This is a genomic window from Paenibacillus barcinonensis (assembly GCF_003217495.1).
GTDB lineage: Bacteria > Bacillota > Bacilli > Paenibacillales > Paenibacillaceae > Paenibacillus > Paenibacillus barcinonensis.
Genome location: NZ_QJSW01000012.1, coordinates 1 through 115343, shown reverse-complemented (window position 1 = coordinate 115343; position 115343 = coordinate 1). Strand labels below are relative to the sequence as shown.

Here is a 115343-nt window from a genome sequence, read left to right as displayed (position 1 = left end):
TTCGGAATCCAAACATCCGTGTAGCCCGCTGCCGCGGAAACTGAAGTCATTTGCGGCCAACTGAACGAGGTCAGTGCAAGCAAAGCCGCAAGCAAGCATAATCCTACCTTTTTGAGCATGCAGAGATTCTCCTTTTCCCCGTTATGGATTTGATTTCTTCAAAAGCTTGCGCATGTCTTCCACCGTTACACAGATGTGAATGCCGTTCATCGTACGAAAGGAGCCGGAGATTAATCCGATAACTCGCCCCTCTTCATTCAACAACGGACCACCTGACATCCCCGGAGACACTTGTGCCGAAGTCAGTAAACGAGTCACATCGTTCACCTCAGCCATAGGAGCATTCACAATACCCTCGGTGATGATCTTGCCATCCTTGAGCGGATAACCGATCGCAAACGATCTTTGTCCATGCCTTGCAGAGGGTCTATCAACAGACAAAGCAAGTGCTGGACGTTTCAGCGTATCTTTTACAGACAACAACGCCACATCCGTCTCTCCGTCGACACCAAGCACGAGAAGCTTCTGTACAGAGCCATCCTCAAACACAGCCTCATATGAGACCGCATCCTTCACCACATGAGCTGCTGTAAGCGCTTGTCCATTTTCGATCACAAATCCGGAGCCCACCGTTTTCAGCGTACCGTCCTTGCGATATGCTTTCAGATAAAACACCGCTTGAGCCGCCGATGAATAAACCTGCTCTGCTTCCGAGAACACCTGTGGCGATCGGCCGCCTTCCGCGTACGTAATTGCAGATTCTGCAGAACTGCCCAGACACACAACCATCAGCAGAAAACCAAGCAGAGCTGTCATGACCTTCTGTCCATACCGCATTGTAGCCCCCCTCTCCATCTCCCAACTCTATAAGCCCTTGGTAACACAAATATAGGTCTTTAGATACTTTCACTAGGTTCTTTCGACATATCGTGCACCTGCATTATATAGGATGACAATAAACAAAAAATAAACAAAGAAAATTGTCGAAATTCAATTGCAGCCCTCTGAGATATCCGCTACAATTCCGATAGAATACTAGAGATGATTGGCAAATCTCCCAAAGGAGCAGCAGAACGTGTTATTACGAATTTCAGGTGTTGTTCTCACCGTGATTGTTGCTGTTACGCTGCTGGTTCTATACACGGTAAGAGAGCCTCAATCTGCCGCGCTCCACGCACGTCATGGCATTCTGGATCTTTCAACCTGGAACCCGAAGCAGGAGAATCGAATCAGGCTCGACGGTGAATGGGAATTTTATTGGAAGCAGCTACTATCTGTTCCAAATCACATGGAGAACGGGAAACAACATGGAACACGAACATCTCTTGATTACGCAGAGGTTCCAGGTACTTGGGGACAGCTTCAGGTGGGCGGCAAGCACCTGCCCTCCCACGGTTATGCTACATACCGGCTTGTACTTCGCAATACGCCTATCGAGGGTACACTCGCCATCAAGAAAAGCAACATTCGTTTCGCCAGCGAAATTTATGTCAATGGTGCCAAACTGATGCAAGATGGACAAGCCATGGAGAAGACAGCAGGTTACCAGGCAGGCAATTCACCGCAAATCGGATTTTTCCCGTATCATGGCGGCGATATTGAAATACTGGTTCGTGTCGCCAACTACGACTATCCCAATGCAGGCATCTCCGGTCCACTCTTTTTCGGAGAACAGACTGCCATGCTAAAAAGCCATCAGAATCGCACAGCCATTGAACTGGCGACGATGGCTGTACTGGCCACGATCTCAATTATTTTTCTCATCAGCTATTTGGGATCTGCCCTGTATCACAACCGGGATGACTCCCTGCTGATTCTCGGCCTCATCTGCCTGTTCTATGCCCTCTACAACGGCATGATCAGTGAACGTGTGCTGGCGGGAATCAGCCCGGAAATTTCATTTAATACGTTGTACAAATATAAAGATTTCTGCTCCGTTACTTGTCTTGGCCTGTTAATCTTTTATTTCTACCGCTTCAGATCGGGCATGATGTCCGGAATACTAACCTCGATAACACTGTTTATATTAGGGGCTTATATTGGCCTGCTCACGTTTCTCCCCATCTCTGTTTACGTCTTGACGGCACCGTTCGTGATTGGGCTGTATACGTTGGTGTTACTATGGCTGCTCATACAATGTGCCATACGATATGTCATTAGCGAGAAGGGTGAGCGTCTATCCAGCTTCCTGTGGTACGCCGCAATGCTCTGTATTACGCTGTACTGTCTCGATGTGAACCTGTTCTCTATATCACTCAAAGAAAATGTGAATATCGGACAGTTCTCCATCATTTTATTCAGCATCCTGATGCTCTTCCTTGTTGTGCTTCGTTTTTTCGAGGCGTACCGTACCGTTCGCTCGCTCAAGGATCAGCTTCTCTTGCTGGATCAGGTGAAGGATGATTTTCTGTCCAACACTTCGCATGAGTTGAAAACACCGCTCAACGCTATCGTCAATATTAGCGAAAGTCTGCTTCGAGGCTCCGAAGGCCCGCTCACGGAGGATCAGGCACATAATCTGGCCATTGTGACGGGAAGCGGGAGACGTTTGACTTATTTGGTGGATGAATTGCTGGACTATTCCAAAATGAAGCATGGAGACATCATCCTGCATCGCTCCGCTACGGATCTGTCCTCTTATGTTGATTCTGTTATGCGAATGCACTCCTTCTTGTTGGGAACGAAAAAGCTGGAGCTGCTGAACGAGATCCCGACTAAATTTCCGTTGATATATGCAGATGGAAACCGACTTGTGCAGATCCTGCATAATCTGATTGGTAATGCAATCAAATTTACCGAGCAAGGCTCTGTGCGTATACGTGCTGCTCTTATTCAGGGAAAAGCTGAAGTACGTGTTACGGATACCGGGCGCGGCATCCGCCCCGACAAACTGGAATACATTTTCCTGCCCTTCGAGCAGGAGGCCGAGGCAGGGCCAATGGTTGCCGGGGGCACGGGGCTGGGTCTCAGCATTACGCGCAAGCTCGTTGAAATGCATGGCGGAACCATACATGCGGAATCGGTACCGGGTGAAGGCGCAACGTTTGTGGTCACTTTTCCCCTTGCCGAAGGCAAAAAGGAAAACCGAGCTAATGTAACTCCTCTCAGCATGCCTCCTGCTGTCTCTGGTCATCAAGCTCTTAGACATGATGAGCCTATCATTATGAAAGGGAGCAGGCCCGAGTGGATTCTCGTTGTGGATGACGATGCAGCCAACCTGCAAACGATCAGCAGTCTGCTGAAGCTGGAAGGTTATAGTTATGCCGCTACTTTACGCTCTGATTCCGTATTGGAGCTGCTGAATCAGCTTCCTGCCATACATTTGGTCGTAGCAGACATCATGATGCCGGGTATGTCAGGCTATGAGCTGCTGGACCGCATCCGGGAGCGCTTCTCGCCTTCCGAGCTGCCTGTGCTCATGCTGACCGCTGGCAACAAGGCTCATCAGTTAAAGCTGGCTTTGGAAAAGGGCGCTAACGATTTTGTATCCAAACCCTTTGAATCGGAGGAATTGCTGGCGCGGATCGGTGGTCTGACCCGGATGAAAACATCAGTGCAGGCCGCGCGTAATGCCGAGATCTCCTTTTTGAGGTCCCAGATCAACCCGCACTTTCTATACAATGCCTTGAACGCCATTGCAGAATTATGTGTCGATGCACCGAATGAGGCAGAACGATTGATTCTGCAATTATCCAATTATTTGCGGGGCAGTGTGCATTTCAAACATCTGGACTCCAAGACCAGTCTGGAGAATGAACTGGACATGATCGAAGCCTATGTCGCAATTGAGCAGGCCCGCTTCGGATCAAGGCTGGAAGTCATTATTGATGTAGACGCCGATGTGGATCGCAACATGCACATCCCGCCTCTGACGCTGCAGCCTTTAATTGAAAATGCCATTCGGCATGGTCTGATGTCGCGTGTTCGTGGTGGACGTGTCATGCTGTCCATTCGCAATCTGAATGAAGCAGAAGCAAGGTTTACCATAGAGGATAACGGCATCGGTATGACACAACAGAAAATGAACGATATCCGGCAGGTCTCTGACGGCAGCACGGGTGTAGGTTTATGGAATATATCCAGCAGACTGAAGCTGCTGTATAACAGAGATTTTCAGATGGAAAGCCATGATGGTGAAGGGACTCGCATTACGTTTGATCTTCCTATCCAGCACCACAGCACTAAGGCTAACGGAGGCATATTACATGATGAAAGTAATCATCGTAGACGATGAGGACCTGTCGCTCAAGCGGCTAAAGCGAATATTGACGGAAAGTGGAGACGTTGAGGTGTGCGAAGTGTTTCAGGACCCGGAGAAAGCTTGTGAGTATGCAGCACAGCACAGCTTCGATGCGGCCTTCCTCGATATTACAATGCCGCGCATCTCAGGCATGCAGCTGATTGGTGAACTGAGGAAGCATCATGCCTCCCTGCCCATCGTGCTTGTAACGGGGTATGATGAGTATGCCGTTCAGGCTTTTGAAAAGGAAGTTACTGATTATATCATTAAACCAGTGACTGCCCAGCGTATAAGCAGCAGCATACAGCGCTTGCGGCAGCGGCTTCGAGACACCCCAGCCTTGCCTGAGCCGAATGCCCCGGCTCCCCGTTTAACGGTAAAGCTCTTTGGTGAATTCACTGTACTTGGGGGGACCGATGCAAACAGCCCTGTCAAACTGAGAACACCAAAAACCGAGGAATTACTCGCATTCCTCCTATATACGAAATCAACAAGCCGTGACGCCCTTGCAGATACATTATGGAAAGACCTTAGTCCTCAGAAGGCCTGGACTAACATCAACTCAACACTGTATTATGTCAGACGTGCAATCGGAGATAACAGTGATGTTCCAATGATCCAGAAGGATCGCAACGGAATTCGTATGGATCGTGAAGTCATCCAATGTGATCTGTACGAGTTCGAAGCCTTATTGCGTGAAATACGTCAAACCTCCACCTATCAGCCTGAGATGTTTGAACGAATGGATACTCTTTATCGAGGGGAGCTGTTGAAGGGACGACATTACGAATGGGCTATGCCATGGTCAAGACAGCTGGAAATGGACTTTGTTACAACAATGGAGACGGCCGCACATTATCATATTCAGCAGAATCAGCCCTGGAGGGCCCTTCATTATTTGGATCGGATTCTGCAGATTGACTCTATTCGGGAAGACATTCATCGTGAGATGATTATGCTGTACCTGTCCTTGGGGCGGCGCACAGAAGCACAGTGGCAGTATCAACGGTTGGAAGAACATCTGCAAGAGGAGCTCGGCTCGCGCCCGTCCTTTGATATCCAGCAACTGATGCGTCAAAGCTAGATATATTAAAGCCCAAGCCAGGCGGTATAACCAACCTCAGGCTTGGGCTTCTTGTATGTTTCACATGATTATTTACAGATTCTCTGTCGCAAGTGTGAATCCTTCAATCACTGCGTCCTCATCCACCTCAATCATGATACAACGTCTTCCCTGGTAGTTGACTTGTCTCACATATTTAAGGTCCTGCGGACTAATCGAGATGGTTGCCACCTTCGTATCAATCTTGATTGATTTGGAGGTATACTTCGGCATCACACTGTTTGCTTTCAGTTCATAATTTTTGTTGTCTACGATCGTTTCAAAGGCCCGTTCCACCTTCTCGGTGGTCAGGTCTTCAACACCGCTGGCGGTAAGCAGACGTTCAACGTCTTTGTAATCCAGCTTGGGCGGTTCTTCCTCATGTGATTCTTCATTCACTTCAATGACCCGGTTAATCTCTTCATACACATGAGCCAGCGTGGTCGCATCCATCTGCTCTCCTGTGATCTCCTTAACGATATCCTCAAAAATCGCCCGCTCCTCTAACGCTGTAACCGACCGTTCCCCATTCAACACATTTTCTACAAAATGCGGGTCCGGGAAATTGGATTTACCCGTACAATACAACACCCGGTTCACATCCGAATAATTGTCCGTCACGCTTGGATACAGAAAGCCCTGCTCAGGCGTGCTTAATTTGATGATCGGATCAACGATGATATTATATTTGAACTCCCGCTCCACATAGTCGAAGAGCAACGTCTTCCGCTGTTTCTCCGTGGAATTCACACTGCACAGAATGAAGGGATGAGCAAACACCTCGTTTTTCTCACTCTCTTCGGCTTCATCATTTCGGGCTTTGGTCGGCAAATAATACTGCCCCTTAATAAAGGTAACGACCATATCCCGTTCATACTTGGCATCGGCCAGCATGCGGTCCACGAGCAGCAGCATCAGATCCTGCCATTCATCGGGGTCACCTGTAACCAGCGCCTGGTGAAGCATCACTTGTGCAGGCTCTTCCGCTTCTTCCTGAAATTTCAGCTCGAACAGCTTCTGATCGAGCTCGCCTGTCAGCAATTTTTTGAAATTGCCCATGTATAGCTCTTGCTTCTCCCGATCCACCAGCTCAAACGGATGGCGTTCCCAGTGATAGACTTCATTGGTTTCTTTCGTAATATAGACATTCAGGATGTCGTAAATATTCAGCAGATCATGATCCAGCTTGAATTGTTTGCGAATGTGCGCGACTTCTTTTTTATTCATGATTCGTTAGACAACTCCTCAAGTAAATTGGCTTTACAAGTATAAACGATAAAAAAAAGCTTCGCCAGAAGGAGGTTTGTTATTGGCGGTTTTGTACGGGATATAGCCTTGTGACAGTATTGATATCCTTGATGCCGATGCTAACCTTTAATTTGCTGATTACAGTACTCCTGTTCAATAAAGACAAGTAGACCGCTCCCCGAGCTAAGGATGCGGTCTGCCAATGCTTCTAACCTCCGCTTTAAAAGCCCACCGCCCTTAAAAGCGGATATTGCTTGAAAAGTCGTGTTCGCGCAAGGCTCTTTCTGCATTATAAGTTCTCCGTGCCCTTAGTATAACGTGGTGGTTTATTTTTTCAATTGGTATAGCACAATTAATTCCCGGCTTACTTCCTTTCATTTCATTAATCCAAACAACATTTGTCTATGTCCAAGCAACGTCAAGCTATGGTTAAAATGGCTTTGATAAGTTAAGTTCATCATAGTTAGTAGCTGTACTCGCAACATGGAAAAATGATATTTCGTTATTTCACAAAACAAACACGAGAAAGGAAGCGAAGCAAAACAATGAGCACAAATACAACTTCAATGATGGGATTTGCCCCTGCGCTGGGCTGGAATTCATGGAATACGTTTACGTGGGATATCAATGAGCAGTTGATTCGAGATGTAGCTGATGTGTTTGTAACGGAAGGGTATCGGGACGGCGGGTATGAGTATATTGTCATTGACGATTGCTGGAGCCTGAAGGAACGGGATACGGATGGCAATCTGGTCGTAGATTCTGCCAAATTCCCAAGTGGAATGAAGGCGCTTGCAGATTATATTCACGACAAAGGCCTGAAGTTTGGCATGTACTCTTGTGTAGGTACACATACCTGCGCCGGGTACCCGGGCAGCTTCGAACATGAATTCCAGGATGCAGCACTGTTCGCCGAATGGGGCGTGGATTATTTAAAATATGATTACTGCTTCAAGCCACGCCATATCTCTGGCGAGTTGTTATATAAACGGATGAGCCTTGCTCTCAAAAACTGCGGCCGCGATATTCTCTTCTCCGCCTGCAACTGGGGGGAAGACAACGTGTATGAATGGATTCGTGAATCAGGGGCGCATATGTACCGTTCCACCGGGGATATCCGTGATAACTGGGATTTCGTGAAGGAGCTGGCCTTGTCACAGATCGGTAAACAAAGTTATACCGGCTCCTTCTGCCACAACGATATGGATATGCTTATCGTTGGCATGTACGGCGGCAGTAACAGTGACTTTATCGGCAGCATCGGCGGCTGTAACGATATTGAATACAAGACCCATTTCTCCCTCTGGTCGATGATGGGCTCACCGCTAATGATTGGATGTGATGTGCGCAAAGCCAATCAGGTCACCAAAGACATTTTGCTTAACCCGGATCTGCTCGCTATCAATCAGGACCCGGAGGCGCGTGGTGCTTATCGCATCAAACCCGAGCCGCAATGGTTCCATACCGATGATGTATTCATGCTGGTGAAGGTACTGACGGACGGTGATCTCGCGATTGGTTTCTTTAACCTGAGCGACAGCCAGCGCGAGCTATCCCTGCAATTCTGGGATATGGGATTGCCTTACGCCTCAGGTTACTCCCTGTCTCTCTATGATTGCTGGGAGCACAAGGAGCTTGGTGTATTCCGTGAGCGTTATGCGCCGGTCGTTGCGGCCCATGATTGTCTCGTCGTGCGAGCGAAGCTGGTGAAATAAATGGCACAAAGCCGCCTGTGCACCACCTGTCAGGTTCCGCTCTCATCCGACGATGTCGGCATCTATCTCAAGTTAGTTTCACGCACAGCCCAGCAATTTCTCTGCATTGACTGTCTTGGTGTGAAGCTGAATTGCGGGCGGGAGCCAATAGAGAAGCTGATTCGTTATTTTCGCGAGTCGGGGAACTGCGCTCTGTTTCGCTAACCCATAATTAGTGATTTCGTAACATTCAATTGGTGATTCGGCTAACTTACAAACGTTGAGATCACTCACTTACAACAGGTGTCTTGATTCATTCGTTAGAAGGCCGCTTCTCTTCCCTAACGTTCCACTTCTCTCTGGTGCAGCATCATGTACGCGGATGGTGTATGTGATGTTGCCTTTTTGAATACTCTGGAAAAATAAAGCGGATCATTATATCCTACCGAATAGGCTATGGATTGAATGGACAATCCAGACGATTGCAATAGCTCGCAGGCGCGCCGAATGCGGTATGCCGTGATATATGCTGACACCGACTCACCTGTAGCTGCTTTGAACCTGCGAAACAGATAGCTTCGCTCCAGATTTACCACCTGTACAATTTCAGACACCGTCAGAGATGATTTCCAATAGTTCTGCTCGATGTATTTCACGGCCAGCCACACATAATCCGTAGCTTCCTCCTGCTTCTCGCACGGAAATAACTCCATGTAACAGGACAATAACAGATGCAAACGCGCATCGGCCCTTATCACTTCGCTAGGCGATGCTCCCGCATTCCAGGCCAGATAAAACCAGGGCTCCATCGTTTCCGGCGCCGCTGGCAGTACAGGATGCTGCACCGATAGCTGTGTCCAAGCTACGAATCGTCCGGCGTTCCGTCCGCTGAACTCGACCCATACGTACTCCCACGGGTCCGCCGGATCGGGATAGTAGTAAATTTCTTTGTGCGGAAAAAGAATGAAGCTCTCTCCGGCACCCAGTCGAAATTGTTGGCCGCCGGTTTCCAGTGTGCCCTGCCCTTGAATGATGTAATGCAGTGCGTAGACGTCACGTACGCCGGGTCCCCACTGGTGCAGATTGACCGGTTTGTGACCACCGCTGATAAAATAAACCTGACTCGCCCTGTTCCCGTCTCTCCATAACGAGTCCACCTCCAGCACCTCCAGTCTTATACAAGTCATTATATATTATTATGGGGGGTTCTTGGTTTAATTTCGATGCTGGAAACAACGCTTCAAGTTGCTTATGATAGAGATAGAGGGCTCATCCCCCGCAGAATTGTAAGCGCAACCATACATCTTGGATCGACATGTCATACCGATGTTCCATTCAGAGAGGAGAATGTTGTGTGCTTAGAACAGTTACAGTAGAAAATGGGCAAGTTCAGGGGCTGCCCGCTGCGGACCCGCGTATTACAAGTTTCAAAGGGATTCCGTTCGCTGCCCCCCCGGTAGGTCAGAACCGCTGGCGCGCGCCGCAACCCGCAGATGATTGGGATGGGGTGCTACACGCTTTTGATTTTGCGCCTACTTCGATGCAGGCTCCGACCGTTATTGATGATAATAATATCTATACACGGGAATGGGCTGTTGACCCCGACCTGCCAATGGATGAGGATTGTCTGTATTTGAATGTGTGGACCCCTGCCAAACGGACGGATGAGAAGCTGCCCGTGTTTGTCTGGTATTTTGGCGGCGGGCTTCAGGTGGGTCACACCGCCGAGATGGAATTTGATGGCGAGCGTATTGCTCGTAGAGGAATTGTGGTCGTGACCATCAATTACCGTCTGAATGCATTTGGCTTCCTGTGCCACCCCGAAATTACTGCTGAGTCCCCACATGCACCTGCTAACTTTGGGCATCTGGACCAGCAGGCGGGCACATCGTGGGTGAAGCGTAACATTGCCGCATTCGGCGGTGACCCGGAGAAGATCACCATTGGTGGACAATCTGCTGGTGGTGGCAGTGTGCTTAGCCAGATGACCTCCCCTCAGAACAAGGATCTGTTCCAGCGCGCCGTCATTATGAGTGGTATCGCGACTGAGCTGTATCCGAAGGTACATGTCCCCGCTGTCCGCAGTACGCTGCGGGATGCCGAGCAGAAGGGCGTGGAATTTTTCCGTTTCCTCGGGGTATCCTCACTGGAGGAAGCGCGACAGCTGGATGCGATTACGCTCCGGGATAAAATGCTGGAATATAAAAGCTTCTGGGGAACGGTCATTGATGATCAGTTCTGTATAGGTGATCCGTTCACCCGCTTCATGCAGCACAAGCGCGAACTGGTACCTGTAATGCTCGGTCATACGTCCTCCGAGTTCTGGACGCGACCAGTAGTAAACAGTATAGAGGAACTGAAGCAGATGGCTGCGGAACTGTTTGGCGAAGATGCTCCTGCATTTTTGCAGCGATGTGAAGCCGATACGGGGGATCTAGATCATGCCTTACAGCAGGCCTCCATCCGCATGATTGAACATGCGATTCAGCTTGTCATTCGCTCGAATAGCGGTCATCCATCCGAAACCCCTCTCTATTATTACAACTTTGATGCCGAGATTCCAGGCTGGGATCAGCCGGGCACGTTCCACTCCGTCGATCTGTGGTTTTTCTTTGAAACACTCGCCAAATGCTGGCGGCCTTTCACGGGTAAGCATTATGATCTGGCGCGGCAGATGTGCAATTATTTGTCTAATTTCATCGCAACAGGCGACCCGAATGGTCTCGATTCCACTGGCAAACCTCTGCCTTACTGGATTCCGAGCAGTACCGAGCAGCCCTATCGCATGGAATTTACGGATCAGGCACAGTTGCAGCTAGCGGAGCCCGAGCCTTTGCTTGAATTAGTGATTGAATACTTTTTCAAAAAGAAAAATGAACCTGTAGTTTAATACGTGTGGTTTCTGAATAGGCTGTGCGGTGGCGCATGGCCCTCTTCTTTCTGAGCTGATTATCTTAGTGGAGACATCACTTTAGTTAGGCAATTTGCACACTAAATCTGCAAATACATCACATAATAAATAGACTTTCCTTATTCTACCATGGTAAAATGTATTATAACACTCCACTTTAGATAGAGGTATAACATATGATTATTTCGCACAACTTAGCGGCTACTAGTGCACATAGGAGAATTCAAGAAAACGCCCGTAATAACTCTAGCCACCTACAGAAACTATCTTCTGGGCAAAGAATTGATAGTGCATCTGATGATGCAGCAGGACTAGCAATATCCGAAAAAATGAGGGCACAGATTCGGGGACTTGACCAAGCAAATCGAAATATACAGGATGGGATTTCTCTTGTTCAAACAGCAGAAGGTGGACTGCAAGAAATTTCAGCTATTTTACAAAGACAGAGAGAACTGATTGTTCAGGGTCTAAATGATACATACACCAATAACGATCGTCTGATGATTGAAAGTGAGATTCAAGAGCTTACGAATGAAGTAAACCACATTTCTCAAAGCACAAGCTATAACACGATAAACTTGTTGGCAAGAGATGATTATGAAATACTGGCGGATCGTTCAACTTCTAGCACAAACACTTCCCTTAGTGAGCCGCCTACAATTCCAACCGTACAGAAAACTGTAGTTTATGCAGCCTCTGGGACACCCCCAGAAGCAAGACACCTGATCAGCAATTCCAATACGTCATCTACAACTCAGACGTATACAAACACAAATGTAATTACTCCGATAACCTCGCAGGATTTGAGACAAGGTTACAACGAATATAATGTGGATACTTATACAACAACTAAAACAGATACAGAGCGTTCAGTATATGAAACGTTAGCACCTACAACCGATCCGCAATATTCAGCACCTGACTATTGGTATGCTTCGGGAATGAACACAACTTGGTTTGGCCCCAAAACATTCGGTCGTGTTTATGGCACGATGAGTGAGAATGTAGAAGTGGATGGCGTAATGCGACCAGTGGAGTATACATCTAGAAGCAATACCGGTACAGTTCCGGCTTGGGATCATATGTGGTTTCCAAATACCGAGGTATCGATAAAAAGACTCCGGACTATACTTCCGGATAATTCGATGCAAATCGAATATATAATAAATAATGGAAATCCAACGGATACGAATTTAAAGCTAAGTAACCTAATTAACCCGCCTGATAATTCAGTGATGACAGATGCAAATGGGCTACTTATCCCCAATGGTGTAACATCCATTAATTCGCCATCTGGGAATACAACATATACGATGACAGGAACGGAAGCAAATGCTAGTATTACGTTCGATGATTCACTCGGATCTCTATCACCAACCCAACTTGCAATTCATAATCCCGCAGGGGGACAACCTACAATTAATTTTGATTGGGATGTTAACCTCCCTTCTCAATCAAGTTTAACACTTGCTTTCAAATACGGTCCTTTCTCATTAAATTTGGAAGTATTTGAACGTACAAACGAAACAGAAGTGTCTACACGCATAGAAACAACTTCAAATGTGGAGATCAAAGACATAGACTATATCACACCGAAACTCACGGTCCAAGCCGGAGCAAATCAAGGGCAACATATGGATATCCCCTTATTCAACGTGCAGGCTGATGAGTTAGGCATTACAACGTTAGGCTTGTTACCACCATCTATTCAAGGACAAGCATTATCTCGTATAGACAAAGCCATCTCCAAAATTTCCAGTATTCGTGGAGTTTACGGTGCAATCCAAAATCGAATGGAACATGCATTAAACAATACAAGTAATGCTACAGAGAATTTGAGTAATGCAGAATCTCGAGTTAGAGATGCAGACATGGCCAAAGAAATGTTAGAGTATACGAAATCAAATATTTTATTGCAGGCTGCACAGGCCATGCTCACACAATCGAATCAAAGCCCTCAATCCGTTCTACAATTGCTCCACCAGTGAACAAAAAAATTTAAGGGTGTCCCAAAAGCCATTGATAAGGCTTTTGGGACACCCTCTTTTGATTTTGGCTGCTTTCTAGTATACTCTTCGATGCTTAAATACTACGGTAAACGTTAATCCCACTCAAAAGCTCCAGTATACAACTGATAATACGTACCTTTCGCCGCTAGTAGCTGATTGTGGTCACCACGTTCCTTGATGTGGCCATGTTCCATAACCATAATGGCATCGGAATTACGCACCGTTGACAAGCGGTGAGCAATCACAAAAACAGTCCGACCATGCATCAGATTATCCATCCCCTTCTGCACCAGCGCCTCTGTACGTGTATCAATAGAGGAGGTGGCTTCATCCAGAATCATGACGGGCGGATTGGCAATAGCCGCTCTCGCAATCGCCAGCAACTGGCTCTGTCCCTGAGACAGACCATTACCGCTGCCATCCAGCCAAGTGTTGTATCCTTCCGGCAGACGTTCAATGAAACTCGATGCATAGGACAAACGTGCCGCCTGAAGCACTTCTTCTTCACTGGCCTCCAGCCTTCCGTAACGAATGTTGTCAGCGACCGTACCCGAGAACAGATGAGTATCCTGAAGCACAATTCCAAGAGAACGGCGCAAGTCTGCTTTTTGAATACGCTGGATATTAATGCCGTCATAAATAATTTCGCCTTCTGTTATGTCGTAGAAGCGATTCAGCAGATTCGCTACCGTCGTTTTGCCTGCCCCGGTCGCACCTACAAAAGCCAGCTTCTGCCCAGGCAGTGCGTATAATGTAATATCCTGAAGCACCTGCTTTTTCCCATCATATGTGAAGCACACACCTCTGAATTCCACTTTGCCTCTTAACGTTACCGCAGCGCCATCCTCCAGTTTCCAGACCCAACCGGACTGATCTGCTTTTTTCTCCAGTGTCACACGCCCTTGATCTGCTTCGGGCTGTTCATCCATCAGATTAAATATGCGCTGTGCTCCAGCCAGCGCAACGACAAACATGCTCACTTGAGAGGAAATCTCGGCAATCGGCATCGTAAAATTACGCGACAGACTCAGAAAGGCAGCTATACTGCCCACAGTCAGCCCCGCATTCCAGCCTGATATCGCCATAGCTCCGCCTGCAATCGCAACAAGCACATAAATCAAAGTTGCCAGGTTGGCATTAATCGGCATCAGAATATTGGAATATTTGTTCGCGGTAGCCGAATGATCAAACAATTCATCGTTCAAACGTGCAAACTGCGCAGTAGCATGCTGCTCACGGCTGAACACCTGTACCACCTTTTGCCCATGAATAATCTCCTCAATATATCCGTCCACCACACCGATAGATTCCTGCTGCCGGAAAAAGTGCTCCGTTGCCTTCGTGCCCACCTTCTTCGTAACCCAAAGCATAACAAGTGCTCCCAGCACCACAACAATCGTCAGTGGAACATCCAGATACAGCATCGTTCCCAGCACCACAATGACTGTAACGACTGTGGACAACAACTGAGGAAGCCCGTCTGTAAGCATCATATTTAACGTATCCACATCATTGGTATAGTGACTCATAATATCACCATTAGCCTTACGGTCAAAATACTTGATCGGAAGCTTCTGCATATGTTCGAACAAGCGGTCACGAATCCGCTTCATAATCTGCTGCGAGATCGTAATCATCAGTCGCTTCGAGACAAATGTGCTGATTACGCCCGCGGCATAGATCATAGCCAGAATGATTAAAGCCCGGAGCAGCGCATCGAATACCGGATGCTGATCGCCAAGCAATGGCACAATAAAATCATCAATGAGCAAGCGTAGAAAGGCAGCCGAAGCTACAGAGACGGCAGAACTCACAAGCACCAGAATAAGCACCAGCGCGGTTCTGAACTTATAGTATTTGAAATAAGACAGCAGACGTTTGATCGTCAAACCATAATTAATGTTGTCCATTCTGCTCTTCACCGCCTTTCGTCTGGGTGTGGTAAGCCTCTTGATAGATTACACTTCTGCGGAGAAGCTCCTGATGTGTTCCGATATCAGCCATCCTGCCTTCGTGCAGCACGATAATCTGATCGGCATCTTCGACCGATGCAATGCGCTGTGCAATAATAATTTTGGTTGTATCAGGTATGCTTTCCTTAAAAACACCTCGAATTAACGCATCTGTACGTGTATCCACAGCACTTGTAGAATCGTCCAGTATCAGAATCTTCGGCTTTTTGAGCAACGCTCTGGCAATACACAGCCTTTGCTTCTGTCCGCCGGATACATTGGTCCCGCCCTGAGCCAGATGAGTGTCGTAACCATCGGGGAAAGTGGAAATGAATTCATGTGCCTGTGCCGCCCTGCAGGCCTCAATCAGTTCCTCATCACTGGCTGCTTCATTGCCCCAACGCAGATTCTCTTTGATCGTGCCTTCAAACAGCACATTTTTTTGCAGCACCATCGCAACCTGATCTCGAAGCACCTTCAGATCGAAGTGCTTCACATTTGTTCCACTGACCCGCACCTCGCCGTCACTGACGTCATACAGCCGCGGAATCAGCTGCACCATTGTCGATTTGGCACTGCCGGAAGCACCGATAATACCAATCGTTTGCCCCGAGCGTATATGCAGGTTAATGCCAGACAACGCATACTGCTCGGCTTTGTCAGAATATCGGAAAGACACATTGCGGAACTCCACCTCTCCACTATGCAGCTGTGTCACAGGTGCTTCCGGGCTGGTAATGTCCGGCTGCTCGCTTAACAGATCGTTAATCCGTCCAGCAGATGCCCTTGCAATCGCAACCATAATGATGACAAATCCCAGCGTCATCAGACTCATCAATATTTGCATGGAATACGCAAACACACTGGTAAGCTCCCCGGTAGTCATCGTCCCGCCCACCACCAGCTTGGCTCCAATCCATGAGATGATTAACATGACGGCATACAGCACAATTTGCATCAGAGGAAGCTCATACGACAAAATGCGTTCTGCCTTCACCATCTGAGCAAATATCCTCTCGGATACAGCCTGAAACTTGGATATCTCCCGCTCCTCGCGAACGTAGGATTTCACAACCCGAATGCCGCGCACATTTTCCTGGACGACTTTGTTGAGATCATCATAACTGCCAAAGGCCCGCTCAAAAATAGGAAAGGAATACTTCATAATGATGAGCATGCCCGCTGCCAGCACGGGAATAACAATTACAAACCACATAGCAATTGTCGGACTGATGCGATACGTCATGATCGTTGCAAAAATCATCATTACCGGACTGCGGAAGGCAATCCGAATAATCATCAGAAAGGCATTCTGGACATGGGTAATGTCCGTAGTCAGTCTGGTCACAATACCTGAAGTCGAAAATTTGTCCATATTGGAATACGACAGCTGCTGCACATGACGGAACAGGTCATAACGCAAGTTTTTGCCAAAACCCGCCATGGCAATCGCAGAATGCTTACCCGCCAGCGCTCCAAAAACAAGCGATACCAACGCAAACAACACCAGAATCAAGCCATACTTCACCACCTGATTCATCTGTCCTCCGGTAATCCCCTGATCGATCAATTCAGCCATAAAAAGCGGGATGACTACTTCCATAGCTACTTCACCGAGCAGAAACAACGGAGTTAACCATGTATCTTTTTTATACTCGCGCACACTTTGCAGTAACTTCCTTACCATAAGCATTCTCCTTACTCCTTATCTAAAATAAACACATTGCTCTTGACCTGAAGGTAGATCGGCGGTCAGAACAGCTGTATTATAAACTGTATAGTTGCTATACAGTCAATTCACATTTTTCGAGCGGGAGGTCCTTATGCAACCGAATGACACGTTGTCCATTAGTGCTTTTTCCAAGCTGTCCGAGGTTACACGCAAAACACTTATTTATTACGACCGCATCGGCCTGTTCAAGCCTGCATTTGTTGCAGATAACGGTTATCGCTATTACAGCCGCAGCCAGCTGGAGACGATCGGAGTTATTCATATTTTCAAAGAGCTGGGCATGTCTCTGGAGGAAATTCAGGTGCATCTCGGCCGGCGTTCTCCGGCAAACACCCTGGAGCTGCTGCGCAAGCAGGAAGAGGTTCTGCAGCTTCAGATTGCAAAATTGACTCAGGCCAGACAAATGATCATTCAGCGTGCGGAAAATATAGAGCAATCCATGCATCTCGACACCAGCCAAATGTATGTTAGATGGCAAGCCAAAACACCATTACTGCTGAGCCGCCGCATCTATTCATCCAAGCAGGAGTTCCCTGAGGAGCTGTGGGAAGACTTTCGGGAGCGTCTCCACAAGGAACATGCGCCACTTGGTTATCCCGGCGGGGTCATCATTCCCAAAGAGGATCTGCTGAAAAGGGATGGCGACAAAATCGCCTATATGTACAGCTTTATGAAGACAAAACATTACAAACAGGTTTACATGCCGGAAGGATTCTATCTGGTGTCCTACGCCAGAGCCGATTATGGGGATAGCGACAAAATCTATCCGCAAATCTTTGATTATATTGAGGAAAAGAAGTACGTCATTATCGGAGATGCTTACGAGGAATACATGCAGGATGAGATTGTCCTGCAACATGCGGACGATTATCTCGTTCGAGTCATGGTGCAGATTGAGCAGCCAAACGAAGAAGATATAAACTGACCCAGATCAACTTAAAAAGAGGGAACAATTCGCAAACATGCCGAATCGTTCCCCTTGTAATGTTTAAATACAATAATTACCTGGACTACAGGTATTTCTCTTCATACCTATAGTGTTTTCTCATTCATACCTATACTCTTAACCGACCTCGAAAACCTCTTGCAGCATAGTAGGACTCCGCACCATTATGGTACATAAACACGGTATCGTAACGGCAATCACAAAATACAGCTCCGCCCCGCTGTCTAATATTGTCCGGTGTCCGCACCCAACTGGATGTTTTCATATCAAAGTTCCCTAACTGCTGCAATTCCCGATACTGGGTCTCACTTAAAAGCTCGATGCCCATCTCGATACACATCTGGACAGCGCTATGCTTGGGCTTATTTTCTTTCCGTGAATCCAGTGCAGCCTGATCATAACAAACACTGCGGCGTCCCTTCGGGCTCTCGGCGGAACAATCCACAAAAGTATATTCACCTGTCTCACGATCGAAATCTACAACATCCGGTTCACCGCCTGTTTCCTCCATCTCACGAAGCGACCATAGCTTATCCGGGTATGCTTCCAGTTTAGACTCTACACTAACCCATGCTAGATCGGGATGACGACTCATGTTTTTTTCAAAACGGAGCTTTAATGTCGTAAATAATTCATCACGTTGTGTAGGTGATAGCTCTTTGTCATTATTGATGGAGTTCATTGTCATCTTCAATCCCCTCCGGGTTCCAATATGATTTGCTTGATGCCCTGTCCTCTTTTCTCCGTCTCTGCAGTGGCTATCTCCGATCGACACTACTCAGAATGACAGGAAGTTCAATGCATAATGTGAAGCTATTATGTTGCTCCGATGTACGCAGCGTCCCATTATGCTGCTCCAGAATTTTCTGACAGCTGACTAATCCGATTTCGTTGCTGTCCTTTGTTTTGTCAACATGTTTAATCTGATTCGAAACGTTCATATATAAGGTTTGCTGCTTAACCTGCAGCTCGATATCGACAGGGTGAGATGTATCCGCATATTTCTTGATATTAGAGAAAATATTATCAAACACACGCCGAATCGCGACCAGATTCATCTCCAGCAGAAAAGGCTGCTCCCCGTAATTCGGCTGAATCCGAACATCAATATCCTCAATCACCGCCAACTGCTCGTCCAGCAGCTGATCCAGCAACTCCCGGCCCTCATAGACCTCAAAGTCCACATCCTCTTCTTCTGACGCAGAAGATACCGTGAAATACTCGAACAGCTTGTCTGATAAAATCTTGATCTGATAAGCCTTCTCCCGGCTATTGTGGATATACTGCAACAGATCCTCCTGAGTCTTGTATTTCCCCAGCTCAATAATGTCCATATACCCGAGCAGAATCGTCAGTGGTGTGCGCAAATCATGAGAAATCGCCGTAATCAACTCCCGATTGGCAGTCCTCACTCTTTCCTCGCTGCCGAGCCGCTCCACAAAGGATTTGCGCATCTCATCAATACTCCAGGCGAGTGATGACAGCTCATCCCTGCCCGATACCGTGATCTTGTAATCCAGATTTCCGCCTTCCAGTATTTTGATCTCCCTCTCCAGCTTGCCAATATACGAGATTTTATGATTGATCAGCAGCAGAAAGGCGATAATAAAAGCAATGACGGCCACAAACACACTCAGGATCAGTAGCAGATTATAGTATTGATACTCATAAAAACCAACCAGATACACCTGTGCTGGCTGATCCGTAAACTGGACCGTGGTAATCGGTATTTTGGAAGGTAAAAACTGCGTGAGCAGTTCCTCATTAATCGCCGGGTCTGCCTCGGTATTGGAGGCGTAGATCAGCTTGTCTTTTACAAAAATAAATAACTTCAAATATCGCTCACCGGTAATCCACTTGGATAATTCCTCATGATCCCGCGTGGACAGCTGCTCACTGCTTACCAGGGCCTGGAATCGTGCAAGCGCGTCCTCCTGCCTGTTCTCGATAAAGGTCGATTTGCTCAGATAACTGTTCAGCGCCGTCTCGCCGACGGCCTGAAAAACCACCAATACAACCGCCGAAATAAGCAGAGATATCATAATGGTAAGCACAAGCTTGAGTTTCAATTGTTTTCCCATCAGCACTCTATTCAATTTTGTACCCCTTCCCCCAAACCGTCTTCACATATTTAGGATGCTGCGGGTCATCTTCCAGCTTGTTTCTCAAGTTACGGATATGCACCATTACGGTGTTATTACATGTATAAAAATAAGGCTGCCGCCAGACACTCTCATAGATATTTTCGGCTGAAAAAACCTTTCTTCGTTTGGATGCCAGCAGCATCAAAATCTGGTATTCAATATCTGTGAGCAAAATTTCCTTCTCCCCGATGTATACCGATTTGGAATCCTGATGGATCTTCAAATCCTTCACTACAATATGGTCGGTCTCCTCGATCTTCTCCTTGCCCCGATACACATAATATCGGCGGAGCAGCGCTTTGACTCTTGCCACAAGCTCCGTATAGGAGAAGGGCTTGGACAAAAAGTCGTCACTCCCGGACGAGAAGGCCAGTTGTTTATCCGAATCCTGTGTTTTCGCTGTGAGAAACAGAATCGGTGCACTCGTTTTTTCACGAATTTCAAGACATGCCTTCAGTCCTGACTTGTTGGGCATCATCATATCCAGAATAATGAGGTCCGTCTCTTCTGTTACTTTATCAACTGCATCCTGGCCGTCCACGGCTTCGATGACTTCATAATTTTCACTTTCTAATAAAATCCTGACGATCTCACGTATTTCACTGTTGTCGTCCGCAATCAGAATCTGCTTGCTGTTATCCATTGAAATCCCTCCGTCCACTTTCAGTATAGTCTGCCATTCCCCCCGGAGCCAGCAGATCCAGCTCGCCTTAAGAATTCTTCAGAAGTTATGTAGGCTACTCTTCATGTTTTGGATTTATACTGTAATTAATCAAGGTTATTAAACAAAGGGAGTCGTCACCTATGAAACCATATTCGAAGCATATCGTGGTCAAAATACTGCTAGGTCTGATCACTGCTTTATCGCTGGGTCTGTTACTCTATTATGCCGCTGACATCATTAAAATCATGTCCTCGATGGACAACTTCAGAGCGTACATTCATTCCACGGGACACTGGGGCCCGGTCATGTTCATTTTGTTTCAGGTTCTTCAGATCGTCGTTGCCCCGATTCCGGGGGAAATTGTGCAGGTGGCCGGTGGATATATCTACGGTGCTGCTCTGGGCTCCTTCTATACAACCGTTGGTCTGATCCTCGGTTCAGCCATCGCCTTCTATTTCACCCGGTTCATCGGCCGCGATTTCGTATCCCGTCTGCTCCAGAAGCAGAATGTAAAATGGATGTCATTTATGCAGGATGAACGCAAATTTTCTATCTTTTTGTTTATTTTCTTTGTGGTTCCGGGATTACCTAAGGATATGCTGGTATTTGTCGCCGCGCTGACCTCCATCAGCTCCTTGCGTTTCTTCACCATTCTGCTGGTGGGACGACTGCCATGGATTATTGGATCGGCCGCGGTGGGTTCAACCATTCAAACACAGCAGTACACTGTCGCCATCATCATATCCGTTATTGCTGTAATCGGCTTTGTACTCGGGTACATCTACAAAGACAAACTAATCAACTTGTTCTCCAGAGCGGAGCATGCCAACAAGACACCGAAAATGGAAGAGATTATTGAAGCCGTTGAGACAAAAGAAGCCAAGGAAAACAAGGAAACCAATAAGGTCATAAGCGCTGTCAAAGCCAAAGCTGCCCCTGCTCTGAACAAATCGCGAGATATTGCAACCGTCAAAAATAAAGGATAACACGCAAGCCATATTATCGTGCTATCCACGACATAACTGGAGGAATGATTCATGAAGCCGCTTGAAACAACTCGATTGATATTACGTAATTTTTCTGCCTTGGACGCTGCCGGACTGCTGGAGTATACAGCCAATCCACGCGTAAACTGTTTCATGGATCATCAGATTTCAACGATTGAGGAAGCCGCCGCGGAGGTCGAGAAACGAAGCAATGACGATTCCCATATCGCGGTCTGCCTGAAAGACAGCAATGAACTGATTGGTGAGCTGTTTGGCATGAAGGAAGAGCGGGATTCGGATACGTACAGCATTGGCTGGAATTTTAACGGAAGATATGAAGGGAAAGGTTATGCCAGCGAGAGCGCAGGTGCATATATCGAACATCTCTTCATGGAGCAAGGCATACGCAGATTATACGCCTATGTGGAGGACGATAACTTCCGTTCCCAGAAGCTGTGCGAGAAACTGGGCATGCGCCGGGAAGGTCTGTTTCTGGAATTCGTTTCGTTTGTCAAACATGAAGATGGCACCCCGAAATACGAGAACACGTACCAATACGCTCTACTAAAAAAAGAATGGCTTGCGCAGCAGGAGGCTCGGAAGTAACCGAAGTAAGCCAGCTAACGCTTCCTTCTCGAACTTATATGCACCTGCTACTACATGCTGCACTGAAATGACTCACAATCAGCAATGGCGGCTTCTCCCCGGATGTATTCCGAAGGATGAGCCGCCATTGCTGATTGTACAGATGTATGGGAAGATGCTATTAAACACAACACCTGTTCATCTGCTCGTTGTTGCCTTGGTTCACTGAATCCGTCTATTCAGCTTAGATCACACTTCCCCAGTATTGCTTCGCAATCTGCTGACCTTGGTGAATTTTTGCCCACTGCTGAGTCTCGCTCAGTTCATTCCCACCGTCACAGGACGCGAAGCCGCACTGGTGAGAGAGCAGCAGTCTATCCTTGTCGATGATCTTGGATGCCTCATCCAGCAAACGCACAACACGTTCCTCATCGTCGAGCGTGCTCGTCTTGGAGGATAACAAGCCGAGTACAATCTCCGTATCCGGGCGATCCTTGAATACTTCCAGCGCTTCGATGGAACCTGCACGATCATCATCCCACTCCAGGAAGAAGCGGTCATACTTTAATTGCTTCAGGAACAGATTCGCAATCTTCGCATATGATCCGCCGCCCATGTTGCGGGAATCGTAATTGCCGCGGCAGTTATGTGTCCACATTTTCAGACCCAGGCTGTGACCGTAGTCAATGATCGTGTTGTTCATGTCGATGAACTCTGTAGCAAGCCCTTGTACTTCCTCCTGATTCATATGCTCACCCGTGAACGGCGAATTTGGATTGTCATCAGCGAACAGCTCCCACAGGCAGTCATCCATCTGTAAAATCGTACCGCCCGTCGCTGCAAATTCCTGCACAAATTCCTGATATGCGCTGACCAGACCTGCTTTGAGCTCCTGTGTATTCTCGTACACCGCATCCTTGCCTCCGATGTTATCCGACCAGGACAGCTCACCAAAAATATGCGATGGTGACGGAATGCAGAGCTTGGTCTGCTGATCACCGGCTTGGGCCTGCAGCTGTTTGAACAGCTGGATGAAATGATGATTTTTCCCGCTTAGCTGGCCCGTAATGCGCAGTCCGATATCCTTGCGAGTTTCATACTTTGAAGTGCCGTCCACATCTCTGAAAAAGTAGCCATGATCCGCAATATAACGCTCCACCCCATCAAACCCCCAGACAAAGTCGAGATGCCACATGGATTTGGAAAATTCGCCATCCGTGATGACGGTCAGGTTGTTCTCGATCTCTTTCTGCACAACCTGTTCAATGGCTTTCGTCTCACATTGCTGGTACCCTTCAAAGTTGGCATAGAACGGATACTGAATATCCTCCCGATGCTCAATCTGTGTTTTATATGTCAACAGCTCTTGTGGCCGCAGTAAACTTCCTACGATCTGAAACTTGTCTGTCATAAAAATAACCCCCTCGTTTGTATATGATCATCATATCACGCAGAGCGGGGTTAGAAGAGATACTTAAAAAGCATGACTGGTTATAGCTTTAGGCTATACCTCTATACCTCTATGCTTCTATTACTACAGCTTCACAGTTGTTAAATAACGAGAATCGTTGGAAGCAATCGTTCATTTGCGCTTCCAACGGCTTGGTTAGCTCAATGCCCTTCTCATACCAGACATGTTTAACAACAAGGGTACTGGTTTTACGCTCTACCGCAATCTCGGCTCTACCGATCAACCGATCCCCATATAATAAAGGCAGCACATAATAACCAAATTTTCGTTTGAGCGCGGGAGTGTAGATCTCCCATTTATAATCATAGTCAAACAAGGCTTGTATGAGCTTCCTGTCCCACATCAGATTATCCAGTGGAGCAATCAACTCGCAGCGCATGGAATATTCCGGATTCTTCAGTATCGTTTCAATACAAGGCAAGTCTTCCACCCGGCAGTATAGAGTTTCCTTCATCTGCTCTACCCTGACCGTCATAATGCGCTCTTCTTGCAGCAGCTCATAGAAGGCCTTGTTCCTCTGCTCCGATTTTAATCCCCATATATGAAGCCAGGCATCGGATGCACGATTCCACAGCAGACCTACAGCACCGATTCGGCGCAATACTCTCCATTTGTGATGCTGCAATTCGTTCAACAGCGGCTCAGGCTCATGCAGCAGATCAGCTTGTATATGCTTCTCCGCCATATCATAATACTTGCGTGTCCCCTTTTTATGATGTATAACCAACTCACCTGTCGAGTACATCTGCTCCAGCACAGATCGTGCTATGTTGTTTCCACTACTCCAGTGGATGGCCGAGCTCCAGGCGAAATCTCCTTGCAGCTGCAATACATTTAGATCATTCGAACTTACCGGGCCATGCTTCTGGATATAATTGCTCACTTGCGTTGTCAGCCTCTCCATCTCGGGGTACTTCATGGCATGCTGCCTGGCAGCTTGTCTATATCTTTCGAAATAAGGCCAGTCCTCCACGGGCATAATCGCCAAATTTTTGTCAGGGTAATCCATCAGCAAGCGATCCCGATACAGCAATTCGTCGAGCATATTTTTGCTAAACCCGCTGATTCGTGATTGCAGTACCAGCTCGGCATTTTTTCCGCAGATATCAATAGGATCATATTGAATACAGCCCACTTGCCGCACAAAGTCCATAATGCCTGCCTTTCCGACAAACTGATGTCCTCCCAACAACCCATGCTTCAATAGCAAAAACTGTCTTGCCTGCCGTTTGGTTAATCGTATCATGAACATGTCCACTCCTTAACAAGTTCAACCCAGTAATCTATGGATATGTATTAAAAAACAAAACATACGTTCTTGTTCTATTGTAACATGAATCTCACCTTGATTGCTTGTGACAGTGTTTGAAGCGATTATGCTGATGCTTACCTTTGGTTTGCTAGCTACAGCGCTACTGTCCGATAAACGCAAGTAGACCGCCCTCCACACAAAGGTTGCGGTCTACTTGATCGTGTATCCTCTTGTTTGAAGCCCACCGCCCTTAAAAGCGGCTATTGTGCAAAGAGTCGTGTTGTCGCACGGCTCTCTTTGCATTATAAGCTGTTTATAGCCTTAGTATAACATGCGAAATTAAAGATTTCACACCGTTCTGCGGCGCAGTTCATAAAAATACTGTACGGCAGGATGCTTCATTTTGATCGACTCTGACATGTTCTGAATACGCTTTTTGCCCACTCGCCTGTCAATCAGCGCCAAAATATTGAGCAGGATATCTTCACTCTCCAGATTATCCTCAATTGAAGTCGCTAGAAACGTAGTCGCTGCTGTCGTAAAGTTAGATTTGCTTAACGCCGTTTGAGCGGCTAACAGCTCTTTGGCATGAGATGTGCTTTTTCGGCCTCGCACCATGATCTCCAGTCGCTCCTCAGGCACAGCCCCTTTTGTTTCTTTGCGAATCGCTTCAATCTCTTCAGGACTTACAGGGATGACAATGTTCGGATCGTTTTTGATCTCCTGATCGTTCTGATACCACCGGATGGGTGTGGTTATATCCGCCATATTGAGGATGTTCTTCTGATCTACAGTCAGGTAACAGCTCCCTGATTTATCCGGTGAATAGCGATAGCTGGTCGCCCGGTACGAAACTTTTCCAGCCAGTGCAGGACTAAGAAAACTGTCTAATTGTTGTTTTAATTTACTCCAGGACATATATCCTCCTATGTTTGAACCCGTTCTATTCACCAAAAAACCTATCCTGTGGAAGAAATTATATCGATTATAACACAACAGCACCAGATCGACTGTTGTGCGTGTACTACCGCACTCTGCTATGTAGAAAAAGGTTGCCCCTTATGCAGTCGTTTCTGCACGGAGCAACCCTTCCAATTTCATTAAATCAAACCGGATGCCTTCAGTAACCGCTGTACAATCGTTGCAACTTCAGCACGGGTAATATTCGCCTTAGGAGCCAGTTGTTCTGCTCCTCTGCCGCTGACAACACCTGCTTCCAAGCTTGTTGCTGCGCCAGCTTTCGCCCACTCCGCAACAAGGGATACATCCGTGTAAGGCTTCAACAATTCATCGCTACCCTTACCTGTGAGTTTGTCTGTAAGCCCGGTAATTGCCATCGCTTTGGACAGAATCACCATCGCCTGTTCACGGGTGATTTTCTCTTGCGGACGGAAGGTTCCGTCCTCAAATCCATCGATCAGCTTGTAATCATAAGCCGTCAGCACGGCGGAATGATACCAATCGGATGTTTTTACATCCGCAAATGGGGAATGTCCATCAACCGGTTTCAATCCCAGACCTCTCATCATAATGGCCGCAAACTCTGCGCGTGTCATATCTGCATTGGGATTGTACAGATCGTTACCACGGCCATTTACAATCAAACGGGAGCCCATGTCATTAACAGCATCCTTGGCCCAGTGATTTTCTACATCTGTGAACGTCAGCGGATGCCAAACTACCGAATACAGACTGTTGGTCAAGCTGTAAATGTGGGCAAAATACTTGCCATTCTCCACTGTTACTTTGGTCGGAACATGGCGAACCGATCCATCTGGATCTGTTACGATCCCTGTCGTAATTTTGCTCGGATCAATGCCTTCCGGCAGAGCAATGGACCGTTCCACGTACACATTAAACTTATTTATATCCAAAGACTTTCCTGCATATTCTGCTTTGACTGTAAAGTCAATTGAAGGTGCCAACGGTGTAATTGCATTTTGCTTCGCCGCGTCTTCGGCAACCTTCATCATTGCTGCTTCCGGAGAAGCGATACGCAATGTCAGTTTGATGTCCTCCAGTGTCCCCGTAGAACCCAATTGCTTGGAGATCGAATCAATATCAAGCTGCTGCGCAGGAATTGAGTAGCTTGCATTTCCTGTTTTCACAACCAGAGTCGCCTGTTTGTCTTCCATCTTCCTGATCATCTGTCCAGTGAGTTCACCAATGATGACGCTGGAATCAGCAGAGACAGGAATCGTCACAACTGCACCTTGAGCTTCCGAATTAAGCTTGGTATCGAGTTGCTTTTGATCAACAGTGATCGTCGTTACCGTACGGTCACCCTCCTTAGAAGCTGCCGACTTGCCGATTCTCTCTTCCTTGCCATTAACGAGTACGATAACAGCATCATTCGTCGCTGGCGCGACTACAGGAGTTGCTCCTGCGTTAGAACTGTTGTTGCCCCCACTACTCGTTCCACCGCCAGTATTACCACTACCAGCACTACTATTTACGGTCACCGTCGCAATTAATGTATTGACCGTAGCAGTTTGATTCTGAGCAGCAACATTGTTTGTGTTGGTCACTTTCACATAATAATAAACCTTTCCTGCTTGATTGGTAGGTACCGAATAACTGCTGCCCGTTGCACCCTCAATCAATGTAGCGCCTTTCACGCTATTTTCTGTGTTTTTATACCACTGATAACTCAATGTTCCATTGTCACTTACCGTGGCATTTACGTTCAATCGCGGGCTTTCGCTTCCCTGATTGACTTTCAGCTCAACCGGTTCCGTATGAATCACCGGGGTTGCTGCGTTGAGGATGAGCTTCTTCGCCTTTCCAAGCATGTTATCAACGACATATAGATTGCCAACAGAATCCAAGGCTACACCAAAAGGAATATCAAAATCGGCTTTTGTACTCATTAGTGTCGTTTGGCCATTTGACAGTTTCTTCACACCTTCACCGTCTGCAACATACACATTACCGTTCGCATCCGCTGCCATTCCTGCCAGCATTATAAATTGTACGCCAGGGGTGATCTCTTCCCAACTGCCATTCCAAAACATATTAACTGTAACTCCATTGCTAACATACATTTTCCCACCAGCCACAGCTAATCCAGCAATGTAACTATCAATTGAACCGAAGTTCTTCCAAGTTCCATTAACCAGCGTTTTAATTACGTCACCTCCATCGACTACATAAAGCTGACCTTGCTCATCAATTGCAAGATGGGATGGATTGGAAAGTCCAGTATTAGATATTTTTTCCCAAGTACTTCCATTGTATTTCAAGATAGCGCTGTTATTGTACATGGACACATAAATTGCACCCTTGCTATCAGCTGCCAAGCCTGTGTAATAGTTTTGAGGTTCATCATCACCATCAGCTTGATCATCAACATATGATATATCAACCCACTCATTGTTAACACGTTTCATGATTTTCGTTGAAGTCGATACGTACACCGTACCATTCGGATCGACTGCAATCCCATTTGCACCAATAAAAGATGCCTCTGGCCCCGTGATATCTTGCCAGCTTTCCTTACTTACTATTACTTTAGCCACAGTACTTGGCGTTGTTGTGGAACTGTTACCTAACATATTGGTTACCTCTACAAAATAATACGTTGTTCCTAAAGTTGATGTCGGTGCATCATAACTGCTTCCTGTTGCTCCTGCAATAGGTTCAATATTTCCGCTCTCCACACTTTTCTTCGTATTGCGATACCATTGATAGGATAGCTTGCCACCATCATTTACGGATGCAACGACTTTCAACAGTGGACTTGAATCATTCAAGCTTACACTTATGTCCGCAGGTTGTTCGGTAATTTGAGGAGATTGAGCCTTTGTTGGTTCAGAGCCTCCCGATCCACTTCCTTGGCTAGAATTAATTGTGACAGAACCAGGAGTGTTAAGTTCAATACCTACTATGGCTTCATTAGCTCCAAGGAATGTACCTGAATTCCAAATCACATGGGCAGATCCCTCTTTCGCGTTTTCCTTTATTCTGAAATGCAAAACAAATACTTCTTGCTTGCCATCCTTAATGCGATGTTCTTCTCCGAAACTCGAATTCACATAAACTTCAGTACTGGTAGTAATTTCACCTTTATCAAAGATAGCGGTGCTCCATTTGTTAGTTGCTACCCCTGGCATCGGTTCCAGTTTATTAGGATTATACGTAAAATTAAGCTGATATCCATATATACTATAATCCCCCGGATAGATGTATACAGGAACGTCTACGATATCACCCGGATTTCCAGAAACCGTTCCGATCTCAAGTGATGTTGGATCATCCGCAAAAGCAATCGACTGAAACGAACTCAACAGTAAACTGAAAACAAGAACAACAGAAAACAAGGATCGAAGCTTGTTCCTGCCCCTAATATGTTGCATCATTCTTTATTCCTCCCTGATTAAACATTCATAATTCTCTTTACATCATTACTAGCTCATTTTCCGGCGTCATCTAGGTACAGGTACATAGTTCAACATCTCAACCCCGTCATCTTCCAGCCTTTACTCTTTCTTCCCACCATGGGTGCGCTCCTCCCGATATGGTTCTATACAGCTCCAACAAGTCGTGTAATTCCCCTTCTTTCTACATCCGTGGGTCCCAAGAACTAATTTTACTTACGTAAGCTTACAAAATACTTACAAAAAAACTCGAAAAATAGCACAAAAAAAACTCCGCCGTATCCCTTTTATCAGGGAGGTACTACGAAGTTTCTTCTAACTATGCATCATTCATCATTTCCACATACATCTGCTCCATAAAGGCAGGCGGGTCCATTCCCATTTCCTGCTGGAAGACCTCTTTCATTTTGTTAAAATGCATTGAAAAGGAGGTCCGATCCTTCAGGTGTATATAGATCCTAAGCATCATCTCGTGCCCTTCTTCATCGTAAGGAACGATGGAGAGAAAAAAATGCAGAAAATCCTGTACTTGCCGATATTCCCCTCTTTTCATATATAAGCGAGCCAGCGTTTTAGACATATCTCGAAAGCCTTGATTAGCCCGCTCCTTATCTGCTTCACACCAGGCATAGTCTTTCCAGCCAAAAAGTGGCCCCTTATACTGCCTTAAAACCGCTTCTGCTTCAGCAGGATATCTATCAATCTGGACAGGGCCTTCCCTCCTTAACTCTTCGAAACGCACATAATCACAGGATTCAAGCAATTGAAAATGATAAAAACCCTTTTTGGAACTTAATTGAATCTGGATTCCGTTATCCAACAAGGTTTTCTTCATACGAAATACAGTCGTATGCAGATTTTGTTCGGCTTTCTGCGGCTCATGCTCTGGCCACAGGCTTTCGCATATGCTCCATTTAGAAAGACTCGTATCCCTGTGAATTAGAAAATATGCGAGAAGTTCTTCTGCCTTTGCCGTCGGGAAATCGACCGGGCTGCCATCACTTAAACGAGATACAATATAATGACCGAAACATTGGATGAGAGCAGTCGATTCTTTTTTCTTCGCAGGAGCCCGTTCTTTACGCTTGAAAATTCGATGAATCGTATTACGCAGCGCTATTTCATCTACAGGTTTCAAGAGATAGTCCAGCGCATTCACCCGGAATGCATCCAGCGCATATTGATCGTAAGCTGTAATAAATACAATCTCCGTATCCAGTTCCATCCCCTGCAAGTTAGCAGCCAGTTCCAGGCCATTCATACCCGGCATATCAATATCCAAAAAAGCTGCATCCGGCTGCAGACGGGAAAAATCATTCAGCAACTCCAAATAATTCGTGTATGTGGCGACGACCTCCACTTCCTCTATGCCCTCCAGGATGTGCTGCAGCCGCATAATAGCCAGTCGCTCATCATCCACGATGACAACTCTCATGAATATTTCCCCCTCTCTACGATTGACACGGATTCATATTTTGAACTGAAACCTGACGCTTGTCCATTCTCCTTCCACACTCGTTACCTTCAATTCTTCTTTACAAAAGTATGCCAATCTCCGGCGGATATTTAATAAACCTACTCCCCTTCGTTGAGATGAGGAATTATTGCCTATCCATAATTGTTGTAATTGATCCGGAGGCATGCCAACGCCATCATCCCATACTTCGATCTGTACCGTATCTGCCTTCAAGGTGATGGACAAACGAACCGTGCCCCCAACCATCTTTTTCATAATGCCATGCCGGATCGCGTTCTCCACCAAAGGCTGTATCGTCAACGGCAGGATTTTTTTCTCCAGCGTTTCTGGTTGCACATCATATATAACCTTCAGTCGATCCTCGAATCGGGCTTTTTCAATTGCCACGTAGGCCTCAACCAGCTGAAGCTCCTCTTGAAGCGACACGTAACGATCCGGTCTGGGATCAAAGCTCCTTCTTAAATAATAGCTAAGATGTGAAATGAGATTCTCTGCTTGAATCGGGTCTATTCGGCATAGAGCCATAATGGAATTTAATGAATTAAATAAGAAGTGCGGCTTAATCTGCGACTGGAGAAAATCAAGCTCTGCCTTCATGGCATCCTCGACTGATTTCTTTAACCGCAGCAACGTTTCCGTTCTGGCTCGTACTTCGGAGGCGTCAAAGGGTTTAACTATAAAATCATTCGCTCCTGCCTTTAACCCGCCCTCAATGTCGCTGGAAGAATGAAGCACCGTCAGTAAGATGATTGGAAGCTCAAACAGACTGAACTGCTTTCGTATCTCTCTGCAAACCTCAAAACCGGACATTCTGGGCATCATCACATCCAGTAGAACCAAGTCAATATCCGAGCGGCTATTCAGCAACTCCAATGCCTCTACTCCGTTATCTGCCCACAATATATGATAAGGTTCACTCGCAAACAGTTGGGACAGGACATGAAGATTTGCTGTTTGGTCATCCACTGCCAATATAGTGAATTGCTTTTCCACCGACGGAGTCAGATGTAGCGAATTTTCTGGAATTCCTGAAATTTCCGAGAAGTGCTGGTGCTCTATTACATCATGCTCACGAGCTGCAGAAGCCTCCGTACTGCCTTCCCAGTTCTCCCCCGCTAGCGGAAGTGTAAAAGCAATCCCTGTTCCCCTGCCCTGCTCAGACCAATCAATATAAATGTCTCCATCCATCAGATGCAGCAGCTTCCTGCAGATAAACAACCCCAAGCCCGTTCCACTATACTCATATGGGGAGTGGGCTTGCTCGAACGGTTGAAAGATTGTATCCCATTCTGACCTGGCAATCCCCACTCCGCTGTCCTCAATCAAAATAGTCACTCGATCTGCCGTTGCCCGTGCGCTCACGGAAATGACACCTTCCTGAGTGAACTTGGCCGCATTGCCCACCAGGTTGTAGATAATTTGTTTCAGCCTGTTCTCATCTGCATGAACCAGAGGCAGACTGTTTGGTACGGCGTTAACCAGCCTTATTTTTTTCCCTGTGATGAGATGTTCAAATAAATGGAATACGAGAGATACCGTAACGCGCACATCCACTTTCGCAGGAAGGATAGTCAGTTCGTTCCGCTTGATTTTCTCCATATCCAAAATATCATGAACCAGCCCGGACAACCTTCTGGACGTATCCCGGATTAAAGACAGATTCTGCATCTGAATGTTGTTCAGTTCTTCTGCACCTGTCTCCAGCATGTTCTGGGACAAATTGATGATGCCGTGCAACGGCGTTTGAAACTCGTGCGAAGTCTGAAGTAGAAACTCATCCTTCTGTTTGTCCGCCTTTTGGAGCTTGGCTGCCATGCTCTCAATCGTGTTATAGGCTTCTGAAAAGCGGTACGACATAATGAAAGATGCCAGAAAACAAAAAGCCAAAATCGCATAATATCCTAATTGATAATTTGTCGTTAGACTGCTCAGATACAGAGCATAATCGAATAAACCCACTAAGTAGCTACATAAGGCCATGATAAAAAGAGCCAGACTTTTTTTACTGAACTCCCCGTATCGACCCTTCCGGTAGGAATAGAGCAAAACACCAATAATAATGATGTAAGCCCCGAGTTGAAAGGTACTGACAATGATATTGAAATCAGAATACCATTGAAACGGGGTCACCAGAACAAATACGATATACAATCCCATTCCATATACGAGGCTTCTGGTAAACCAGCGGGCAATCAGTCCCTCACACATCGATTGGATAAACAGCACCATGGTAATTAAAGAAAGATATAATGATATAGCCTGAATTTTGTAATAAAACTCGGTAGGCAGATCAAAGTATTCTACGATGATTCGTTCACCGTTACTGGCAAAGGACCATGCGATTACGATACAGCTTAACCCGAAATACAGAAGTCCTTGTTCCTTTTTTCGAATAATATACACACCCAATTGGTAACATCCCAGCATCAGGAGGGATACAATTAGTGTTAAATTAAGGATGGTTGTTTTGATGTTAAAGGTTTGGATTCCCTGCGCACTCCCAAAGTAAAGGCTGTAGGGGATTCCGCCTTGCGTATTTTCGAAATTAGCTACATGAATCAAAATCTCTGCCGTATTCCCTTGTACGGTAAAAAAGGCATTATACGGCCTGTTCACATATTCATATGTACTTTGATTTAAAGTCGGGACACCGCTCTCTCCCACCTTCTCGCCATTTACATAAACCGTGCTTGCCATTCGGATGTTCGAGATTCTTAAACCATATACTCTCGAAGAAGGCTCCAGCTTCACCTGCAAACGGTAGGTCCCACCGCCCTTGGCCTGAAAAGTCCCATCTTGCGCTTTATGTCTCCAAAATCCTGGAACATGAATGAATTGTGCCGCTGAAACGGGCCGGACTCCTGGCTTCAGTAATTCATTCCAGTAAAATTCCCATTGTCCGTCCAGTGGTATAACTTCATTGGAATTAAAATTCCACGTGGTCATATCCAGGATTCCATTCTTGGATGGCTCCGGCTTCAAGCCTTTATTCTCGGTTGCTTCCAGTAGTCCAAATAACAAAAGATAACAACCAAGACTAACAGCAACCAGTGCCACGAGCATTCTTCTCATCTAACCATCTACTCCGTTTCATATCCTAACATAAAGGCACGTGGGATCAGCCTTTTCCGGTTCATTATATCAGCTAATCCCAAGCTGCATAAGAGAGATGTAAGGTTCCATTTTGAAGGGTTAACATAAAAAAGCCCAAGCGAATTGTTCCACTTGAGCGATTTAAGATCATAGAGTTCCATTTTGTATCGATAGTTCCCGCAACAGGAGTCTACTGTGACCATGAAGCTGTTTACAGGTTGTTTTACATGTTATTTTCCATGCTGCTTTCCTCAAACTCGGCCTTCTCTACCTGTTCCTTCATCGCGAACTCATCGAGCAGCTCACGTACTTTAGCGGTTGTTTTGGCGTTCATCAAGTTACCTCTCAGCTCACTCGCACCGCGGAAGCCACGGACATAGATTTTGAAAAAACGCGCCAGCGGGCTGAACGAACGTGGCTCCAGCTCGCTATATTGATCATGCAAATCCAGATGCAGCCGCAGTAGATGAAGAAATTCCTCTGTGGTGTGCTCGCGCGGCTCCTTCTCAAACGCAAACGGATTCTGGAAAATGCCCCGTCCGATCATAATGCCGTCCACGCCGTACTGCTCTGCCAGTTTCAGACCAGTCTCACGGTCAAGGATATCCCCGTTAATGGTCAGCAGCGTGTTCGGCGCGATCTCGTCCCGCAGCTTTTTGATCTCGGGAATCAGCTCCCAGTGAGCGTCCACCTTGCTCATTTCTTCTCTCGTGCGCAGGTGAATGGACAGATTCACGATGTCTTGCTGCAAAATATGAGTTAACCAGTCACGCCATTCATCGACCTCGGTGAAACCAAGTCTTGTTTTGACGCTGACCGGCAGCCCCCCGGCCTTTGCCGCCTGAATAATCTCCGCCGCAAGGGCTGGTCGGCAGATCAAGCCGCTTCCTTTGCCATTCTCCGCCACATTCGCCACAGGACAGCCCATATTAATGTCAATGCCCTTGAAGCCTTCCTTCGCCATACCGATGCTCATCTCGCGGAAAAACTCCGGCTTGTCTCCCCAAATATGAGCTACAATCGGCTGTTCATCTGCGGTAAAGGTCAACCGCCCGCGCACACTTTTGTTGCCCTCCGGGTGGCAATAGCTTTCCGTATTTGCAAACTCGGTAAAAAACACATCCGGTCTGCCCGCCTCACTGACCACATGACGGAATACTACATCCGTCACATCCTCCATTGGCGCAAGTATAAAAAATGGTCGTGGCAATTCACGCCAAAAATTGTCTTTCGTCATATCCAAAACCTCTCTACGCATACTAGGGAATTTTTCAGCCCAAAATGGTTCATCATCTGTAGAATGATTATATCACACCCTTGAAAGAAGCATACTTCTCCTGTAAAACTGAAAAAATTTTACACCAATAGATCGAAGATATTATAGATGTGTTTAATCTTTAATTTTAAAGAGTGAATAGGCAGCCCCTTATAAAGGAGATTAATGAAAATGGATATACTAACGAGTCAATATGAAATGATTAAACGAACAAGAGAGTCCCTCTTCCGAATGTGTGAGACGATGCCCTCTGCAGCTTACTTGCACACCGTTGAAGCGTTAGGTGGAGAATCCATCCGTAACCTGCATGTTCATGTCGCAGATTGCTATCGTTATATGGTTAGGCGTTCGCGGTCTTGGACGAACCATTCCCAAGTTCAAGCCAGAATCCATCCAAGATGTACAGGAGATGCGTGCAATATTTGAAAAGACGGGTTTGAAGACTTCTCGGAACCATTCCACCCAAAATGAATTTATCTAAAATAAAATAAACATATGCGATCTACCTGATTTTCACTTGCCGATCCCCAAAAGCTCAACTACAATGAAACTCGGGTAAATCGTTATTAACATGCATACAAAATGGAGGTCTACATCACATATGGAAATTTCATTAGATATAATGAAGGACAAGGTTGAATGCCTTCAAGCTTATGACTTTCAGGAGCTGGAACGAGCGATAGATGAACGAATCAATGTGAACAAAGCCCTTCTTTTACGCGTGAAGCAGGTGCAGCACCAAACTATGTTTGATCCTGTTCGCAATAAAATGCTGTATAGTGCTGTGGTGCATTTTGCGGTAGATTGAACGGGACAAGACTACATGTCGATGAAGAAAAAGAAGAGCAAAAAGAGTCAAGAAAATTTCTTCTTGACCCCTTTTTTGTCTTTTCTCACATTTGAATCCCCAATAATTTCAATTGCTCATTGATCGTAGCTTCAAGCTCAGCAATTTCTTTTCGATCTTGCTCCAATAGCCTATTCACTTCGGTAAGGTCATTAGCTACAACCTTCCATAATTCCGAAGCACCGATAACGTAAACACCGTATTATACGGCTGCCAATACTTTAAGCCATGCTCATCCCCCCAGCCTCCGTCTTCACGCTGCGAGGACTCCAGATCATCCAGAAACTTGTCTAACAATGCCTTGGGCATCGCTTTAGCGACCTGGGTATCAGGTGAATTGGCAAATTGGAAAAGGGTGAAGTAGTTTTTCTCCGTTGTGTTCTGAACACATTTCAATATATTGTCGATCGTCGCTTCTACAAAAGGTCGATTCTCAGGTGTATCCTCCAGATTGAGATAGTAGTCATGGGCATGATACGCCATAAACAGCCAGTCGTTGGCCTGAATGTGTTCCATGCTCAGATTCGCCTTCACCCATCTTGATGTGGATGCGGCCAAGGAAGCAGAGCAAATGCCCTGTTTGATCAAATTACCCGTGATCGAATCCGGTGCAGACTGCCCGCCATTACTCCACCACGAAGCATGAGGATACTTATGTAAGGACGCAGGATTTTTCAAAGAGCCGTCTTCATTTCGATTGCGTTCAACCCAATCCACCGTACCGATTAATACCTCGGTCAGCGACAGCTTCATATCTCGTCCCATCGTAAGCAGAAACTCCAGCGCAAGCGGATGAGAATCCGGGCATTTGATATCATGCTCCAGACCATGTCCCCACCCGCCGTCGGCATTTTTATAACAGAGCAAACATTGATAAAGTCGTTCAATCGAGCCACCGTCAAAAAGATAATGAAACAGCGCCTGCTCCCAAAGCACACCGTTAGCGTACACAAAGTCCCTGGCTTTATCTATGGATATTTGCATCGTGCCACCTCCAATACGTGGATGTACACGTACAATTCGATGAATGGACACCCGAGTCCTGCAATGCTAGAAGTACAGAATGTTCATAGACCTATGAATATCACCACGAACTCTCCTCGTGTACCATAAACACAAATAAACCGCCCCAGGCAAAGGCAGCGGTTCGTTTGAGCATGTCTTCTTTTCAAGGTATGATCCGATTACGTGTGTAGATAATTTCGACTACAGGGATTCACACACCTGTTTTAATTTCTTGTTCATCGCTTCAAAGCCAGCCTTCATGCCATGATCTAATGACTTTTGTAATAAAGGCACCAATATACCACGAAAATTCTCTCGCTGGATCAAGGTCGTTGTACCGTTCTGATGATCTACTAGCTCAAAAATATGTTCTCCATCAAACAAACCTGGAAACATCGTATGCCCCAACCAGCGGAACTCTTTATTTTGCTGAAACTTCAGAACTTTAGGCTTGAAAATCATGCCCTTCGAGCCTGGCGGCACCATCTTTACCTCAATCTTGGCCCCTTCTTCTACATCGCCTTTTAAATACACCATAAACGGGTTCCAGTCTGGATATGCCTCGAAATGAGTTAATACTTCCCACACCTTATGAGCAGGCATATTAATCAAGATCTCAGTTCTGATCTGTTTCATGCTTAGCCCTCCTAGGCATTAATTAAATTGTACTCGAATATTTCATCCAGCCAGTCAAACATCACCTGATGGAACAAGGCGTGATTGCCTTCCTGACAATGCTCCTCCGCCCCTTCTTCGATCGTAAAGACCCGGACCGTCTTCGGCGCCTTGATCTCATCAAGCAGTGCTTGCAATTGGTCCGTGGAAACGAAGTGATCCGTCTCCCCCATGGTGAGTAATATCGGGCATTTAATATGACCAGCGATTCCTTTTAACGAAGCCTTCTTCATCTCGTCGAATAATTCATACCGATGGTTCAGCCCAAATACCCATTTCCCATTATTGAGCATCCATCTCAGATTCGAGTTATTCTGCTCAGCGAATGCAAGCATCTGCTCTCTTTCCTCTTCTGGAAGCTGTAGAACCTGAGCCAGTTGCGGATTTAGATTCAATGTGGAATCAAACGTATCGTAGAACACATTAAACGCAATGCAGGCCTTGATTCGATCTTCAAACGCAGCCGCTCTCGGAGCAAAATAACCACCTAAGCTCATGCCAAGCAATGCGATTCTTGCATGATCAACCTCCTGTCTGGTCTCCAGATAATCCAGAGCTGCCTTCACCGGAACCTCGGCATCATGGCGCATCACCAGATTTTGCTTACGAAGCGCTTCCCCTTGTCCTGGCATTTCAAAAACAAGGCAATGATACCCGCGTTTAATCGCCGCCGCTGCACCGCAAAAATACAATTCTTGCAGAGTCGAATCATATCCCCCGATAAATACGAGAACAGGTCGCTTGGTTAACGCATGCTTCCGATCCTCTACTGCACCGTAGAAGTACCCTTTCAGAGCCGTATCGCCATAAGGAATGTTCACAATCTCATAATGACTGTCTAACAGTTCCATGCCCTTCTCAAAAGCCTGCACACTCTTATCGAAATTATTCATCCGTCTCTCATCGGTTCCATCCAGAAAGAACTCCCCGGTACGGTAATAATTATGTGCCCGCAGGAAGGCTTCCCTTGCACTTACCTTATGCTGCTTATGCAGGCAATCCAGTGCAGTCTGATAGGTACGATCCGCCGTTTTGGCCCATTCGATAAACCAGCTTTCGAAATTCCCTTCTTCAATCCTGGACGCTGTTGCAAGACATTCTCCGATCTCTGCGCCCTGATATCCTGCGTACGTTACAGCTCTCAACAATTCAAATGAAAAAGCCTGATCCTCAAAATAAAGTTTCATGATGCTTCCCTCCTGAACGTTAATGTTAAAATTTCATTGAACAATCAGTGAACTAAATGTTTAAAAAAATACCTGGAAAACATATGTCTACATTTTCCAAGTTAATCGTGTGTGTTCAACGATTTGCTGGAGATAATCCTGCCGGTCACGTTGATACAGATTGTTTTCTTCAAAAAATAACTCCTGCAATATATAAGCGTATATCGCACTCCAGAACTGATTCACCATCATAAAGATGTCAAACGAACGAATTTCTTTGCGCTCGACATAGACCTGAATCAGCCTCATCGTCTGTTCGATGATCAGATTCACATGCTGATTAAAGCTCTTTGTATATTCCTCTGAGATCACACTTTTCTCCTTCAGAAGAATCAACATCACTTGCTTGTCATTACCGATATAATTCAGGAAGATGCTTCCCAGTGAAAGCAATAACTCCTGAATCGGCAGCGTTTCCTTGAGAGAAGCGATATCTGACTCCACCAGCTTATACCTGTCATCCAGAAAATCCTGGAGGATTGTATCTAAAATCTGTTTTTTCCCTTCCGGGAAATAATGATAGATCAAACCATCCGCCATGCCGATATGCTTCGTAATTTCTCTTGTCGTCGTTGCGTGATATCCCCGCAAAGCAAATAGTTCTTTGGCCGAATCCAGTAACTGCTTCCTGCGTTCGATCGCTTGCAGATCACGACTCGTCAGATTGGCTGTATCTTTTTTGCCCGCCATTTCATTCACCGCCTGTTCAATGAATATTATATATGTACCTTTTTTAAAAGGCAATAGAGGTTGGTTATCGGGATCGAAAAGGCGTCGGTACTTTAAGCTTTTTTTAAATACGCCGTATGGATGTCCAAAAAGATGAACTATGGAGCTATTGTTAAATAATATTTGATAGAAATGTATGCTTAATTCACTTATAGTAAATTTATCAGAACCTCAGGGAGATCGTATATGCAAAAATTATTATTCACTAAAGGCTATAGAGATCATGACAAACTTCGAGCAAGCTTCTTCGAACTGGCTGCGAATACGTTTGGTATACATTTCGAAGAGTGGTATCAACAGGGATGCTGGGGCGAGGGATATGTCCCCTTTTCCTATGTGGATGGAGATCAGGTGGTTGCCAACGTTTCGGTAAATCTCCTTGAACTCATCATTCATGGGGAGAAATATAAAGCAATACAGATCGGCACAGTGATGACACATCCTGACTACCGATAACAAGGACTATCAGCCCGTTTAATGAACAGAGTTTTGGAGCAATACGAGAACAAGTACGATTATATGTATCTTTTTGCCAATGAATCGGTGCTGGATTTCTACCCCAAGTTTGGATTTAAACCCGTGGAGGAGCATCTTTTTTCAATGGATTATACGGCGAAAAAACGATCGGTGCCTGCGGACATTCGCAAACTCGATGTTACTAATACGGAGGATGTACGTCTTCTCTCTACATTTGCATCCGAAAGACGACCTGTTTCGCAGCATTTTGCAACCGCCCAGACCAAAGGCATTCTCATGTTCTACTGCCTGAATGTTTTTAGCCATGATATTTATTATTTGGAAAAGGAAAACGTCATTGTTGTTTATCAGAAAGAAGGCAATACAATCAACCTTTTTGACGTCATCAGCTTAAACGAAATCCATATGACCGATATTTTACATCAGATTACAGATGAAGATACGCAGGAAATAACATTTCATTTTACGCCGGATCCAGTTGAGAATATGATGCTTAAAAGCACAATAACCAATGAAGGTTTATTTGTAAAACCTCATGGTGAGAAGCTCTATCCTGTGCACGTTAAACACCCGATTACTTCAATCGCTTAAAAATGATGGTTTCCTCTTACCCTCAGCCACTAAAAAGACTCAACAGGAGCAGGTTCCCCTGCTCCTTCGCTATGTGAAACTTCCTGCTCCTATCAAACGTAACACTTCAGAACGATAAACTATCGAGTAGCCGCGTGCTGCTACATGAACGCTTTCTAAGATCAATGAACCCCTTTAACATAAGAAATACAATTTTTTTTATACTGAGAAAAGCTTTCACAGGAATAGACAGGGTATAATGAAGTCAGATGACCGATCAGCATACACTTATGACCATCATGATGAAGGAGGGGACATTCGTGGAGTTTATTCCGTTAAACTGTCCCAATTGCAACGGAAGAATTGAATACAAGGAAGATGAAATTTTAAAGTGTCCCTATTGTGAAACAGAGCTTTTATTGAAGCAAAATGATGTTTATTACGTAGACCAGACCATTAATCACTACCATGGAACGCCCCCAAAAGCACCGCCCAAGCAGGCTATCTCCGTAAAGCTGTTACTTATACTGATGTTGGTGCTAACCGGCGCCATCGGTACTTATGTGTATTCGAGCGTTAGCTCCACTCATCCACAGACAGAAGCCAAGCTGCCCGTACGCAAGATGCCTGAAAGTGAGGTACTGCTCTCCTTTTTGCGAGATATCTTCAATAAAGGGGCTGCCTTGCCGACCGAGGAGGAACTTGCTCGTATCCGCTATTTGACTGTAGATTATTCGGGTAATGACCAGTGGGAGTTTACATACAGCTTCTCCGACCCCTTCAGCGATGAACAGGCCGAGAAGATCACTTATGTGACTCAGGACAAAAAACTGAATACCCAGGAGATTGATCAGCGAGATTTTGAAGCCTTTACGGGACTGACTGCGCTCGATCTGACCGGAACCTATGAAATTTCCCAGACCGATCAAACTACTTTTGCACATATGCCAGGTTTAAAAAGCTACGGCGGTGCCTTTAACGAATCCTTCAGCTCATTTTCCGATTACTTTGGTGACAAGTCTAAAATTACGCACCTTTCTACCCAGTTGCGAAGCAATCAGGAATTGGCCTTACTGCTGGAATTCCCCAATCTGAACTCATTGTCCATTACCTATGCGGATGAGTCCATAACGGATTTTCATTTGTTAAACCAGCTGCCGCTCAAATCGCTGTCACTTACCTTTGTCAATGAATTGGGATGGTTATCGTCCATGACCGGGTTATCCTCCTTGTCCATCCATTACAGTGAAGCTACAGACCTGCAGCCGTTATATGCTTTAACCCAGCTTCAAGAGCTTAGGTTGTCTTTTTTATCCAATGTAAAGTCTATCGACTTTGTGCAAAACATGCCTGCTCTGCAAACGTTGGATCTCGAAAATGTCAACTTCTCGAATCTGGATCGCCTTGCTGGCAAAGCCTCCATTACCAAACTACGCCTGGTTTCATTAAACAAGCTTGGCTCGGTAAAGGCCATAAACACGCTGCCTTCTCTGCGTGAATTAGCATTGTCAGGCTACTACGAGAATGCAGACGCATTATCTTTGCCTAAGGTAACACGAATAGAAATTCCAGGCTCCTTTCTCTCCGGGTTAAAGGCACCCGCCGCAACCAGTCTGACGCTGCGTGGCGGAAGCGGGGAGTTAAACTTGGCTGCACTGGGGAAATTTCCAAAGCTGGAGCAGCTTTCTCTCTGGGAGATCAGTGAAGTCAGGGGACTTGGATCACTGGACAGCTTGAAGAGCCTACAGACCCTGAACATCTATGATTCGTCACTGTATCAGGAAAGCGATGCCTTATTTCGTTTGAAGCAGGTACAATCATTGTTGTGCTCCGAATGCAGACTGAACTTTGAACAGCAATCAGCCGCGGAGAACAACGTTCTTGAGCATTTGACCATTGAGCAGCCCTACTTTAGCCAAAACAATACCTCCATCACCGAGGTGGATCAGATGATGCCTTACTTTGCGAAGCTGTCCGCTCTTCGTTCCTTCACCCTGCAGGACAGCAATCTGGCCTCTCTCGATTTCATGAGCGGCTGGCAGAACGTTGAAGAGCTGCATCTAGAGAACAATACGATTTCCAATATTGAGCCCCTGAGCAAGCTGCCTAAGCTGCAAAAGGTATATTTGACTGGCAATGCAGTGCAAAACAAGTCCGTGCTTAATGCTGGTGTGCGGGTGTATTGATCAGGCTTGGAAAGCTCATATCTTCAACATCATTTCATATTGGCTGACAAAGTGCTGTAATCCAAGGCTCGTAAGAAATTTCATCAGCTTATGTTGGGACGAATCAATGTTCAACAGGCGGATTTTTTCTGCCTGTGTACTGTTCGCCAGTTCTGCAAGAAGACTGGTTCCAATCCCTAATCGACGAAATTTCGGATGTACTGCAAGCTGCGGAATATCACCACTTTGTCGCTCAATGATTCCATATCCAGCGAATTCCCCATTATACCTGACGATGACGTGTATAAATGCTTCAGGGATGGCAGTGATAGATGCAATCGAATTTTGCCACGAAGGATCAGCATCCCAAAAGCGCTGGCCTTCTTGCCAGTCAATCTGGCTTGTTTGTTCCGTATGGTGATGTGGGGTTGAAGTCATCAGATGCTCTTTCTTGATTTGAAAACAGGCCAATTCCCTTTGAATTTGAAATCCTTGTTTTTCATATAAACGAACCGCCGGCTTGTTTTCTTTAAGCACCTCCAGCAGATATTGCTCGACATGCTGCTCTTTCAGCATACGACTCGCCTGCTTGAAAAGCTCGCTGGACACCCCTTGACGGCGGTATTTTGGTGCAATGCCTGTCGCGATATCGTAGGCGGTAGGAATGCCTTCTAGTACGCGTAGCCCCGTTAACGAAAAGCCAATCAGCTGATCACCATCAAACGCTCCAACAGAGAATGCGGGTACAAGGCCACGACGCAGCATCATCCGTTCAAAATCCGGGAATGAAATGTCCATCTTCACCTGATAATCGGAGAATGCTTCGATAAATGCAAGATGAAGTGAATGAAGGTCCGTTTGTTCAAGAGTACAATAATTCATAGGATGTATTAAATTCATTGGTTCTCACACAGCGCCACAACAAGTGTATGCCACCTTCGTCCCTTCCAATTTATACTGTAATTCTATACGCGTAAAAGAAGTTAAACAATGTTCTTTTCCATAAATGACCAAACTAGATTCTCCGGGAAAATATCCTATCCCTACTTGCTCGATATTGTAAAGGAGGATACCACACTTGGAGACGAATAGATGTAACATAATCAAGCTGCAAAATGATGATTATCACGATGTGAAATTGATTTATATGAATGAGAAAGTTAGAACATATCTCGGATGTGATTTTACCTATATAAGTTGAACCAAAGAATTTACACAAGCCACTCCGATGACAGAATAACCCTCCAATCGCTGTTATACCCATATTTTTTTGATCGACTTTTTAAAGGGGAAAATCTGGTGATAAAGGCGAACGCTTCGCTTTTTCAGTTTTTTTCTGTCCTCTTCGTTAATGTGTAAAAGAATAGTTCAACTTAAATATAAGCCTTTAACATTAAAAATAATTGATTATGAAAATGCACTTCATTCGTATATATTTTTGTAATTAAACCACTGCACTTGTCTATGATTTTTCCAGTGAACTTTTGGGACATGATAGCTTTATTCGAATAGATCCTTACTGTCTGCCAATCACGAATAATTTGGTCCAATAACGGGTCAAGCGTATGTTTTGCATGGATACGATCAATGTTGTACTTATAGAGCGTATTTAACCTGTATTTCTCAGAACATTTTCTATAAATCGTACTGCTCAGTGTTTCTATAATCGTTTCATTTTGTATAACAAGCTCGTAATTTTCTGCGAGCAACAGGATATTATTCAAACTTTCTGTTATTTCATTTTGATACCTGCACATATTTTCTACGAATGTATTGATGGTTGTGTGTGCTGCATTCTTATTGTTCAAGATCTCATGATTACCGGGGAGCACTAGCTCATATTCCCAAAAGTAGTCTGGCATCTTTACGTGTTCCGAAGTCATGCATGACGATTTGAATTCTGAAAATGGCAGAGAATATTGTCTGTATTCTGTAATATCATCCACCGTATATATCTCCTCTTTCGTAAGATTGAAGCCATAGACAAAAACAGGGTGCAGTCCATGTTTTTTGTTATAGTAAAAGTCTCTCCCGCGTTGATAAAATAAATCAATAAATATGGAAATCGGATGACCACTAGAAATCGATTTTATGATCTCATCTTGTAACGTATCTAATGCAGGGGATTTTTTACGAATAGAAATGCCCATTCCCTCAAGGATCTGGTCTCCCTCCTCAAGATCCAACACCTCTAACTTGAAATATCCTCTTGTTTTTATTTTTTGTTGATCAAATCTATAAATCGTAATGACATTATTCAAAATAGGCAGCTCATCTTTTTTAAAATATCTGGCAAGCGTTAACATCAAATTGTAACCGCAATTAAAATAAGGAAAATTATGATGGGGAAACATTTTTGTCATACCATCGAAGGGTTGAAAGGTGTCCAGGGAAATCATTTCTTCCATACATATTTCTCCTATACTAAAAAATTGTTAATATTACGGCTATATTACCTCTTAATAAGGTTCATCATCCGGTATTGCCGCGTTCCAGCCTTCATCTCTTCATATTTCTTCGAGCCGGGCAATGCGATGAAATCATGAATATCTCCAATACTCGTGCTCGCTTTGGCGTTGCTCGCAATCCCTTGTGTGCCAGTACGCTGCTTCGCACTCGCATCACATGATAGAAGAACATTCGAAGTCACATCCTGATTTCGGATTACAGACAGGCCCGCTTCCTCTAACAGCCTGACGTTCTGCGCTACCTGATCTCCCAGCATCAGCTCTGTATACAGAAATACGCCACCAACTTTCATGATCCGGTACACCTCTTCATAGAAGCGTGATCGGTTCGGATAGGCATGCGCGGATTCTATATTTAACACCACATCGAAGCTCTCGTCTGCGAACGGTATATTCTCCGCATCGCCGACGAGATACAAAGATTCACCCACTCGGGATTTGGCATTGCAATAGGCGATATTCGCCGGGCAGATGTCGAGACCGACAATAGACAGCGGCTTGAAATATTTAGACAGAGCTGTTATGTTCCCTCCCCTGCCGCATCCGATGTCGATCACCTGTCTCTCCCGAATCACCGTCCTGCCCACTGTCTCAAGCAGCAGCCTGACTGAGTTTCTATTCCATGCATCATCGGGCTCGATCACCGCATGTTGCTCACTATCGTCCGGGACGTAACCATAATTTAAAAAAGTAGCGAATCGGCCTATACCGGACAGCGCAAGGGAGTGCGAAATCTCGCTATAATCCCGAATTTCAGCCTCTTTCCGGTTCCAATCGGACGAGTGGGCAACCTGCTCACGCCGGTCGAGCATTGATACATAACGATCATCAATCGTATATACCGCATCGCAGCTGCAGCAATGCAGCAATGCCTCCAACTGGACCAGCACACCCTTGCAACTGGAGCATACCAACCTTGCATGCAGTGGCTGTAGCATGACTATCCCCCAGCCGATATATGCATTTGATTCAACGCATACACATTGAAGTAATTGGGGATATTCAAGTCTTCGTAGTAATCGATCCACACATGGAAGCCGTTGGTTCGGAAGATGTTCTCGAGCCTGTTGATCTGTTCTCCGTCCAATCCGTGCACCTCCATTACAATTTGCCTGATTTTGCCCCAATCCTCTGGAAGGATGCCTTCTAGGACCTCAAATTCACTTTTTTCCACGTCGATTTTGAGCAGATCAATGGAGTTCATATCATAATAACGGATCATTTCAGAGATTGTAGTTAGCTTGCAACGATGGATTTGTTCATTCAGAAGCTTCGGCGACATAAGTTGATCCACAAACCGATTTAGCATGCGCGGGTCGTCGAAATGATCCCGGTAATGGTTGATTAACCCGTATCGGAGATCCTGATCGTGGTTCTCCCGGTATTTGATCTGGACAGAATCCGTGGACATCGTAGGAAAATAGGCAAACTCCGCTTCCTTGATCTCATTGGAAAGCCCGACGTTAACCGTTGTTACGCGAGGCAGCGAGCTCGTATTCATCTTCAAGAGCTTAAACGTCGGAGGCAGTGGCTCAAAGGCATATACCCTGCAGTTGCTCTTGCTGCTGACATACAGGGTGAACATGCCGATATTAGCCCCGACGTCCATGACCGTGCCATGATCCGGGAGCGTAATCCCGTGCTTGAAATACATCTCCTTCTGGAAAATCTCGTTGTAGAGGAACTCGGTCTCGCCTTCGTTGTTTTGATAGATTTCGATCCCATTGTGCAGCTGCTTCTTGGCAGTAGCCTCTGTCTGCGGCGAGAAGCTCTTGTATTCCATCCTGCTCATGCGATTCACCCTCTCAACCATTTCTTTTTTGGCATTTCTCTAACTGCTGGCGCTCTCATAGTGTCGGACGGCCAGCTTCCAGAACAGCCTGACCGCTAGAAGCGATATCACAGGAGCTGCAAAAATCCATATCCCAAGGAAGAAATCCAAGCGGTCAATCAAATAAACCGACGGCATGTTGGTAATAAACAAGATAGGCACGACATACACCCCTATTCTCTGCAGCCATTTGGGGTATATGTACATCGGCATATTGTTCAAATCCCAACATTTGTCCAGAATGTCGAAGATCGAACCGGACTTCACCGTCCAGAAAGCAAGAATTTGCGGAAGCAGAAGCACCGAGTACATCACGATCGTGCTGCTCAAGATCACGCCGATATATCCGGCCAAGTGCATAAAGCTTGGCTCGATGCCAAGCCGCCGCCAAGCTAGTACGATCATCGTGATCCCGGCGATCAGATTCGGAATCGGAAACGCGTAGTTAACGTTTCGAAATGAAATCATAAACTGCAGCGATAGCGGCTTCGTCATATACAAGTCCAGCGTTCCGTTGCGGATATGGCCGGCGAATCTATAAAAGTTATCCATAAACAATCCTGTATAGATTGCGATCATAATCGTATAGGTCCCGGTGAAGATCATCATCTGGTCGGGAGAAATGCCATTAATTTCAATCCCCAGCCGAAAAACGAAGATGACATAGATCAGCTTGGTAAACAGAAATACGGTCTCCATGATCAAACCGGAGTAGAAATTCGCTTTGTATTCCATATAACCGACCAAACTGTTCTTTGCGAAAATAAAAAACATACGTACATGCTTCCGAATCTCACTCAAACTGATACTCACAGACCTAACCTCCAACGGCTACATATTTCTTCATCCCGGAATCCCAAGCCAATTTAGAAATGACCAAAAGTACCACTACCCAAACCGCCTGTACCAGGAGCCCGCTCACAATCTCATGAACCCCCAAGCTCCCGAGGATGATCTTAACCGGGAAGAATACGACATACTGGAACGGTAAATAGCTGGAGATTGTGGCAAACGTATCTCCGAAAATATTAAGCGGAAAGATGGCGCCGCTGAGCAGATAGACGCCTTGGTTGAACGCGATATACACGCCCCAAACCTCAGTAATGATGAACGCGAGCGCACTAATCGAATAAAAAAGCAGGAAGTTGATGAGCATTCCGAACAAAATACTGACCAGGAACATAACGATCTGCCCCACTCTGAGCGGAAACCCCCAGATCTGAGTAAACACGGTCATCAGTATGACGAATAAGACAAGCACGACCCCGGTCTGAACCGTTTTCTCACCGAAGAAATTGCATATCCGATAGCTGAAATAATGAATGGGCTTAGCAATAAACTTGCTTAGCCCGCCCGTCTTGATATCATTCGCGATTTCCCCTTCGAAGCCGGCAGAAACCAACTTGGAGACGACACCGGACAACACGGAATAAATGATGATCTGTGAATACGTATAACCGTTAATAATCTCTTGCGGCGAACTGCGGAACACAGCTGTCCAGAGGAAGCATTGGACGAGTATGATAAAGCCGCCGCTGATAATGCCCATCAGGAAATCGGTCCGGTACTCCATCGCATTCTGAAGCGCAAGGATGTACGTCCTTTTATACTTCTGCAAGGCTTTCATGTCTGGACCCCATCTTTCTGATATAAGCTTTCGATGCCTCGCTCAACAGGTACATCTTCAACTGTGAAATCGAGGATCGGGAACCGGTCCAGTATCATTTTGGAAAGCCGCTGGAGGTCATGCTTATCAATTTCCATGACGGCATTTATGCCGTCATGTTGAGTAATCGTGCCATAGTCGCTTAACGCTTGCCTCGGCACTTCATCCGTAAATTGCAGCTTGATAATCTTTTTGGCATGCAGCAGCTCGTTCACACGCCGAAGATCGCCGTCGTATACGATCTTCCCCTGATTGATGATGATCGCTCGTTTACATAGATCCTCAATATCCGCCATGTAGTGGCTTGTCAGAATGACCGTTGCCTTCGTCTGCTCGTTATAACACTTCAGAAACTCCCGAATGCGCTTCTGCGAAATCAGATCGAGTCCGATTGTAGGCTCATCCAGGAAAATCACCTTGGGCCGGTGGATGAGCGACGCAATAAGCTCCATCTTCATCCGTTCCCCCAGCGAGAGTCTCCGCACCTGAATATTGAGCAGGTCTTTAACGTCAAGCATCTCCGTAAGCTCATCCAGGACAAGATTGTAGGGCTTATCCTCGATCTCATAAATGCATTTGTTCAGATACAATGATTCGTTCGCCGGTAAATCCCACCACAACTGCGATTTCTGCCCCATCACGATCGAGAACTGCATCTTGAATTCTTTTTTTCGCTCCCAAGGGACATAGCCTAATACTGTCGCTTGCCCGCTTGTCGGATACAAGATGCCAGACAGCATCTTAAGCGTAGTCGTTTTGCCGGAACCGTTCGGGCCTAAAAATCCGACCATCTCACCCTGCTCGATGACAAGGGATATCTCGCTAACCGCTTCTTTAATCAGTGATTTTCGCTTCACTAAATTTTTGAGCGATTTTTTGAGCCCCAGCTCTTTCTCGTAATACTTGAAGCTTTTGGATAATCCCTCCAGGTGGATAATGCTCACTTGCGCACCTCATTTATGTGAATTTAGAATCGTTATACACCGTGCAAATGCAAGACACTGCACTTGGAACATGCCGGTGTCAGCCGTTCGTCCATCATTTCCCTTATCCTTCTGTAGGTCATGCTATGCCATAATTCCTGTAAGGACGCTTCCTGTAATTTGCCGATCTCGAACTCCTTGAAAAATTTGCACGCAACAATCGTTCCATCGGGCGTAATGTCCATCCGGTTCGAGAGCGCCAGGCACTTCTTGTTCATCGTGCCTTTCCCCTTCACCTCTTTGCCGAGCACGAAATCTTCGATCTGGTCATGATCCAGATTCGGCTGGTAGCGCAAGCGCATTTTCCAGACCCGATTATTCACCCGGTCCAACTCGCTCATCAAAGCAGGGATACGCTCTGGATCGAGCTTGTAGTTAAAGGCGTGCCAGCTTCGTTCGCCCTTGTGCTCGCTCGCCGGAAGGAAGTCGAACTTCTGGTCAAAGTAATCGTCCATTCCCTGCGTGCATTCGTCCGAGATGTACCACGGGAAGCAGACCATGACCATATCTACACCGACGCCCTCCAGAAAGTCCAGCAGATCGTAAAGCTTGTCGGTCATCCCATCGTTAACGACGGTATGGATCGTAATTTTGCCCCTGAATCGGTTTTCTTTGCGTAGCTCAACCAGCTTTCGGATCGCATCTATCGCCTTGTTGAATACCCCTTTGCCTCGAAGCGCATCATTCTCTTCTTCGAATCCATCAAGCGCAATGAGCAGCTCCAGGTTGTCGGAGATTCTCAGCAAGGCGTCCAGCTTTCGCTCGATCAGCACCGCGTTCGTGCAGATCGTCGTCTCACGAGGATGGGCTTCAAGCAAATCGGCCAAACGGTCGAAATGGCTGTATACGAGCGGCTCTCCGCCCCAGATATAGAGTCTCGACTTGGCTGGTTCCGTCTCAAGGATTACCTTCTCCAGCAGCCCGTAGTCGAGCTGTTCGCGTTGCTGCTCCGGTGTCATGAAGTGATGGTAGCCGGTGTCATTCCATTGATAGCAATGCTTGCAGCGCAAGTTGCATTGGTTCGTCAGTTTAATCCCGACCGACTCTGGCAACGGTGTCGCGTAACCCGCTATTTTTTCCATGTTCCGCTTGGTTTCCACCGTATTCCTGATCGTACGCTTCAATATTTGCAGATCCTTTGCGGAATGTTTAATCTCAGATTTCGGATTCATATCAACACACCCTTCTTAAACGGTTTAGGTCATTCACATGAATCAGTAGATATAATACCTTGAACAAGCCGTACAAATCGGAAGCATATTTTTTTTCATATACGCGCGATACTCTTTGTAATGGTCACTGCGCCAGATATCCAGCAAATTCTCTTCGTTCACATTGCCGAAGGTCAAATCATAGAAGGCATGGCAGGGAGAAACGTCGCCCCTTGCCGTAATCTCCGCATAGGTCCATGGAAGGGAGCAGCGTTTTCGTTTATCCGCCATCTGATGGAATTGTCCCGAAAAATAGTTGTGCAAATTCAGTTCATCTATCGTCTTCGGATAGGTAATCACATCAATACGGTTTTTCAAGCAATAATCTTTAACATTATGGAGCTGTCTCGTTAATTCGGGAATATCGATCTGGCTAAACGAACCGATGTCTTTCCAGACCATCCCCTTGGCATACGGAGCTTCATGCACGCCGAATTGCTCGCTAAGAACCTCCACATATTGGGCATACTGCTCTTCCGTGGCATAGAGCTGCACCTCCATGCTGATATGGTCCAACATCGACAAGTCGATCTGCTTAAAGAAAAATTCCTCGACGTACATATAGTTCAAGGGTGTAATGATAAAGGATACACCCATCTTCGGAAATTGCTTGCCTTTGCTTTGCCGGAGCTCATAGAGCTTCTCGATTCCTTTGATTACTTTCTTGAATACGCCTTTGCCCCTCTGCCTGTCGTTGATTTCCTCTGGGCCGTCGAGCGATACCCAGATCTTATTGGGCGGAGTCTCGACCAGCATCTCGGCATGCTTCTCAAGCAGTGTGCCGTTCGTGGGGAAGTCCGCTATGCTTCCATAATGATTGATCATGGCGAGAATGTCGCTCAGCCAAGGGTACATCAGCGGCTCGCCGCCGAAGAAGTCGTAATACGGCTTGCCGGGGCTGCACTGGGTGATGATCTTTTTGATCAGCTCCGGGTCCAGCTGCGCTAATGTTTTTTTGCTTTTGTAAGGCCCTTCGAGTCCCCATTCATAACACATTTTGCATCGCAAATTGCATTCCTCTAGCAGTTGCAAGACGATCCATCTCGGATAGCTTACCGTATCCTTGGCAACACTCAATGTATTTAAGCTCATCGCATAACCCCTTCTGCCATTGAAATCTTACCTCTTCGTTAAGGCAACCCTCGAACAATAGTGATCCACATAATTCATCCGTTCACCGGGTCTGTTCTTGATCGCTTGATGCATCTCCTTAAGGATATCTACAGAAAAATCCATCTCTCGCCACTTCTCGTAGCGTATTCCGAACCCAAGCGACTCCCACAATTCCAGATTGCTAAGCTCATGACTGCCGAACGGCTCCAGAAGAATAAGAGGGGTTTCGGAGGCAAGCGAGTCGATCAATGTGCCGGCTCCTGGCTTGGCCACGATAGCCATCGCCTCAGAAGCAACGTCAAATAACCAATGATGATCAGCCTCAGCAGCGTATGAATTCGTATTTTCTCCCGCTATTTCAATATATGGCGGAAATTCGTGCAGGCCGTTCACGCTCTTCACCCATGAACACCATCCCGGATCGTTCATCCAATATCGGTGATCGGGATCGGGCTTCGCTTCCTTCCAGTCATAAGCTACAATATCAAGCCCATAGTTATGGCCGGCAAGCTCTGGAATTGTACTTTGATACGTGCCCATCCCCCAGCCGCCGCCATGAACAACAAGCCGCCGCTTCCTTGATTCGAAGGGCAGCGGCGTACCAGAGAGAACCGGGATTTCGCATCGAATCGCCCTCTTATCGGTGTCATAGAGACACGCATTGTAATAATGTTCGTCATACCGGGGATGAAACTTCTTCAGGCTCTTCCAGGACGGGGCCAGATCCGAATCAACGTAGAGCAGGTCTACATGAATTGGATTCGGCAGCATTTTCTCCCTATACAAATCCAGAATATAGACCCAGTGTCCAGATAGCGATATGAATTCGTAGCGTTCTTCCGCTTTCCACGCCTCCAGCAATAGCTCAACCTGGGCGTAATCTATACTACCCCGGATATCCATCGGCATTCGGGCCGAAAAATTGGCAATGGCGAAATTGTTGTGGTACGCCGTTCTGCTGTCTGCAATATGCTCCCTCTTGTCATGCTCCAAATAGCTTTCGAACACGAGCACTTCCGTCGCGATATCCCTTCTCCCGAAATCACTTGCAGCTAACAGGCCGGGAATATAGAACCCCAGACCGAAACCCGAGCATAGAATCGTTACTTTCCGCTTCCCCATAAGCTCTCTTCCTCCATCCATGGTTTCAAGCACTTCGGAATGCATCAGCGGGCGATCTTGAAGGATAACGACAACAGAACCTCCTCAAGCTTCGCGGACAAGCGTTCGTTATCCCCTGTCCCCTCGATCAGCGAATAATACAATCTGCCCTTCACCTGCTTATTCCGAATCCCCTTGCACTCGCTGACGACCTTGTTAATAAAGAGCGTATTCGCGCTTAGCGGTAGTATGCCAAACCCTTGATCAGGCTTATATAGAATACCCTCGCGGTCCAGCGATTCCAGCAATTGATCGAATGATACATCACCTGCAAACTGTAAGGTCACATGTGTCATGCTCCCGGCCGTACCGTGCTTCTCGAGATACCGGTCAACGTAATGCTTGATGAGACTCATCGATCTCCTTGCATTGACCTCAACAATCGGAACGATGCGACCGTCCCTTAGCAGCATCGAATCGACGCATACGTGCCCGTGATAACCCGACTGGTAAAGCTCTCGAGCCGCCAGCTTCATTGCATCAAAGTAATCCGCTTCGTGCAGCATATGAAGCAGCCTGTCATCGGCTGTATAAGAGCCTTGGTAAGCGAAATTGTGATTGACCAATTGCTGCACAGAGATATGGCGGTACGTGCCGTCCGGAGCGATGTGGAATTGGCAAGAGAAATCCAGCTCCTTGAGGCGGAACGGCTCAATAATAAACCGGACCGTTTTTCCCCTTCTGCACTGATCGGCGAGATAGGATGTGACCCGCTGCAGAATCGCTTCCGACTCGATTAGCAAATTCCCTTTCCCGGATACCCCAAACTCATCTTTGATCAAAAAGGGGCCTTGTTTCAGCAGAGCCAAGCCGCTTGACAGCAGCTCTTCGTGGGAATAGACCGTCTGGCTGTCACACTGAAGCTCAAGGCGACGGTTCAGTTCGGTTGAATACAGCTTAGAGTTGACCGTCTGCACCGTCTCGACAGCTGGGCAACCCTGTTCCAGCCCGAAACGCGCAGCAGCCCGGTCCGCCCCCGGAATGACCGCAAAGGGCGACAACGTGGCGCCGTTCAGCCAGTCTGGATCCATGTCACCCACATGATCAGACGAGGTGAGCAGGTCGAATATATTGGCGGTTCTGCCTGCGTTTCCTCCATCAGGACTCTCAAGATCGGTTGAATTGGACAGAAATTGGAATCCGATCTCATGCAAATACGCTTTATGAGAAGCGTTCATTCCATAACGGGTAATGAGCCTATCCTGCGCCCCGCAAAATGGGAAGAGCAGCTCATCCATGGCCATCACGACATTCTCCATTTCAGGATCGTGAAACGACGGCAGTTTGGCTTGATTAGGGTCGCGCCAGAAGCGTTCCGCATCAAACGTCCCGATAATGAGCTCGAACTTGCGTCTATCGTTCATGCAGATGCCGTCTTCTGCAGCTCCGAAATATAATTGCAAAAGATTGTAACCGATTCCATGCAATCGAATTCGAATTGTTCGAAATCAATTTCAATGCCGAAACGCTCCTCCACCTTCAATAAGAAAGTAATTAGCTGTAAAGAGTCTAATCCCCCATCTTCCATGATGTTGGAATGCCCGTTCAAGCTGACTTCCAGCTGGGCGTCGTCCTTGACTTCACTTATCATCGCTATGATCTGTTCTTGCATAGGTACCTCCCGTTTAATGGATATATTGACTCTTGTAATAATGGATTGTTCTAGTGAGTGCATCATGCAAACTGATTGCCGCGTGCAGCTCCCAGCACGCAGTGCCCTGCTGTATGACGAGGGTGGTCAGCCACAGATTCCCAGTCCATGATCGTCCTTGAAATGGTTGTGTCCTGTTAATACAATGAATTATAAAGATCCCCATTGCGTAAGGTTGGTGAACGGTGCGTTGCTCCCAAACGAAACAGGTATGGTTCTATGGCATGAATCACAAGATGTCGGGTCACATACTAGGAGAGATTCTTGGGTGAGTGAATTTGCTGAGGTTGTGCCGAAAAAAAGCGCTTGAAGCCATGCGGATCGTTAAAAGACAAGAAGACAATAGGCTGTCAGCAAACGGAATCTTTAAGACAAGAGCAGCGGTTTGGATTACTCAATACGCTGTATCGCAACGAGTATAAGCCCGGCATCACTCCCTCCATAAATATGCCCGGATCACCACCGGCTCCGGCTAAGGCTTCTATTCGAGTGCAAGAAGAGATACCCACAGCTGACATCATCTGCTCCCTGAACATTACTGAATGCCTACATTCTTCAGCCATCGTTCAAGGAATATGGATTCTTCATTTTCTATATTCGTAATCAGCGTTTGAAAATTTTCGGAAATACTCGTATCCCTTGTAAAATTATATTTCATCGCTACATTCACAAGTATCTTTGCCTTGAGTTCAATGGCTGTGAATTCATCTATATGCTCTTGATTTAATTTAATTAAATGCCGATTATCGTACAGGTACTTGAGTCTTAGCGTCATTAACCTCTTATGATCATAAAGTAAATGAAAGGGTCTTATATCAAGCATAGCCTTCTGTTCCGATGTCTCTTTCGCATAATTTAATAGAGTTGTATATATTTGCATGCCGAAGTCAAGATTATGCCTGTCGCCTCCATAGTTGAACATCTCCCAATACTCCGGCGTTTTCTTAGTGAAATAATTTCTTATAGAATTCACTAGAGTATCTGCACTGAAATTATCCTGATATTGATCATTGAATGTATACAGATAAACCATCTCTCTAAGATAATCATGATTGGTTGTTAGATGATTCGTGTCGAACGCAAGCTGGAAATCACTAAATGATATCTCAGCCTGACTATATACGCCGTTCTTAAAAAAATCGGAAACATACAATATCTCTCTATTCAAGTCATAGCCGTAAACAAATATGTCATGATGCAATTGAAGTTTATTGTAGCGATCGCTTAAGGGCACGTAGAAATAATTGATCATGGTGTGCACATAGTTATTCGCATTAATATTTTCTACAATAAAATGAATAACAGAGTCCCATTTCGTTGTTACCGTATCTCTATGTAACTTTTGAGTCGTAATCCATTTGCACGCATCCGAAGGCCTCAGCTCATAAGTCACAGGGAAATAAAAATCTCCCCAATGATGTTTATAATCTTTGTTAATATATAATTGAATATAATTGCTAAATATCCATGGATGTGCGCACTCGTAATGGGTAAGTATGGACAAGAGATGAGCATGCTGCGTATAGGTTGTAATCATCGGATAACTGACCGGCAATATTTTGCTGCCTAACGTTTGAGTTGAATTTTTCAACCTTTCGTTCACCCCTGGTTATTTGGTTAAATGGCTTAAGGATTCCGAATCAGTGTATCTCGTTTAGCAATAAGCGCTTCGTACTTGCCCTGTCCAGTTTTCCTGTTTTGGTTTTTGGAATGTCATCTAGAACCCTCCATTGTCTAGGCACTTTATAGGATGACAAATGTACGTTGCAATGTTGTGTCAGTGCATCTATATCAATCAGGCATTCATTAAAAACCTTCAGAAATGCGATGGGAACTTCACCTAACAGATCATCGTGTACACCAATAACCATAACCTCCTCCACTTCTTTCAAGCCGTACAGAAATTCCTCGATTTCTTCCGGGTAGATATTGATACCGCCGGATATGATGATATTCTTCTTTCGGCCTGTGAGTATGAGACACCCTGATTCATTCCAATATCCCAAATCTCCTGTCTTTAACCAACCCTCAACAATGGTAGCGTTCGTTAACTCCGGGTTTTTGTAATAACCGAGCATCACATTCGGACCCTTAACCCAAATTTCTCCGATCGCTGCTCCTTCAACCTCATTCTCTTCTTCGTCAACAAGACGAATAGAAACGTCATTGATGGGTGTTCCACAGGATAAGCAGCGCTCTCCCCGTTCCATCATGCTCACCCGCGGAGAAGCTTCGGTCAATCCATAGGTTTGAATAATGTCCGCGTAAGGAAATACAGTTTGAAGATGGTCTACTAATTTCGCGGGAATCGCCGCACCGCTAATGACAATACATTCAATGGAATCAAAGGCACTCCAGTTCTTTGTCTGATGGAAAGCGGAAACAAGGTGCATCAATTGCGTAGGCACCGCTGAGAATGCCGTGACCGCTTTATTCTGAAACAGTTTAAACGCGGTGCGCGGCAGCATGGGCAAGCTGATCAGTTTAATTCGGGTTCCATATAACATGCAGGAAATCAATTGCGTGACAATCGTAGAACTGAAATGAACGGGCATCGTTACAAGAAACGAATCTCGATCCGTATACCCCACCTTTCCGCCATGTGCCAACGCATTCGATAATACGTTCCAATGGGATAACATAACGATTTTAGATTTCCCAGTTGTGCCCGATGTAGGAAGGAGAATTGCACATTGATTAGGATCGAACTGCTTGGTTAACGAGATCGATTCGAACGAAGGCATTGGTTCTTGCGATAAATCCTGAGCGGTAACCCAAGGAATGTCACAATTTAAATGCGCAGACTGTGCATGTTTGCTGATAACCAGCTTGGCGTCACTGGCATTTAAAATATTTTCAATTTCAGTATTGGATGCCGAATAAGGAACCGGTACTAACACATAACCGCAGAATTGAATGCCAAGCGCCGCAAGAATGAACAAGGGCTCATTATTTGTGTATAATGCAACATGACTTCCAGACTCAAGCTCAACATTTTTGCGGATATATAGAGCAATCGAATAAGCTTCTGTCATCACTTCTGCGTAAGTCCATTGCTGCTTTAAATCTTCAAGGATAATATGATTTTGGCGATCAGAGGCCTCCAGAAATAGACGCTGAATGATCGTCATCATAGCGTTTTCTCAGTCAAATAATTAAGGATTAATCCAGCCGTGGAGAAATTCTCAAATAACAGATCTTCATCAGGGATCGAGATGTTAAACTTCGATTCCATTAAAACAATAAGCTTGATGAAGCCTGCTGAATCGATCCCTTGGTCCAACAAACGGGTATCGCGGTCTTCCGGATACTCGATGTCCAGCTCAGCAAAAATTTCATCTTTCAAGATCAATTCTATTGATTTAGACATCATGTTTCCCCCGTTAGATAATCTTTAGAAAGGCTGATTAAAGAGGATCGTACAAGTGATGAGCAAGTGAAATTGATTGTAAAGAAGAATAAGTTCATAACGATGAACAAGGTGAATTTGCACTGAAAGAGTTGTTTACAGAGTTGTTTGCAGAGATGCTGCAATTCATGCTGGAGGCGGAATATGACACGGTGCAGAACTTACAAAGCTTGACGCGAAGAGTACAACGACGGAAATAATTGAGGGTTACCATCGTTAACATCGCAAAGCCTAAAGAAAAAAGCATTTTCCCAAGCAATGAACCGTTGCTGAAAATGCTTTACAAAACTACGATGAATGTTACTCGTAAATGGAAGGGCGTGTACAATACTGGGACCAAGTGCCCCATCACCTCTCCATTTTCTTCCTCGTCGGGATCGAACTAAATTACGTAAAGTTTTGCTTGGAGAGCGTTTACACTAGTAGATTTATAGCACCAAGCGATTGATATATTAAATATAATTACATATATGCCAATTGTCAACAATTTTGAAAAAGCCCGTTGATGCCCTCTGAAATTCCATTCGTCATCTGGCTGTTTCTCTCCTTTACGATTGTTTCGAATGTGTATGGTAAAGGAAAATATATTCAACGCAAGCAATCTGTAAAGCTTGATATGATTGCTCACCTGCTAACCCAAATTCCACCGGCACTTCTCGGTACAATTTTTAACAAGTTTTTTTTGCAAAGGACAGCCTACCAAGACTTATCATGGAATACAACAAGCCTCATCCATTGCCCTTCGCTGAATTTAATTGCTTTGGTTAAAAAATATAGCCCGAACTTTAGAAGCTTCGGGCTATACAGCTATTTATTAAAGCAAGGCACATGCCAGCGTAAAACACTAAACCCTTACCAACATCGCCACCGACTCCACATGAACCGTATGCGGGAACATATCCACCGGCGTAACCTCCACCGTGCGGTAGCCGCCGTCCTCCAGTACACGCAGATCACGTGCCAGCGTACTCGGATTACAACTCACGTACACCACACGTTCTGGCTTCATCTCCAGGATCGTGTCGAGCAGACGCGGGTCACAGCCCTTGCGTGGTGGGTCAACAACAATGACGTCGGCTTCGATGCCTTGTTCTTTCCAGCGTGGAATCACATCCTCGGAGGCGCCGACTTCAAATTTGACGTTATGCATCTCGTTGAGCAGCGCATTGCTTCGTGCATCCTCAATCGCTTCGGGCACAATCTCTACCCCGTACACTTGATCCGCATGCTGAGCCAGGAAAAGAGAGATCGTTCCGATGCCGCAATAGGCATCAATCACCGTTTCTTTGCCGCTCAGTCCGGCGTATTCAACCGTTTTACCATACAGCACTTCAGTCTGCACCGGATTGACCTGATAGAACGAACGTGGAGAGATCGCAAATTGCACATCCCCGATATAATCATAGATGACATCACGCCCCCATAGAACACGGGTTTCATCACCGAAAATAACATTTGTCTGCTTTTTGTTTACGTTCTGGCATATGCTCGCCACTTGCGGAATCGCTTCGCGGATACTGCCAATCCACTCATCTTTGTATGGGATGTCGCGACCGTTCGTGACCAGCACCAGCATCATCTCGCCTGTACGGAACGCCTTTTTCACCACGACATGACGCAGTAACCCGCGGCCTGTTTCCTCGTTGTATGCACTAATACCCAGATGACTGCCGATCTCCTTCACCTTGGCCACGACTTCATCGTTGTGCTCATGCTGAATAAGACAGGTCTCCATGTCGATAATCCGATGGCTTCCTTTTGCATAAAAACCACCAACCAAACCGCCTTCAGCTGTGCCAATCGGCACCTGTGCCTTGTTTCGGTAACGCCACGGCTCGTCCATACCCATCGTTGGCAGTACACGAATCGCGTGTTCTGTGTCTTGTTCGTTCATGACACCTTCAAGTCGCAGACGTATTCGATTACTCTCGTTGGTTTGTTCTTCTATTGCTTCATCGAGTTGAGATTGTTCAGGCTCGATTACCTGAGTCTCATCCTCCACCAGCACATTAAGCTTTCCAATCCGCTGCAGATTATCAATCACCAACTGACGTTTCCAAGCCAATTGACCAGCGTAGCTCATATGCTGAATCTGGCATCCACCACACTGGTCATAGATCGGACATGGCGCGGATACGCGATCCGGGCTGGCTTTGACGATCTCCAGCAGCTTGGCGTAGCCATATTGCTTTTTCGTTTTCATCACACGCACACGCACGGTTTCACCCGGAAGAGCACCTTGTACAAATAAAGTATAGCCATTCGCGCGGCCTACACCCTCGCCGTCATGATTCATGCCGATGATATCAATGACGGTTTCTTCATTTTTACTGACGGGCAATCCTTCGATTGGTGCTGAAGATTCACGCGCTCTTGATTGGTTTGATTGACTTGGCTGACGGGACGCCGAAGCCTTCCCTTTCCCTTGAGGAGCAGCCGAATTCCGGCGGTTTTTTCCACGACCGCTGCGGTTCATATTAGACAACGTACATTCACTTCTTTCTTATATATTGCACCGCCTGCTAAGGCAGTAGCTTGTTTTCAATAAACTTTCATGCATGCTAACGAACCTGATAAACCTTGTTCACGCCAAAAATAACGTTCCAAAATTCTAACGAACCTCAGAGACGTTATTTCATTGTAACATCGAGTTTATCGGCTTTTTTGATTCAGTTCAGACCCAATAGCGACACACCAAATCGTGAGCATTCCATTTACACTCATTTCGCCAAACAAAGCTTCCTCTAATCGTTAGCTCAAATTCGGCATACCCTTGGCACAATCTTACACTACACAGCTACTCAGCCTAATCACACACCGTTTTACCGATGGAACAGCTGCAGATGATGCTTGAGATTCGTGAACGTTGCCGGCAATGATCCGCCCAGCTCTCCGTCCAGATTCAGCAGCACATGCCCTGGTGAGGTCACTTCCATATGATCGGTCTGGAAATGCAGAACCTTCTTGTCGTTCAGATGCTCCCCACGCAGCGCTAGCGTTACTAGACGAATCATGTCGGCCAGGTTGCACTTGCGCACTGCAATCACATCGAGCATCCCGTCATCAATGGTTGCACCCGGAGCAAGCTTCTCGAAGCCGCCGACGGAATTGGTATTGGCAATGAGGAACAGCATGAATTCATCATGAATTTCTTCCTGTCCGTTCGCACGAATGATTAACTCCTGCGGGGACAGGTTCGACATCTTTTCGATGCCCTTCATATAATAGGCCAGCTGCCCGATCATCGTTTTCAGACGACTCGGCACTTCATAGGTTAACTCGGTTAACGACCCGCCGCCTGCAATATTAATAAAATATTTATCATTGGCCTTGCCCAGATCAAGCGGACGTGTCTGCTGATGAATGACCAGATCCACGTAATCTTCCCATTGTCTTGGAATACCAAGCGCACGTGCAAAATCATTCGTCGTTCCCAAAGGAAATACACCCAGCGGCGGACGGTTATCCCGTTCAGCCATGCCGTTAATGACCTCATACAACGTGCCGTCGCCGCCTGCCGCAATAATCATGTCATATCCGCGTTCAATGGCCAGCTCCGCTTCCCGCGTTGCATCCCCTTCACCCGTTGTTGCATGACACGAAGCCTCAATACCACCTTGATCCAGACGCTGCAAAATATCTGCCAGACGTTTCTTCATTTCTTCCCGGCCTGAGGTCGGATTATATATTAATCGAGCTCTTTTCATCTGATACGCCACCTATTCCACATTATCCATGAGTCGGAACGACCTCATCCGCTTTGTTCACTTTTCAGTGAAAGCCGCCATTTAACACAACATTAAACTTCAATTCATACCACCCAAACATTATGTTCCACATTCATATCTATGCCAAAGGAATTTCGTCTCATTCCATAGACTGCTGCTTCTATCATATCACCAAACGCGAAGATGTCCTAGCCTGTAATCCACAAGTCATTTGTGTAACATAACTCGCCTATCCTTCAATTCTGCCCGCTTGAATACGAATTAATCTCACGCACCCCTTCGGGCATCCCTTGATTATGACATAAATATACCGCAAATTTACAATTCTCAATATAAAAATATAAATGTAATCAATATTTTCCCAGTATCATGTAAGTACATGCCTTACAACCAGCATTCCACTATGTTGCAAAGGAGATTTGCATGATGAACAAAACAAAAAAACTTGTACTGATGCTCATGGTTACCCTCCTCGCCTGTATGCCTCTAGTTACTACTGCTGATGCGGCAGTGATCAATCATGATCAGGTTGTCGGTTTTCAGGAGGTCACACCTGTAACTGCAACACAGATTACAGCCAAGCGTTTTCAACCTTTCCTGAAGGTTTACCATGGATGTGTGCCTTTCCCTGCTGTGGATGCACAGGGTAATACCAGTGCTGGCCTGGCAACGTCAGGATCACACAATGGCGGCTGCAGCTCCAATCTGGGTCAGGTCTATTCCCGTTCCGCTTGGCATAATGGCGTGTGGGCGATCATGTACGCATGGTATTTTCCAAAGGACAACCCTTCTCCCGGATTTGGTCATCGTCATGACTGGGAAGGCATTGTAGTATGGGTAGACAATCCCGCTGTAGCCAACCCGAAAGTGCTCTCCATCGCCTACTCTGGTCACGGTCAATTCACCAATGTGACTCCAGGCTCAAGCAATATGCAGGGCGATCACCCTAAAATCTCATACAATAGCACCTGGCCGCTTAACCACGAGCTCGGGGTAACCAATGTGGTCGGAGGAACTCAGCCTTTGATTGGTTGGGATGATCTGACTTCAGCCGCTCGCAACGCACTGAATACAACCGACTTTGGAAATGCAAATGTACCTTTTAACGATAACAATTTTACGAACAACCTGAATAAAGCATGGTTTAGATAAGTGGCTTGAACAAATAAACAAATCCCCTTCGAGGCTGTAATCCATATTGAAGGGGATTGCTCTTTTAACCGCTAAACACCAGTCTTAATAAAAAAAAGATTATACGTTGCCTGAACTCCATCGGTTACGCTAAACCGCTCTGTATACGGCTTATACATTCTGTTGAACAGCTTCCGCAGACCGAGTAAAGCGCGTTACTTTTGAGCCATAGGACTAATCATGCCTAAACAATGAATAGATACACAATGAATAGATACACAATGAATAAATACACAATGAATAAACTTATTTCGCTGTATGCGCTTGGAAACACTGCTGGTTGCATAGCTTTACTACCACGAAGAACACACAAAAAAAACGGCATCTCTGCCGTTTTTCATTCATTCAAACCCCGAATCTCCCGATTCAAGGGTCACTATTTACTTTTTCGTAAAATCAAAACCATTCTCTCTCAAGCTGTATCTATTCATCCGCCTGATTACACCGCTCCAGCAAATACTGAATTTGCCGCTCCAGCCACTGACCGAGCAGCGGATGAGGCAGCAGCGTCTCCCCGCTATATGCATAGTCCAGACCTTGAAGCCGATCCGGGATGACCTGACGCGTGAAATAACCGGCGCTCAGAAACAGTGGTGCCACGATCACACGACTTCCACGCTCTTCGCTCCAGTATTTCGCCTTGTCATGCACACTCTCGGGATTAAGCAACGCGTAATCTGTATGAGCTACACCGCTAATATCCTGTACGCGTCGAGCAAGAGAAGCTATGCCGGCTTCCCATCGCTGACGGAACCCATCATGGATGCTTCCATGTCCAATGAGCAGGATGGTCTCCTGTTCGGGCTGCCGTGACAGTGACTGGACCTTGTCCCATACCATGACCGCGATATCAGGATCATCATCCACCGGATAACCGAAATGAACACGAGCCTTCACCTCGAATGGTTCAAGGTCTGTCTCCCGTTCAGGCGCTTCCTTGGCTCCAATCGCATATTCAATCTCATCCACATGTGTGCTTCCAGACGAAACAAAGAGAGGTACAACCAGTATATCTGTTACACCTTGAGCTTGCAGACGGTTAATGCCGTCCTGGATCAAGCGTCCTTCCACCAATTCCAGAAATCCGGCTTCAACAGGCAGCGGGTCAGGCAGATGCAACCGGGAGATCGCGTCATCGACGGATTCCACCCAGGTCTTCTCCTGAGAACCGTGACTAATGATGAGTACACCCGGCTTCTTCATCATTTATCGTCCCAGGCGTTCCAACGTCATTTTATAACCGTCGTTACCGTAATTCAGACAACGTTTAACACGTGAGATTGTAGCTGTGCTCGCGCCCGTCTCCGCTTCAATCTGGTTATACGTATTGCCTTTACCAAGCATACGTGCCACTTCAAGCCGCTGGGACATGGATTGAATCTCGTTCACGGTGCAGAGGTCATCAAAAAAGACATAACACTCCTCAATATCCTTCAGTGTCAGAATGGCCTCGAATAGTTGTTCTATACTTTTATCATTTAGCTTTTTCAGCTGCATTTATTTATCATCCCCTAGCGGTTACTGTGTACCTACATTGTACCTACCCTGAGTTGGTATTTCAAGCGTTAACGATTTCACGCACTACAGAATAAAAACACATGTTAACGCTTACAAACAATACTATTGTCCTCCTATCATGGACATTACGCGTAAATAGCGCAATTTATCCCCATTTATAGGGAACTATATCCGATGATTTATCTAGGATTTTAAACAGCCTAATTGTTACAAATTTGTGTCCATCCTTCATTTTTCTTTTGATAGACACCTTCCTGCTCCTCACGGATCATCTGCGCCCAAATCCGCAAATATCCCGTTTCCCGTGATACTCGCCTACGCCGCCTCTCCGCGAATGACATACAGTATATCAAAAGGGAGTTCCACCTTGCTTGTTGTTTCCATATCTCACTCCAGTGATAACTCGATAAAATGCATTCCGGGCTCCTCGGTGGAACGCAATTCCGAAATCTAATACAGAAGGAACGTGATCGTTCATGCCACAGCATTATTACCATCGTCAGCCGGGAACACGGCCGCGTCCGGCTCCTCATGTTCATCGGCAGGCCCATACATCGGCCTATGTGCCTTATGGAGGCGTCCCGCGCTCTCTGAATGAAGCCCAGGTCCAGCCGATGTATCCTGGTGTTGATCCGCATTACCCTGGCTTCGCTGAAGTCGAGGCATCCGGTCTTGTGCCTTACGGGCAAGGTGCACCCGGTGGGGGCTTTCTAGGAGGCGGCACTCCAGTGACCCCTGTTGTTCCAGCTCAGGCGCCTGCATCGTCAGGCGGAACCGGCTTTTCCCTTGCCAATCTGGGGGAGCTCAAAGGTATGATTGACCGCTTCGGCGGTATCGACGGCATCATGAACGGTGTAGCCAAAATGCAGAAGGTCGTTGGCGGTATTCAGCAGATGGCACCGATGATGAAGCTGGTGATGGGCATTCTGCCTTTTGGAAAAAATAAAAATAGCAGCAGTGAAGCGGATGCGGATTTCGAGGAATACTCCAAGCCTCGCCCGCGCAAGCGCCGCAAAAAAACGAACGGTACACAGCGGAAACATACCTCGTCTCCTGCACGCCGTAAAAACTCAACCGCTAAATCGCGTCCCAAAAGACGCAAAAGCTAGTTTCCCTCAGGCACCCCTTACGAAGGCGGGGTGTCTGAATCATTTTTACAGAACAAATATCAAGAACTTATGTTCCCATACAGAGGAAATGAGGTATACTAGAGAATAGATAAGGAGGCAGACCATGGAACTGTTCAAAGACAAGTATACACCCGCTCTGATTGATCGGACCGCTGACCAGCTTCGCCCGTTTTATCCGCAGCTGCGGACACAGCAATTTCGTGAGTTGATCTTTAACAACGGCTGGGAGACACTCGAATTCAAGGCAAGGATTCGCCGCATTACAGAAGCTTTAACACAGGTTCTGCCGGCAGACTATGAAGAAGCGTTACATATTATCGGACAGGCGGCTCCGCAGCTGCGGGGGGTTGAGTTTCTTTTTATCCCTGACTTCATTGAAGTGAACGGGCTTGCGCCAGACAGGTACGAGCTGTCCATGAAGTATCTTGCGATAGTTACACCTTATTCCAGCTCGGAGTTTGCGGTGAGACCCTTTATTCAGCGTTACCCGCTCCAGACGATCAGACAGCTGATGGAATGGACCGAAAGCAGTAATGAGCATATTCGCAGGTTAGCCAGTGAAGGCAGCCGCCCTCGTTTGCCATGGGGAGCCAAGCTTGGTGAATTCATTGCTGATCCAACGCCGGTACTTCCCATTTTGCACGCACTCCGGCAGGACAACTCTCTGTATGTACGAAAAAGTGTAGCCAATCACCTGAACGATATCTCCAAAGATCATGCCGATCTCGTGCTGGATTTAGCGCAGTCCTGGCATGGCCAGCACCCGCATACGGACTGGATTATTCGCCACGCCAGCCGTTCACTGCTCAAAAAAGGGCATCCTGTTGCACTAAGCCTGTTCGGCTACAACAAGCAGGAGGCTGTTCATATTGAAAATCTGAAGCTCGGACGGGATACTCTTGCGACTGGAGAGGAGCTTCCTTTTTCATTCGATGTAGTCAATACAAGCGGGGAACCACAGAGGCTGCGAATAGAATACGAGATCGGTTATATGAAGGCTAATGGCAAGCAGGCCCCCAAGCGCTTCAAATGCTCTGACAAAATGTATGCGGAAGGCCGCACCCCCGTAACTACCAAACAATCCTTCAAGCTGATCACCACTCGCAAATTTTACGCGGGTCTTCATACGCTCACCATTGTTGTGAACGGACAGGAAACGCAGACCGTTTCTTTTGTGCTTGAGGTAGACTAAGCCTACGTTTATGGAACAGGTCACATGGTTACGCTTTTTCACTTATGCACAGTTATGTATCAACGAAATGACTTATTCACATGTGGATAGTCAAATAAAATGAGACAAGGCAGGGCATAACTCCCTGCCTACTTAAACCAGCCACGCTTCACAAACCATGCCACCATACAGCCGCCCAAGACAAACATCAGCAACAGCACGGCACCATATCCGTACTTCCATTGCAGCTCTGGCATGTGGGTGAAGTTCATTCCGTAAATACCGGCGATCAGGGTGAGTGGCATAAAAACGGTAGTAATAACGGTTAATGTTTTCATAATCTGATTCATTCGGTTGGAATTCAATGAAATATAACTATCGCGCAGGTCTGCCGTCATCTCCCGATCCGCTTCAATCATATCGGCCAGCTTGAGTAGATGGTCGTATATATCTGTAAAATACACCGTATGCTCTCCTGATCGCTGAACATGCTGTGAATTAACTACCCGATAGAGCAAATCACGCATTGGAACAACCGTACGTCTCAGCTTCAGCAATCGACTACGCAAGTCAAACACCTGATTCATCAGTTCTTCTACCGACTCCTGACCTCCGCGGTTTTCCAATTCAGCCAGTTCATCCTCAATGGCAAACAGTGACGGAAAATAATGATCCACAAGCTTGTCCATGACAGTGTATGCTGCCGCAACCGGCCCTCTTGCCCAGATGGTTCGTTCATGTGCATGCTGTAGCAGCCGATTCCAGGCTTCATCCACCTCTTCCAGCTTCCCATGATGAAAAGATACCAGAAAGTTCGCTCCCAGAAACAAATCCACCTCTTCCGCCTCCAGTGTAACGGGATTCAGTGCATGCAGCACGAGAAACTGCAAGTCTTCATAATAGTCCAGCTTGGGCCGCTGCAAGACATGCATACAGTCCTCAATCGCTAACGGGTGAAAATGAAAATAGCTGTCCAGCAATCGGCTCTCTTCTTCTGTCGGCTGGTTAAAATCTGTCCATACCCAGGCATATTCGCTCATATCCAGCTGCTCCAGCGGTATGTTCACGGTAACTTGATGATCCCTTGTAATTGCAAGTGTACGAATCATGGAGTAGACCACGTCCTTGTCTCTTGTCAAAGTTATTGCCTATGCTTAAAACCTTTCACTAATCCTGCTCTTATAAAAGATTAACGCCCGGACCCTGTTTACATCATACAACGCCAAAGCCTCGCAAGTCTCTTCTTTACGGATGAAGCGATCACTGCGGATGTATGACCTGATGTTACTCGACACGACAACAAAAAAAGCCAACCCGGTTGGCTTCTCTCATTTCCCCTATCCACACAGTTCCCTGTATCCACAGGAAGATTTCTTTTGGTTTATCATTCCACGGATGGCTATCCACATATCCAGCCTGTCCACAATTTCATGCACAGCCTATTTTCCATATCATTGTTTTAATTATCCACATATCCCGATATTCACATGGTTATAAACAGACCGTTCTTCGGTTCCCTAAAACATATCCACGGATGTGCTGCTTTATATGCGTAGTTTTAGAAAATAATCCAGTATAGCAATCCCGCAAGAGCTGCAGTAATTGGAATCGTAATAAACCACGTAACAATGATCCGCCCAGCAAGTCCCCATTTTACCGCCGAGAAACGCTTAGCCGAACCTACACCCAGAATCGCTGATGTAATCGCATGTGTTGTACTTACCGGAAGGTGAAGCAGCGTTGCCGAGAAAATAACGGAGGCAGCCGACAAATCTGCCGCGAAGCCGTTGATCGGTTCAATTTTAAAGATCTTGGTTCCCATCGTTTTGATGATTTTCCATCCACCAATGGACGTTCCAAGAGCCATCGCTGTTGCTGCAGAGATTTTTACCCACAGCGGTACTTCGAGATGATCCTGTACTTTGGCCGCGACGAGCGCAAACGTAATAATCCCCATCGCTTTCTGCGCATCGTTGGTACCATGTGTAAATGCCTGCAGTGCAGCTGTGAAAATCTGTACGGTACGGAAGCCTTTATTCACGTTATGCGGACTGCGTTTGGCAAATACATATTTAAGAACCGTCATGACGATATAACCTATTGCAAAAGCAATCAGAGGTGATAGCAGCAATCCTGCGACGATATCTGTGAATCCGCTCCATTTTACTTTGTCCGAGCCCGCTCCGACAAGGACTGCACCTGCGAGCGCTCCAATCAATGCATGTGAAGAGGAAGAAGGAATTCCAAACCACCAGGTCACCAAATTCCATATGATCGCGGCAATCAAGGTAACGATGACGACCTCGATGCCGTTATCCAGCTTGGTGGGATCCGTCACGCTCCCCCCAATCGTCTTCGCAACACCTGTAAACATCATCGCACCGACAAAGTTCATCACAGCTGCCAAAATAATAGCACGGCGCGGCGTCAGTGCACGTGTTGATACCGAAGTCGCAATAGCATTGGCTGTATCATGAAAACCATTGATGAAGTCAAACGCCAGTGCAAGGAAGACGACTATACCTAATACCCAAATCGTTGTTTCCATTAGTCTCTGGCTCCTTAAGAATTACGCATGATGATGGACTCAAGAACGTTTGCAACATGCTCACAATCATCCGTTGTCGTTTCAAGACGTTCATAAATCTCTTTACGCTTGATCAGCTCAATCGGATCGGATACTGTAGCGAACAGATTCTTGATACAGTTACGCAATACCTCGTCACCCTGGTTTTCCAGATCATTCAGACGAATAGTGTACTCACGAATCGCCAGCAATTTTTTCTGGGACAGCAAATGAATCGCCTTTTGAATTTCATAAGCCGATTGACGCAAGATTTCTGCAAATTGAACGATATATTCGTCCGGTTCAACCAGTTGGTACATATAGAAACGGGAAGCTGTTGCTTCGATTCCGTCCAATACGTCATCAAGAGTTGTTGTCAGCTCCATAATATCATCGCGTTCGATCGGCGTGATAAATGTTTTGTTCAGCTCTGTAATGATGGTGTGTACATAGTCATCACACTGCGACTCGTACTTTTTCATTTCATTAGCAAAAAGAGTTACATCCTGAAGGTTGGAAACATGCTGGGAGAAATAATCTGCCGCTTGAACCACCGTGTCTGCCATGTTCTCCAGTGTTTCAAAAAATATATCCTTCTTTTTCTTCTTAATCTTCATAGCTCTATCCCCTCTTCGAGAAATTGCGCTGATAACCGATGAAACATGAAATGACAACCTTTGATATCTTATCATATTTGTTTCATGGTTTGTACAAAAGCTGCGATGCTTTTTTATATTCTTCTCATATAAGCCTGAAATGAATCTTAATTATTTGGAATTATGGCAAAATCAGACTCAAATTTTACATTGCGTTTACATTTCTTCAGGAAAATCGCTCCAGAAATCCATCATGATAGCTGGCCAAGCTTCACATGATCTGCAAATTTCGGGGTGTTCGGAACGATGTTGATGAAGGTTTTACCGGGTACAAGATTCATCTCAACTCCGTCCTGCACGAAACGTATGATATCCCCTTTTTTCCTCACCCACTGCCCGCGGATCATTTTACCCTTCTGAAATAGCATCGCTTCCCCGCCTTGATCCACGTTAACAGACAATCGGCCGACATCATCGAGCACCTTGTGATCCGCTCCGGCAACAATGATGTTAGCTGCGCCAAGCTGATTTCCATTATCTTTGTCCTGATCAGGCTTCCCGTTCACCATTCTCATATATCGTCCGCTAACTTCATCATAATCATACGTTACTTTGTAACTATTCAATAAATAGTGGATATCAAATTGCTTCACAGCCTCTCCTGCCGAGGTAGAGCCTTGCTCGTCGTATCTATATACAGGAGATTGAAACTCATGGCTGTACCCCCTCTTGTCCGCACCTTCTCTAAGCTTCTCGACAGAGGTATACAGATTGTGGGGCGCCTTGCGCTCCTTGGAGCGCCAGAAATAAGGGCCTCCATTCGAAATTTCATCCATGTGCTGCTTCTTCTGTTTCTGCAAAATAGAATAGGCCTCCGGGCTGCCCCCTGCATGCACAAGCACACCATCATAGCTTTCCCCCAGCTCAATCAGGTACGGACGAATGCTGCGCACAGGGCCAACAGCATCTTCACCGCCTTCACTTTGGAAAACGGCGATAAAACGAGTAATCCCACCTTCGGCAAGCACCTCAATAATAATGTCTGCTGCGCTTAGCCCGGATTGAGGACGTGCCGCTGGTGCATTGTTAATCATGACAGCCAGCGGGCGATCCGTAGGTACCTTCTCCACAGCCAGACCAGTTAAAGGTGCTGTAAACGCATGGTCAGCAGGCTTCTCCACCGACTGCTCTTCCTGCATAGGTGCAGGTGCTGGCTCCGGCTGAGGAGCCTGCGCTTCCTTATCCTGACAAGCGGAAAGGCTGATGGCAAGTAGACAGCCTGATGCTGTCAGTAATCCCTTTTTCCAAGAAAACGAATTCAATATAAAACCTCCTGAACGATCTGGCTGACTCTCTTCCGATGTCATGTGTGATATTTCTCTCATGCGGGCAACCATCTCACGTATTTCCTTCCATTTAATCACAATGCTTCCGTTTTGTCTGCGTCTGGAAAGCCTTGATGCCGCTCGTTTATCTATTTTGAATCACGCTTTAGGGAAGTAGATGTGTCACAAATGTGAACTTCTTAAACCTTACTTAAAATTTGAACTAGATTGTGATTATTATCACAAACAAAACACGCTCACGATTATACAATAAAGCCATCAAAGGTGATCACTTAGAAAAACAAAAACAAACACACATCAGATTTCATAAAAGGAGTGGTTTATATGTTCAGCTTCAACCAATGGCTTAGAGAAAACAAAGTGGCAATGTGGATTTTAACAGTAATTCGGGTGTATATCGGTTACGATTGGATGACTCACGGCTGGAGCAAGCTGACTGGCGGATTCCAAGCTGGCGGATTCCTCGCAGGAGCACTTGAAAAAGCAACAGGTGATCATCCGGCGGTTCAAGCATGGTGGGCAACGTTCCTTGAAAAATTCGCAATCCCGAATGCCGGATTGTTCGACTTCATTATCCCGCTTGGTGAATTCCTTGTAGGTCTGGGACTGCTCCTCGGATGCTTCACAACCTTCGCAGCTCTGATGGCTATGGTGATGAACTTTGCGTTCCTCTTCTCGGGTACGGTAAGCACCAACGCTCAACTGGTTCTGATGGAAATCTTCATCGTCGTAGCTGGTGCAAATGCTGGTAAAATCGGTCTGGATCACTGGGTTCTGCCTTACCTTCGCGGATTGTTCAACCGCAACAAAACGGTAACTCCTACGACACCAACCATTACACCAACGAAGAAAACAGCCTGATCTCAATAAAATATTAATGCAAAAGCAATCTCAATCCTGCTCCCCTGTGGAGCAGGATTTTTTGATACGGGTTCCCCGTGGCAGAGTGTGATCATTCCTTTGAGACTGGACTTGCTCACCTGTCAGACTCCGTATTATGATTAATATAAAGTAAATCAGAACAAAGGAGTATCCCATGCCAACTCAACGCCGTCTCGAAACAGATGCGGATTTTCAGGAAGCCATGACCTTCAAACATAAAATCCGGGTATTCAAAGATAACCATCAGGTTGATTCAGGAGGCATCATTATCCGGTTTGACGAGAACATCGTTGTGGTGCAATCCAGTGTCAGCGAACTGGCCTATCACTCCCGTGCGGAATGTGAGTTGTTCGAGATTCGCAAATAGGGCTACAAGCTAAACCTCACGCAGTCTGCCCGTGCGATGTCGGTGCTACTGCAGCAGACGCCTGTGACACTTGAAGCACCAAAAAGAGGTTGCTCGCAGTCAGCTAACGGACCGCAAGCAACCTCTCTCCCCATACCACTGTATTCTTAACTTCATTAGGGCGTGTCTTAAAGCCTACTGAAGTGCATCTTTTACCACCTTTTTGCCCCCTGCTGCTTCCCTTTCCCTTAACGTGCCCCGGCACGCCTGCGGAAAACATCCTGGCTTGGAACGATAATTTAAAGGACCTAACCTGCTTCCGAACGATATCCCCATACTTGGACAATATCACGCTCATCTGCTCCAAGTTACACGCCGTCTCCAAACTGCCAGCAGTTCAGACTAAGGGTGCCGTGAGGATAGGCTTGAAATAACCGCCGGGCTGTGCGGGACATATCCGCTGTGCCCATCGCATAGAACAAAGGTGCGATATGCTCCATTCCATAAGAGGGAACTGCCGTCCGCGCATGTGGAGCTTTTTTATCATATTGAAACAACTCTCTTGTGTTCCATTGCTGCAGACGCTCCCCAAGCCAATCATCAAATTCAATGGCCCAGTCCTGCGGCTCGTCATCCTGTGCCAGCATTCTCAGATTATGAACCGTTCCACCGCTACCAACAATCAGCACATTATCATGCCGGAGCTGCTCCAGCATACGCCCGATATCATACTGCTCTTGAGGAGAACGCAGGGAGTCGACTGATACTGCTATAACCGGAATGCTGGCCTCGGGATACATATGCAACAGCGGCACCCACACGCCATGATCCAGCCCTCGTCCATGAACAGGCTGATATGGCAAGTTGCTTCGGGAGAATAACGCACAGATCTCGTTCGCAATTTCAGTCTGCCCGACTGCGGGATACTGTATGTTATACATGGCTGAAGGATATCCGTAAAAATCATGCAGGGTCTGATGGATCTCATCCATCGTCACCGAAGGCACAGGACAGTCCCAGTGCGCAGTAAATACAACGATAGCCTTTGGAGCCGGCAGCCTCTCTCCAAGCTGGTTCAAAAACTGAGTGTAGTCACTGCTCTCCACCGAAAGCAGGGGAGAACCATGCGCAATGAATAGTGCGGGTAATGTCATCGCTGCCAACCTCCAGACACGGATAGGATGCTTACCTCTCTATTTTACCCCGAAGAAGGCGCTTTTCCAAGCTACCCCCCGTGACTTTTGATTTATGACGTTTGACTTATCACTTAGATCATCCAGTGCTGCCAGTTCTCTTCAATCTTCTGACGCTCTCCAAGCCATTCTCTGGTGCGAGTAATGAGCTGTTCCCGCTCTTTACCTGATGAGAAGGTATGATTGCCCTGGAAAATAATTTCCTTGTCGCAACGCCCTTCCTGGCGCATCCAGAAAACCTTCTGATACAGAAACGCATAGTCTACCGGGATGACCTCGTCGGAAGTGCCATGTACAACCAGCACATCCCCGCTGAACTTCACAGCTTCCTGGAAGGGCTGATGTTCTGCCAGTGATTCGAAGAATTTCGGTGTGAACCTGTAGCCGAGATAATCGGCAGCCCCTGTTCTCACACCCTCATCGTACACGTCCCGCCCCGTAATCTTCACAATATCGTTGAACGGGTAGCCTACAGCCGACCACATCACCAGATTCTTAACCCGTTTGTCGCGTACAGCCGTCAACAACGCAACAGCCCCACCCAGGCTATGTCCAATTAAAGTGACACGTGTAGGGTCTACATCACTGCAGTTCACAGCATAATCCAGTACAGAACGAGTTTGCTGGACCATGGACTCCAGTCCCTCTGCTCCATACTCACCGCTGCTCTCTCCGCAACCAATATAATCAAAACGCAGCACCAGATATCCGTCTTCCGCGAGTTCGCGCGCCGTCTTCACAAACAAACGATCCACGCCAATTCGGCTTCCCACAAAGCCATGGCAGATGACAGCCAGAGGCACACGCTGCTGACGTGTCTCCTCTTTAATATTTTTGACAACCGGATAATGAATGGTTGCGGTTAACTCCTCTTCGCCGTGACGGATACTGATCTGACGTTCCATACCGATTTCCCCTTTCCATGACAAGACTATCTATTTGACGTTTATGCTCTACATCATAATTGTAATTGTATTTAATCCGATAAGTTTAATGAGTATTAAGAAGATATTAGTATATTATCATCCCCTCCCCCGTAAGTCAACGCGAGAAATCATCGTTCCGTTTCCTGTGTAGTTGTTCTCTTTTCAATCATTCCGTTGTAAAAAAAAGAGCCTGGCTATACGTCAGCCGGGCTCGAAATATTCATTGTTTAGGGCGTGCCTGCCATAGCATCTGCATGTCTGATTCATGCTTGCTTCCTACTCGTAACTCCTGCGAAACATCGCATGGGTCTCGATTCGTCCGTTCCATTCATGCTGCTGGCCTGCACCATCATTGTCCCAGAAGCTTCTGCCCTGCATATTGTCATCATTCAACTCTTCCCCAAACTCTGCATCCTCCATAGCCTCATCCATCGGTACTACTTCATGCATGTCACCACGCGAATTGCTATTAAGCAGCATCTTACGTGTCAGTTCTGATTGCTTGTCCATCTTCAGCGCCCTCCTATCCATCATTTCGGTTTAAATTTCTACTATTGTGGTGGATTGCACAGCTCTTTATTCACGGTTCACAGAATCGTTGCTTCTTCAAGACGGTCTGTGTATATTCATAGATTCGCAGGGGGAAAATAAAACCAAAATCAAAGGCATTCCCTATCTGGGACGCCTTTCACCGAAAGGAATGAGCTCATGGCACATCTGCTTGCATGGATTCAGCATCATGGAAAGCTGGTGCTCTTATGTACCTGTGTTGTGCTAGCCTGCATCGGGCTATGGGTGAACCATAAGCAGTTATTTTATAAGGAATGACTTTGCGAAACGAGAGCCCTTCCCGTATACTAAAATACCGTCAGGGTCTTCATGAACATGGAGGATCAGAACGTGTGAGGACAGGGGGAGCAAGCATTGGGGATTTCTTATAAGAAGCTGAAAGAAATACAAAATCGGCAAATCACAGAGATGAGCCGGATGACACCAGATAACGTACAATTGTACAACCAGATCAGCACCATTGCACGGCAGTCACCAGCAGATGAGAGGACTCAGGAAGAATGGATTCTTGCCGCAGGTAAAGCGATCGTACAGGCACAGCAGGACAACAAACCTGCCCGCGAACTGTACGGACCTGATCTGGAGAAGGATATTTATGCCCAGCTTGGAATAGGTAAATCACAACCAGGCGTGCAATCAGATTCAAGCACAGCCAGGCAAAAATCCGGTGCACGTTCTAGCCAGAAAAACAAAACCGGCACAGTTCAGCACACGGATCAGGAGGATACGGACGAGCCTGTTCAACGAACACCTAAATGGTACCTGATGATTGCTTGGGCCGCTATATCCGTTGTGCTGCTCATTCAAGGCAGTGCAGGATTATTCTTCGCCATGACAGATGGTGATACCGAGCCCTTCGAGCATATTAGCCTGTTCTCCCTCATCATTGCCGCTGTTGGCGGAATTGCGCTGGTGGAGATGCTGCGTCGATTAGCAGCACGACCAGACGACAAGGGGGCAGACAAACATGTTATGCCCAAAGTTAACGTTCGAGGCATTGCTATTTACGTGGTGATTGTTGTGCTTGTGCTCTTTGTCGGTTACCCGCTTCGGGATAAATTACCTGTGTTCTACATGGCCCCGTGGGTGAGTGCTCTCATTGGCATTGTTGGGCTTGCTCTAATGAGGCCGTTATTTGGGCAAAAGAAGCAGGCATAACAGGATACAGGCAGGTACATAGCCTTTTGTGATCCATATTATCATGAATGTTAAAAAGGGACCGTACGGTCCCTTTTTAGTTATCGTTTTAATTATTTTTCTATTTGTTGCGTTTACGATTTAATTTTTGTGTCTCAGCCCTCCACCAGCGGATTCGGGCCAGTGCTGTGGTGTAGAGCCAACACTCTGCTCCAGCTTGAGCTGATTGCGCTGCTTTACACCTTTACCCGGCGTTTCCCCGAATTCACGTTTGTACATGCGGATGAAATAATTCACTTCCATGCCTACATTCTCGGCTGCTTCCTTCACACTGGCCTGAGGATGCTCATTCATCCACTCCAGTCCCTTATGTAATCGCCAGCGCTGCATGTACTGATGTCCTGTCACACCATAGTGCTGATGAAACAAGCGATTCAGATGCTGAACGGAGTAGCCTGCGGCATCAGCCACATGTTTGAATAACAGATCATCCTGATAATGAGCCTGCATCAAGGCAATGGCCCGATTCAGACCATCCATACCGGCGTCCGAGTGTAGCTGCATTCCTGGCATGCTACTCTCTTGCACTGCACTGTCCACTCCCGTGAAGGAACGCCTGATTTTGGGCTCTGCCGCGAGAGAAGCTGACGCCGCCTCAGGAGACGTAACCTGAGCGAGTTCCAGTATGAACTGGTATACCAAGGCAGAGGTGCTCCACATCGACATCTTGCCAGGGTCCAGCGCCTTCCACAAATCCGTCATCCGTGACCACATCACATCAAACCCGGATACTGTGCAGGCCTCTCTGCGAACCATTCCTGCTGCCTGTAGCACTGATGCCGTTGCATCACCACCGATTCCGATATATGCCAGCTCCCCGTTAGTTTTGGGATGAGGGATGTATTCATGCGCTATGCCTGGTTCGAGTACGAACAGTTGTCCTGCTTCAATAACAAAAGCCGCTCTTCCCGCAATGTTAAACCGCCCCCCGCCACCTCGGGCCATAAACAGCTGATACACCGGAAAGCCATCCGGTCTATGCAGCCCCTTTTCTTCCTGCGTACCCACACCGTACAGGTACAAAGGCATTCGTGAATCCGGACGCCCGGTCAAACGAAACGCTAACATGCCATCCTTCCTTTCAGCTTATGAGCTAATCGCTCTCTAGCCTTTATTATCCTTCGTTTGATGGCAGGTCAACAATGGCCCAAGGAACCCTTTTCAGGGCTAGATTCGCCCGAAAATAAGGACATTGGTCACGGCGTTGGCGGATGCTGTCGTTTGACGATAAGGGAGAAAAGGAAAAACTCCCTTTCCGGGAATGGAAGGGGAGTCTGAAGGTACCGTTATTAAGCTCGTTACAGTACTGTTTTTTTACACTTATGGGGTTTGGTTTCCCGATGATGTCGATTCGCTACCGGTATTATTGTCTCCACCCGAAGCACTCGCTCCGCCGCCATTTGTGTCAGGTGAGGAGGTACCTGAAGCATTCGCTGCTGGAATTGTAAAAGTGACTTCATTAGATTTACTTGATGTGTTTTTTGTTAAATCAGAGGGTACTGCTACAACCCAAATTTTATAGTCTCCAGCTGCAAAATCTACATCAGTTGAATCCTTAGCGGAACTTCCAATTGGCACACTTATGGGTTGGTTGTCGTTTACATTCACCGTTTTAATAGCTTTAAAGTTTTGACTCGCAGGATTAGTCTTAGTAATATAAATTTCATAGCCGGCAATACCCGTTTCGTTGGGCTTGGTAAAGCTCACACTAACGGAATCGGCTGTTGCCGTTGGTGTTTGAACATTCACTGCCCCTAAAGATGTTGGTTTTTTTGCATTTATTGTAAAGTTACCAGATGTAGCAATACTTGATTCTCTATTAGCATCAGAGGATTCGGACAAGATAACAATTTTATACGAGATTCCGTCTTTAATTGTATTTCCGTTGCTATCTTTCAGTACTTCAGGCAAATCCGAAGTTCCTGGACTAACTTGAATCGCATCACCTTTTACTACAGTTGCTTTAGCAATGTTAGTGTCAAATGCAGTCGATGAAGGTACAATCATTAACATATAACGTCCAATTCCCTGTATAGAATCTGGCTGGGTAAAGGTGACTGTCACATCGGATGCGTTACCTTGGGCTTGATCTACGCCTTTGACTCCAAAATTAGTGATTTTAACTGGCAATACAGCAGACCTCACAGACAAACTAATGTCAGCATAAGCCGTAGACAATACATTAGCGCTGCTATTGTTACTCATAGCAAGAACAAAAATGCGATAATTCTGATTATTGATAATATCTGCACCATCTGTTGTTCTAACATTTTCTAGATTAAATGTGTAATCTCCACTTCCACTTGCTTTATTAACAACCTTGAAGTTAGGATTTCTATTTGCTTCCTCCAGGTTGAATCTTCCTACATTAGCGGCCTTCACAACGAAAACTCGATAATGGTTTATATTCGCCTCATTTTGAGATCTATTAAATGTCACCTGCAGATCTTTGCCATTTCCATTATCCGCAACGTCAGTTGCGTTAACCTTAGTCGGTGCTGTAATCGCTAAATTCTGTGTCAGTGTAATTTGAGCCGAATATGAGGACAAAGCATTCTGGCTCCAATTGCCGTTGTTGTTCACGGACAGGACAAATACCCGATAAGGAACGTTGTTGGTAATCCGATATCCGTTGGTATCCACTGCATAACTTGGAAGTGATACTACCAGATTACTTCCCGTTTTATTCACCTGAGTATAGTTATTCGATGAATTGGCTGCATTCAGATTGAAGCTTCCCGAATAATTCGCAGGCACCACGAACACACGGTAGTGTGAAATATTGGACTCATCCGACGCTCTGTTGAATGTCACGCGCAGATCAGAACCGTTCCCGTTGTCCCCGATATCTGTAACAGACAGATTACTCGCCACACCTGCAGTGCTATTGGACGTCAATCTCAAGACACTTGAAGAAGCCGACAGCGCATTGGTGTAGTTATTTTGCTGGCTGCCTGCTGCCATGACATAGATTCGATAGTCCTGCAAATTCGTGATGTTATATCCGCTGGTATCCCGCATATTCGATGGCAGGGTTACGGCAATGTTATTGCCTGTTTTGTTGACCGTATAATAGAGACTGGAAGACAGATTGCTTGCTGTATTCAGATTAAAGCTGCTGGTTACCGAGTTGCGTACAACAAACACACGATAGTTTGCCACCTTCGACTCATCCGATACACGGTTAAAGCTTACCTGGATGTCACGGCCATCTCCATAATCTGAAATGTCTCTCACTTGTGTAATCACTGGAGCTGCCGCTGTATTCACAGACAGTGTCAGGGAGGATGAGACAGTGGACAGCTTGTTATCCATTGTTGTATTCGCACTTACCGACATGATGTATACCACATACGCTGTGCCGTTCTTGATCAGTTCTCCAGAAGTATCCCGAGATGAGGAGGTCAGCTGAGTTTTGACTGTAGTAGAGCTGCCTTTGTATATGATCGTGGAATTGGCACTGGATACTTTATTAGCTGTATCGAGACTAAACGTCGATGCATCCTTGGCTTTCACCACAAACGCACGGTAATACGTAATATTGGACGTCGTGCTTGGCTGTGTAAAATTAATCTCCATATCTCTACCATCGGCATTATCGCTTACGTCAGCTATACGCAGCCCTGTTACAGCTTGAACAGAAGCCTTCACCTGGTTCAGCTTCAGGACCTGGGAAGACCAGTTCAATGTGTTTTTGTAGTTATTGCTGCTATTGCCTACGGTCAATACATACAGACGGTAACTTTCATTGCTGTTCAGCAAATCTCCGTTAACATCACGTGTCTGAGCGTTCAGGGTGAGCTTTGGATTGCTGCCGTTTGGCGTAATAGACGTATAATTGGTGGAAGGAACAGCTGAGGCCGCATTTTCGTTGAAGCTGTTCACATCCCGTGTTTTCACCAGCATGATCCGATACGCGGATACGCTGTTCTCAGAAGTGGCGCGTGTAAAGCTCACTGTCAGATCACGGCCATCTCCGTTACTGCCGGATACCGAGCCATATATATTCCACGCCGCTAACTGAGTATTGTCTACTGGCGTTTCAGGCGTCGACGACGTTGTTTGGATATCTACACGTTGATTCCGTGAGTTCCAGAATACTTTTTCCCCAAAAGCTTCACTCACAAAACGAATCGGCACCATCGTATTGCCCCGAATCGTACTTGCAGGCACATCCAGCATGGTGAGCTGTCCGTTGATATATGCAACCTTGGAACCAAGGGTTAATGAAACCTCCTGATCTCCACGTGTTGCTGTAATTCTTTTCGTTTGGTTACTGTACTTTACTTCTGCATCCAGTCCTTCAAAAATTGACCGTAGCGGAACAAGTACCCGTCCAGCCTTCATGACTGGAGCTTGAGCAGACGGCAGCTCGGCATCATTAATATAGATACTGATTCGTGCAGCTGCGTCCATCACTGATAGTGGCAGAGCAGACATGAGCATGGCCGACACGGCCAGCGCTGACATCACCTTTTTGACTTGACTTCCTCCCGCTTTCCTCATACCTCTATCCCCATTCTCTCCATAATTAGTAGTATCCGTATAAATTAGCTGTGCAACTGGTGAATTCCTGTATTTTCCTATGCACATCTAAGACGTTCCGACTCGATAAAAAGTTTCCGGTCTGCCCATAATTATTTTCGCAAAAAAATTTACCTTCCATCTACCTTAAAAAGTTAAAAATAACAGAATAATTTGTCATTATTCCGCAACCACTTTATGTGCCAATTACTGTAACCTGTGGGTAACGGTTAACCAATACAGCTTGGCAAGGGGATTTATTTTCCCAGCAAGCCAGCCTATACTTCAATCACATCTGACACTATAGAAATACAGGAGGTTTATACGGATGACATTATCTTCGCATTCTTTAAAAAAAGGATTACGTACGTTACTTACCGCCACAGCACTAACTATGCTGCTTCAAACGGCTGCTGCTCCAATCGCTAACATGGCTTCTGCTGCACCGGCTGCGGAGACCAAGGTTACCTCAGCCAGCTCATCCACGATCTACAAGTCCTTCCAGAGCATGCTTTACAAAAAAAATGGGCTGCCCGCAGCAGACCGCTACCTTGAGTCCAAGATCAGCCAAGTCACTCCATATCATGCGACATTGATGGTAATGCAGCTGGAGAACGCCCGGATCAAGGCATTGAACGCTATGACAGATCGTATGCTTGTCCCGAATGTACAGGATCAGATGTTGAAAATCTATAAGTGGAAGGACAGCTTCACCCAACTAATGTACCGCACCAAAGACAACACACTACGCAACTTGCTGCAACAAGCCAGAGACAGCGGTTATCGCCTGACGATGATTGAGGGGTCGCTGTATCCGATCATGGATTATGCGGCTTTTGACAAGTATACCGCCTACGTGAATAAGGATATTAAACAGTACATTCAAATTATGGAAGTAGAAACAAGCAACATTTCCACAGAGGATGGAGGCCTCATGATCGGATATCAGGAGATGCTCAATCGTGCGCTGAATCAGGAACAATTCCTGAATGATTATCCCAAGTCCAATCGGAAGCAGCAGGTCCAGATGCTGATGAACGAGTATACCTTTTATACGTTTTACGGGCTGGATAATACACCTCTGTTCGATTATGATACCAATGTCATGGATGCCAACGCCCAAAAAGGTTACAAAGCTGTCTTACAACGCAACTCCTCCAAGAACAGTGCTTTTCTGAAAAAACTGAATGCTTTCATGGAGGTCGTTGCCGAATCCAGGTATGAACAAACCAAAGCAGTAGAAAACTGGCTGGAACTGAATGTGCCTAGGAGTGAGTTCTGGAACCAGTAAATTTCTCGCCTAGTGAGCTGAAGGATAAGTGATGGAGACTACATTAGGTAAGGGATGCCCGGAATCCAGCGTGTTCCTGACCATTGGGGCATGTGTGATTGAGGATGGGGCACGACATCCTTTGTAACGATCAAAAAGACGAACATCGCACTAACGGCGAGGGTTCGTCTTTTTTTGGCGTGTCTCATGCGGGTGACAGAGCTCTTGAAAGAGCTATATAGGTTATTTCCTATTGCATACGTCAGTATTCATCATCTTTCACCCAGAGCCGCCTCCACCGATCCAGTAACGCTATGGTCTGTTGGCCAAATTTAAACACGGTCGCAGCTAGTCCATAGTCTAGCCTACAGTGCTTGAATCGGTTTAATCATATGATAATACGCATGTCCTCCAATAAGGATGACTTCATCCTGAACGTAGCCCTGCCGTTCATACAGCTGCCTCGCACGGCCATTGTCCTCTTCTACGATGAGGGCAGCCCGTGTGTGCCCGAGTTGTTTCCCCTGCTGCTCAAAAGCAGCCATCAGCGCACGGCCGATGCCCTGCCCCTGAAATGGCTCGCTTACCGAGAGAGTATCCAGATAATACTCCCCAGGACGGGTTTCTTTGACCAAAGTATATTTCTCGTCGGTACTCCGTCCAGCCCGATCCAGAATCGGCTGATCCAGACGGTCCGCATCATCGCCCGCATAAGCGACCAGAATTCCGGCAATCTGCCCTTCCTGCTCCATCACGGTGATGTTCTGATAACTGATTCGGTTATGTTCCTGTGTCATATATTCACGCAAGATACACATCGCCTGCTCATGATCACCTTCGCCTGCAAGTGCATATGCGATATCGTCAATCGCCTGCACCAGTAGCGGAAGCATCTGATCCACATCTTCCTTTCGCGCAGGTCGGAGCTGAAGTGCTGTATTCTGCTGATCTGATGCTGTAGTTGGTTTCAATTGTAAATAGATCCCCCTCTCTACATATCGGTGCTATTCCAGTCTTTGCAACACCATCTTCTGATCACGCTGGCTGGAATGCTTCGTCAGATTAACATGTTGAACAGATTAAGGTTTTTGTTCAGCTCGGTATAAGCAATACCTTTGCGATTCATACGTTCAATCAGCGGCTGGTAGTCCTCTTTATACATCAGCTCGATGCCGACCAGGGCAGGGCCGTTCTCCTTGTCATGCTTTTTCGTATATTCAAATCTGGCGATATCATCATTCGGACCGAGCACTTCCTCAAGGAACTCACGCAAAGCCCCTGCACGCTGCGGGAAATTCACCATGAAGTAATATTTCAGCCCTTCATAGATCAAGGAACGCTCCTTGATCTCCTGCATCCGGTCGATATCATTGTTACCGCCGCTAATGACACAAACTACTGTCTTGCCTGCGATCTGTTCCCGGTACTGGTCGAGTGCAGCCACAGCCAGCGAACCGGCTGGCTCCACCACGATGGCATTTTCGTTATATAACTCCAGAATGGTTGTGCAGGCTTTGCCTTCCGGGACCTTCACAATATCATCCAGAATGCTGCTGCAGATGTCATACGTCAGATCGCCGACCCGCTTTACTGCTGCGCCATCAACAAACTTATCAATATCATCCAGTGTGACCACCTGTTTACGGAACATCGCTTCGCTCATGGAAGCCGCGCCAAGCGGCTCAACGCCGATAATTTGAGTATCCGGGCTGACGGTTCTCATATATGTTCCCACACCGGCTGCCAGACCACCGCCACCAATCGTGACAAATACATAATCTGCATGTTCGTCGAGACTTTCCATGATCTCCATACCTACCGTACCGTTCCCCGCAATAATTTTGGGTGAATCAAACGGATGGATAAAGGTCATGCCCTGCTCGTCACACGCACGCATCGCTTCGGCATATGCATCATCATACGTATCCCCGATCAGAACAACTTCAACATTATCGCCGCCAAAACGACGCACCTGCTTCACCTTCTGGTTGGGCGTTGTGCTTGGCATGAAGATTTTGCCGTGAATGCCCAGCGTATTACAGCTGAATGCAACCCCTTGGGCATGATTGCCGGCACTGGCACAGACAATCCCCTTCTCCATCTCGGCCGGAGTTAAACTGCGAATCATGTTGTAGGCGCCACGAATTTTAAATGAACGCACCACTTGCAGGTCCTCACGCTTCAGATAAACGTTACAGTTATATTTGGCCGACAATACAGCATCCCGCTGTAGCGGCGTTCTTACAATCACTTCGCGCAGCACATGATGTGCGCGCACGATATCCTCCATGCCAACACTGGCATGTCTGGAGCTCTCATTTCCGGTACTCGTTCCTGTTGTTTCTTGATTCTCTGGTTTCATCTGTCCCCACACTCCGCTTATATGGTCTAACAATGTCACACATTGCTTTTTCTTTTTATTGTATCACTTTTGCTCTCCGTCCTGCACCATCCGCAGAATCTCTGCCGTAATCACCTCAGGATCTGTAAACATCACCATATGCCCTGACTGTGCGGCCTCCACCCATCTGGCGTTGGACAGCTTGTTTACCGTCTGCTGGTGGGCCTTTACGATTGCGGGTCTGATCTTACGCTCGCCTGTGCCTGGCAATGTACCTGAAATCAGGCTGACCGCCGCATTGCCCAGCTTGGGAGGCTGCGCCTGCAGCATTTTCAAATCCTGTATAAATCCCTTTACCTCCGCAGCCATCGTGCGAGCCGCCTGTACTGTAAAGTCCTCCTGGTGGTGATCCGCAACAACATCAGCAGGCTGCAGGTTGAATTCTTTGATGCCAAGGAAACGATACAAGCCCAGACGAGCCAGCAGCGGCATCAGTGCACCATTTATCGCAAAGCCCACCTTCGCCACCCTGGTAAAATACAAATCACAATGCTCATCCGACGGATCAACGAGCACAATCCCCTTCAGGCGAGACAGATGGGCCGTTGCCACTGTACGAACAATGGGACCTCCCCAGCTATGTCCTACCAGAATAAGCGGCCCTGACCCAAGCGCATCCAGCAGCTCGTTCAGGTCTTCTGCAATTCGTGCAAGTGTACGAGGGGAAGCATCGACATCACTTCGTCCCGCTCCAGCCCTGTCGTATACAATGGTACGTGCATATTCGGCTACAGCGGGTACAATCAGCCCCCATGTTGATCTGGAGACACCCATGCCCGATTCAAACACAACCGTAACTTCCCCTGCTCCCCCGGACATATAATGAAGCCTTCGGCCATCACGGGTCTGAATATAAGCACTTGCCCCAAACGTATGTAAAACGGGCTGTTGACTCATCTACTCCCCTTCCTCCCTCCATTGATCCGCATCCAGCTCTATTTTCTGTCCTCTGTCCCTATCTGCACCCATCTCTAAATGAAAATGATTATCAATTAATTATACCTTGTTCTATGTAAAAAAAGAACACCCGATCCGCCATCTCATCGGGTGTCCCTGCCAGCCATGTAGTGGCTGCCTTTTATCTACGACTACCATAATGCTTGTTGTTCAGTCGATACATTCGCGCAAATATGTCTTGAATAATCTCACCGTCATTACGCCTGTGACTGATACCAGGATGCAGCCGCCGCTGCCTCGGTGCGGGTCAGCTGATGCCCCTGACGCTCCCAGTGCATGTGCACAGCAGCACCTGCTCCGCTCAGAAGTGAAGCCAATTCCTCGGTTTCACGGCGAGGTACGATTGGATCATTCTCGCCTGCACCGATGAACACTGGCAATCCTGTCAGATCAGGCAGTGTGAGTCTTCGCAGCGGTACCATGGGATGATGCAGAATCGCTCCCTTGAATACATCCGCCTGATGGAACATCAGGCTTGCTGCTATATTCGCGCCATTGGAGTATCCCAGTGCGTAGACATTCTTCCGATCGAATCCATACGCTGCCGCAGCAGCATCAATGAAGGAGCCCAGCTCCGCTGTGCGTGCAATCAGATCCTCTTCGTCAAAGATACCTTCGGCAAGACGTCGGAAGAAACGTGGCATGCCATTCTCGGATACATTCCCGCGTACACCAAGCACAGCTGCACCTGGTGCAATCATCTCTGCCAGTCCGATCAGATCGTTCTCGGTACCTCCAGTACCGTGCAGCAGCAGCATCGTTGGTGCATCCGGCTGTGCACCTGCTTTATAAATATGTTTCATTGTCGCTGTACTCATCATTTAACGTCCCCTTTCCACTCACGTACTTGAATCGGCGGCAGCAATTGTTCAATCTGCGCGCGCTGTGGTTCGTACCATTCAGGCAGCATCAATTTCTCGCCCATGCTTTCTTCCGGCTCATCCCGCGCGAAGCCCGGAGGATCTGTGGCAATCTCGAACAGAATGCCGCCTGGCTCCCGGAAATATACCGCATTGAAGTATTGACGGTCAATTACAGGTGTTGGGTGATATCCGGTTTGCTCCAGTTCCTGCTGGATCTGTTCATGCTCGGTGTAATCTTTGGCACGCCATGCAATGTGATGCACCGTTCCTGCACCACCGATGCCGCGCTGGATGCCTGTCGATTGGATATCAATAATCTGTCCCAGATCACCGCTGGCACGCAGTCGGATCAGACCATTCTCTTCATCCACCTGCTCCAGACCCAGCTTGCTGACGAGCACCTCCATCGTTTTTTCAGGTACATGACTGTACAGTACCGCACCGCCGAAGCCCTTGATGGCATGCTCCGGGGTTACTCCGTTAAATGTCCATTGGCTTGGCTGACCGCCTTCGCGTTCCACCAGTTCAAGCAGCAATCCACCTTTATCGAAGAAACGAATGTAGCTTTCACCGAATCTCGTTTTATTTTCATATGGAATATCAAAGGAAGCAAGACGTTCTTTCCAGAACGACAGGCTGCCCACAGGTACCGCATAGACAGTAACCCCGGTCTGCCCTGAGCCAATGACACCTCTTCTTGCATTCTGCTGCGGGAAAAAGGTGATAATTGTACCCGGCGCCCCCTGCTCATTGCCATAGTACAAGTGATACACATCCGGTGCATCAAAGTTAATTGTTTTTTTCACCAGTCTGAGTCCCAGTACACCTGCGTAAAAATCTACATTTTTCTGTGCATCGTCTACAAAAGCCGTAATGTGATGAATTCCTGAAGTTCTGAACATAATCTCCACTCCCTTGACTTTATAATCGTATTTTGGTTGTTGTGCACCGCTTTTATTTGTTCTTTGCCTTTATTGGGCTTTACTTGTATTTATCTTTAAATTAAGATTCTTTAAATTTATATTAGTACATTTCCTTTCATTACGCAAGCATTTATTTTAAAATTAAGACTTTAGTACTGTGAATCATTTTCAAATTTTTCATTTGTACGTTCCAAGCAAGGATACCTATGAAAAAACAGGCCCCGTAATTCGGGAGCCTGTTGGTTGCAGCTCAGTATTGTGTTTATTATACCAGCTTTAATTTCTTCGGCGGATGAACCAAATCCTTATGCTCATACTCATCCTTGATATCCCCAACAATCTCTTCGAGAATATCCTCCATCGTGACCATTCCAATGGTATCCCCTGCTTCGTTTCGGACTGATGCAATATGCACGCGGCTCTGCTGCATCTGAATGAGCACATCCTTGATTGGCGAACGCTCCGAGAAGCTTGGCATTGGATGCATAAAGGTGTTCATACTGAACTCCCTGCCTGCAGCCACACTGGTCAAGGTTTGTTTCGTATTAATAAAACCGACAAAATGGTTGGTTTCCCCGGATGCAATGACTGGATATCTTGTATATTCATGCCGGTTCAACACCTCAATAATCTGATCCAGCGGCATATCTTTGTTCAGTGTAACAATTTTGTTGTGCGGAATCATAATCTCCTGGAGCAAACGCTCATCAAACGCAAAAATGTTTTTGAGATAGTCCAGCTCGGTTTGGTTGATCTCCCCGCTCTCATACGATTGCGCCATAATCAGCTTCAGCTCCTCTTCGGAGTGAACGGTATCATGTCCGGCCGGTTTGATCCCGAACAGGCCGAGCAGCAAACGAGCTGCACCATTCAAAGCATAGATGAACGGATTCATAATTTTACCGAACCAGTAGAGCGGTGGGGCAAGCATTAAAGTCATCCGCTCGGCAAACTGGATGGCCAGTGTTTTGGGCGCCAATTCACCAATCACAACGTGCAGGAAGGTGATCACTGCCAGTGCAATACCGTAAGAAAGTACCGTGGACAACGCAGCCGGCACTTCAAGACGCTCAAATAACGGATGCAGCATCTTCTCTACCGTTGGCTCACCCAAGGCCCCCAGCACGAGAGCTGTAATGGTAATCCCCAGTTGACAAGCTGACAGATAATAATCCAGGTTATGTGCCACTTTTTTGGCGATTACTGCTTTTTTGTTGCCTTCCGCGATCAATTGATCAATACGGGACATCCGCACTTTCAGAATCGCGAACTCAGCGCCTACGAAAAACGCGGTCAGACCGATAAATATAACGACTAAAAATAGGTTTAAGGCTATTATTCCGTCCAATGACTTCCCTCAGATTGAGGGATTCACCTCCATTAAGTTTTAAAATGTACATGCAGATCAGGTACACATATACTCAAGCTCTCATAACATTAAGCCAGATCACTTGCAGGCTCTTGAACCTCCGCGCCCTGTACACGCTCAAGCAGCACCTGCTTGATGTGATAGTTCTCGGCATCCACAACGGTCCAGACATAGTCGCCGTGTTCAACCGTATCTCCTTTTTCCACACCGACACCCTTCTGGTACTGAATCCATCCGGCAACGGTATCCATCTCTTCATTGCCCTCGAACACAATCCCGAACTGTCGCTCCAGTTCATCCAGAAGCACGCGACCGTTAATCAGATACTGGTTTTTCCCGGTTTCCTGAATGTCTGCCACTTCATCCGCATCGAATTCATCCCTGATCTCGCCTACCAGCTCTTCAAGGATATCCTCCATCGTAATGATTCCCGAAGTACCACCGTATTCATCCACGACGACAGCCATGTGAACTCGTTCCTGCTGCATTTTAATCATTGCATCCTGAATGGAAGTCACTTCCGACACAAATGGAATCTCTCGCACGAATTCACTCAATTGATATGCACGAGTCGCCACCATGTCCGGCAAAATCTTCTTCACGTTTACGACACCAATAATACGGTCCTTGTCTCCATCCTCAATTACGGGATATCTGGAGTAGTTATGCTCATCCAGAATAGGAATAATGTCGTCATAAGTCATATCCTGATTCAATGTAACCAATTCTGTACGCGGAACCATGATGTCTTTGGCATCCCGTTCGTCGAACACAAAAACATTTTCCAGGTACGAAAGCTTTGTCTTGTTGCTCTCATCGCCTTCATAGCTCTGATTCATAATAATTTTAATCTCGTCCTCTGAGTAGGCTTGATCATGTCCTGCAGGTTTCACACCCAATCCACGCAGAATTACACGAGAGGCACCATTAAGTGCCCAGATGAACGGGTACATGATTTTACCAAACCAGTACAGCGGCGGCGAAAGTAATAACGTCAGTTTTTCCGAAAACTGAATCGCCAGCGTTTTGGGTGCCATCTCACCAACAACGACATGCAAAAACGTAACGAGAATAAAAGCTATCGCATAAGAAGCAATTGCCGAGATAGAAGCGGGTACGTCCAGGTAGCTGAACACAGGATACAGCAATCTCTCCACCGTTGGTTTACCCAAAGCACCGAGTCCCAAGGCGGTAACGGTAATCCCGAGCTGACAGGCAGATAGATAATAATCGAGATTCGAGACAACCTTTTTGGCTAACACTGCCTGTTTATTTCCCTCGGCAACCAGTTGATCCACTCTTGATGTACGAATCTTAACTACTGCAAACTCCGATGCCACGAAAAATGCAGTCAATACAATCAAGATGATAAGTAATGCGATATTTAATATGGTAATTATGTCCAAAGACTTCCCCGATCCTCAGGGATTCACCTCCAAAGATAGTTACAGCGTGATTCGTCAATATTTATGCCATTAACTATTCATGCGCTGTTTGTGTTACTAAAGCAAGGGTCGATTGATGTATCAAACATTATATAAAAATCAGTTCATGATCATTTCTGTATAAGTTGCACAATGACCTTGTAAATCTAAAACAGGAATCCAAGATGAAGCCAATAACGTCCATGACGTTTTAGAAACGACTTCAATCAAAACGGGTTACCCCTCATGCTGTCCATTGTTCCTTGATTAACTCCACCTAGATTCTCCATTTGGACAATTTACAATATCGCCTACCCAATAGATATCCACCTCCCCTCGTACCGATTCCTGTTTCCGAAAAGTATATCATGATTTGATCCAAACCATCCAGTTGCACGTCATGGTTTGGCATAAGCTTACAGTCTATTGTTCACAGAATAGTCTATATGTATGTTATGCCTTTGGCTGCTAATCCAGCGTGATCCCTGCTTCGTTAATGATCGTAATTTATTGTTGTTCTCTCTAATAGATTAGTCCATTTTAATGAAATACTACCCGCCTCATTCAGAAATTAAACCAATGTGGCTGCTCACTGAAAAGGCTGCTTAAGGTTGTACTCATGCAGGTATGTAGCTGCCTGTTTTACACGCGTTATAGGTAATACGCAGCAAATAGCCCGCAGGATGCAAATACCTTTCGGTACCCCTCCTACGGGCTATTTGGGTTAGTTTTAGAACGCTGCTATGCTTACACTAAAGCTTTGGCTGCAATGTCGCTGCGTTGATGCTTTCCTTCGAACTGAATGCGCTCTGCCTGGGCATATGCTTTGGCTCTCGCTTCCGCAATGTCTGCGCCAAGACCAACCACACCCAGAATTCGTCCACCGTTCGTTACCCATTCTCCGGCTCCGTTACGAGCGGTTCCTGCATGGAATACAACGCCCTCGTGCTCCTCATCGAGTCCGTGGATCACGACACCTTTGGCATAAGGACCCGGATATCCGCCGGAAGCGAGCACAACACATACCGCAGCCTCGTCACTCCATTCAATCTCAATGTCGGCTAATTTCCCGTGCACGGTTGCCCAGAAAATGTCCAGCAGATCACTATTCAACCGGGGCAGCACCACTTGTGTCTCTGGATCTCCAAAACGCGCATTGAACTCAATCGTTTTGGGCTTGCCATCCGGGGAGATCATCAGACCCGCGAACAATACACCGCGGAATGGCCGACCTTCGGATACCATCGCTTTTGCTGTTGGCTTAATAATCGTTTCCACCGCTTCTTCAATAATGGAGGCCGGAATATGTGGAAGCGGGGAGTATGTTCCCATTCCACCCGTATTGGGACCCTGATCATGATCGAAGACAGGCTTGTGATCCTGCGCTGCCGCCATCGGGCGAACAGTCTCGCCATCCACAAAAGCCAGAATCGACATTTCCTGTCCAGCGAGGAATTCTTCAATAATGACTTTAGCTCCAGCTTCACCGAATACCTTATCAACCATAATGCTGCGCAGCGCCTGATTTGCTTCTTCACGGGAGTACGCTACGGTTACCCCTTTACCCGCAGCGAGACCATCCGCTTTAATGACCACCGGAATGGCCTGTTCATCCAGATAGGCTTGAGCCTGCTCATAGTTATCGAACTTCTCATAGGCAGCAGTAGGAATATGATACTTGTGCAGAAGGTCCTTCATAAACGTTTTGCTGCCTTCGATCTCTGCCGCATTACGGCGTGGTCCGAAGACCGGAATGCCTGTCGAGTCAAACGCATCTACGATCCCGTCTGCCAGCGGATCATCTGGTCCGATCACGACAAGGTCTACCTTCAGCTCCACAGCAAGTGCTTTGAGCTTGTCGAATTCATGTACGGCAATCGGATGACATTCTGCCAGCTGTGCAATACCTGCATTTCCCGGCGCACAATGAATTTTACCTGCCTTAGGACTCTTCGCCAGCGCCCAAATGATCGCATGCTCGCGGCCACCGCCGCCAACAACCAAAATATCCATTCGTCTGTTCCCCTCCACGCTTCAATAGTATTGGTATGTTCACACATATCAGATCGTATCTCTTCCTGAAAAAAGGAGTGTCCCATACGTCATGAGCATGACAGGTGACACCCCTTTGTAACACTTGCCACTTATGATGACAACGTATAGCTTATACCTTCATGCCTAGTGTTTGAAATGACGAACACCTGTAAATACCATCGCAATGCCATATTCATTGGCTACTTTGATGGACTCTTCGTCTTTGATCGAACCGCCTGGCTGAATAACTGCTGTAATACCAGCTTTTGCTGCCAGCTCCAATGTATCCCCCATCGGGAAGAATGCATCCGAAGCAAGAACAGCACCTTTGGCCTGCTCTCCAGCTTGCTCAATGGCAATTTTGGCAGCGCCAACACGGTTCATTTGTCCCGCACCTACACCTACCGTCATATCGTTTGCAGCAAGTACAATCGCGTTAGACTTCACATGTTTAACGACTTTCCAGCCAAACAACAGCTGTTTCATTTCTTCTTCGGAAGGTGCACGATCGGTCACTACGTTCAATTCGCTGGCTTCAATCGAGTGTACATCAGACTGCTGCACGATCATACCGCCATCAATGGACGTCACCACGAATTGACTCTCACGGTTGCGTGCTGCACTCAGCTCACCTGTTTTAAGCAAACGAATGTTTTTCTTTTTCGTCAGAATGTCTAATGCTTCTTGAGTAAAATCAGGAGCCAGCACGATTTCCAGGAAAATCTCGCTCAGCTTGTTCGCCGTATCGCTGTCGATAATCCGGTTCGCTGCCACAATGCCGCCGAAGATTGATGTTGGGTCAGCAGCATACGCTTTGCTGTATGCTTCATAGATGCTTTCGCCGATCCCGACGCCGCAAGGGTTCATATGCTTCACCGCAACCACTGCAGGCTCTTCAAATTCTTTGACGATCTGCAAGGCTGCGTTGGCATCATTGATGTTATTATAGGACAGCTCTTTACCGTGCAGCTGCTCAGCTGTTGTCAATGTATCCTGTGCAGCCAGCGGTTTGCGGTAGAATGCCGCCTGTTGGTGTGGATTTTCGCCGTAGCGCAAATCCTGGAGCTTTTCATAAGTAACCGTCAGACGCTCTGGCAACGGGTCGCCGTTCACGTTGGACAGGTAGTCGGAGATGAGTGCATCGTAAGCCGCCGTATGACGGAACACTTTTGCCGCAAGCCGTTTGCGTGTTTCCAGCGTCGTATCTCCGCTGCTGCGAACTTCCTCCAGCACTTGGCTGTAGTCTGCAGCATCAACAACAACGCTGACAAAGGCATGGTTTTTCGCCGCAGAACGGAGCATCGTTGGGCCACCGATATCAATATTCTCGATGGCATCTTCATAGGCTACATCCGGTTTCGCAATCGTTTCCTGGAATGGATACAGATTAACAACAACCAGATCAATATAACCGAGACCAAGCTCCTGCATTTGGCGTGTATGCTCTTCATTATCGCGAACAGCAAGCAATCCACTGTGAACTGCCGGATGTAATGTTTTGACACGTCCGTCCATAATTTCCGGGAATCCGGTCACATCCGAAATTCCGATGACAGGAACGCCTTCCTTCGACAACAGGCTGCTTGTACCTCCTGTCGAAATAATCTCCACACCCATTTGCGACAGCTCGCGGCAAAAGTCCACGATGCCTGTTTTATCCGATACGCTGACCAGCGCTCTTTTGATACTCACAATATGCTCCTCCTTTAATGTCCCATAAGCTTCGCGTTTCCTGACGAAACACAGCCGATTTATTTCCCGAGAAATATCACAAAATGCGTACCAACATTCGACTTCTGTTATATAAATTGAACCACGGTGTTTACACAGAACACTCCGATGCAGCCTTCTTTCAGAAAGCTTTCAGGCGAACGCTTCGCTGCTCCAGCTTATTTCTGTTCTCTCCGTTCATGTGCGGAAAAAATCTCAACTTATATCAAACCGGTTTGTTAACAGTGACGTGGCGCCCGTCTAATTGAACCAGACCTTGCGCAAACCAGGATACCACTTCAGGGTAAAGCTGCTGCTCCGCTGCGTGAATGGCTTTGCTGATCGTTTCAGCTGTATCTCCCGGCTGCACGGGAACCGGGTGCTGGGCTATAATCGGCCCCGTATCCATTCCCCCGTCAACAAAATGCACAGTCACACCGGTCACCTTCACACCATACTCCAGTGCTTGTCCAATGGCATCCTTGCCTGTAAATGCGGGCAGCAGGGATGGATGAATATTGATCAATCGGCCTGCGTAACGATCCACCATTAATGAAGTCAGCAGTCTCATATATCCCGCGAGCACAACCAGATCAATTTGTTTCGATTCCAGCACTTCGATAATCTCTGCCTCGTATGCTTCACGCGAAGCATACGCCTTGGGTGTAAACAAATGGCAGTCTACCCCTGCATCCTGTGCTCGCTGCACAACACGTGCAGCAGGCTTGTCACATACGAGCAGTTCCACCGAAGCGTTCAACACACCATTGCGTGCTGCATCAACCAAAGACTGGAAGTTACTTCCTTCTCCTGAGGCAAATACAGCAATGCGGTAGTTCGCCATTAAACATCCGCTCCTGTGAAGGTTACTCGCGCATCTCCTTCAGTTACACGGCCAATGATGTACGCTTCTTCACCAGATGCTTTCAACTGCTCCAGTGCTTTTGCTGCATCTGCTTCATTCACAACCAGCACAAGCCCGACGCCCATGTTAAAGGTAGTGAACATATCCCGATTCGTTACATCGCCTTTTTGCTGTAACAGATTAAAGATCGGCAAAATCGGCCATGAACCATAATCTATATCTACATTCACGTTGCTTGGCAGCATACGCGGAATATTCTCGATAAATCCACCGCCGGTAATGTGAGCCATGCCTTTAACATTGACATTTTCCAGCAGAGACAGCAGAGGTTTTACATAAATCTTCGTTGGCTCCAGCAGGGCATCCCCCAGCTTGCCACCCAGTTCTGCCACTTCCGAGTGCAGATCCAGGCCAGCTTCTTCGAGCAGCAATCTGCGAACCAGAGAGAAGCCGTTACTGTGTACACCACTGGAAGCAAGACCGATGACCGTGTCTCCAGGTGCAATGGTTGTGCCGTTGATGATCTTGGCTTTGTCCACAATACCCACTGTGAACCCCGCGATATCATACTCGCCTTCACTGTACATACCCGGCATCTCAGCCGTTTCGCCACCAATCAGCGCACAGCCGGACTGATGACAGCCTTCTGCAATTCCGGCAACGATGGCTTCAATCTTCTCAGGGATGACCTTATCGCAAGCGAGGTAGTCCAGGAAGAACAGCGGCTCAGCGCCTTGCACCACGATATCGTTCACACACATGGCTACTGCGTCAATCCCGATTGTGTCGTGACGGTCCATGGCAAATGCAATTTTCAGCTTCGTGCCCACACCGTCTGTACCAGAGACCAGTACCGGCTCATCATATTTATCTTTGTTCAAGCCGAACAGTGCCCCGAACCCACCCAGATCAGTCATTACCTCTGGACGGAAGGTACGCTTTACGTGTTTCTTCATCCGTTCAACTGCTTCATTCCCTGCCGCAATATCCACGCCGGCCTTTTTATATGCTTCGGACACAACCCTCACACCCTTCGTATCTTGTATATATTGAACCAAGGTAATTGACAATTACCACTACGATGAAAGAACAACCTTCCGATCGCTGTTATCCCCGGATTTTTCAATCCATTATTGTAAGGAGAAAATCCGGTGATCAGCGTATGCTTCTGATGTAGCTTTCTTGCAGAAAGCTTTTAGGCGAACGCTTCGCTTCTTCAGGTTTTTTCTGTCCTCTTCGTTTTGTGTAAATGAAAAGTCCAACTCATTTATTGCTGCTCATCTCTAACAGATGATTCTGTACCAACTCGAATCCAGCTACGCCCATTGTAATGTACTGGCTGTACTCTTCCGGTGGAATCATTCGAATGTATTCGTCACCGTTGTATACCGCACCAGCGCACTGGAATACTTGCAGTTCCTTTTTCTCCGGAGTTAGCGGGATGTTACCAACAATGCTCCATGTGCCATCTTTCAGCAGCTTGGGTGAAGTGAAGATCACGCTGCTCTTACGTTTACCATAAGAATAGACAAGGAAATCGCCGTCTTCCAAACTTACAGTTTCGTCACGCTGAATGCTCATCACGCCGAACGAAAAAGCTTTTTTGAAGCGATCTCTCAGTGCACATACAATCTGACAGATTGCAAGCCGTCCGTCATGCATGGGAATCACAAAAATGTCGCCTTCATTATAGCTTTTTCTAGCCATAAGCCTAACCTCCTAACAGCTGCATCCGAATTTCTCTTCGCCATCAAAGTCCAGACGGGTCGGATAATCATTATCGAAGCATGCCAGGCACAAACCACCTTTATAATCATCCTGATTATCTCCCTGAATGGATGCAATCAGTCCATCCGGGCTGAGAAACGCCAGCGAGTCCGCATTAATCTCGCGGCAAATCTCTTCTACCGACAGAGAGGAAGCAATCAGTTCACGGCTATCCGGTGTATCAATACCATAGAAGCATGGATTTTTGAATGGTGGTGATGTAATGCGTACATGTACTTCGGTTGCCCCTGCGTCACGCAGCATATTCACGATCCGGCGAGACGTCGTACCACGAACGATGGAGTCGTCGATCATGACTACACGTTTACCTTCCACAACGCGGCGCACTGCGCTGAGCTTCATCTTCACGCCCTGCTCACGCAGCTCCTGGCTTGGCTGGATAAATGTACGTCCGGTGTATTTATTTTTGATCATACCCATCTCATAAGGAATGCCCGTCTGTTCAGCGTATCCAATCGCCGCCGAGATGCTGGAATCTGGTACCCCCGTAACCAAGTCCGCATCCACAAACGATTCAATCGCCATCCGGCTGCCCATCCGTTTACGAGCAGCATGCTGATTGGCTCCATTCATATCACTGTCCGGTCGAGCAAAATAAATGTATTCCATCGCACACAGCGCCTTACGGTGTTTATGATCGTCAAAACGATCCTCATGCAAGCCATCTGCATCCAGCACAAGCAATTCACCAGGCTGAATATCACGAATCAGCTCTGCGCCAATGGTTTCAAGCGCACAGGTTTCGGACGCAAACAGATACGCATCCCCCAGCTTGCCCATCGTTAACGGACGAAGTCCATGCGGATCAGAAGCAACCAGTAGCTTGTCATTCGTCATAATCAGGAAGGCATACCCGCCGACAATACGTTGAAATGCATCTTTTGCCGCCTCCACAAGTCCTTTTGGAGAACGTGCAATCAAGTGAGCAATAACTTCCGTATCACTCGTCGTCTGAAAAATAGAACCGCTCTGCTCCAGCTCGCGCCGGATCGTTGGTGCATTCACGATGTTTCCGTTCGTTGCAACGGCCAAGTCGCCATCCCGATATTTGAATACAAGCGGTTGTGCATTCGTCAGCTTGCTGTCTCCACTCGTGGAATAACGCACATGTCCTATGCTGATATCACCCGTCAGTGTCTGCATCAGGTCTTTGGTGAACACTTCCTTCACCAGTCCCATGCCACGATGGTAGTTAAACTGTGTACCATCGCTTACACACATGCCCGCGCTCTCTTCCCCGCGATGCTGGAGTGCGTGCAGACCATAATAAGAAAGAGAAGCCGCATCAGGGTGACGATACACCCCGAATACGCCGCATTCTTCCTTTAATTTGTCGAGTCCTTCCTTGCCGGACCCTTCGTTATAATAATCGCCTGTCCACAATTGTCCCGTCATCAGTTCATGAGACATGGAATCGCATCCTCCCAGACCTTTGCCAAGCTTCCTACAGGTTCGTTCACGGCTGATGTTCCGTTCAAATCAATCGCCAGGTGACTTCCTTCTACACGTCCAATGACAGCTACAGGCACTCCGCGCTCACGCACAAAGGCTTCCAGCTTGCCCGCTTGCTGCGGCGAAGCCGACAGCAAAATACGGGATTGGCTCTCACTGAACAACGCGTGATCTGCACGCAGTGCAGTCTCAACATTCACTTGTGCGCCCACGTTGCCGCTGATGCAGGATTCTGCCAGTGCCACCGCCAGACCACCCTCGGACAAGTCATGCGCCGAACGAACGAGACCGGATTGGATGGCTTCCAGCACGGTGCTGAGCAATGCCTTCTCCGTGTTCAGGTCAAGCTGTGGCGGACGTCCTTCTGTCACGCCGTGTACGGCGTATTGCAGCTCGCTTCCGCCGAGCTCTGCTTTGGTTTCACCGAGGAGGATGATGACATCTCCTTCGGATTTGAAAGCCTGTGTCGTAATATGATCCGTGTCATGAACGAGACCTACCATACCGACCACTGGCGTTGGATAGATGGAGCCTTTGGCGTTTTCATTGTACAAACTTACGTTACCGCCAATAACCGGCGTATCCAGCACACGGCAAGCTTCCGCCATACCGTCAACAGCTTTTTCCATCTGCCAGAAAATATCCGGCTTCTCCGGGTTACCGAAGTTCAGGTTATCCGTGATCGCAAGTGGCTCCGCACCGGAACATACGATATTACGTGCTGCCTCACTCACGGCAATTCGTCCGCCCACCTCAGGGTCCAGATACACGTAACGGCCATTACAGTCTGTCGTCATCGCAAGACCTTTGCGCGTACCACGAATCGTCACCACTGCTGCATCCGAGCCTGGACGAACGGCTGTGCTTGTACGCACCATGTAATCATATTGATCATAAACCCATTTTTTGCTCGCCACCGTTGGGGAAGCCAGCACTTGTTTCAGTGCACCGCCGAGATCCGACACTTCGTCATAACGAAGCGTGTCGATGGAAGCACTTTGCTCATAATATGCAGGTACTGTAGATGGTTTGTCATACACCGGGCATTCATCAACGAGTGCCGTTACTGGCATATCGCCAACGACTTCGCCGTGGTGGATCAGCTTCAGACGACCATCATCCGTCACTTTACCGACTTTGGCGCAGATCACGCCCCAGCGTTCAAAAATCTCCAACGCTTGCGCTTCATCCTTCGGTTCAACGACAAACAGCATCCGCTCCTGAGACTCCGAAAGCATCATCTCGTAAGGCGTCATGCCTTCTTCACGCTGCGGCACCTGATCCAGATACAGCTCCAGACCGTTACCTGCTTTACTTGCCATCTCCGCACTGGAGCATGTCAGACCTGCTGCACCCATGTCCTGAATACCAAGCACGATGCCTGTATCAATCAATTCCAGACAGGATTCCATAACCAGCTTCTCCATAAACGGGTCACCGACCTGAACCGCTGTACGCTGGGACTCGGATTCCTCTGTCAGCTCCACAGATGCAAAGGTTGCACCGTGAATACCGTCACGACCTGTTGGTGGACCAACGTAATACACCGGGTTACCTACGCCCTTGGCTACACCACGCTGGATTTTGTCATGATCAATCAGACCGACACACATTGCGTTAACGAGCGGGTTACCCTCATAGCTCTCATCAAACATCACTTCACCTGCAACGGTCGGAATCCCGATACAGTTACCGTATCCCGCAATGCCCGCTACCACATGCTCGAACAAATATTTCACGCGCTCGCTCTCCAGCTTACCGAAACGAAGAGAGTTCAGCAGCGCTACCGGTCTTGCACCCATGGAGAAAATATCACGGATAATACCGCCCACACCTGTTGCCGCGCCTTGATAAGGCTCTACCGCGGAAGGGTGGTTATGGCTTTCAATTTTGAAAACAACGGCCTGGTTGTCACCAATATCCACGATTCCGGCTCCTTCACCTGGTCCCATCAGAACACGCGGGCCACTTGTCGGGAAACGACGCAAGAGCGGCTTGGAGTTTTTGTAGGCGCAGTGCTCGGACCACATGACGCTGAATACACCGATTTCCGTGTAGTTTGGCTTGCGACCCATAAACTCACAGATCAGCTCATATTCGCTATCAGACACGCCCATCTGTGCGTAAAGTTTATGTTCTGCGACCTGTTCTGCTGTTGGCTCCTTAGCGGATAGCTGCTGCGTCATGCCGATCCCTCCATGCTTTCAAAATTGATGTAAACATCCGTTTGCCGTCTTCCGAGCCGAACAGTGAATCCACTGCACGCTCTGGATGCGGCATCATGCCGACTACGTTGCCAGCTTCGTTGCAGACCCCTGCGATATCCCCGAGGGAACCGTTAGGATTGTTGCCATATGTGAATACAATCTGATTGTTTGCTTGCAAGCTTGCCAGTGTTGCTTCATCACAGTAATAGTTGCCTTCACCATGAGCAATCGGGATGATGATCTCTTCGCCCGGTGCGTAGTCACGTGTGAATGGGGTGTCTGCGTTAGCCACTTTGAGCACCGTGTCATGGCAACGGAATTTGAGCGACGTGTTACGGATCAATGCACCTGGGAGCAGGCCTGCTTCCGTCAGGATCTGGAATCCGTTGCAAATGCCAAGAACATATTTGCCTTGCTCAGCCGCTTTTGCCACTTCGTTCATTACTGGTGCAAAACGTGAAATTGCTCCGCAACGCAGGTAATCTCCATACGAGAAGCCACCCGGAACCAGAATGCAATCATACGCCGACAGATCTGTAGCTGTATGCCATACGTAATCCACTTCTTGTCCAATCGCATCTTCGACCGCTTTGTAACAGTCGATGTCGCAGTTGGAGCCAGGGAACACAAGAACTGCAAATTTCATGAGATTAAGCCTCCAATTCGTAGCGGTAATCTTCAACAACGGTGTTGGCGAGCAGCTTCTCACACATCACTTTCAATCGTTTCTCCGCTTCCACACGATCTGTTGTATCCAGATTGAGTTCCATGACTTTACCGATCCGTACACTTTCCACTTCGTTGAATCCCATGGAATGCAGGGCTCCTTGAACGGCTACACCTTGCGGGTCGAGTACGCTTTGTTTGATAGTGACATATACGGTTGCTTTGATCATGATTCGAAGTTCCTCCTCAGTAATGAACGGGATAAATGCTTTATGCTGTTAAAAAAAATGCTGTTGCCTTGGAACGGTCGCTTCGGTGTGGATGCTTCCTCCGGCCGCTGGTTGTTCCCGGGTTTTTCTGATTCATTTTGGCCCGCGCTGCGGTCAAAACCCGGGAACAAAGGCGGACGCTTCGCTCCTTCGTGAACCATTCCACCCCTGCGCTTGATCCTGCGGCAATTTTTTAAAGGCCTAAACCCTTTACGTTGCTCAGCGGGTAGTAAAAGTGGTTGCCTTGGGACGGTCGCTTCGGTGTGGATGCTTCCTCCGGCCGCTGGTTGTTCCTAGGTTTTTCTTGGTTTGTTTTGGCCCGCGCTGCGGTCAAAACCCGGGAACAAAGGCGGACGCTTCGCTCCTTCGTGAACCATTCCACCCCTGAGCTTGATCCTGCGGCAATTTTTTAAAGGCCTAAACCCTTTACGTTGCTCAGCGGGTAGTAAAAGTGGTTGCCTTGGGACGCTGCTCGCTTCGGTGTGGATGCTTCCTCCGGCCGCTGGTTGTTCCCAGGTTTTTCTTGGTTTGTTTTGGCCCGCGCTGCGGTCAAAACCCGGGAACAAAGGCGGACGCTTCGCTCCTTCGTGAACCATTCCACCCCTGAGCTTGATCCTGCGGCAATTTTTTAAAGGCCTAAACCCTTTACGTTGCTCAGCGGGTAGTAAAAGTGGTTGCCTTGGGACGCTCGCTTCGGTGGACAACGGTAAAAACCAGCCATATCACACATAGACATGCTTAAATTCCTTTAGTAACCAATGATTTTCAGTCTTTTCCTTTGCATCATTTACAGGCTTCCTACTTGGTGAAGCCTGTGCCTTAATTACCTCATCCACCAGTTTGAACACTGGCGGAGGGAAAGATTTGAGCTGGAGAAGCGGAGCGTTCGCCTTTGCAACCGGAATGTGTCCTTTTGAAAAAAGGAGACGAATCCAAACATTCCGGGGGCAACAGCGATCGAAAGCCAAACTTTCCTGGAGCTCGCGCTCAAACGTCTCTTAATCAAACTTTCCCGGAGCACACGCTCAAACGTCTCACTTTATTATTTCGTTAAACGGTTATAAATATCGACATAACGAGCTGTTGTAGCTTCTACAACCTCTTGTGGTAGCGGGTCAGGCTTGCTGTTTTTGTCCCAATCTGTGCCCGCAAGATAGGTACGGACAGGCTCTTTATCCATGCTGTCGATCTCAATGTCAAGCGCATAGTTTTCTTTTGCCCAGAAGCGGGAAGCATCCGGGGTGAAGATTTCATCAATCAGGATCACCTTGCCATCCACAATGCCAAACTCGAATTTGCAGTCTGCCAAAATGATGCCGCGTTGATCGCAGTAATCTCGTGCGAACTCGTACAGGCGAAGGCTTTTTTCCTGAAGCTCAATCGCAAGCGCGTCGCCGACAAGCTCCTTCATACGCTCCATCGGAATGTCTTCATCATGACCAACATCATTTTTGGCTGCTGGTGTGAAGATCGGCACTGCTAGCTTGGCGTTTTTGCGCAGGCCTTCCGGCAGCTTGATACCATTGACCTCTCCGGTTGCCTCATACTGTCTCCAGCCGCCTCCAGTGATGTATCCACGCACCACACATTCAATATCAATGCGCTCGGCCTTGCGTGTAACCATGATGCGGTTTTGAAGCAACTCAGGATCTGTGATAAGGTCTCCCAGCTGATTCACGTCGGTATGCACCACGTGATTATCCATCATGCTACCTGTCAGTTCAAACCAGAAGCTGCTGAGCTGATTCAGCACATTGCCCTTCTCGGGAACCGCCGGGTCCAGCACATAATCAAATGCCGAGATGCGGTCCGTTACCACGATAAGATAATGCTCTCCAAGATCATACAGCTCGCGTACTTTTCCTTTGTATAACAAAGGTGCTTTAACAAGATCTGCCGCCGTGGACAGTGCCATGGGGTCACCTTCTTTCAGGAGATGTAAAGTATACGTCCAATTCCCCTCATCACGCGGGGTCACTCCGAATGCAGAAGAACCTTCCGATCGCTGTTATCCCCGAATTTTCTGTTCTCCTTTCTCAAGGGAAAATCCGGTGATAAAGGCTCAGCATATGCTTCCGATGCAGCTTTCTTTCAGAAAGCTTGTAGCTTCGCTTCTTCAGGTTTTTTCTGCCTTCTCCGTTCCAGCGTGAACACATAATGAACCTATACTTCTAGGGGAGTCATTCTGTCCTCTGCGTTCCCTGCTAGTCCATCATTCTGCCCTCTAGCCTAATAGGGAATATATATTAATCGTTTAAGCCGAGTTTTTTGAAAATCGTATCGACATGCTTCAGATGCCAGGATGGATTGAATGCATCTGCAATTTCCTCTTCGCTAAGCACGGCCGTAATTTCTGGAGTGGATTTCACGATGTCCTGGAATTGACGCTGTTCTTCCCATGCCTGCATCGCACGTGGCTGCACGGTATCGTATGCTTGCTCACGGCTGAAGCCTTTGTCGATGAGCTTGGTCATGACACGACCAGAGAATGGCACGCCAAATGTGCGCTCCATGTTGCGTTTCATATTTTCAGGGAAGACCGTCAGGTTTTTCACAATGTTGCCGAAGCGGTTCAGCATGTAGTTCAGCAGCATCGTTGCATCCGGCAGAATCACACGCTCTACGGAAGAGTGCGAGATGTCGCGCTCATGCCACAAAGTTACGTTCTCATATGCCGAAACCATGTGTCCACGAATGACACGGGACAGACCTGAGATGTTCTCACTGCCGATCGGATTACGCTTGTGCGGCATTGCGGAAGATCCTTTTTGACCTTTTGCAAAAGCTTCTTCCACTTCACGGAACTCACTCTTCTGCAGTGCACGCACTTCCGTAGCAAACTTGTCCAAGGACGTTGCAATCAGTGCCAGTGTTGCCATGTATTCCGCATGACGGTCGCGCTGCAATGTTTGTGTGGAGATTGGCGCAGGCTTCGTGCCCAGCTTCTTGCAGACAAACTCTTCAACGAATGGGTCAATGTTGGCATAGGTTCCAACTGCACCGGAGATTTTACCGAACTGTACACCATCAGCCGCATGACGGAAACGCTCCAGATTACGCTTCATCTCTTCATGCCACAGCGCCATTTTCAATCCAAATGTCGTTGGCTCTGCGTGCACACCATGTGTACGTCCCATCATAGGCGTGTGCTGATAAGTCAGTGCCTTTTCACGCAAAATTTCAATAAAATTCATAATGTCTTTTTCCAAAATTTCATTCGCTTGACGCAGCACATAACCCAGTGCCGTATCAACCACGTCTGTGGACGTCAGGCCATAGTGTACCCATTTGCGCTCTGCACCCAAGCTCTCGGATACGGTACGTGTGAATGCAATGACGTCATGGCGTGTCTCCTGTTCAATCTCATAGATCCGGTCGATATCAAAAGAAGCATTCTGACGAAGCAGCGCTGCATCTTCCTTCGGGATAACTCCAAGCTCGGCCCACGCCTCGCATGCACAGATTTCAACTTCCAGCCACGATTGGAATTTGTTCTCTTCGGTCCAGATGGCTCTCATTTCGGGTCTGCTATAACGTTCAATCATGAATTTGTATGCCTCCATAGATTAGTTTGTTCGATCCATTGCAATCCTTCTTCGATGTCCTGACAAAGCAGATTCACATGCCCCATCTTTCGACCGGTCTTCGCTTCACTCTTGCCATATATATGAAGCTTGGAGATCACACCCAGTTCCATCGCCTCTTCATCGGGCTGCCCCGTTCTTGCGATAACCCCTTCCAGATGCTCACCAAGCACATTGACCATAACGACGGGACTTAACAGCGTTGTATCCCCAAGTGGCAAACCGCAAATCGCACGAATATGCTGCTCAAACTGTGATGTTGCACAAGCTTCCATCGTGTAGTGTCCCGAATTATGCGGCCTTGGCGCGAGTTCATTCACATACAATCTCCCATCCGCGGCTACGAACAGCTCTACGGCCAGCAAGCCAACAGCTTGCATGGATTCGGCAACGGCTGCCGCAAGCTTCTGTGCTTCAAGCTGAATGTCCGTGGCTACTCGTGCAGGTACGATGGACGCATGTAAAATGTTATTCACATGAATGTTCTCCGCAGGCGGGAACGTCTTGATCTCTCCATTTGTGCTGCGAGCAACGATAACCGAAATCTCGCATTCAAACTTGATAAACTGCTCCAGCACCAGCTCTGCGCCAGTCGCTGCCAGCTCTTCATACGCTGTCTCAGCTTCAGCTGCAGCCCGGATGACCCGCTGACCTTTACCGTCGTAGCCACCAGTCACCGTCTTCAATACACACGGAACGCCCAGCTCACGAACCGCCGCTGTCATCGTATCCAGACTGGTAATCTCGCGATACGGAGCTACTCGAACACCCGCTGCCTCAATGGCGCGTTTCTCACGCAAACGATGCTGGGTTGTATATAAAAGAGCACTGCCTTGCGGCACAAAAGATTCACGCTCAAGTAATGCTGCCACCTCAGCGTCTACGTTCTCGAATTCGTATGTGATGACATCACATTGCTGCGCAAGTTCCCTTGCCGCCTCTACATCATCGTATCCAGCCTGAATCTGCTGTGCGAGCTGACCACAAGGTGAATCCGGGGTCGGGTCAAGGGTAATGAAACGATATCCCATCGCCGTTCCGGCAAGTGTCATCATACGTCCAAGCTGTCCACCGCCAAGAATACCGATAGTTGTCTGTCCGGGCAGCAACACAGGCTGTAATTGTCCTGCTCCTCTGCCCAACTTCGTTGCTTCGTTACTCATAGCTCATCACTGCTTTCCAGTACTTCTTGTTTGATCCGTTCTCTGCGAGCTTCGGAGCGGCGCTGCACCTCAGGGTCAAATGCACCAATGATTTGCGCTGCAAGCAAACCTGCGTTAGTCGCACCTGCTTTGCCAATCGCCACCGTCGCCACCGGGATGCCGCCAGGCATCTGCACAATGGACAATAAGGAATCGAGACCGTTCAATGCTTTGGATTGAACAGGCACTCCGATGACTGGAAGCATCGTTTTGGCGGCTACCATACCAGGAAGATGTGCCGCTCCACCTGCACCTGCGATAATGACCTTGAAGCCACGGTCAATCGCCTGTTCTGCATATTCAAACATCAAATCCGGTGTACGATGCGCAGAGACGACCTTTTTTTCATAACCGATCTCAAGCTCGTCCAGCACCTCGCACGCATGTTTCATCGTTTCCCAATCCGACTTGCTGCCCATAATTACAGCGACTTGCACTGACATGAATACATCCCACTCCCATCTGAAATAAAAAACGAAAAAGTCCGCTACCCTCGAAAACATCACATGTTCTCCGGACACCGGACTCCAAGAAATACGTATCCCTCATTTGGGCATGCCAAAGGGGCTTGCTGTCCGCATTTGATCCATGCGACTCTCAGCCGTATCTCCTCGTAGTCCGGAAATTTACGGTTCCCGGGTAGATACTTCCGGGCCCTATTCCCGGCGTTATACGAGCAAATATCTATTCCATCCTGCTTCATTACTTTGTTCCATAATCATACAGCTTTCGTTCCTACTCGACCTTATTTTAACCTGATCGACACATCTAACATTCTAACAATCCCCTACAGCGAATGTCAACTTAAAGACGAACATTTAACATATTGACAAATATAATGTTCGGGAATTAGAGCACACCCATACATTAAACTCCTAATTTCAGTGAAAACGGCCTCACCAGCAACTTCGAAAAAAGGAAAAAGCCGGCTCCTCCTCAATCCATTGAAGGCAACCGGCTTGTTACTTGCGAGAATGCAGCACATTCCGCTTTATTTCACGATCAACACAGGCACCTGAGCGTGCTGTACCACATTGTGGCTGACACTGCCCAGTACAAACTCGCGGATTCCGCCCAAACCGCGCGAACCAATTACAATAATATCCGACCCGTTCTCTTTGGCATAATCCAGCAGCACCTCGGCGGGTGCACCTTGAATCAGATCCACATTTGCCGTAACACCAGCAGCCTGAACCCGTTCTTTGGCTTCATCCGTCGTTTGCACAGCCAGATTGTAATAATCGTTATTGAGTGAAGGCGGGAGTGGTGCAAGCCCTTCTCCGATAAAGACACGCGGAAAGTCAAACGCATGAATGACATCCAGTACAGCCTCCGGCGATGCCTTCGCAAGCTCAATCGCACGATCCAGAGCCTTATTCGAAGCTTTTGATCCATCATACGCCACTAAAATTTTGGAAAATAACATGTTAATCCCGTCCCTTCCTTATATATGTAGAAATCCGAAGCAAGCCTCGGTCTGACATCGAACTCCGTCATAGATCGGAAACCATGTAACCTCTTAACCCTTCATGGGTGCAAATGAACCAATTTGTTATGAAATAATTTACACAATAAACCGATAGCGCATCCCCTGAGCAGACAATCGTTTTACGGATAAAGCAGCCTAAGGACATTGACATCACTATTGCAAAAAGTAACCATACAACACTGCATTCAAAAAGACGAGCAACGGAATACCCAGGGTAAAGCTGACATGTTTCGTTTTATGCCTTTTCCGATACATCGCAATCCAGACGCCCAATGCACCGCCGATAAAAGCGAGCAAAAACAACGTTCGTTCAGGCGTGCGGTCTCGCCGCTGCTGTGCGCGACGCTTGTCATCCGACATCACCAGATATGCCACAACATTAATAAAGATGAACCATACAATAAGTCCGGTCTGCATATACGTTTAGCGGTCCCCCTGTCCCGGGACATCTCCCTGACTCCATTATAATCCCAAGGCAGGCAGATGATCAACGCGGGCAGAGAGCCGCAATACGGGCACAACTATTTTCAGCTTATGTCTCGGGTGTGCTCTCCTCGGTTACTTTCGTTCCTTACTCCCGGCTACTGCCGTAACAACTATGACTCCTGTTTGGGAATACCGTTCAGACTTGGCACCCGTTTAGCTGCTTTCTCGGGACTTACTGCAATGCTTTCTTCACGGATACTGTCCTTGTTCTGCTGATTATGACGTTTCTTCGGTTTGTTATGCGGCATCTAAAGGCTCACCTCCTCCGCTTACGTTGCCTGAAAACAGGATATCTTATACGAAGGAGGAGACCTGTTAAAGCTTAAGTTGTAGAGGTCCCTATCAAAGTCCCGCGACTGTTCAGGAAATGGTATAGCGCTCCTTGCAGGTTCGCATCATTACCAAACGTACAGGCTGTAATCTGAGGATCCGCTCCAGCACAATAGGTTGTGCACTAATGCCCCCACCAATGGCAAATACTTCACGGTCCAAAATATACTGCATATTCATAATCTGAACCGCGATCTGTGTGCAGTACGTATCAAATACATTGCATGCATCAGCGTCCTGCTGCTTGATATATTCAAACACTGCCTCACCATCTATGATGATCTGAGTCTAGCTGTACTGTCTGCACATCTGCAAATAAGCCCCTCCTATCTTTCCCGTAAATTCAAGGAAGAGACTGGAGAGGCGCTTCGCATTTTTATCCAAAGGCAGCGAATTGAAGAGGCCAAGACACTCATTGTTTTTTCTCAGATTATCGCCCGAGTGAGATCTGTTCGTTGTTGAATTTTCACGATCAAAGTTATTTCATCAAGGTATTCCGCACGCATACAGGCTTCACACCTAAGGAGTACCGTAACCGCTTTGTTGTTAAGCACTATTGAACATAAGCAAGCAAAGACGGATAAACTACGGCTATTTGAATTCAGCCTCTCAAAAACCTTCTGCTGCATATGGCTCACATCTATTTCCCTTGTTTCTCCATAGCTGCCTTCAGCAAGTCTCCCAGATTGGAGCCGATGGATTCCTGCTTGGCATATTGTTGCACCAGCTTTTGCTGCTCACGCTTGTTCACATGCTGCTTGTCTTTATCCAGCGTTTCGGTAATGCCGCATGGCAGACACTGCACATATAGACCCGCTTTACCTTCCTTGATCTCCATCTTTTTGTGACACTGTGCGCAGCGGCGGTTGGACATCCGCTTCTCATTGGAACGACGATACCCGCAGTCCTCTGTAGGACATACGAGGAACTTGCCGCGCTTCCCCTTCTTCTCTAGCAGCTTGGCATTACAGTCCGGGCAGTGGCTGTTGGTTACATTGTGCGGCTTGTATTCGGCTTTACTGCTTTTCACGGTAGATACCAGTTCCTTCGCCATAGAACGAATACCATCCAGGAACGGGCCAGGTTTACCTTGTCCACGCGCGATACGCTCCAGTTCAGCCTCCCAGCGGGCCGTCAGCTCTGGTGTGCGCAGCTGTGGTGCAGCAAGCTCAATCAATTGTTTCCCTTTACCGGTTGGATGCAGGCTGTTGCCCTGACGATCAATCGTATCCGAGCTAACCAGCTTCTCGATGATATCCGCGCGTGTTGCCGGTGTACCCAGTCCGTGCTTTTCCATCTGGGATAGCAAAGCCGCTTCGGTATACCGCTTTGGCGGCATTGTGCGTCCACTCTTGATATGGCAGCGCTGTAGTGTAACCGACTGACCTTGTTGCAAGTCCGGCAACAGTGCACGCTCATGGTCACCAGCGTCATCTGCACGGTCATCATCATCATCCGTATAATCACCGCCATATACCTCACGCCAGCCGCTGTCCTTAACCGTTGTGCCCTTCACATGGAAGGAGTCCTGTCCTACCTGTACCATAACGGCTACGGAATCGTACTTGGCTGCCGGATAGAACAAGCTGATGAAACGGCGTACGATCAGATCATATAATTTGCGCTCCTCTGGACTTAGCTGATTCAAGAGCACCGTTTGCTCGGTTGGAATAATTGCATGGTGATCCGTTACTTTGCTGTCATCGACAATTCGCTTCGTAATGTTCAAGTTTTTACGCAGCAGCGGACGAGCCAGAGATGCATAAGGTCCCACTGCGACACTCTCCAGCCGTTCTTTCAGCGTTCCAGTCATATCAGAAGTCAGATAACGGCTGTCTGTACGCGGATAGGTCACAAGCTTATGCTGCTCATACAGACGCTGTAACACGTTAGAGGTCTGTTTGGCGGAGAAGCCGTGTTTACGGTTCGCGTCCCGCTGCAGCTCGGTCAAGTCATATGCCAGTGGATGCGGCTCGACCTTCTCGCTTTTTTTCACCTGGGCAATCGTACCCTTGCGTCCTTCCACACGCTGCTTCAGCTGCTGCATGTCCGGCTTGTCGAAGATTCTGGAATCCCCGCCAGCTGCCCGCCACACGGCCTGAAATTCCCCAAAATCTGCGGTTAACGTCTCGTATTCCTGCGAGCGGAAGCCGTTAATTTCATTCTCACGATCCATAATCATACCAAGTGTTGGCGTCTGTACACGGCCTGCCGACAATTGCGCATTAAAACGCACCGTGAGTGCACGTGTCACATTAAGGCCAATCATCCAGTCAGCCTCAGCACGACAGCGTGCGGATTCATACAGACGATCGAATTGGCTGCCTGGCTTCAGCGAGGCGAATCCGTCCTTGATCGCTTTATCGGTCTGGGATGATATCCAGAGACGTTTGAACGGTTTTTTCCACTGAGCCATCTGCATAATCCACCTTGCCAGCAGTTCCCCCTCACGGGCCGCATCGGTTGCAACAACAAGCTCGCCTACATCCTGACGTTTCATCAGCTGCTGTACCGCCTTGTATTGGTGGTTCGTTTCGCGGAGCACCTTCAGCTTCGTTCGCTCAGGCAAAATCGGCAAATCCTCCAGATTCCAGGTGGCATATTTCTTATCATAATCCTCCGGCTCTGCCAGGCCCACCAAATGCCCCAGCGCCCACGTTACGATGTATTTCGGACCTTCCATATAACTTTTATGTTTATCACGCGCACCCATCACCCGGGCAATCTCCCGTGCTACGGAGGGCTTCTCTGCGAGTACCAATGTCTTCACGTTGTATCTCTTCCTTTCTATCCAAACGTCAAAATCTTTGCCAAACTTTAATCATCTGCGGTGAACGATCTGTCTATTATATCATTTCAAACGGAAGCATGTTTCAGCAACTCATATCTTTCTTCGGCCAGCATTCCAGTTGTATGCACCTTTGTAGTGCCCTGATTACAAACATTATATGTCATATCTACGTCATATATTATCGTATGGACTTCATTTTCAGGTTATATTCAATTTTCTCCACTTTAACGAAACAAAGAGTAAATGTGAGATAAAATAACATAAAATCAATATGTATGCGTTTTTTCGGATAAATATTAACATTGTAAGATTACATGACATAAATATAAGATGTGCAAAAGCATATACAAGAGATTGCTTACACACACATCATCTCAGACACAGGAAGGGAGCGTGGATGCATGACTTATCATGGATCTGTATTGAAAAAAGGCGGTGCCTTATTACTCGCGGGAACAATGGTTGCCGCATCGTGGGGAGGAACTGCTGTACCTTCGGCTTTCGCCGCCGCAGCAACTCCTGCAAGCCAAACCTCAACTGTCGCCGCCCTTGCAGGGAAAGCGCCAGTTAGTGCCGCAGCCTTCGTTCAGGCCATGGAAGAAGCCGCTACACTTGCAGGTGTGCCATTCACCATGGACAAGCTCTCCGGAGCGAAACTATCACGCAAAGATGCTGCACTCGCCTTGCAGCAATGGCTCAAGCTGGACGCTGCCCCGGAATCCTTTAAGGATGTGCCGGATCAGTCCGAATATGCAGGTGCCGTCGGTGCCCTGAATGCCGCCGGACTGATGAAAGGCTACACGGACTCTCTTTTCCTGCCGAACGCTGTGCTTACAGCGAGCGACATCTCCATTTTGAAGGATCGCGTTTATAACTACATAAAACCGTTTGTGCTCGAGGAAGCCACGATCATGGATATGCAAAACGCCATGGCTCAAGGCAAGCTGACCTCCAAAGAGCTGGTACAGCATTATCTGGATCGTATCTCCAAATACGATGATAAAGGCGTAAGTCTTAATGCTGTCCTGAACCTGAACCCGGACGCACTCAAAATTGCGGAGCAACTGGATGAAGAGCGTGCAGCTCAAGGACCTCGTGGACCCCTTCACGGTATTCCGGTTCTGGTGAAGGACAATTTCGATACCAAAGATATGCCAACCACTGCGGGCTGTATCTGCCTCAAGGACTCCATCCCGGCGCATGACGCGGAGCAGGTGAAGAAGCTGAAGGCAGCGGGGGCTATTATTTTAGGCAAAACGAACCTTCACGAGTTTGCTTTTGGCATTACAACCTCCAGTTCACTCGGTGGACAAACGTTGAACCCGTATGCTCTCGACCATTATCCAGGTGGATCTAGCGGCGGAACAGGCGCCGCGATTGCTGCAAACTTTGCGGCGGCTGGTATGGGTACCGATACAGGCGGCTCCATCCGCATCCCGTCCAGCTTTAACAGTCTCGTCGGCATTCGTCCAACGATTGGCCTGTCCAGCCGTGAAGGCATCATCCCTCTCGCACTTACTCAGGACGTTGGCGGACCGATGGCTCGTACCGTGACTGATGCAGCGATTATGCTGGATGCTACCGTTGGTTATGACAAAAAGGATGTTGCCACCGCTTATGCTGTAGGCAAAATTCCATCCAGTTACACCGATTTCCTGGATGTGAACGGACTCAAGGGTGCCCGGATTGGTGTAGCTCCCGAACTCATTCCAAGCACCAAAGCGGAAGAAAAAGCCGTTGCTGATGTCATCAACGCCGCTGTCGAGGAGCTCAAGTCCCTTGGGGCAACTGCCGTACCGATTTCCATTCCAAACTTTGCGGAAATCAACAAATATCCAAGCCTTAGCGGCTATGAATTCAAATTCCAATTGAATGATTACCTGGATTCTCTGGGTGACAAAGCGCCATATCACAGTCTGTCCGAAATTATTGCATCCGGTCAGTTTGATAAAACTCAGGAGCAAGCCATGAAGGCACGGGATGCCCGTGATACGTTGGAAACGACAGAATACAAAGATATCGTTCTGAAGCGTACCCAAATCACTCGTGATTCCTTGTTGAAAGTGATGGCAGACAATCATCTCGATGCGATCATCTACCCTACATCGACACAAGCCGCTAGCGTGATCGGCAAAGGTCAAACCTCCGGCGCCAACAACCGTCTGAGCCCGTTCTCCGGCTTCCCGGCCATTACGGTGCCAGCCGGATTCACAACGGATGGCTTGCCTGTAGGCATGGAATTCCTGGGCCGCGCCTTTGACGAAGGTACGTTAATCAAGCTGGCCTACAGCTACGAGCAAGGCACTCACCACCGTCATGCACCGAAGCTAACGCCTTAGGATTGATTACCAATCGCTGATGGAATGAAATCATCTGTATCTTTTTATCTGACTTGTGCACAGTTTTAATCAAAAAGTACACCCTTCCGCATCTTTGCGGGCGGGTGTACTTTTATATTCATGCAGGCTGTTAGTGAAGCCTGTAATCATGTATTTTTCCAGATGAATCTGAATAACGATAACAGATGCATAGTGCTATCAGTTACGTTTCCTAAAATTATTCAAAGTCCGGCACGCCCCATCGAACAACCAGCCCCGAATACGTCAGCCCGCCTCCAAAACCAAACAACGCAACGTTCTGCCCGTGCTTTAGCTTCCCTTCATCTACTGCGATCTGCAGTGCAAGTGGAATCGAGGCGGCAGATGTATTCCCGCGATACTCCATACTCGTAAGTGTACGCTCCAGAGGAACTGGACCTCGCTCACACATCGCTTCAATCATACGCATGTTTGCACTGTGTGGAACAAACCAGTCGATCTGTTCAGCTGACATATCCGCTCTTTTAATAAGCTCAGCTAATTGCTCCGGGACCATCCGTACTGCCCACTTATAAACCTCTCTTCCGTTCTGCACCAGCTTGCCCTCTGCATTCAAAGGCTGACCATTCATCTCTGTAGAAAGTCCACTTTTGTATAAATGCATTCCGCCCTCTCCTTGAGTACCTGAAACGATGGACTTAAAATCCCCCTGACCCGAAGCACGCTCCACCAGAAAAGCACCAGCTCCATCTCCAAACAGCACACAGGTTGTACGATCGGTATAATCCGTTATTTTGGATAGGGTCTCCGCCCCGATGACCAGCACTTTTCGGGACATGCCACTGGTCACCAGACTGTCAGCCAGCTGCATACCATAGGTGAAGCCAGCACAAGCTGCGTTTAGATCAAGGACTCCTGTGTTCGGAATACCCAGATTAGCCTGAAGGCGGGAAGCCGAGCTTGGAAAGGAATACTCTGGTGTACTCGTAGCAAAAAGAATCATATCTACATCAGTGATATCAACCTTATAACGACGCACCATGTCCTTCACAGCTTCCGTAGCCAAATCGGATACAAACTGGTGCTCTGCCGCAATCCGACGTTCTCTCATACCTGTTCGTTGCACAATCCATTCGTCACTCGTATCGACCAATTTCTCTAAATCTGCATTATTCAGGATTCGATCCGGTACATACGTACCCATTGCCGTTATTGTTGCCATAGATTGATGATTCATAACAGAGATCACCTCATTCGTTTTTTTCTTATTATAGCACTAAGTCTTAGTACTTGGTACTAATTTTTAAAAAGAACTGTATTACATTTATGGCAGGCCAGCTTACAACAAAAAAACAGCACATTAGTAATGTGCTGTTCAGGGCAAGCCAGATTCGCTTTTCAAAAAAATAAAAACCACCACCGAATATCATCGGCAGTGGTTCTTTGCTTGGCGGCGTCCTACTCTCCCAGGACCCTGCGGTCCAAGTACCATCGGCGCTAGAGGGCTTAACGGTCGTGTTCGGGATGGGTACGTGTGGAACCCCTCCGCCATCGCCACCAAACGCGATTGGATCGAAGTTTATCTTCTTTCCATATCCATTAGAGAACTGAAAATCATACACACACTCGGTGATGTACCGATTTTCACTTCGTTCAGAGTGTTGTTCTCTGAAAACTAGATTCGAAACGAAACTTACGCTCATTAGCTTGCTTATT

The 115343-nt window shown here is 47.1% G+C and carries 97 protein-coding genes, 1 rRNA gene, 1 pseudogene and 1 riboswitch (1 of these 100 running past the window's edge); of the genes and pseudogenes, 24 read left to right on the top strand and 75 right to left on the bottom strand.

All coding sequences use genetic code 11. From position 1 onward, the window contains the following. Together DFQ00_RS18225 and DFQ00_RS18220 are read right to left on the bottom strand one after the other, a co-directional pair. Window positions 1–119 carry the 5' end (the start) of a hypothetical protein gene (locus tag DFQ00_RS18225; RefSeq protein WP_110897907.1) on the bottom strand. The gene continues 5041 nt to the left of window position 1, outside the view, so the window shows 119 of its 5160 coding nt (coding positions 1–119); the start codon lies at window positions 117–119; its stop codon lies beyond the left edge, outside the window. A 22-nt stretch (window positions 120–141) separates the two neighbouring features. Further along, complete coding sequence (locus DFQ00_RS18220; RefSeq protein ID WP_167433767.1) at window positions 142–837, bottom strand: S1 family peptidase; 696 nt, start codon at window positions 835–837, stop codon at window positions 142–144. 238 nt (window positions 838–1075) lie between these two features. On the opposite strand from DFQ00_RS18220, the gene DFQ00_RS18215 reads away from it, so the two are divergent. Both DFQ00_RS18215 and DFQ00_RS18210 read left to right on the top strand, forming a co-directional pair. Next, window positions 1076–4234, top strand: a complete 3159-nt coding sequence (locus DFQ00_RS18215; protein WP_110897905.1) for an ATP-binding protein — start codon at window positions 1076–1078, stop codon at window positions 4232–4234. Further along, on the top strand, window positions 4206–5324 hold the full coding sequence (locus DFQ00_RS18210; RefSeq protein WP_167433766.1) for a response regulator: 1119 nt from the start codon (window positions 4206–4208) through the stop codon (window positions 5322–5324). The genes DFQ00_RS18215 and DFQ00_RS18210 overlap by 29 nt, the downstream gene beginning before the upstream one ends. Window positions 5325–5396: 72 nt before the next feature. Here the strand turns inward: DFQ00_RS18210 and DFQ00_RS18205 are convergent, their stop codons facing one another. Continuing rightward, entirely contained in the window at window positions 5397–6569 is a 1173-nt protein-coding gene (locus tag DFQ00_RS18205) for a DUF4317 domain-containing protein (protein WP_110897903.1), read from the bottom strand. 566 nt (window positions 6570–7135) lie between these two features. Between DFQ00_RS18205 and DFQ00_RS18200 the strand changes: the two genes are divergently transcribed. Continuing rightward, window positions 7136–8305, top strand: coding sequence for a glycoside hydrolase family 27 protein (locus DFQ00_RS18200; RefSeq protein WP_244213914.1), 1170 nt, complete (start codon window positions 7136–7138; stop codon window positions 8303–8305). Next, on the top strand, window positions 8306–8509 hold the full coding sequence (locus DFQ00_RS18195) for a hypothetical protein (RefSeq protein WP_110897902.1): 204 nt from the start codon (window positions 8306–8308) through the stop codon (window positions 8507–8509). 116 nt (window positions 8510–8625) lie between these two features. On the opposite strand, the gene DFQ00_RS18190 is transcribed toward DFQ00_RS18195, so the two are convergent. Continuing rightward, window positions 8626–9471 carry an AraC family transcriptional regulator gene (locus DFQ00_RS18190; RefSeq protein ID WP_167433765.1) on the bottom strand — a complete coding sequence of 282 codons (846 nt, stop codon included), beginning with the start codon at window positions 9469–9471 and terminating at the stop codon, window positions 8626–8628. Window positions 9472–9638: 167 nt separating this feature from the next. On the opposite strand from DFQ00_RS18190, the gene DFQ00_RS18185 reads away from it, so the two are divergent. Further along, window positions 9639–11174 (top strand): carboxylesterase/lipase family protein, encoded by a 1536-nt coding sequence (locus DFQ00_RS18185; RefSeq protein WP_110897900.1) that lies wholly within the window; start codon window positions 9639–9641, stop codon window positions 11172–11174. A 197-nt stretch (window positions 11175–11371) separates the two neighbouring features. Continuing rightward, window positions 11372–13183, top strand: a complete 1812-nt coding sequence (locus tag DFQ00_RS30180) for a flagellin N-terminal helical domain-containing protein (RefSeq protein WP_110897899.1) — start codon at window positions 11372–11374, stop codon at window positions 13181–13183. Window positions 13184–13296: 113 nt separating this feature from the next. On the opposite strand, the gene DFQ00_RS18175 is transcribed toward DFQ00_RS30180, so the two are convergent. Next, window positions 13297–15114: an ABC transporter ATP-binding protein gene (locus DFQ00_RS18175; protein ID WP_110897898.1), complete on the bottom strand. Its 1818-nt coding sequence runs from the start codon at window positions 15112–15114 to the stop codon at window positions 13297–13299. Beyond that, the gene (locus tag DFQ00_RS18170; RefSeq protein WP_110897953.1) at window positions 15101–16843 is read right to left on the bottom strand and encodes an ABC transporter ATP-binding protein; all 1743 of its coding nucleotides are present in this window, start codon (window positions 16841–16843) and stop codon (window positions 15101–15103) included. Before DFQ00_RS18170 ends, DFQ00_RS18175 begins: the two co-directional genes overlap by 14 nt. Before the next feature lie 136 nt (window positions 16844–16979). On the opposite strand from DFQ00_RS18170, the gene DFQ00_RS18165 reads away from it, so the two are divergent. Beyond that, window positions 16980–17813 (top strand): MerR family transcriptional regulator, encoded by an 834-nt coding sequence (locus DFQ00_RS18165; RefSeq protein ID WP_110897897.1) that lies wholly within the window; start codon window positions 16980–16982, stop codon window positions 17811–17813. 130 nt (window positions 17814–17943) lie between these two features. On the opposite strand, the gene DFQ00_RS18160 is transcribed toward DFQ00_RS18165, so the two are convergent. The 3 genes from DFQ00_RS18160 to DFQ00_RS18150 all read right to left on the bottom strand — a co-directional run bounded on the left by DFQ00_RS18160 (window position 17944) and on the right by DFQ00_RS18150 (window position 20621). After that, complete coding sequence (locus tag DFQ00_RS18160; protein ID WP_110897896.1) at window positions 17944–18522, bottom strand: DUF4256 domain-containing protein; 579 nt, start codon at window positions 18520–18522, stop codon at window positions 17944–17946. A 70-nt stretch (window positions 18523–18592) separates the two neighbouring features. Next, the gene (locus DFQ00_RS18155; protein ID WP_244213917.1) at window positions 18593–19921 is read right to left on the bottom strand and encodes a sensor histidine kinase; all 1329 of its coding nucleotides are present in this window, start codon (window positions 19919–19921) and stop codon (window positions 18593–18595) included. A gap of 1 nt (window position 19922) precedes the next feature. Next, complete coding sequence (locus DFQ00_RS18150) at window positions 19923–20621, bottom strand: response regulator transcription factor (protein WP_110897894.1); 699 nt, start codon at window positions 20619–20621, stop codon at window positions 19923–19925. Window positions 20622–20782: 161 nt separating this feature from the next. Here DFQ00_RS18150 and DFQ00_RS18145 point away from each other — a divergent pair, with 161 nt between their 5' ends. Both DFQ00_RS18145 and DFQ00_RS18140 read left to right on the top strand, forming a co-directional pair. Then, window positions 20783–21628 (top strand): TVP38/TMEM64 family protein, encoded by an 846-nt coding sequence (locus DFQ00_RS18145; RefSeq protein ID WP_110897893.1) that lies wholly within the window; start codon window positions 20783–20785, stop codon window positions 21626–21628. Window positions 21629–21679: 51 nt separating this feature from the next. Then, entirely contained in the window at window positions 21680–22234 is a 555-nt protein-coding gene (locus DFQ00_RS18140) for a GNAT family N-acetyltransferase (protein WP_110897892.1), read from the top strand. A 223-nt stretch (window positions 22235–22457) separates the two neighbouring features. Here the strand turns inward: DFQ00_RS18140 and DFQ00_RS18135 are convergent, their stop codons facing one another. Next, window positions 22458–23624, bottom strand: coding sequence for a cobalamin-independent methionine synthase II family protein (locus tag DFQ00_RS18135; RefSeq protein WP_110897891.1), 1167 nt, complete (start codon window positions 23622–23624; stop codon window positions 22458–22460). Between the two features lie 109 nt (window positions 23625–23733). Continuing rightward, entirely contained in the window at window positions 23734–24930 is a 1197-nt protein-coding gene (locus tag DFQ00_RS18130) for a winged helix-turn-helix domain-containing protein (protein WP_110897890.1), read from the bottom strand. Window positions 24931–25039: 109 nt separating this feature from the next. Between DFQ00_RS18130 and DFQ00_RS30335 the strand changes: the two genes are divergently transcribed. Further along, a complete protein-coding gene (locus DFQ00_RS30335) occupies window positions 25040–25120 on the top strand; it encodes a putative holin-like toxin (protein ID WP_425271041.1) in 81 nt (26 codons plus the stop codon). A 164-nt stretch (window positions 25121–25284) separates the two neighbouring features. Here the strand turns inward: DFQ00_RS30335 and DFQ00_RS18125 are convergent, their stop codons facing one another. The 5 genes from DFQ00_RS18125 to DFQ00_RS18105 all read right to left on the bottom strand — a co-directional run bounded on the left by DFQ00_RS18125 (window position 25285) and on the right by DFQ00_RS18105 (window position 35119). Next, window positions 25285–25854: an SF0329 family protein gene (locus DFQ00_RS18125; protein WP_110897889.1), complete on the bottom strand. Its 570-nt coding sequence runs from the start codon at window positions 25852–25854 to the stop codon at window positions 25285–25287. Between the two features lie 182 nt (window positions 25855–26036). Continuing rightward, window positions 26037–29255 (bottom strand): S-layer homology domain-containing protein, encoded by a 3219-nt coding sequence (locus DFQ00_RS18120; RefSeq protein ID WP_167433764.1) that lies wholly within the window; start codon window positions 29253–29255, stop codon window positions 26037–26039. Between the two features lie 376 nt (window positions 29256–29631). After that, window positions 29632–30747 (bottom strand): response regulator, encoded by a 1116-nt coding sequence (locus DFQ00_RS18115; RefSeq protein ID WP_110897887.1) that lies wholly within the window; start codon window positions 30745–30747, stop codon window positions 29632–29634. A gap of 33 nt (window positions 30748–30780) precedes the next feature. Next, complete coding sequence (locus DFQ00_RS18110; protein WP_110897886.1) at window positions 30781–33861, bottom strand: hybrid sensor histidine kinase/response regulator; 3081 nt, start codon at window positions 33859–33861, stop codon at window positions 30781–30783. 244 nt (window positions 33862–34105) lie between these two features. After that, window positions 34106–35119, bottom strand: a complete 1014-nt coding sequence (locus DFQ00_RS18105) for a tRNA dihydrouridine synthase (RefSeq protein WP_110897885.1) — start codon at window positions 35117–35119, stop codon at window positions 34106–34108. 640 nt (window positions 35120–35759) lie between these two features. Between DFQ00_RS18105 and DFQ00_RS18100 the strand changes: the two genes are divergently transcribed. Beyond that, the gene (locus DFQ00_RS18100; protein ID WP_110897884.1) at window positions 35760–35966 is read left to right on the top strand and encodes a DUF2536 family protein; all 207 of its coding nucleotides are present in this window, start codon (window positions 35760–35762) and stop codon (window positions 35964–35966) included. A gap of 195 nt (window positions 35967–36161) precedes the next feature. Here DFQ00_RS18100 and DFQ00_RS18095 read toward each other — a convergent pair whose 3' ends face one another. From DFQ00_RS18095 to DFQ00_RS18080, 4 genes are all read right to left on the bottom strand, one after another. Next, window positions 36162–36989: a prenyltransferase/squalene oxidase repeat-containing protein gene (locus DFQ00_RS18095; protein WP_110897883.1), complete on the bottom strand. Its 828-nt coding sequence runs from the start codon at window positions 36987–36989 to the stop codon at window positions 36162–36164. Window positions 36990–37211: 222 nt separating this feature from the next. Further along, window positions 37212–37646, bottom strand: a complete 435-nt coding sequence (locus DFQ00_RS18090) for an SRPBCC domain-containing protein (RefSeq protein WP_110897882.1) — start codon at window positions 37644–37646, stop codon at window positions 37212–37214. A gap of 11 nt (window positions 37647–37657) precedes the next feature. Then, complete coding sequence (locus tag DFQ00_RS18085; protein WP_110897881.1) at window positions 37658–38872, bottom strand: alpha/beta hydrolase family protein; 1215 nt, start codon at window positions 38870–38872, stop codon at window positions 37658–37660. Window positions 38873–38959: 87 nt separating this feature from the next. Further along, a complete protein-coding gene (locus tag DFQ00_RS18080) occupies window positions 38960–39601 on the bottom strand; it encodes a TetR/AcrR family transcriptional regulator (RefSeq protein WP_110897880.1) in 642 nt (213 codons plus the stop codon). A gap of 225 nt (window positions 39602–39826) precedes the next feature. Here DFQ00_RS18080 and DFQ00_RS29905 point away from each other — a divergent pair, with 225 nt between their 5' ends. From DFQ00_RS29905 to DFQ00_RS18070, 3 genes are all read left to right on the top strand, one after another. Beyond that, window positions 39827–40096 carry a GNAT family N-acetyltransferase gene (locus DFQ00_RS29905; RefSeq protein WP_244213913.1) on the top strand — a complete coding sequence of 90 codons (270 nt, stop codon included), beginning with the start codon at window positions 39827–39829 and terminating at the stop codon, window positions 40094–40096. An 87-nt stretch (window positions 40097–40183) separates the two neighbouring features. Then, window positions 40184–40708, top strand: coding sequence for a hypothetical protein (locus DFQ00_RS29900; protein ID WP_244213912.1), 525 nt, complete (start codon window positions 40184–40186; stop codon window positions 40706–40708). A 299-nt stretch (window positions 40709–41007) separates the two neighbouring features. Continuing rightward, window positions 41008–42873, top strand: coding sequence for a leucine-rich repeat domain-containing protein (locus DFQ00_RS18070; protein ID WP_110897879.1), 1866 nt, complete (start codon window positions 41008–41010; stop codon window positions 42871–42873). A 15-nt stretch (window positions 42874–42888) separates the two neighbouring features. Here the strand turns inward: DFQ00_RS18070 and DFQ00_RS18065 are convergent, their stop codons facing one another. The 15 genes from DFQ00_RS18065 to DFQ00_RS17995 all read right to left on the bottom strand — a co-directional run bounded on the left by DFQ00_RS18065 (window position 42889) and on the right by DFQ00_RS17995 (window position 58306). Further along, entirely contained in the window at window positions 42889–43734 is an 846-nt protein-coding gene (locus DFQ00_RS18065) for a GNAT family N-acetyltransferase (protein WP_208643798.1), read from the bottom strand. Between the two features lie 491 nt (window positions 43735–44225). Then, window positions 44226–45260, bottom strand: coding sequence for a hypothetical protein (locus DFQ00_RS18060; protein WP_110897877.1), 1035 nt, complete (start codon window positions 45258–45260; stop codon window positions 44226–44228). A 44-nt stretch (window positions 45261–45304) separates the two neighbouring features. Next, entirely contained in the window at window positions 45305–46258 is a 954-nt protein-coding gene (locus DFQ00_RS18055) for a class I SAM-dependent methyltransferase (RefSeq protein WP_110897876.1), read from the bottom strand. Window positions 46259–46260: 2 nt separating this feature from the next. After that, window positions 46261–47112, bottom strand: coding sequence for an FkbM family methyltransferase (locus tag DFQ00_RS18050; RefSeq protein ID WP_167433763.1), 852 nt, complete (start codon window positions 47110–47112; stop codon window positions 46261–46263). Between the two features lie 39 nt (window positions 47113–47151). Then, window positions 47152–47964, bottom strand: a complete 813-nt coding sequence (locus DFQ00_RS18045; protein WP_110897874.1) for an ABC transporter permease — start codon at window positions 47962–47964, stop codon at window positions 47152–47154. Window positions 47965–47968: 4 nt separating this feature from the next. Next, the gene (locus DFQ00_RS18040; protein ID WP_110897873.1) at window positions 47969–48778 is read right to left on the bottom strand and encodes an ABC transporter permease; all 810 of its coding nucleotides are present in this window, start codon (window positions 48776–48778) and stop codon (window positions 47969–47971) included. Next, window positions 48775–49761, bottom strand: coding sequence for an ABC transporter ATP-binding protein (locus DFQ00_RS18035; protein ID WP_110897872.1), 987 nt, complete (start codon window positions 49759–49761; stop codon window positions 48775–48777). The genes DFQ00_RS18040 and DFQ00_RS18035 overlap by 4 nt, the downstream gene beginning before the upstream one ends. A 32-nt stretch (window positions 49762–49793) precedes the next feature. Next, a complete protein-coding gene (locus tag DFQ00_RS18030; protein ID WP_110897871.1) occupies window positions 49794–50972 on the bottom strand; it encodes a radical SAM/SPASM domain-containing protein in 1179 nt (392 codons plus the stop codon). 42 nt (window positions 50973–51014) lie between these two features. Continuing rightward, window positions 51015–52103, bottom strand: a complete 1089-nt coding sequence (locus DFQ00_RS18025; protein WP_110897870.1) for a radical SAM/SPASM domain-containing protein — start codon at window positions 52101–52103, stop codon at window positions 51015–51017. A gap of 27 nt (window positions 52104–52130) precedes the next feature. Next, entirely contained in the window at window positions 52131–53246 is a 1116-nt protein-coding gene (locus DFQ00_RS18020) for a UDP-glucuronosyltransferase (RefSeq protein WP_110897952.1), read from the bottom strand. Between the two features lie 44 nt (window positions 53247–53290). Beyond that, on the bottom strand, window positions 53291–54649 hold the full coding sequence (locus DFQ00_RS18015; RefSeq protein WP_110897869.1) for an ATP-grasp domain-containing protein: 1359 nt from the start codon (window positions 54647–54649) through the stop codon (window positions 53291–53293). Beyond that, complete coding sequence (locus tag DFQ00_RS18010; RefSeq protein WP_110897868.1) at window positions 54646–54897, bottom strand: acyl carrier protein; 252 nt, start codon at window positions 54895–54897, stop codon at window positions 54646–54648. The genes DFQ00_RS18015 and DFQ00_RS18010 overlap by 4 nt, the downstream gene beginning before the upstream one ends. Before the next feature lie 574 nt (window positions 54898–55471). Then, on the bottom strand, window positions 55472–56527 hold the full coding sequence (locus DFQ00_RS18005) for a hypothetical protein (RefSeq protein ID WP_110897867.1): 1056 nt from the start codon (window positions 56525–56527) through the stop codon (window positions 55472–55474). A gap of 49 nt (window positions 56528–56576) precedes the next feature. Then, window positions 56577–58070, bottom strand: a complete 1494-nt coding sequence (locus DFQ00_RS18000; RefSeq protein ID WP_110897866.1) for a class I adenylate-forming enzyme family protein — start codon at window positions 58068–58070, stop codon at window positions 56577–56579. Then, window positions 58067–58306 (bottom strand): phosphopantetheine-binding protein, encoded by a 240-nt coding sequence (locus DFQ00_RS17995; RefSeq protein WP_208643797.1) that lies wholly within the window; start codon window positions 58304–58306, stop codon window positions 58067–58069. Before DFQ00_RS17995 ends, DFQ00_RS18000 begins: the two co-directional genes overlap by 4 nt. Before the next feature lie 226 nt (window positions 58307–58532). Between DFQ00_RS17995 and DFQ00_RS30330 the strand changes: the two are divergent. Then, window positions 58533–58793 (top strand): annotated as a pseudogene (locus DFQ00_RS30330) (hypothetical protein); the annotation flags it as partial. A 396-nt stretch (window positions 58794–59189) separates the two neighbouring features. On the opposite strand, the gene rlmD reads toward DFQ00_RS30330, so the two are convergent. Further along, window positions 59190–60821: a 23S rRNA (uracil(1939)-C(5))-methyltransferase RlmD gene (gene rlmD, locus DFQ00_RS17990; protein ID WP_425271040.1), complete on the bottom strand. Its 1632-nt coding sequence runs from the start codon at window positions 60819–60821 to the stop codon at window positions 59190–59192. A gap of 346 nt (window positions 60822–61167) precedes the next feature. After that, complete coding sequence (locus DFQ00_RS17985) at window positions 61168–62052, bottom strand: diacylglycerol kinase (protein ID WP_110897863.1); 885 nt, start codon at window positions 62050–62052, stop codon at window positions 61168–61170. 474 nt (window positions 62053–62526) lie between these two features. Between DFQ00_RS17985 and DFQ00_RS17980 the strand changes: the two genes are divergently transcribed. Continuing rightward, window positions 62527–63225, top strand: a complete 699-nt coding sequence (locus tag DFQ00_RS17980) for an NPP1 family protein (RefSeq protein ID WP_425271039.1) — start codon at window positions 62527–62529, stop codon at window positions 63223–63225. 462 nt (window positions 63226–63687) lie between these two features. Here DFQ00_RS17980 and DFQ00_RS17975 read toward each other — a convergent pair whose 3' ends face one another. Then, window positions 63688–64467, bottom strand: coding sequence for a sirohydrochlorin chelatase (locus tag DFQ00_RS17975; protein ID WP_110897861.1), 780 nt, complete (start codon window positions 64465–64467; stop codon window positions 63688–63690). Between the two features lie 3 nt (window positions 64468–64470). Continuing rightward, the gene (locus tag DFQ00_RS17970; RefSeq protein ID WP_017690665.1) at window positions 64471–64761 is read right to left on the bottom strand and encodes a YerC/YecD family TrpR-related protein; all 291 of its coding nucleotides are present in this window, start codon (window positions 64759–64761) and stop codon (window positions 64471–64473) included. Window positions 64762–65258: 497 nt separating this feature from the next. Between DFQ00_RS17970 and DFQ00_RS17965 the strand changes: the two genes are divergently transcribed. Both DFQ00_RS17965 and DFQ00_RS17960 read left to right on the top strand, forming a co-directional pair. Next, window positions 65259–65891 carry a tyrosine protein kinase gene (locus DFQ00_RS17965; protein ID WP_110897860.1) on the top strand — a complete coding sequence of 211 codons (633 nt, stop codon included), beginning with the start codon at window positions 65259–65261 and terminating at the stop codon, window positions 65889–65891. A gap of 124 nt (window positions 65892–66015) precedes the next feature. Continuing rightward, window positions 66016–67104, top strand: coding sequence for a DNA alkylation repair protein (locus DFQ00_RS17960; RefSeq protein ID WP_110897859.1), 1089 nt, complete (start codon window positions 66016–66018; stop codon window positions 67102–67104). A gap of 128 nt (window positions 67105–67232) precedes the next feature. Here the strand turns inward: DFQ00_RS17960 and corA are convergent, their stop codons facing one another. The 4 genes from corA to DFQ00_RS17940 all read right to left on the bottom strand — a co-directional run bounded on the left by corA (window position 67233) and on the right by DFQ00_RS17940 (window position 71567). Beyond that, complete coding sequence (corA, locus tag DFQ00_RS17955) at window positions 67233–68192, bottom strand: magnesium/cobalt transporter CorA (protein WP_110897951.1); 960 nt, start codon at window positions 68190–68192, stop codon at window positions 67233–67235. Between the two features lie 449 nt (window positions 68193–68641). Next, on the bottom strand, window positions 68642–69631 hold the full coding sequence (locus DFQ00_RS17950; RefSeq protein WP_110897858.1) for an inorganic phosphate transporter: 990 nt from the start codon (window positions 69629–69631) through the stop codon (window positions 68642–68644). A gap of 14 nt (window positions 69632–69645) precedes the next feature. Continuing rightward, window positions 69646–70260 (bottom strand): DUF47 domain-containing protein, encoded by a 615-nt coding sequence (locus DFQ00_RS17945; protein WP_110897950.1) that lies wholly within the window; start codon window positions 70258–70260, stop codon window positions 69646–69648. Between the two features lie 236 nt (window positions 70261–70496). Then, window positions 70497–71567, bottom strand: a complete 1071-nt coding sequence (locus DFQ00_RS17940) for a DUF3048 domain-containing protein (protein ID WP_244213911.1) — start codon at window positions 71565–71567, stop codon at window positions 70497–70499. A gap of 348 nt (window positions 71568–71915) precedes the next feature. Here DFQ00_RS17940 and DFQ00_RS17935 point away from each other — a divergent pair, with 348 nt between their 5' ends. Both DFQ00_RS17935 and DFQ00_RS17930 read left to right on the top strand, forming a co-directional pair. Further along, on the top strand, window positions 71916–72452 hold the full coding sequence (locus tag DFQ00_RS17935; RefSeq protein WP_110897857.1) for a DoxX family membrane protein: 537 nt from the start codon (window positions 71916–71918) through the stop codon (window positions 72450–72452). Between the two features lie 175 nt (window positions 72453–72627). Continuing rightward, entirely contained in the window at window positions 72628–72840 is a 213-nt protein-coding gene (locus DFQ00_RS17930; protein ID WP_110897856.1) for a hypothetical protein, read from the top strand. 347 nt (window positions 72841–73187) lie between these two features. Here the strand turns inward: DFQ00_RS17930 and DFQ00_RS17920 are convergent, their stop codons facing one another. The 3 genes from DFQ00_RS17920 to DFQ00_RS17910 form a co-directional block, all read right to left on the bottom strand. Next, the gene (locus DFQ00_RS17920) at window positions 73188–73973 is read right to left on the bottom strand and encodes a DODA-type extradiol aromatic ring-opening family dioxygenase (protein WP_110897854.1); all 786 of its coding nucleotides are present in this window, start codon (window positions 73971–73973) and stop codon (window positions 73188–73190) included. A gap of 113 nt (window positions 73974–74086) precedes the next feature. Next, entirely contained in the window at window positions 74087–74917 is an 831-nt protein-coding gene (locus DFQ00_RS17915) for an alpha/beta hydrolase (protein ID WP_110897853.1), read from the bottom strand. A 297-nt stretch (window positions 74918–75214) separates the two neighbouring features. Further along, window positions 75215–75448, bottom strand: coding sequence for a hypothetical protein (locus tag DFQ00_RS17910; RefSeq protein WP_110897852.1), 234 nt, complete (start codon window positions 75446–75448; stop codon window positions 75215–75217). 414 nt (window positions 75449–75862) lie between these two features. On the opposite strand from DFQ00_RS17910, the gene DFQ00_RS17905 reads away from it, so the two are divergent. Further along, window positions 75863–76666, top strand: coding sequence for a DUF1129 family protein (locus DFQ00_RS17905; RefSeq protein ID WP_110897851.1), 804 nt, complete (start codon window positions 75863–75865; stop codon window positions 76664–76666). Between the two features lie 120 nt (window positions 76667–76786). On the opposite strand, the gene DFQ00_RS17900 is transcribed toward DFQ00_RS17905, so the two are convergent. Both DFQ00_RS17900 and DFQ00_RS17895 read right to left on the bottom strand, forming a co-directional pair. Continuing rightward, on the bottom strand, window positions 76787–77773 hold the full coding sequence (locus DFQ00_RS17900) for an AraC family transcriptional regulator (protein WP_110897850.1): 987 nt from the start codon (window positions 77771–77773) through the stop codon (window positions 76787–76789). 252 nt (window positions 77774–78025) lie between these two features. Next, window positions 78026–81211 carry a copper amine oxidase N-terminal domain-containing protein gene (locus DFQ00_RS17895; protein WP_167433762.1) on the bottom strand — a complete coding sequence of 1062 codons (3186 nt, stop codon included), beginning with the start codon at window positions 81209–81211 and terminating at the stop codon, window positions 78026–78028. A 346-nt stretch (window positions 81212–81557) separates the two neighbouring features. On the opposite strand from DFQ00_RS17895, the gene DFQ00_RS17890 reads away from it, so the two are divergent. Beyond that, complete coding sequence (locus DFQ00_RS17890) at window positions 81558–82520, top strand: hypothetical protein (RefSeq protein WP_110897848.1); 963 nt, start codon at window positions 81558–81560, stop codon at window positions 82518–82520. A gap of 344 nt (window positions 82521–82864) precedes the next feature. Here the strand turns inward: DFQ00_RS17890 and DFQ00_RS17885 are convergent, their stop codons facing one another. The 24 genes from DFQ00_RS17885 to DFQ00_RS17770 all read right to left on the bottom strand — a co-directional run bounded on the left by DFQ00_RS17885 (window position 82865) and on the right by DFQ00_RS17770 (window position 108779). Continuing rightward, window positions 82865–83470, bottom strand: a complete 606-nt coding sequence (locus DFQ00_RS17885; RefSeq protein WP_244213910.1) for a GNAT family N-acetyltransferase — start codon at window positions 83468–83470, stop codon at window positions 82865–82867. 86 nt (window positions 83471–83556) lie between these two features. Then, window positions 83557–84789 carry a threonine ammonia-lyase IlvA gene (gene ilvA / locus DFQ00_RS17880; protein ID WP_110897947.1) on the bottom strand — a complete coding sequence of 411 codons (1233 nt, stop codon included), beginning with the start codon at window positions 84787–84789 and terminating at the stop codon, window positions 83557–83559. Between the two features lie 135 nt (window positions 84790–84924). After that, entirely contained in the window at window positions 84925–85797 is an 873-nt protein-coding gene (locus DFQ00_RS17875; RefSeq protein ID WP_110897847.1) for an alpha/beta fold hydrolase, read from the bottom strand. Window positions 85798–86054: 257 nt separating this feature from the next. Then, window positions 86055–86660, bottom strand: coding sequence for an alpha/beta hydrolase (locus tag DFQ00_RS17870; protein WP_110897946.1), 606 nt, complete (start codon window positions 86658–86660; stop codon window positions 86055–86057). Between the two features lie 14 nt (window positions 86661–86674). Continuing rightward, on the bottom strand, window positions 86675–87622 hold the full coding sequence (locus tag DFQ00_RS17865) for a ring-cleaving dioxygenase (protein WP_425271038.1): 948 nt from the start codon (window positions 87620–87622) through the stop codon (window positions 86675–86677). 286 nt (window positions 87623–87908) lie between these two features. Further along, entirely contained in the window at window positions 87909–88991 is a 1083-nt protein-coding gene (locus tag DFQ00_RS17860; protein ID WP_110897846.1) for a hemolysin family protein, read from the bottom strand. A gap of 89 nt (window positions 88992–89080) precedes the next feature. Further along, window positions 89081–90418 (bottom strand): hemolysin family protein, encoded by a 1338-nt coding sequence (locus DFQ00_RS17855; RefSeq protein ID WP_110897845.1) that lies wholly within the window; start codon window positions 90416–90418, stop codon window positions 89081–89083. A 765-nt stretch (window positions 90419–91183) separates the two neighbouring features. After that, window positions 91184–92449: a phosphoribosylamine--glycine ligase gene (gene purD, locus DFQ00_RS17850; RefSeq protein WP_110897844.1), complete on the bottom strand. Its 1266-nt coding sequence runs from the start codon at window positions 92447–92449 to the stop codon at window positions 91184–91186. Between the two features lie 165 nt (window positions 92450–92614). Further along, window positions 92615–94162, bottom strand: coding sequence for a bifunctional phosphoribosylaminoimidazolecarboxamide formyltransferase/IMP cyclohydrolase (purH, locus tag DFQ00_RS17845; protein WP_110897843.1), 1548 nt, complete (start codon window positions 94160–94162; stop codon window positions 92615–92617). 244 nt (window positions 94163–94406) lie between these two features. Continuing rightward, on the bottom strand, window positions 94407–95024 hold the full coding sequence (gene purN, locus DFQ00_RS17840; protein WP_110897842.1) for a phosphoribosylglycinamide formyltransferase: 618 nt from the start codon (window positions 95022–95024) through the stop codon (window positions 94407–94409). Next, on the bottom strand, window positions 95024–96064 hold the full coding sequence (gene purM / locus DFQ00_RS17835; RefSeq protein ID WP_110897841.1) for a phosphoribosylformylglycinamidine cyclo-ligase: 1041 nt from the start codon (window positions 96062–96064) through the stop codon (window positions 95024–95026). Before purM ends, purN begins: the two co-directional genes overlap by 1 nt. 244 nt (window positions 96065–96308) lie before the next feature. After that, complete coding sequence (locus tag DFQ00_RS17830; RefSeq protein ID WP_110897840.1) at window positions 96309–96752, bottom strand: immunity 26/phosphotriesterase HocA family protein; 444 nt, start codon at window positions 96750–96752, stop codon at window positions 96309–96311. Between the two features lie 12 nt (window positions 96753–96764). Further along, a complete protein-coding gene (gene purF, locus DFQ00_RS17825; RefSeq protein WP_110897839.1) occupies window positions 96765–98243 on the bottom strand; it encodes an amidophosphoribosyltransferase in 1479 nt (492 codons plus the stop codon). Continuing rightward, entirely contained in the window at window positions 98228–100471 is a 2244-nt protein-coding gene (purL, locus tag DFQ00_RS17820; protein ID WP_110897838.1) for a phosphoribosylformylglycinamidine synthase subunit PurL, read from the bottom strand. The genes purF and purL overlap by 16 nt, the downstream gene beginning before the upstream one ends. Continuing rightward, entirely contained in the window at window positions 100449–101138 is a 690-nt protein-coding gene (gene purQ / locus DFQ00_RS17815; protein ID WP_110897837.1) for a phosphoribosylformylglycinamidine synthase subunit PurQ, read from the bottom strand. Before purQ ends, purL begins: the two co-directional genes overlap by 23 nt. 4 nt (window positions 101139–101142) lie before the next feature. Continuing rightward, window positions 101143–101388 carry a phosphoribosylformylglycinamidine synthase subunit PurS gene (purS, locus tag DFQ00_RS17810; protein WP_110897836.1) on the bottom strand — a complete coding sequence of 82 codons (246 nt, stop codon included), beginning with the start codon at window positions 101386–101388 and terminating at the stop codon, window positions 101143–101145. 1081 nt (window positions 101389–102469) lie between these two features. Further along, on the bottom strand, window positions 102470–103342 hold the full coding sequence (locus DFQ00_RS17800) for a phosphoribosylaminoimidazolesuccinocarboxamide synthase (RefSeq protein ID WP_110897834.1): 873 nt from the start codon (window positions 103340–103342) through the stop codon (window positions 102470–102472). A gap of 331 nt (window positions 103343–103673) precedes the next feature. Beyond that, entirely contained in the window at window positions 103674–104972 is a 1299-nt protein-coding gene (gene purB / locus DFQ00_RS17795; RefSeq protein WP_110897833.1) for an adenylosuccinate lyase, read from the bottom strand. After that, window positions 104969–106174: a 5-(carboxyamino)imidazole ribonucleotide synthase gene (gene purK, locus DFQ00_RS17790; protein ID WP_110897832.1), complete on the bottom strand. Its 1206-nt coding sequence runs from the start codon at window positions 106172–106174 to the stop codon at window positions 104969–104971. The genes purB and purK overlap by 4 nt, the downstream gene beginning before the upstream one ends. Further along, a complete protein-coding gene (purE, locus tag DFQ00_RS17785; protein WP_110897944.1) occupies window positions 106171–106656 on the bottom strand; it encodes a 5-(carboxyamino)imidazole ribonucleotide mutase in 486 nt (161 codons plus the stop codon). Before purE ends, purK begins: the two co-directional genes overlap by 4 nt. A 151-nt stretch (window positions 106657–106807) precedes the next feature. Then, a riboswitch (purine riboswitch) is annotated at window positions 106808–106909 on the bottom strand. Between the two features lie 295 nt (window positions 106910–107204). Next, a complete protein-coding gene (locus DFQ00_RS17780; RefSeq protein WP_110897831.1) occupies window positions 107205–107639 on the bottom strand; it encodes a universal stress protein in 435 nt (144 codons plus the stop codon). A 216-nt stretch (window positions 107640–107855) separates the two neighbouring features. Beyond that, window positions 107856–108119, bottom strand: coding sequence for a DUF1294 domain-containing protein (locus tag DFQ00_RS17775; protein WP_110897830.1), 264 nt, complete (start codon window positions 108117–108119; stop codon window positions 107856–107858). Window positions 108120–108298: 179 nt separating this feature from the next. Next, complete coding sequence (locus DFQ00_RS29255; RefSeq protein WP_167433761.1) at window positions 108299–108436, bottom strand: hypothetical protein; 138 nt, start codon at window positions 108434–108436, stop codon at window positions 108299–108301. 112 nt (window positions 108437–108548) lie between these two features. Next, window positions 108549–108779, bottom strand: a complete 231-nt coding sequence (locus DFQ00_RS17770; protein WP_244213909.1) for an ROK family protein — start codon at window positions 108777–108779, stop codon at window positions 108549–108551. A 194-nt stretch (window positions 108780–108973) separates the two neighbouring features. On the opposite strand from DFQ00_RS17770, the gene DFQ00_RS30325 reads away from it, so the two are divergent. Then, entirely contained in the window at window positions 108974–109078 is a 105-nt protein-coding gene (locus DFQ00_RS30325) for an AraC family transcriptional regulator (protein ID WP_167433760.1), read from the top strand. A gap of 80 nt (window positions 109079–109158) precedes the next feature. Here the strand turns inward: DFQ00_RS30325 and DFQ00_RS17760 are convergent, their stop codons facing one another. Beyond that, window positions 109159–111288: a DNA topoisomerase III gene (locus DFQ00_RS17760; RefSeq protein ID WP_110897828.1), complete on the bottom strand. Its 2130-nt coding sequence runs from the start codon at window positions 111286–111288 to the stop codon at window positions 109159–109161. Between the two features lie 422 nt (window positions 111289–111710). On the opposite strand from DFQ00_RS17760, the gene DFQ00_RS17755 reads away from it, so the two are divergent. Next, entirely contained in the window at window positions 111711–113648 is a 1938-nt protein-coding gene (locus DFQ00_RS17755; RefSeq protein WP_110897827.1) for an amidase family protein, read from the top strand. Between the two features lie 217 nt (window positions 113649–113865). On the opposite strand, the gene DFQ00_RS17750 is transcribed toward DFQ00_RS17755, so the two are convergent. Both DFQ00_RS17750 and rrf read right to left on the bottom strand, forming a co-directional pair. After that, window positions 113866–114864, bottom strand: a complete 999-nt coding sequence (locus DFQ00_RS17750) for a ketoacyl-ACP synthase III (protein ID WP_110897826.1) — start codon at window positions 114862–114864, stop codon at window positions 113866–113868. A 208-nt stretch (window positions 114865–115072) separates the two neighbouring features. Continuing rightward, a 5S ribosomal RNA gene (gene rrf, locus DFQ00_RS17745) occupies window positions 115073–115189 on the bottom strand. Window positions 115190–115343 lie beyond the last annotated feature (154 nt).

What these genes read in the sequence shown, in the direction of transcription:
- DFQ00_RS18125 (WP_110897889.1), bottom strand. Translation starts at nt 25,854, where the DNA reads ATGTCCTGGAGTAAATTAAAACAACAATTAGACAGTTTTCTTAGTCCT.
- DFQ00_RS17900 (WP_110897850.1), bottom strand. Translation starts at nt 77,773, where the DNA reads ATGTTAGCGTTTCGTTTGACCGGGCGTCCGGATTCACGAATGCCTTTG.
- DFQ00_RS18030 (WP_110897871.1), bottom strand. Translation starts at nt 50,972, where the DNA reads ATGAATCCGAAATCTGAGATTAAACATTCCGCAAAGGATCTGCAAATA.
- DFQ00_RS18135 (WP_110897891.1), bottom strand. Translation starts at nt 23,624, where the DNA reads ATGACAGACAAGTTTCAGATCGTAGGAAGTTTACTGCGGCCACAAGAG.
- DFQ00_RS30180 (WP_110897899.1), top strand. Translation starts at nt 11,372, where the DNA reads ATGATTATTTCGCACAACTTAGCGGCTACTAGTGCACATAGGAGAATT.
- DFQ00_RS18060 (WP_110897877.1), bottom strand. Translation starts at nt 45,260, where the DNA reads ATGGAAGAAATGATTTCCCTGGACACCTTTCAACCCTTCGATGGTATG.
- DFQ00_RS17960 (WP_110897859.1), top strand. Translation starts at nt 66,016, where the DNA reads ATGGAACTGTTCAAAGACAAGTATACACCCGCTCTGATTGATCGGACC.
- corA (WP_110897951.1), bottom strand. Translation starts at nt 68,192, where the DNA reads ATGATTCGTACACTTGCAATTACAAGGGATCATCAAGTTACCGTGAAC.
- DFQ00_RS17895 (WP_167433762.1), bottom strand. Translation starts at nt 81,211, where the DNA reads ATGAGGAAAGCGGGAGGAAGTCAAGTCAAAAAGGTGATGTCAGCGCTG.
- DFQ00_RS18140 (WP_110897892.1), top strand. Translation starts at nt 21,680, where the DNA reads ATGAAGCCGCTTGAAACAACTCGATTGATATTACGTAATTTTTCTGCC.
- DFQ00_RS17890 (WP_110897848.1), top strand. Translation starts at nt 81,558, where the DNA reads ATGACATTATCTTCGCATTCTTTAAAAAAAGGATTACGTACGTTACTT.
- purK (WP_110897832.1), bottom strand. Translation starts at nt 106,174, where the DNA reads ATGAGTAACGAAGCAACGAAGTTGGGCAGAGGAGCAGGACAATTACAG.
- DFQ00_RS18130 (WP_110897890.1), bottom strand. Translation starts at nt 24,930, where the DNA reads ATGATACGATTAACCAAACGGCAGGCAAGACAGTTTTTGCTATTGAAG.
- DFQ00_RS17775 (WP_110897830.1), bottom strand. Translation starts at nt 108,119, where the DNA reads ATGCAGACCGGACTTATTGTATGGTTCATCTTTATTAATGTTGTGGCA.
- DFQ00_RS17985 (WP_110897863.1), bottom strand. Translation starts at nt 62,052, where the DNA reads ATGAAAAGAGCTCGATTAATATATAATCCGACCTCAGGCCGGGAAGAA.
- DFQ00_RS18015 (WP_110897869.1), bottom strand. Translation starts at nt 54,649, where the DNA reads ATGAACGATAGACGCAAGTTCGAGCTCATTATCGGGACGTTTGATGCG.
- DFQ00_RS17755 (WP_110897827.1), top strand. Translation starts at nt 111,711, where the DNA reads ATGACTTATCATGGATCTGTATTGAAAAAAGGCGGTGCCTTATTACTC.
- DFQ00_RS17875 (WP_110897847.1), bottom strand. Translation starts at nt 85,797, where the DNA reads ATGAGTCAACAGCCCGTTTTACATACGTTTGGGGCAAGTGCTTATATT.
- rlmD (WP_425271040.1), bottom strand. Translation starts at nt 60,821, where the DNA reads ATGAACCGCAGCGGTCGTGGAAAAAACCGCCGGAATTCGGCTGCTCCT.
- DFQ00_RS17995 (WP_208643797.1), bottom strand. Translation starts at nt 58,306, where the DNA reads ATGTCTAAATCAATAGAATTGATCTTGAAAGATGAAATTTTTGCTGAG.
- DFQ00_RS18025 (WP_110897870.1), bottom strand. Translation starts at nt 52,103, where the DNA reads ATGAGCTTAAATACATTGAGTGTTGCCAAGGATACGGTAAGCTATCCG.
- DFQ00_RS18220 (WP_167433767.1), bottom strand. Translation starts at nt 837, where the DNA reads ATGCGGTATGGACAGAAGGTCATGACAGCTCTGCTTGGTTTTCTGCTG.
- ilvA (WP_110897947.1), bottom strand. Translation starts at nt 84,789, where the DNA reads ATGGAGGATATCGTGCGCGCACATCATGTGCTGCGCGAAGTGATTGTA.
- DFQ00_RS18210 (WP_167433766.1), top strand. Translation starts at nt 4,206, where the DNA reads ATGATGAAAGTAATCATCGTAGACGATGAGGACCTGTCGCTCAAGCGG.
- DFQ00_RS18205 (WP_110897903.1), bottom strand. Translation starts at nt 6,569, where the DNA reads ATGAATAAAAAAGAAGTCGCGCACATTCGCAAACAATTCAAGCTGGAT.
- DFQ00_RS18195 (WP_110897902.1), top strand. Translation starts at nt 8,306, where the DNA reads ATGGCACAAAGCCGCCTGTGCACCACCTGTCAGGTTCCGCTCTCATCC.
- DFQ00_RS18190 (WP_167433765.1), bottom strand. Translation starts at nt 9,471, where the DNA reads ATGACTTGTATAAGACTGGAGGTGCTGGAGGTGGACTCGTTATGGAGA.
- purB (WP_110897833.1), bottom strand. Translation starts at nt 104,972, where the DNA reads ATGATTGAACGTTATAGCAGACCCGAAATGAGAGCCATCTGGACCGAA.
- DFQ00_RS17920 (WP_110897854.1), bottom strand. Translation starts at nt 73,973, where the DNA reads ATGACATTACCCGCACTATTCATTGCGCATGGTTCTCCCCTGCTTTCG.
- purE (WP_110897944.1), bottom strand. Translation starts at nt 106,656, where the DNA reads ATGTCAGTGCAAGTCGCTGTAATTATGGGCAGCAAGTCGGATTGGGAA.
- DFQ00_RS17780 (WP_110897831.1), bottom strand. Translation starts at nt 107,639, where the DNA reads ATGTTATTTTCCAAAATTTTAGTGGCGTATGATGGATCAAAAGCTTCG.
- DFQ00_RS18020 (WP_110897952.1), bottom strand. Translation starts at nt 53,246, where the DNA reads ATGGGGAAGCGGAAAGTAACGATTCTATGCTCGGGTTTCGGTCTGGGG.
- purL (WP_110897838.1), bottom strand. Translation starts at nt 100,471, where the DNA reads ATGACGCAGCAGCTATCCGCTAAGGAGCCAACAGCAGAACAGGTCGCA.
- DFQ00_RS18040 (WP_110897873.1), bottom strand. Translation starts at nt 48,778, where the DNA reads ATGAAAGCCTTGCAGAAGTATAAAAGGACGTACATCCTTGCGCTTCAG.
- DFQ00_RS18145 (WP_110897893.1), top strand. Translation starts at nt 20,783, where the DNA reads ATGAAACCATATTCGAAGCATATCGTGGTCAAAATACTGCTAGGTCTG.
- DFQ00_RS17870 (WP_110897946.1), bottom strand. Translation starts at nt 86,660, where the DNA reads ATGAAACATATTTATAAAGCAGGTGCACAGCCGGATGCACCAACGATG.
- DFQ00_RS18090 (WP_110897882.1), bottom strand. Translation starts at nt 37,646, where the DNA reads ATGAAACAGATCAGAACTGAGATCTTGATTAATATGCCTGCTCATAAG.
- DFQ00_RS18100 (WP_110897884.1), top strand. Translation starts at nt 35,760, where the DNA reads ATGGAAATTTCATTAGATATAATGAAGGACAAGGTTGAATGCCTTCAA.
- DFQ00_RS17910 (WP_110897852.1), bottom strand. Translation starts at nt 75,448, where the DNA reads ATGGACAAGCAATCAGAACTGACACGTAAGATGCTGCTTAATAGCAAT.
- purS (WP_110897836.1), bottom strand. Translation starts at nt 101,388, where the DNA reads ATGATCAAAGCAACCGTATATGTCACTATCAAACAAAGCGTACTCGAC.
- DFQ00_RS18170 (WP_110897953.1), bottom strand. Translation starts at nt 16,843, where the DNA reads ATGGTAAGGAAGTTACTGCAAAGTGTGCGCGAGTATAAAAAAGATACA.
- DFQ00_RS17750 (WP_110897826.1), bottom strand. Translation starts at nt 114,864, where the DNA reads ATGAATCATCAATCTATGGCAACAATAACGGCAATGGGTACGTATGTA.
- DFQ00_RS18080 (WP_110897880.1), bottom strand. Translation starts at nt 39,601, where the DNA reads ATGGCGGGCAAAAAAGATACAGCCAATCTGACGAGTCGTGATCTGCAA.
- purD (WP_110897844.1), bottom strand. Translation starts at nt 92,449, where the DNA reads ATGGATATTTTGGTTGTTGGCGGCGGTGGCCGCGAGCATGCGATCATT.
- DFQ00_RS17935 (WP_110897857.1), top strand. Translation starts at nt 71,916, where the DNA reads ATGTTCAGCTTCAACCAATGGCTTAGAGAAAACAAAGTGGCAATGTGG.
- DFQ00_RS17800 (WP_110897834.1), bottom strand. Translation starts at nt 103,342, where the DNA reads ATGGCACTGTCCACGGCGGCAGATCTTGTTAAAGCACCTTTGTTATAC.
- DFQ00_RS18105 (WP_110897885.1), bottom strand. Translation starts at nt 35,119, where the DNA reads ATGACGAAAGACAATTTTTGGCGTGAATTGCCACGACCATTTTTTATA.
- DFQ00_RS18115 (WP_110897887.1), bottom strand. Translation starts at nt 30,747, where the DNA reads ATGAGAGTTGTCATCGTGGATGATGAGCGACTGGCTATTATGCGGCTG.
- purQ (WP_110897837.1), bottom strand. Translation starts at nt 101,138, where the DNA reads ATGAAATTTGCAGTTCTTGTGTTCCCTGGCTCCAACTGCGACATCGAC.
- DFQ00_RS18065 (WP_208643798.1), bottom strand. Translation starts at nt 43,734, where the DNA reads ATGAATTATTGTACTCTTGAACAAACGGACCTTCATTCACTTCATCTT.
- DFQ00_RS18095 (WP_110897883.1), bottom strand. Translation starts at nt 36,989, where the DNA reads ATGCAAATATCCATAGATAAAGCCAGGGACTTTGTGTACGCTAACGGT.
- DFQ00_RS17950 (WP_110897858.1), bottom strand. Translation starts at nt 69,631, where the DNA reads ATGGAAACAACGATTTGGGTATTAGGTATAGTCGTCTTCCTTGCACTG.
- DFQ00_RS17975 (WP_110897861.1), bottom strand. Translation starts at nt 64,467, where the DNA reads ATGAAGAAGCCGGGTGTACTCATCATTAGTCACGGTTCTCAGGAGAAG.
- DFQ00_RS29255 (WP_167433761.1), bottom strand. Translation starts at nt 108,436, where the DNA reads ATGCCGCATAACAAACCGAAGAAACGTCATAATCAGCAGAACAAGGAC.
- DFQ00_RS18050 (WP_167433763.1), bottom strand. Translation starts at nt 47,112, where the DNA reads ATGAGCAGGATGGAATACAAGAGCTTCTCGCCGCAGACAGAGGCTACT.
- DFQ00_RS18110 (WP_110897886.1), bottom strand. Translation starts at nt 33,861, where the DNA reads ATGAGAAGAATGCTCGTGGCACTGGTTGCTGTTAGTCTTGGTTGTTAT.
- DFQ00_RS17965 (WP_110897860.1), top strand. Translation starts at nt 65,259, where the DNA reads ATGCCACAGCATTATTACCATCGTCAGCCGGGAACACGGCCGCGTCCG.
- DFQ00_RS18010 (WP_110897868.1), bottom strand. Translation starts at nt 54,897, where the DNA reads ATGCAAGAACAGATCATAGCGATGATAAGTGAAGTCAAGGACGACGCC.
- DFQ00_RS17980 (WP_425271039.1), top strand. Translation starts at nt 62,527, where the DNA reads ATGCTCATGGTTACCCTCCTCGCCTGTATGCCTCTAGTTACTACTGCT.
- purN (WP_110897842.1), bottom strand. Translation starts at nt 95,024, where the DNA reads ATGGCGAACTACCGCATTGCTGTATTTGCCTCAGGAGAAGGAAGTAAC.
- DFQ00_RS18000 (WP_110897866.1), bottom strand. Translation starts at nt 58,070, where the DNA reads ATGATGACGATCATTCAGCGTCTATTTCTGGAGGCCTCTGATCGCCAA.
- DFQ00_RS29905 (WP_244213913.1), top strand. Translation starts at nt 39,827, where the DNA reads ATGCAAAAATTATTATTCACTAAAGGCTATAGAGATCATGACAAACTT.
- DFQ00_RS18175 (WP_110897898.1), bottom strand. Translation starts at nt 15,114, where the DNA reads ATGGACAACATTAATTATGGTTTGACGATCAAACGTCTGCTGTCTTAT.
- purF (WP_110897839.1), bottom strand. Translation starts at nt 98,243, where the DNA reads ATGTCTCATGAACTGATGACGGGACAATTGTGGACAGGCGATTATTAT.
- DFQ00_RS18160 (WP_110897896.1), bottom strand. Translation starts at nt 18,522, where the DNA reads ATGACAATGAACTCCATCAATAATGACAAAGAGCTATCACCTACACAA.
- DFQ00_RS17915 (WP_110897853.1), bottom strand. Translation starts at nt 74,917, where the DNA reads ATGGAACGTCAGATCAGTATCCGTCACGGCGAAGAGGAGTTAACCGCA.
- DFQ00_RS17830 (WP_110897840.1), bottom strand. Translation starts at nt 96,752, where the DNA reads ATGGCTAGAAAAAGCTATAATGAAGGCGACATTTTTGTGATTCCCATG.
- DFQ00_RS17970 (WP_017690665.1), bottom strand. Translation starts at nt 64,761, where the DNA reads ATGCAGCTGAAAAAGCTAAATGATAAAAGTATAGAACAACTATTCGAG.
- DFQ00_RS17930 (WP_110897856.1), top strand. Translation starts at nt 72,628, where the DNA reads ATGCCAACTCAACGCCGTCTCGAAACAGATGCGGATTTTCAGGAAGCC.
- DFQ00_RS18165 (WP_110897897.1), top strand. Translation starts at nt 16,980, where the DNA reads ATGCAACCGAATGACACGTTGTCCATTAGTGCTTTTTCCAAGCTGTCC.
- DFQ00_RS18150 (WP_110897894.1), bottom strand. Translation starts at nt 20,621, where the DNA reads ATGGATAACAGCAAGCAGATTCTGATTGCGGACGACAACAGTGAAATA.
- DFQ00_RS17865 (WP_425271038.1), bottom strand. Translation starts at nt 87,622, where the DNA reads ATGTTCAGAACTTCAGGAATTCATCACATTACGGCTTTTGTAGACGAT.
- DFQ00_RS18085 (WP_110897881.1), bottom strand. Translation starts at nt 38,872, where the DNA reads ATGAAACTTTATTTTGAGGATCAGGCTTTTTCATTTGAATTGTTGAGA.
- DFQ00_RS18055 (WP_110897876.1), bottom strand. Translation starts at nt 46,258, where the DNA reads ATGCTACAGCCACTGCATGCAAGGTTGGTATGCTCCAGTTGCAAGGGT.
- DFQ00_RS18200 (WP_244213914.1), top strand. Translation starts at nt 7,136, where the DNA reads ATGAGCACAAATACAACTTCAATGATGGGATTTGCCCCTGCGCTGGGC.